71 protein-coding genes, 1 tRNA gene and 1 pseudogene are annotated in these 81,828 nt (G+C 71.2%); 41 read left to right on the top strand and 32 right to left on the bottom strand.

Annotation, left to right across the window (positions count from 1 at the left end; genetic code table 11):
• The coding region (dnaE, locus tag ACZ7MG_RS32930; RefSeq protein WP_471946338.1) for a DNA polymerase III subunit alpha at window positions 1-2,454 on the top strand (2,454 nt) is incomplete at its 5' end.
• A gap of 118 nt (window positions 2,455-2,572) precedes the next feature.
• On the opposite strand, the gene ACZ7MG_RS32925 is transcribed toward dnaE, so the two are convergent.
• Window positions 2,573-2,737 carry a hypothetical protein gene (locus ACZ7MG_RS32925; RefSeq protein WP_086755445.1) on the bottom strand — a complete coding sequence of 55 codons (165 nt, stop codon included), beginning with the start codon at window positions 2,735-2,737 and terminating at the stop codon, window positions 2,573-2,575.
• A 243-nt stretch (window positions 2,738-2,980) separates the two neighbouring features.
• Between ACZ7MG_RS32925 and ACZ7MG_RS32920 the strand changes: the two genes are divergently transcribed.
• From ACZ7MG_RS32920 to ACZ7MG_RS32905, 4 genes are all read left to right on the top strand, one after another.
• Complete coding sequence (locus tag ACZ7MG_RS32920; protein ID WP_471394502.1) at window positions 2,981-4,204, top strand: NYN domain-containing protein; 1,224 nt, start codon at window positions 2,981-2,983, stop codon at window positions 4,202-4,204.
• Window positions 4,205-4,373: 169 nt separating this feature from the next.
• Window positions 4,374-5,399, top strand: a complete 1,026-nt coding sequence (locus tag ACZ7MG_RS32915; RefSeq protein WP_471394504.1) for an ABC transporter ATP-binding protein — start codon at window positions 4,374-4,376, stop codon at window positions 5,397-5,399.
• A gap of 70 nt (window positions 5,400-5,469) precedes the next feature.
• Complete coding sequence (locus tag ACZ7MG_RS32910; RefSeq protein ID WP_471394507.1) at window positions 5,470-6,330, top strand: ABC transporter permease; 861 nt, start codon at window positions 5,470-5,472, stop codon at window positions 6,328-6,330.
• Between the two features lie 34 nt (window positions 6,331-6,364).
• On the top strand, window positions 6,365-7,021 hold the full coding sequence (locus ACZ7MG_RS32905; RefSeq protein WP_471394509.1) for a DUF2567 domain-containing protein: 657 nt from the start codon (window positions 6,365-6,367) through the stop codon (window positions 7,019-7,021).
• A gap of 186 nt (window positions 7,022-7,207) precedes the next feature.
• On the opposite strand, the gene ybaK is transcribed toward ACZ7MG_RS32905, so the two are convergent.
• The 4 genes from ybaK to ACZ7MG_RS32885 all read right to left on the bottom strand — a co-directional run bounded on the left by ybaK (window position 7,208) and on the right by ACZ7MG_RS32885 (window position 11,305).
• Window positions 7,208-7,708, bottom strand: coding sequence for a Cys-tRNA(Pro) deacylase (gene ybaK / locus ACZ7MG_RS32900; RefSeq protein ID WP_471394512.1), 501 nt, complete (start codon window positions 7,706-7,708; stop codon window positions 7,208-7,210).
• 23 nt (window positions 7,709-7,731) lie between these two features.
• Complete coding sequence (locus ACZ7MG_RS32895; protein ID WP_471394516.1) at window positions 7,732-8,472, bottom strand: LON peptidase substrate-binding domain-containing protein; 741 nt, start codon at window positions 8,470-8,472, stop codon at window positions 7,732-7,734.
• Between the two features lie 70 nt (window positions 8,473-8,542).
• Window positions 8,543-9,553 (bottom strand): hypothetical protein, encoded by a 1,011-nt coding sequence (locus tag ACZ7MG_RS32890; RefSeq protein ID WP_471394519.1) that lies wholly within the window; start codon window positions 9,551-9,553, stop codon window positions 8,543-8,545.
• Window positions 9,554-9,721: 168 nt separating this feature from the next.
• Window positions 9,722-11,305 (bottom strand): oxidoreductase, encoded by a 1,584-nt coding sequence (locus ACZ7MG_RS32885; RefSeq protein WP_471394522.1) that lies wholly within the window; start codon window positions 11,303-11,305, stop codon window positions 9,722-9,724.
• Window positions 11,306-11,514: 209 nt separating this feature from the next.
• Between ACZ7MG_RS32885 and hisD the strand changes: the two genes are divergently transcribed.
• The 8 genes from hisD to hisF are packed head-to-tail and all read left to right on the top strand — an operon-like array spanning window position 11,515 to window position 17,279.
• Window positions 11,515-12,837, top strand: a complete 1,323-nt coding sequence (hisD, locus tag ACZ7MG_RS32880; protein ID WP_471394524.1) for a histidinol dehydrogenase — start codon at window positions 11,515-11,517, stop codon at window positions 12,835-12,837.
• Window positions 12,834-13,943: a histidinol-phosphate transaminase gene (locus tag ACZ7MG_RS32875; RefSeq protein ID WP_471394526.1), complete on the top strand. Its 1,110-nt coding sequence runs from the start codon at window positions 12,834-12,836 to the stop codon at window positions 13,941-13,943. The genes hisD and ACZ7MG_RS32875 overlap by 4 nt, the downstream gene beginning before the upstream one ends.
• The gene (gene hisB / locus ACZ7MG_RS32870; RefSeq protein WP_471394529.1) at window positions 13,940-14,533 is read left to right on the top strand and encodes an imidazoleglycerol-phosphate dehydratase HisB; all 594 of its coding nucleotides are present in this window, start codon (window positions 13,940-13,942) and stop codon (window positions 14,531-14,533) included. The genes ACZ7MG_RS32875 and hisB overlap by 4 nt, the downstream gene beginning before the upstream one ends.
• Window positions 14,530-14,694, top strand: a complete 165-nt coding sequence (locus ACZ7MG_RS32865) for a hypothetical protein (RefSeq protein WP_033528086.1) — start codon at window positions 14,530-14,532, stop codon at window positions 14,692-14,694. Before hisB ends, ACZ7MG_RS32865 begins: the two co-directional genes overlap by 4 nt.
• Window positions 14,685-15,335: an imidazole glycerol phosphate synthase subunit HisH gene (hisH, locus tag ACZ7MG_RS32860; RefSeq protein WP_471394532.1), complete on the top strand. Its 651-nt coding sequence runs from the start codon at window positions 14,685-14,687 to the stop codon at window positions 15,333-15,335. The genes ACZ7MG_RS32865 and hisH overlap by 10 nt, the downstream gene beginning before the upstream one ends.
• Window positions 15,335-16,060, top strand: coding sequence for a bifunctional 1-(5-phosphoribosyl)-5-((5-phosphoribosylamino)methylideneamino)imidazole-4-carboxamide isomerase/phosphoribosylanthranilate isomerase PriA (priA, locus tag ACZ7MG_RS32855; RefSeq protein WP_471394535.1), 726 nt, complete (start codon window positions 15,335-15,337; stop codon window positions 16,058-16,060). Before hisH ends, priA begins: the two co-directional genes overlap by 1 nt.
• 34 nt (window positions 16,061-16,094) lie before the next feature.
• Complete coding sequence (locus tag ACZ7MG_RS32850; protein WP_033528083.1) at window positions 16,095-16,487, top strand: RidA family protein; 393 nt, start codon at window positions 16,095-16,097, stop codon at window positions 16,485-16,487.
• Window positions 16,488-16,523: 36 nt separating this feature from the next.
• Window positions 16,524-17,279: an imidazole glycerol phosphate synthase subunit HisF gene (gene hisF / locus ACZ7MG_RS32845; RefSeq protein ID WP_471394538.1), complete on the top strand. Its 756-nt coding sequence runs from the start codon at window positions 16,524-16,526 to the stop codon at window positions 17,277-17,279.
• Window positions 17,280-17,381: 102 nt separating this feature from the next.
• On the opposite strand, the gene ACZ7MG_RS32840 is transcribed toward hisF, so the two are convergent.
• Complete coding sequence (locus tag ACZ7MG_RS32840) at window positions 17,382-18,017, bottom strand: TIGR03085 family metal-binding protein (RefSeq protein ID WP_471394541.1); 636 nt, start codon at window positions 18,015-18,017, stop codon at window positions 17,382-17,384.
• 168 nt (window positions 18,018-18,185) lie between these two features.
• Between ACZ7MG_RS32840 and hisI the strand changes: the two genes are divergently transcribed.
• The 11 genes from hisI (at window position 18,186) to lgt (ending at window position 27,814) form a co-directional block, all read left to right on the top strand.
• Window positions 18,186-18,632 (top strand): phosphoribosyl-AMP cyclohydrolase, encoded by a 447-nt coding sequence (gene hisI, locus ACZ7MG_RS32835; RefSeq protein WP_471394544.1) that lies wholly within the window; start codon window positions 18,186-18,188, stop codon window positions 18,630-18,632.
• Window positions 18,633-18,643: 11 nt separating this feature from the next.
• Entirely contained in the window at window positions 18,644-20,149 is a 1,506-nt protein-coding gene (locus ACZ7MG_RS32830; RefSeq protein ID WP_471394546.1) for an anthranilate synthase component I, read from the top strand.
• A 25-nt stretch (window positions 20,150-20,174) separates the two neighbouring features.
• Window positions 20,175-20,819 carry a TIGR02234 family membrane protein gene (locus ACZ7MG_RS32825; RefSeq protein ID WP_471394549.1) on the top strand — a complete coding sequence of 215 codons (645 nt, stop codon included), beginning with the start codon at window positions 20,175-20,177 and terminating at the stop codon, window positions 20,817-20,819.
• Between the two features lie 168 nt (window positions 20,820-20,987).
• A complete protein-coding gene (locus ACZ7MG_RS32820; protein WP_471394552.1) occupies window positions 20,988-21,260 on the top strand; it encodes an HGxxPAAW family protein in 273 nt (90 codons plus the stop codon).
• 85 nt (window positions 21,261-21,345) lie between these two features.
• Window positions 21,346-21,843 carry a DUF2752 domain-containing protein gene (locus ACZ7MG_RS32815; RefSeq protein ID WP_471394555.1) on the top strand — a complete coding sequence of 166 codons (498 nt, stop codon included), beginning with the start codon at window positions 21,346-21,348 and terminating at the stop codon, window positions 21,841-21,843.
• 181 nt (window positions 21,844-22,024) lie between these two features.
• On the top strand, window positions 22,025-22,834 hold the full coding sequence (gene trpC, locus ACZ7MG_RS32810; protein ID WP_471394558.1) for an indole-3-glycerol phosphate synthase TrpC: 810 nt from the start codon (window positions 22,025-22,027) through the stop codon (window positions 22,832-22,834).
• Window positions 22,835-22,985: 151 nt separating this feature from the next.
• Window positions 22,986-23,180: a tryptophan biosynthesis modulator TrpM gene (gene trpM, locus ACZ7MG_RS32805; protein WP_471394560.1), complete on the top strand. Its 195-nt coding sequence runs from the start codon at window positions 22,986-22,988 to the stop codon at window positions 23,178-23,180.
• A gap of 539 nt (window positions 23,181-23,719) precedes the next feature.
• On the top strand, window positions 23,720-25,009 hold the full coding sequence (trpB, locus tag ACZ7MG_RS32800; protein ID WP_471394563.1) for a tryptophan synthase subunit beta: 1,290 nt from the start codon (window positions 23,720-23,722) through the stop codon (window positions 25,007-25,009).
• The gene (gene trpA / locus ACZ7MG_RS32795; RefSeq protein WP_471394566.1) at window positions 25,006-25,824 is read left to right on the top strand and encodes a tryptophan synthase subunit alpha; all 819 of its coding nucleotides are present in this window, start codon (window positions 25,006-25,008) and stop codon (window positions 25,822-25,824) included. The genes trpB and trpA overlap by 4 nt, the downstream gene beginning before the upstream one ends.
• Before the next feature lie 115 nt (window positions 25,825-25,939).
• Entirely contained in the window at window positions 25,940-26,713 is a 774-nt protein-coding gene (locus ACZ7MG_RS32790; protein ID WP_471394568.1) for a DsbA family protein, read from the top strand.
• A gap of 126 nt (window positions 26,714-26,839) precedes the next feature.
• Window positions 26,840-27,814: a prolipoprotein diacylglyceryl transferase gene (gene lgt, locus ACZ7MG_RS32785; protein ID WP_471394570.1), complete on the top strand. Its 975-nt coding sequence runs from the start codon at window positions 26,840-26,842 to the stop codon at window positions 27,812-27,814.
• 357 nt (window positions 27,815-28,171) lie between these two features.
• On the opposite strand, the gene ACZ7MG_RS32780 is transcribed toward lgt, so the two are convergent.
• The 6 genes from ACZ7MG_RS32780 to ACZ7MG_RS32755 are packed head-to-tail and all read right to left on the bottom strand — an operon-like array spanning window position 28,172 to window position 35,566.
• Entirely contained in the window at window positions 28,172-29,026 is an 855-nt protein-coding gene (locus ACZ7MG_RS32780; protein ID WP_471394572.1) for an HpcH/HpaI aldolase/citrate lyase family protein, read from the bottom strand.
• The gene (locus ACZ7MG_RS32775; protein ID WP_471394574.1) at window positions 29,023-30,258 is read right to left on the bottom strand and encodes a CaiB/BaiF CoA transferase family protein; all 1,236 of its coding nucleotides are present in this window, start codon (window positions 30,256-30,258) and stop codon (window positions 29,023-29,025) included. The genes ACZ7MG_RS32780 and ACZ7MG_RS32775 overlap by 4 nt, the downstream gene beginning before the upstream one ends.
• Window positions 30,255-31,784 carry an ADP-ribosylglycohydrolase family protein gene (locus tag ACZ7MG_RS32770; protein ID WP_471394576.1) on the bottom strand — a complete coding sequence of 510 codons (1,530 nt, stop codon included), beginning with the start codon at window positions 31,782-31,784 and terminating at the stop codon, window positions 30,255-30,257. Before ACZ7MG_RS32770 ends, ACZ7MG_RS32775 begins: the two co-directional genes overlap by 4 nt.
• Window positions 31,781-33,001 carry an ADP-ribosylglycohydrolase family protein gene (locus ACZ7MG_RS32765; RefSeq protein ID WP_471394579.1) on the bottom strand — a complete coding sequence of 407 codons (1,221 nt, stop codon included), beginning with the start codon at window positions 32,999-33,001 and terminating at the stop codon, window positions 31,781-31,783. Before ACZ7MG_RS32765 ends, ACZ7MG_RS32770 begins: the two co-directional genes overlap by 4 nt.
• 7 nt (window positions 33,002-33,008) lie before the next feature.
• A complete protein-coding gene (locus ACZ7MG_RS32760; RefSeq protein ID WP_471394581.1) occupies window positions 33,009-34,463 on the bottom strand; it encodes an ADP-ribosylglycohydrolase family protein in 1,455 nt (484 codons plus the stop codon).
• A complete protein-coding gene (locus ACZ7MG_RS32755) occupies window positions 34,460-35,566 on the bottom strand; it encodes an ADP-ribosylglycohydrolase family protein (protein WP_471394583.1) in 1,107 nt (368 codons plus the stop codon). Before ACZ7MG_RS32755 ends, ACZ7MG_RS32760 begins: the two co-directional genes overlap by 4 nt.
• Window positions 35,567-35,868: 302 nt before the next feature.
• Between ACZ7MG_RS32755 and ACZ7MG_RS32750 the strand changes: the two genes are divergently transcribed.
• From ACZ7MG_RS32750 to ACZ7MG_RS32740, 3 genes are all read left to right on the top strand, one after another.
• Window positions 35,869-36,597: a VIT1/CCC1 transporter family protein gene (locus ACZ7MG_RS32750; RefSeq protein WP_471394585.1), complete on the top strand. Its 729-nt coding sequence runs from the start codon at window positions 35,869-35,871 to the stop codon at window positions 36,595-36,597.
• A gap of 382 nt (window positions 36,598-36,979) precedes the next feature.
• Entirely contained in the window at window positions 36,980-41,578 is a 4,599-nt protein-coding gene (gene gltB / locus ACZ7MG_RS32745) for a glutamate synthase large subunit (protein ID WP_471394706.1), read from the top strand.
• Entirely contained in the window at window positions 41,571-43,031 is a 1,461-nt protein-coding gene (locus ACZ7MG_RS32740; protein ID WP_471394588.1) for a glutamate synthase subunit beta, read from the top strand. The genes gltB and ACZ7MG_RS32740 overlap by 8 nt, the downstream gene beginning before the upstream one ends.
• 119 nt (window positions 43,032-43,150) lie before the next feature.
• Here ACZ7MG_RS32740 and ACZ7MG_RS32735 read toward each other — a convergent pair whose 3' ends face one another.
• The 6 genes from ACZ7MG_RS32735 to ACZ7MG_RS32710 form a co-directional block, all read right to left on the bottom strand.
• Entirely contained in the window at window positions 43,151-43,597 is a 447-nt protein-coding gene (locus ACZ7MG_RS32735) for a hypothetical protein (RefSeq protein WP_471394590.1), read from the bottom strand.
• A complete protein-coding gene (locus ACZ7MG_RS32730; RefSeq protein ID WP_471394593.1) occupies window positions 43,594-43,926 on the bottom strand; it encodes a hypothetical protein in 333 nt (110 codons plus the stop codon). Before ACZ7MG_RS32730 ends, ACZ7MG_RS32735 begins: the two co-directional genes overlap by 4 nt.
• Window positions 43,923-49,178, bottom strand: coding sequence for an HD domain-containing protein (locus ACZ7MG_RS32725; protein WP_471394596.1), 5,256 nt, complete (start codon window positions 49,176-49,178; stop codon window positions 43,923-43,925). Before ACZ7MG_RS32725 ends, ACZ7MG_RS32730 begins: the two co-directional genes overlap by 4 nt.
• Before the next feature lie 141 nt (window positions 49,179-49,319).
• On the bottom strand, window positions 49,320-50,249 hold the full coding sequence (locus ACZ7MG_RS32720) for a rhomboid family intramembrane serine protease (RefSeq protein ID WP_471394599.1): 930 nt from the start codon (window positions 50,247-50,249) through the stop codon (window positions 49,320-49,322).
• A gap of 166 nt (window positions 50,250-50,415) precedes the next feature.
• Window positions 50,416-51,396: an acyl-CoA dehydrogenase family protein gene (locus ACZ7MG_RS32715; RefSeq protein ID WP_471394602.1), complete on the bottom strand. Its 981-nt coding sequence runs from the start codon at window positions 51,394-51,396 to the stop codon at window positions 50,416-50,418.
• On the bottom strand, window positions 51,396-52,535 hold the full coding sequence (locus ACZ7MG_RS32710; protein ID WP_471394605.1) for an acyl-CoA dehydrogenase family protein: 1,140 nt from the start codon (window positions 52,533-52,535) through the stop codon (window positions 51,396-51,398). Before ACZ7MG_RS32710 ends, ACZ7MG_RS32715 begins: the two co-directional genes overlap by 1 nt.
• A 113-nt stretch (window positions 52,536-52,648) precedes the next feature.
• Here ACZ7MG_RS32710 and ACZ7MG_RS32705 point away from each other — a divergent pair, with 113 nt between their 5' ends.
• Genes ACZ7MG_RS32705 through ACZ7MG_RS32695 form a run of 3 tightly spaced genes read left to right on the top strand, consistent with a single transcriptional unit; the run spans window position 52,649 to window position 55,303 of the window.
• Complete coding sequence (locus ACZ7MG_RS32705) at window positions 52,649-53,437, top strand: SDR family oxidoreductase (RefSeq protein WP_471394608.1); 789 nt, start codon at window positions 52,649-52,651, stop codon at window positions 53,435-53,437.
• Between the two features lie 14 nt (window positions 53,438-53,451).
• Window positions 53,452-54,129 carry a TetR/AcrR family transcriptional regulator gene (locus ACZ7MG_RS32700; RefSeq protein WP_471394611.1) on the top strand — a complete coding sequence of 226 codons (678 nt, stop codon included), beginning with the start codon at window positions 53,452-53,454 and terminating at the stop codon, window positions 54,127-54,129.
• Window positions 54,130-54,145: 16 nt separating this feature from the next.
• The gene (locus tag ACZ7MG_RS32695; RefSeq protein WP_471394614.1) at window positions 54,146-55,303 is read left to right on the top strand and encodes an acetyl-CoA C-acetyltransferase; all 1,158 of its coding nucleotides are present in this window, start codon (window positions 54,146-54,148) and stop codon (window positions 55,301-55,303) included.
• A gap of 21 nt (window positions 55,304-55,324) precedes the next feature.
• Here ACZ7MG_RS32695 and ACZ7MG_RS32690 read toward each other — a convergent pair whose 3' ends face one another.
• From ACZ7MG_RS32690 to ACZ7MG_RS32675, 4 genes are read right to left on the bottom strand one after another with little or no spacing between them, the layout of a single operon-like run.
• The gene (locus ACZ7MG_RS32690; protein ID WP_471394617.1) at window positions 55,325-56,374 is read right to left on the bottom strand and encodes an NAD(P)H-dependent flavin oxidoreductase; all 1,050 of its coding nucleotides are present in this window, start codon (window positions 56,372-56,374) and stop codon (window positions 55,325-55,327) included.
• Between the two features lie 14 nt (window positions 56,375-56,388).
• Complete coding sequence (locus ACZ7MG_RS32685) at window positions 56,389-57,120, bottom strand: CoA-transferase subunit beta (protein ID WP_471394620.1); 732 nt, start codon at window positions 57,118-57,120, stop codon at window positions 56,389-56,391.
• Entirely contained in the window at window positions 57,117-57,965 is an 849-nt protein-coding gene (locus ACZ7MG_RS32680) for a CoA transferase subunit A (protein ID WP_471394623.1), read from the bottom strand. Before ACZ7MG_RS32680 ends, ACZ7MG_RS32685 begins: the two co-directional genes overlap by 4 nt.
• The gene (locus ACZ7MG_RS32675) at window positions 57,958-58,785 is read right to left on the bottom strand and encodes an enoyl-CoA hydratase family protein (RefSeq protein WP_471394626.1); all 828 of its coding nucleotides are present in this window, start codon (window positions 58,783-58,785) and stop codon (window positions 57,958-57,960) included. Before ACZ7MG_RS32675 ends, ACZ7MG_RS32680 begins: the two co-directional genes overlap by 8 nt.
• 66 nt (window positions 58,786-58,851) lie before the next feature.
• Between ACZ7MG_RS32675 and ACZ7MG_RS32670 the strand changes: the two genes are divergently transcribed.
• A complete protein-coding gene (locus ACZ7MG_RS32670) occupies window positions 58,852-59,634 on the top strand; it encodes an SDR family oxidoreductase (RefSeq protein ID WP_471394629.1) in 783 nt (260 codons plus the stop codon).
• On the top strand, window positions 59,631-60,581 hold the full coding sequence (locus tag ACZ7MG_RS32665) for an SDR family oxidoreductase (RefSeq protein ID WP_471394631.1): 951 nt from the start codon (window positions 59,631-59,633) through the stop codon (window positions 60,579-60,581). Before ACZ7MG_RS32670 ends, ACZ7MG_RS32665 begins: the two co-directional genes overlap by 4 nt.
• 129 nt (window positions 60,582-60,710) lie before the next feature.
• Here the strand turns inward: ACZ7MG_RS32665 and ACZ7MG_RS32660 are convergent, their stop codons facing one another.
• A complete protein-coding gene (locus ACZ7MG_RS32660; RefSeq protein WP_471394634.1) occupies window positions 60,711-61,619 on the bottom strand; it encodes a hypothetical protein in 909 nt (302 codons plus the stop codon).
• Between the two features lie 82 nt (window positions 61,620-61,701).
• Between ACZ7MG_RS32660 and ACZ7MG_RS32655 the strand changes: the two genes are divergently transcribed.
• The 6 genes from ACZ7MG_RS32655 (at window position 61,702) to ACZ7MG_RS32630 (ending at window position 69,542) form a co-directional block, all read left to right on the top strand.
• A complete protein-coding gene (locus tag ACZ7MG_RS32655) occupies window positions 61,702-62,097 on the top strand; it encodes a chorismate mutase (RefSeq protein ID WP_471394636.1) in 396 nt (131 codons plus the stop codon).
• A 71-nt stretch (window positions 62,098-62,168) separates the two neighbouring features.
• Entirely contained in the window at window positions 62,169-62,702 is a 534-nt protein-coding gene (locus ACZ7MG_RS32650) for a response regulator (RefSeq protein ID WP_471394639.1), read from the top strand.
• Between the two features lie 90 nt (window positions 62,703-62,792).
• Window positions 62,793-65,306, top strand: coding sequence for an aminopeptidase N (gene pepN, locus ACZ7MG_RS32645; RefSeq protein WP_471394642.1), 2,514 nt, complete (start codon window positions 62,793-62,795; stop codon window positions 65,304-65,306).
• 183 nt (window positions 65,307-65,489) lie between these two features.
• Entirely contained in the window at window positions 65,490-66,881 is a 1,392-nt protein-coding gene (locus ACZ7MG_RS32640; protein ID WP_471394645.1) for a pyridoxal phosphate-dependent decarboxylase family protein, read from the top strand.
• A complete protein-coding gene (locus ACZ7MG_RS32635; RefSeq protein WP_471394648.1) occupies window positions 66,878-68,314 on the top strand; it encodes a lysine N(6)-hydroxylase/L-ornithine N(5)-oxygenase family protein in 1,437 nt (478 codons plus the stop codon). Before ACZ7MG_RS32640 ends, ACZ7MG_RS32635 begins: the two co-directional genes overlap by 4 nt.
• A 64-nt stretch (window positions 68,315-68,378) precedes the next feature.
• Window positions 68,379-69,542 (top strand): GDSL-type esterase/lipase family protein, encoded by a 1,164-nt coding sequence (locus tag ACZ7MG_RS32630; protein WP_471394651.1) that lies wholly within the window; start codon window positions 68,379-68,381, stop codon window positions 69,540-69,542.
• On the opposite strand, the gene ACZ7MG_RS32625 is transcribed toward ACZ7MG_RS32630, so the two are convergent.
• Complete coding sequence (locus ACZ7MG_RS32625) at window positions 69,539-71,347, bottom strand: 5'-nucleotidase C-terminal domain-containing protein (RefSeq protein WP_471394654.1); 1,809 nt, start codon at window positions 71,345-71,347, stop codon at window positions 69,539-69,541. The genes ACZ7MG_RS32630 and ACZ7MG_RS32625 overlap by 4 nt on opposite strands.
• Window positions 71,348-71,507: 160 nt before the next feature.
• Here ACZ7MG_RS32625 and ACZ7MG_RS32620 point away from each other — a divergent pair, with 160 nt between their 5' ends.
• Window positions 71,508-72,221 (top strand): SIMPL domain-containing protein, encoded by a 714-nt coding sequence (locus ACZ7MG_RS32620; RefSeq protein ID WP_471394656.1) that lies wholly within the window; start codon window positions 71,508-71,510, stop codon window positions 72,219-72,221.
• Between the two features lie 133 nt (window positions 72,222-72,354).
• Entirely contained in the window at window positions 72,355-73,797 is a 1,443-nt protein-coding gene (gene pyk / locus ACZ7MG_RS32615) for a pyruvate kinase (RefSeq protein ID WP_471394659.1), read from the top strand.
• Window positions 73,798-73,811: 14 nt separating this feature from the next.
• On the opposite strand, the gene ACZ7MG_RS32610 is transcribed toward pyk, so the two are convergent.
• Together ACZ7MG_RS32610 and ACZ7MG_RS32605 are read right to left on the bottom strand one after the other, a co-directional pair.
• On the bottom strand, window positions 73,812-74,600 hold the full coding sequence (locus tag ACZ7MG_RS32610; RefSeq protein ID WP_471394661.1) for a helix-turn-helix domain-containing protein: 789 nt from the start codon (window positions 74,598-74,600) through the stop codon (window positions 73,812-73,814).
• 84 nt (window positions 74,601-74,684) lie between these two features.
• Window positions 74,685-74,767 (bottom strand) — tRNA-Leu (locus ACZ7MG_RS32605).
• Window positions 74,768-74,860: 93 nt separating this feature from the next.
• Between ACZ7MG_RS32605 and ACZ7MG_RS32600 the strand changes: the two genes are divergently transcribed.
• Window positions 74,861-75,514: an ANTAR domain-containing response regulator gene (locus ACZ7MG_RS32600; protein ID WP_471394664.1), complete on the top strand. Its 654-nt coding sequence runs from the start codon at window positions 74,861-74,863 to the stop codon at window positions 75,512-75,514.
• A 95-nt stretch (window positions 75,515-75,609) separates the two neighbouring features.
• Here ACZ7MG_RS32600 and ACZ7MG_RS32595 read toward each other — a convergent pair whose 3' ends face one another.
• From ACZ7MG_RS32595 to ACZ7MG_RS32570, 6 genes and pseudogenes are all read right to left on the bottom strand, one after another.
• Window positions 75,610-76,326 (bottom strand): ABC transporter ATP-binding protein, encoded by a 717-nt coding sequence (locus ACZ7MG_RS32595; RefSeq protein WP_471394667.1) that lies wholly within the window; start codon window positions 76,324-76,326, stop codon window positions 75,610-75,612.
• A complete protein-coding gene (locus ACZ7MG_RS32590) occupies window positions 76,323-77,243 on the bottom strand; it encodes an ABC transporter ATP-binding protein (RefSeq protein ID WP_471394669.1) in 921 nt (306 codons plus the stop codon). Before ACZ7MG_RS32590 ends, ACZ7MG_RS32595 begins: the two co-directional genes overlap by 4 nt.
• A gap of 5 nt (window positions 77,244-77,248) precedes the next feature.
• The gene (locus ACZ7MG_RS32585; RefSeq protein WP_471394672.1) at window positions 77,249-79,075 is read right to left on the bottom strand and encodes a branched-chain amino acid ABC transporter permease; all 1,827 of its coding nucleotides are present in this window, start codon (window positions 79,073-79,075) and stop codon (window positions 77,249-77,251) included.
• A 5-nt stretch (window positions 79,076-79,080) separates the two neighbouring features.
• Entirely contained in the window at window positions 79,081-80,013 is a 933-nt protein-coding gene (locus ACZ7MG_RS32580) for a branched-chain amino acid ABC transporter permease (RefSeq protein WP_471394675.1), read from the bottom strand.
• A gap of 111 nt (window positions 80,014-80,124) precedes the next feature.
• The gene (locus ACZ7MG_RS32575) at window positions 80,125-81,354 is read right to left on the bottom strand and encodes a branched-chain amino acid ABC transporter substrate-binding protein (RefSeq protein WP_471394677.1); all 1,230 of its coding nucleotides are present in this window, start codon (window positions 81,352-81,354) and stop codon (window positions 80,125-80,127) included.
• A 280-nt stretch (window positions 81,355-81,634) separates the two neighbouring features.
• Window positions 81,635-81,828, bottom strand: a pseudogene (locus tag ACZ7MG_RS32570) (Tat pathway signal sequence domain protein); the annotation flags it as partial.

The raw sequence follows: 81,828 nt of genomic DNA, 5'->3' as shown, positions 1-81,828 counted from the left end.
TTCATCATGTGGGCCAAGAAGCAGGGCATCGCCGTCGGCCCCGGCCGAGGTTCCGCCGCCGGCTCGATCGTCGCGTACGCCATGGGCATCACCGACCTCGACCCGATCCCGCACGGACTGATCTTCGAGCGGTTCCTCAACCCCGAGCGCATCTCGATGCCCGATGTCGACATCGACTTCGACGAGCGCCGGCGCGTCGAGGTGATCCGGTACGTGACCGAGAAGTACGGCGCCGACAAGGTCGCCATGATCGGCACCTACGGCAAGATCAAGGCGAAGAACGCCATCAAGGACTCCGCGCGCGTACTGGGCTACCCGTACGCGATGGGTGACCGGCTCACCAAGGCGATGCCCGCCGACGTCCTCGGCAAGGGCATCGACCTGAACGGCATCACCGACCCCTCCCACCCCCGCTACAGCGAGGCGGGCGAGATCCGGTCGATGTACGAGAACGAACCGGACGTCAAGAAGGTCATCGACACCGCCAAGGGCGTCGAGGGCCTGGTCCGGCAGATGGGCGTGCACGCCGCCGGCGTCATCATGTCCAGCGAACCCATCGTCGACCACGCCCCGATCTGGGTGCGGCACACCGACGGCGTGACCATCACCCAGTGGGACTACCCGCAGTGCGAGTCGCTCGGCCTGCTGAAGATGGACTTCCTGGGCCTGCGCAACCTCACGATCATGGACGACGCCATCAAGATGGTGAAGGCCAACAAGGGCATCGACCTGGAGATGCTCGCCCTGCCGCTGGACGACCCCACGACCTTCGAACTGCTCTGCCGCGGTGACACCCTCGGCGTCTTCCAGTTCGACGGCGGCCCCATGCGCTCGCTGCTGCGCCAGATGCAGCCCGACAACTTCGAGGACATCTCCGCCGTCTCGGCCCTCTACCGGCCCGGCCCGATGGGCATGAACTCGCACATCAACTACGCCGAGCGCAAGAACAAGCGCCAGGAGATCACGCCGATCCACAAGGAGCTGGAGGAGCCGCTCGAAGAGGTCCTCGCGGTCACCTACGGCCTGATCGTCTACCAGGAGCAGGTGCAGAAGGCCGCCCAGATCATCGCCGGGTACTCGCTCGGCGAGGCCGACATCCTCCGCCGCGTGATGGGCAAGAAGAAGCCCGAGGAACTGGCGAAGAACTTCGTTCTCTTCCAGAAGGGCGCCCGGGACAAGGGCTACAGCGACGAGGCCATCCAGGCCCTGTGGGACGTCCTGGTCCCCTTCGCCGGCTACGCCTTCAACAAGGCCCACTCCGCCGCGTACGGCCTCGTCTCCTACTGGACCGCGTACCTCAAGGCCAACTACCCGGCCGAGTACATGGCCGCGTTGCTCACCTCGGTCAAGGACGACAAGGACAAGTCGGCGGTCTACCTCAACGAGTGCCGGCGCATGAAGATCAAGGTGCTCCCGCCGAACGTCAACGAGTCGGTGCACAACTTCGCCGCCCAGGGCGACGACGTGATCCTCTTCGGCCTCGAAGCCGTCCGCAACGTCGGTACGAACGTGGTCGAGTCGATCATCCGCAGCCGCAAGGCCAAGGGGAAGTACGCCTCCTTCCCCGACTACCTCGACAAGGTCGAGGCGGTCGCCTGCAACAAGCGGACCACGGAGTCGCTGATCAAGGCGGGCGCCTTCGACACGATGGGGCACACCCGCAAGGGCCTCACCGCGCACTTCGACTCGATGATCGACAACGTGGTCGCGGTCAAGCGCAAGGAGGCCGAGGGGCAGTTCGACCTCTTCGGCGGCATGGGCGAGGAGGAGAGCAGCGAGCCCGGCTTCGGCCTCGACGTCGAGTTCACCACCGACGAGTGGGAGAAGACCTATCTCCTCGCCCAGGAGCGGGAGATGCTCGGTCTCTACGTCTCCGACCACCCCCTCTTCGGCCTGGAGCACGTGCTCTCCGACAAGGCCGACGCGGGCATCGCCCAGCTCACCGGCGGTGAGCACGCGGACGGCGCGGTCGTCACCATCGGCGGCATCATCTCCGGCCTCCAGCGCAAGATGACCAAGCAGGGCAACGCCTGGGCCATCGCCACCGTGGAGGACCTCGCCGGCTCCATCGAGTGCATGTTCTTCCCGGCGACCTACCAGCTCGTCTCCACCCAACTCGTAGAGGACGCGGTGGTGTTCGTCAAGGGCCGCCTCGACAAGCGCGAGGAGGTGCCGCGCCTCGTCGCCATGGAGATGCAGGTCCCCGACCTGTCCAACGCGGGCACCAACGCCCCGGTGATCCTCACCATCCCGGCCACCCGCGTCACCCCGCCCATGGTCAGCAGGCTCGGCGAGATCCTCACCCACCACAAGGGCGACAGCGAGGTCCGGATCAGGCTCCAGGGGCCCACCAAGACGACCGTGCTGCGCCTGGACCGGCACCGAGTGAAGCCGGACCCGGCCCTGTTCGGCGATCTGAAGGTGCTGCTCGGCCCGTCCTGTCTGGCCGGCTGAGCGGACCTCGGCGGACCCGCGGGCGTGCGAAGCGCGAGGGGCGCATCCGATCTTTCGGATGCGCCCCTCGGTGTGCCCGGGCCTCAACAGCCCGTCCGCTGATGTCAGTTGTGAGATGTCAGTTGTGACCGAAGCGCTTCTGCCGACCCTTGCGGGCCATGTCGCCGGGGGTCACCTGGGTCGCGCGCTGCTCGGCCTGCGACTCCAGCGAGGACTGCTGGGCCTCCTGCTGACCACGCTCGGACTGCGGCTGCTTACGGTCCTGCTTCTTGTTCTTGGCCATGGTGATCTGCCTCCTGAAGGGGGTCTAGGGGCCAGGGCCGCGACCAGACTCACATAGCATGACAAGGCACGCATTTCGGAAAATCACCGTCCGTGACGAGAGTTGTCGGACCGTGTGCCGTACGGCAGGGCGCGCGCGGCCAATACGCCACGCCGAAGATCGAGTTCCGGCCGTTAACCTCCGCGCGGTCGGGCAGACTCGAAGGAAGCCCGAAGCAAACCTCCCGGAAAGAGGGTGGATCGCGTGGACCGCTGCATCGTCCTGGTGGACGCCGGGTATCTGCTCGGCGCGGCCGCCAGCCTCCTCGCCGGGGAACCCTCCCGCTCCCGCATCACCGTCGATCACGCCGCCCTCATCCAGGGGCTGCGCGAGCGCGCCGAGGCCGACACCGAGCGGCCGTTGCTGCGCATCTACTGGTTCGACGGCGCCCCCGACCGGGTGCCGCAGCCCGAGCACCGCAGGCTGCGGGTGATGCCCCGGGTGACCGTCCGGCTCGGCGCGCTGACCCGCAGCGACGGGCGCTGGGCGCAGAAGGGCGTGGACGCCGCCATGCACGCCGAACTGACCGAACTGGCCCGCAACCGCGCCTGCTCCGACGTGGTCCTGGTGACCGGCGACGGGGATCTGCTGCCCGGCATGATGGCCGCCAAGGAACACGGCGTCGCCGTCCACCTGTGGGCCGTGCAGGCCGCCGACGGCGACTACAACCAGTCCGAGGACCTGGTCGCCGAGGCCGACGAGCGGCGTGTGCTCGACCGGATCTGGATCACCAAGGCCGTACGGGCCAAGGACCTCGGCGGGATCTGCGCGCCGCAGCCGGTGCCGCGGCCCGAGATCGCCGCGATCCTGTCGGCGCCGCTGCCGGAGTCGGCCCTCGCGGCCGCCGCCGAGCGGGCACCCGGGGAGCCCGAGCACGCCTCCGCGGCGGGCGCCACGCAGAACGGCGCCGCCGAGCGGTCGTCGGCACCCAAGGGCGTCCCCACGCCGAAGGATCTCGCGGCGATGCGCGGGCCCGGGGCGCACGCCGCGCCGCAGCCGGCGACCGCGACCCTGCGGTGGTCCTCCGACAAGGGGTGGGTGGACCGGCCGGGGGGCGCGGCGGAGCCGCCGGAGGCGGCGGCCATGCCGACGCTGGCGCAGCTGACGACGGCGGAGCAGCGGTGGGCCGACCGGGAGGAGGACATCACGACCGTGGGGGGCGATCCCTTCGAGGTCGGTCAGGTGTTCGCCCGGCGGTGGATGGCCCGGCTGACCGATCAGGTCCATCTGCAGAAGCTGTCGGGAATGTATCCGCGGGTGCCGCATCGGGTGGACGGCGAGCTGTTGCGGTACGCGGCACGGTTCGGGCTGCTGGCGCACAAGGACGATCAGATCGACGAGCACGACCGGTACGCCATCCGGGCCGGGTTCTGGCGGGAGATCGATGTCCGGACGGGGGTCGAGCATGCGCCGGCCGGGGAGCGCTAAGGGCGTCTGGTAGCTCGGGGACGCCTGTTCGTGGGCGGGTGCGCGTTCGTTGTGGCTGGTCGCGCCCACGCGGCGGAGCCGCATATGTGACAGCCCCGCGCCCCTTTGGGGCGCGGCTGGGGTGACCCGGCGGAAAAACCGTGCCCCGGACCCCGTAGGCTCGTCCCTCGTGAGTACGCGTACGGCACCGGCGATCCAGCGCAGCGGGGATGTCGTGTGTGCTGTGCGGGGGCTCACCAAGACGTATCCGGCGACGCGCGGGCGGCGGGGTGCGCCGGGGACTCCCGAGGTGCGGGCCAACGACGCGGTGGCACTGGAGGTCCGGCGCGGGGAGATCTTCGGGCTGCTCGGGCCCAACGGGGCGGGCAAGACCACCCTCGTACGGCAGCTGACCGGGCTGATGCGGCCCGACGACGGCACCGTCGAGATCCTGGGCCACGACATCGTGCGGCACCCGGAGCGGGCCGCGCGGATCCTCGCCTATCTGGGGCAGGAGTCGACGGCCCTGGACGAGCTGACCGTGGCGCTCGCCGCCGAGACCACCGGGCGGCTGCGCGGCCTGGAGGTACGGCGGGCGCGGGCCGAGCGGGACGCGGTGCTGGAGGAGCTGGGGCTGACCGAACTCGCCTCACGTCCGCTGAAGAAGCTGTCCGGGGGGCAGCGGCGGCTCGCCTGCTTCGCCACCGCGCTCGTCGGGGAGCGGCCCCTGCTCGTGCTCGACGAGCCCACCAGCGGGATGGACCCGGTGGCCCGGCGCGCCGTATGGGCCGCCGTCGACCGGCGACGCGCCGAGTCCGGCACCACCGTCCTGCTGGTCACCCACAACGTCATCGAGGCGGAGACCGTGCTCGACCGGGTCGCCGTCCTCGACACCGGACGGGTCATCGCCTGCGACACGCCGGCCGGGCTGAAGGAGCAGGTCGCGGGCGAGGTCCGCGTCGACCTGGTGTGGCGGGAGAAGGCACCGCTGGACGTGCCCGAGGTCGCGGCCCTGCGCCCGCGCGCGGTGGAGTCCGGGCGCCGGTGGACGCTCCGGCTCGCGCCCGAGGAGGCGCGCGCCGTGGTGGCCACCGTGACCGGGGGCGCCGCCTTCGTGGCACTCGACGACTTCACCCTCGCCACGCCGAGCCTGGAGGACGTCTACCTGGCCCTCGGCGGCAGCGCGGGCAGCGCACAGGGACTGGTCAAGGGGTGAGGGACGCGGGCGTGAGCCGGAGAACAGCCGAAGCGGACGTGAACGGCAGGGCTGCCGCAGCCGTACGAAAATGGGCGACAGCCGAGGCGAAGAGGAGCAGCTCGACGTGAGTGTCGTACCCGCCGAGATCCTGCCGGGCAAGGCCCTGGCCGCAGAGGAGCGCGTGGAGCGCCGAGCCGCCGAGCTCGGACCCCGCGCGCGCCTGTGGCCGTCGCTGTGCGCGGTGTACGTGGCGCAGCTCTCCCGGGCGCGGGTCGCACGGATCCCCCTGCTGTTCGTGGCCACCTTCCAGTCGATCGGGATCATGATCCTGATGCGCGGAGTGGTGGACGGCGGGGCCGAGGCACACGCCGTGGTCGCCGGTTCCGCGGTACTCGTCGTCGCCTTCGTCGCACTGAACCTGCTGGCCCAGTACTTCGGACAGCTGCGCTCCAGCGGCGGCCTCGACCACTACGCGACGCTGCCCGTGCCGCCCGCGGCCGTGGTGCTCGGCGCGGCCGGCGCGTACGCCTCCTTCACCGTCCCCGGCACCGTCGTCACCGCCGTCTTCGGCTGTGTGCTCTTCGGGCTGCCGCTGACCCACCTCTGGGTGCTGGCCGCCGTGATCCCGCTCGCCGGGGCCGCGCTCGCCGGACTGGGCGCCGCGCTGGGCCTGCTCGCCCCGCGTCCGGAACTCGCCACCGTGCTCGGCCAGCTCGGCATGTCCGCCGCGCTGCTCCTCGGTGTGCTGCCGGCCGACCGGATGCCGGGCTTCGTCCAGTTCGCGCGGGACCTGCTGCCCTCGACGTACGGCGTGGAGGCGCTCGCGCGGACGTTCGGGCCGGACCCCGACTGGGCGTTCGTGCTCGGAGACCTCGCCGTGTGCGCCGGGGTCGGGGTCGTCTCGCTCGCCGTCGCCACCTGGGCGTACCGGCGGGCCGCCGTCCGGTGACGCGGCGCACAGCCGCGCCTGGCACGATGGCAGGGTGACCGCACCGTTGACTCCCCCTCCGCCGCCGCACAACCAGTCCCCGAACGACCCCTGGGCGCCACCGCCCACCAGCGGTGGGGGCGGGGCCGCGCTCTGGTACGAGCCGGAGAAGCCGGCCGGGCCCGGCCTGAAGACCGAGCTGATCGAGGCCGCCGTCGTCACCGCGGTCATGGCGCTGCTCGGAGGCGCGCTGCTCGGACTCCTGTGGTGGTGGCTCGCGCCGCACGTACCGCTCGTCTCCGACGGGTCGGCGGTCTACTTCAAGGACACCGAGGGCGAACAGGCCGTGGGCGTCGACGGGACGTTCACGCTGCTGGCCCTCGGCGCGGGTGCGTTGAGCGGGCTCGTCGTCTTCCTGCTGCGCCGGCGGGGCGGGGTGCCGCTGGTGGTGGCGCTCATGGTGGGCGGGCTGCTGGGGGCCGTGCTGGCGTGGCGGCTCGGGGTGTGGCTCGGGCCCGAGACGGATGTCGCGGCGCGGGCGAAGGAGGTCGGGCAAGGGGTGACGTTCTCGGCGCCGCTGAAGCTCGGGGCGAAGGGGGCGTTGCTGGCCTGGCCGTTGGCGGGGCTGTTGGTGCACCTCGGGTTGACCGCGCTGTTCGGGCCGCGGGATCCGGAACCGGTGGAGCACGAGCCGGTGTTGGGCGCCTCATAGCTCGGGGGTACCTGTGAGCTGGCGGCTGCGGGTCCGGTGGGGCTTCTCGCGCCGTTCCCCGCGCCCCTGAAAAAGCGGGCTGCGCCCTGCTTTTTCGGCCCGAAAGGGCCGTAGGCCCTTAAGGGGCGCGGGGAACGGCGCGAGAAGCCCCACCGGACCCGCAGCCGAAAGACGCCGTAGACGCCGTCAGGCGCGGCCGATGGCCGCGAGCGTCGCCCCCGTCAGCGCCAGCAGATCCCCCGGAGCCAACTCCACCTCAAGACCACGGCGCCCGGCGGACACGCACACCGTGGCGTGGCCGTCCGCCGACGCGTCCAGGACCGTGCGGAGCTTCTTGCGCTGGCCGAGGGGGGAGATGCCACCCCGGACGTACCCGGTCGTGCGCTCCGCGAGCGTCGGGTCGGCCATCGCCGCCCGCTTGCCGCCGACCGCCGTCGCCAGCGACTTCAGGTCCAGCGACCCCGCCACCGGCACGACCGCGACCACCAGCGCGCCGTCCACGTCCGCCACCAGCGTCTTGAAGACCCGCTCGGGCGACACACCCATCGCCTCGGCCGCCTCGTCGCCGTAGGACGGATGCGCCGGATCGTGCTCGTAGGCGTGCACGGTGAACTCCACGCCCGCCGCCGTCAGGGCCACCGTCGCGGGCGTGCCACCGGTCTGCTGCTTCTTCGACTTCTTCGCCATCGGCCTTCTCGTGTATGTGGGCGTCAGTTGAGGCTCGTCGGCCCGCGCGTCAGCTCCGACGCGGGCAAGGACGGCAGACTACGGATGATCGCGGACTCGGCGCGCAGCAGTTTCAGCTCGTCGCGCAGCCGGGACGCGGTGTCCGGGGCCTGCAGGAGGCGCTGCTTGGCGGGCGTGTCGAGCATCATCGCCGCCGCGACGAGGTACGAGACGACGGCCGGCTCGTCCGGGAGGTCCGCCCCCGTGGACAGCGAGCGTTCCCGAGCACCCGCGAGCCGCTTCTGGTACTGGCGGAACGCCCGCAGGACCCCCTCGGCGAGCGCGCCCGCCTCGTCCCCGGCGTCCTCCGGCAACTCCTCCAGATCCGCCACCAGAAACGGCCCCGAGGCGTCCACCGACAGCAGACGCACCCGGCTGGTACCGGTCGCCAGAACCTCGAACGTGCCGTTGTCGCGCTCCCGGATGGTCGCCGCGTCCGCGATACAGCCCACGGAGTGGAACGCCTTCGTCGGCTCGTCGCCGAAACCGGCGGTCGGCCCCTTGTCGGGCAGGGCGGTCGGATCCGGCATGCCGGGGGCGCTCGGCGCGACCTCGTGGCCGTCGCGGATGGCGACGACGGCGAAGCGGCGGGGTTGGTCCTCGGGGGTCTTCAGCAACTCGCGCATCATGGCGCGATAGCGCTCCTCGAAGATGTTCAGAGGAAGCACGAGCCCCGGGTACAACACCGAGTTCAGGGGGAAGAGCGGCAGCCGGACGGTGGTCACGAAGCCAGAGCCTAATGGTCGTCGGGCCGCGCGCGTTCGCTCGTATTCGTTTGGTGACCTCCGGCGAGGCCTATCCTTCGGCCCGCGCGGGCCTCCTCGGCCGTGCGCGCAACGGCATCGAGCACGCCACCTCCAGCCGTACGCCGTCCCGCAGCTCAAGGAACTGGCCCAGCGGATCGTCCGACACGCGGTCCCACGGGAAGGACGTGGCGTACGGGCCGACCATGCGCAGCTGGGCCAGGGCGTCCGGCCAGCGCTCCAGGCGGACCAGGACGTAGGTCAGCAGATTGCGGACCTCGGCGGGCCAGGGGTCGCCGGGCGCGTACTCGGCGGAGAGCGCGATCGCGCCGTCCGCCGCCCGGTCCAGCCGTCCGCGCGGGATCACGGCTCCGCCGCCCTCGGCGAGGTAGGAGAAGGCCGCCCGTACCGGCAGGGCCCGGACGAGGGAGCCGGGGAGGGCGTCCTCGGCCGCCCGCTCGGCGAAGTCGAAGCACTCGCGGTGCGAGCCGTACCAGGCGGCGGAGAGGTACTTGAGGGCGGAGACATGGCAGCCGTAGTGGTGCGGGGAGCGGCGGACCGCCTCCGCCCACAGCCGCTCGAAGCCGGTGTGGCCGAGGCCGGTACCCCGGGCGTGGTCGAGGGCGATCCGCCAGGGCACCGGATCACGCGGCTCGGCCTCGGCGGCAGCGGCGATCAACGGGTGGACCTCGCGCAGCAGTTCGACGCGGGCGGGGGAGTGCCAGCCGCGCGCCACCGCCAGCTCGGCCTTGACCAACAGCACGTCCGGATCGTGCGGGGCGGCCGACTGCCAGGCCCGCAGCCACGCGTCGCGCGCGCGGGCGAAGGCGGCGAGCCGCAGCGTGTACCGGTCGCGGTTCTCCCACTCGGCGGCCTCCCGGGTGGTCGCCAGCAGCTTCGCCGCCGGCGCGTACTCACCGCGGCCGGCCGCCACCAGCACGGGTCCGAGCCGCTCGTCGGGGGCGTCGAGCAGCACGTCGTCGTCCGCGGGCAGCCCCGCGGCGAGCCGTGACGTGTGGCGTGCCATCCGGGCGGTACGGACGAGCGCGCGCAGCGGATCCATGGCGCCGAGCCCCCTTCGCGCCTCTACCGGCGACGCTCTCGCGGACCGGGTGCTCACCGTCGTGGTGTCGCAGTTGATGGTTCCGTAGCAAGACGGAGGGAAGGCGAGCCAGGTTGTGTGCTTCTCGGACCAGGTCCGGATCGCCGAGCATTTCCTGGGCAGAACCTGTCAATTCCGGCTCAGGAGCCGGGTGGCGCCCGCCGCCACCGTCGTCGCGAGGATCCAGCCCAGAATGATCACCACCGCGGCCAGCCACTGCCAGCCGCCGCGCAACTGCCAGTAGCCGGCCTGGCCCAGGTCGATGACCGGCAGCAGCAGGTCCAGGGCGAACAGGGACGGGCTCCACTCCGGGTGCTCGCCCTTCTTCATCGGCGGATGGTCGGCATGCGAGAAGGCGTACGAGGTCAGCGCCCACAGCAGCGCCATCCACACCGCGGCCCGGCCCGGCCGGTACCCGTAGGCGACCGTCCAGTCCTGCGCGTAGCCCCAGAGCTTGGCCGCGAGCGGCAGGTTCTCCCGCCGGTGGCGCTGCTTGGCGAGGAGCACCTCGCGGGCGCCCTCGTCGTCCCCGCCGGCCCGCAGCACGGTCGCCAGCCGCTCGTACGGCTCCGGGCTGTACTCGGCGGTCGCCGCCGCCACCCACTCCAGCCGTTCGGCCAGCGGGAACTGGCCGCGCGGTACGAGGGTCTCGTACTGGAAGCCGCCCATGTGGAGGTTGCCCGGACCCGGCCAGCTGTCCGCCCGGTCGACCAGGACGCCGACCCGGGCGCCGGACAGGACGACCTTGCCGCGCTCGGGTCTCTCGCCGAGAAACCGCAGCTCGGGCACCTGGACGCGGCGCAGCGACAGCTCCTGTTCATCCGTGAAGGTGAACCGGGCCCGCTCCAGGTCGACGGAGTCGCCGAACCGCCCGTCGTCCAGCCGGATGCCGCCCTGGCACTCGAAGCGCTGCACCCGGGTGCCGCGCGCGGGCGTGCTGCCGCTGGTGTGCAGCGGGTTGCCCACGCCCGCCGGGGTCAGATAGAGCGTGCGTTCGACGGTCAGCTGGGGGGCGTTCAGGGCGAGACGGTCGTACGGGTTGGCGAGCCGGCTGCCGCGCAGGCTGAGCGAGGCGCCGACGGTCGCGCCGCGCAGGCTCAGCTCGCCGTGCGACTCCAGCATCTCCGCCTGGACGTCCTGGGCGACGGTCAGCCCGTCGGCGGAGAGCGAGCGGCCGTGCCGGTCGCGGTAGACGATCGCCTGGTTGAGCAGCAGATCGGTGCCGATGTGCGCGTCCGCGAGCCGCACCCCGTTGTGGAACCGGCAGCGCGGCAGATGCAGATCGCCCTCCGTGTGCAGCCGGGCCGCCTCCAGCCGGGGCACCGAGCAGTCCACCAGCCGTACGGTCGTGAACCGGGCCTCCGGGACCAGGATCTCCTTCTCGAACCGGCAGCCCCTCATCTCCACGTACGGCACCACCTGGCCGCCCGCCAGCTCCAGGACGCCCTTGATCTGCACGCCCACCAGCTTCAGCGCGGAGACCCGGCCGGCCAGCGCCGGCGGTCCGTCCAGCAGCAGCCAGGCCACGATCCGGGCCCGCACGGTCCGCTCGGGCCCCCAGGGGTGGCCGCCGTGCGGGTCGTCCACGGCGATGTCCCCGTCGCGCAGGTCGTACACACTGCCGTTGCGGAACGCCTGCCACATGCCCGCCTCGGCCGCCGTCAGATCTTCCGGCAGGTCCCCGTCGTCCCGGATGCCGGGCCCCTCACTCACTGCTCTTCCTTCCCCCGTCCCTCACTCACGTGTATGGCGCAACTGGTCACACCGGTGATGCCCGCTGAGTCACCCCTCGAACACTCAACGTGCTGTGCCTTCTGGGGGACACCCCCAGACCCCCGGGATCTTCCGCGTTCCCCGCCGATCTGTATCAGCCATTGATACGCGCGAACAGTGGCCTGCGGAGGTCTGAGAGAATTGGGCGTGTGATCTCCCGAATCGATCTGCGCGGCGACGCCCTCCCGGAGGGACCCGCCCTGCGCGACCTGCTGCCCCGAGCCGACTTCGACGTCTCGGCCGCCCTGGAGAAGGTGCGTCCGATCTGCGAGGCCGTGCATCATCGGGGCGACGCGGCGCTGATCGACTTCGCGGAGAAGTTCGACGGGGTGCGTCTGGCCTCCGTACGGGTCCCGGCCGAGGCGCTCACGCGCGCGTTGGAGGAGCTCGACCCGGCCGTCCGCGCGGCGCTGGAGGAGTCCATCCGCCGCGCCCGCATCGTCCACCGTGAGCAGCGCCGCTCCACCCACACCACCCAGGTCGTCCCCGGCGGCACGGTCACCGAGAAGTGGGTCCCGGTCGAGCGCGTCGGCCTCTACGCCCCCGGCGGCCGGTCGGTCTACCCGTCCTCCGTGATCATGAACGTGGTCCCGGCGCAGGAGGCCGGTGTCCCCTCGACCGCCCTCGCCTCCCCGGCGCAGGCCCAGTTCGACGGGCTGCCGCACCCCACGATCCTGGCCGCCTGCGCGCTGCTCGGCGTCGACGAGGTGTACGCGGCCGGTGGCGCCACCGCCGTCGCGATGTTCGCGTACGGCACCGAGTCCTGCCCGCCGGCCAACATGGTCACCGGGCCGGGCAACATCTGGGTGGCCGCCGCCAAGCGGTACTTCACCGGGGTCATCGGCATCGACTCCGAGGCGGGCCCGACCGAGATCGCGGTCCTCGCCGACGACACCGCCGACCCGGTGCACGTCGCCGCCGACCTGATCAGCCAGGCCGAGCACGACCCGCTCGCCGCCGCCGTCCTCGTCACCGACTCCGTCGCGCTCGCCGACGCCGTCGAGAAGGAGCTGGCGCCGCAGGTCGAGGCCAGCAAGCACATCGAGGACCGCATCCGGCCCTCCCTCGCGGGCCGCCAGTCCGCGATCGTCCTGGTCGACGGCGTCGACGAGGGCCTGAGGGTCGTCAACGCGTACGGCGCCGAGCACCTGGAGATCCAGACGGCCGACCCCGCCGCGGTCGCCGAGCGGGTCGTCAACGCGGGCGCGATCTTCATCGGCCCCTGGGCGCCGGTCTCCCTGGGCGACTACGCGGCCGGCTCCAACCATGTGCTCCCGACCGGCGGCTGTGCCTGCCACTCCTCCGGTCTGTCCGTCCAGTCCTTCCTGCGCGGCATCCACATCGTCGACTACACCGAGGACGCGCTGGCCGAGGTCGCGCACCATGTGGTGACGCTGGCGGAGGCGGAGGACCTGCCCGCGCACGGCGCGGCGATCAAGGCCCGGTTCGGGTGGAAGGTACCTGGTCAGTGAGTTTCGGAATCGACGATCTTCCCGTACGGGACGAACTGCGCGGCAAGAGCCCGTACGGCGCCCCCCAGCTCGACGTCCCCGTACGCCTGAACACCAACGAGAACCCGTACCCGCTGCCCGAGCCGCTGGTCGAGCGGATCGCCGAGCGGGTGCGGGAAGCCGCCCGGCACCTCAACCGCTACCCCGACCGGGACGCGGTGGAGCTGCGGACGCGGCTCGCCGAGTATCTGACGAAGACGTCGGGATACGGGGTCGATCCAACAAACGTTTGGGCGGCCAACGGCTCCAACGAGGTCATCCAGCAGCTGCTGCAGACCTTCGGCGGGCCCGGCCGAACCGCCATCGGCTTCGAGCCCTCGTACTCCATGCACGGGCTGATCGCGCGCGGCACCGGCACCGGCTGGATCTCCGGCCCGCGCAACGACGACTTCACGATCGACCTCGCCGCCGCCGAGCAGGCGATCGCCGAGCACCGGCCGGACGTCGTCTTCATCACCACCCCCAACAACCCCACGGGCAACGCCGTCCCGCGGGAGACCGTGCTCGCGCTGCACGAGGCCGCCCAGGCCGCCGGGCCGTCCATGGTCGTGGTCGACGAGGCCTACATCGAGTTCAGCCACGGCGACTCACTGCTGCCGCTGCTCGACGGACGGCCGCACCTCGTCGTCTCCCGGACGATGTCCAAGGCCTTCGGCGCGGCCGGACTGCGCCTCGGCTATCTCGCCGCCCACCCGGCGGTCGTGGACGCGGTCCAGCTCGTACGGCTGCCGTACCACCTCTCCGCCGTCACCCAGGCGACCGCGCTGGCCGCCCTGGAGCACACCGACACCCTCCTCGGCTATGTCGAACAGCTGAAGGCGGAGCGGGACCGGCTGGTCGCCGAACTGCGCGCCGTCGGCTACCAGGTGACCGAGTCCGACGCCAACTTCGTGCAGTTCGGCAGGTTCGAGGACGCGCACGGCGTCTGGCGGAAGATCCTCGACCGGGGCGTCCTGGTCCGGGACAACGGCGTACCGGGATGGCTGCGTGTGACGGCGGGAACCCCGGCCGAGAACGACGCGTTCCTCGACGCGGTACGTGAACTGAAGAAGGAGACGGGCGAATGAGCCGCGTAGGACGTACAGAGCGGACGACGAAGGAGACCTCGGTCCTCGTCGAGATCAACCTCGACGGCACCGGCCGGACGGAGATCTCCACCGGGGTCGGTTTCTACGACCACATGCTCGACCAGCTCGGCCGGCACGGACTGTTCGACCTGACCGTGAAGACCGACGGCGACCTGCACATCGACTCCCACCACACCATCGAGGACACCGCCCTCGCGCTGGGCGCCGCCTTCAAGCAGGCCCTCGGCGACAAGGTGGGCATCTACCGCTTCGGCAACTGCACGGTCCCGCTGGACGAGTCCCTCGCCCAGGTCACCGTCGACCTGTCCGGCCGCCCCTACCTCGTGCACACCGAGCCCGAGAAGATGGCGCCGATGATCGGCGAGTACGACACCACCATGACCCGGCACATCCTGGAGTCCTTCGTCGCCCAGGCCCAGATCGCGCTGCACGTGCACGTGCCGTACGGGCGCAACGCCCACCACATCGTCGAATGCCAGTTCAAGGCGCTGGCGCGGGCCCTGCGCTACGCCTCCGAGCGCGACCCGCGCGCGGCGGGCATCCTTCCCTCCACGAAGGGGGCGCTGTGAACGGTCTGTCCACCGTCCTGATCGTCGTCGGCCTCTTCCTGGTCGGCGGGATCATCTCGTTCGCCAAGCAGCAGATGCCGAAGAGCCTCATCACGCTGCTGTCGATCGGCGCCGCGATGTGTCTCGTCGCGGGCATCCTGCGGCTGGAGGTGTGGAATTGAGCGCCACCGCGAAACGAGTCGTCGTCTTCGACTACGGCTTCGGGAACGTACGCTCCGCCGAGCGCGCCCTCGCACGCACCGGCGCCCAGGTCGAGATAACGCGTGACTTCGACACGGCCATGAACGCCGACGGGCTGCTCGTCCCCGGCGTCGGCGCCTTCGCCGCCTGTATGAAGGGCCTGAAGGAGGCGCGCGGCGACTGGATCATCGACCGCCGGCTCTCCGGCGGCCGTCCGGTGATGGGCATCTGCGTCGGCATGCAGATCCTCTTCGCCCGCGGCATCGAACACGGCGTGGAGACCGAGGGCCTCGACGAATGGCCCGGCGCCGTCGAACCGCTGCAGGCCGAGATCGTGCCGCACATGGGCTGGAACACCGTCGACGCCCCGGCCGACACCCGGCTGTTCGCCGGCCTGGACGCCGACGCCCGCTTCTACTTCGTGCACTCCTACGCCGTCCACGACTGGTCCCTGGAGACGCACAACCCCGCGCTGACCGCGCCCAGGGTCACCTGGTCGACACACGGCAAGCCCTTCGTGGCGGCCGTGGAGAACGGCGCGCTGTGGGCCACCCAGTTCCACCCCGAGAAGTCCGGCGACGCCGGAGCGCAGCTGCTGAACAACTGGATCGGAACCCTCTGATGGCTTCGAAGCTCGAACTCCTGCCCGCCGTCGACGTCCGCGACGGCCAGGCGGTCCGGCTCGTCCACGGCGAGTCCGGCACGGAGACCTCCTACGGCTCTCCCCTGGAGGCCGCCCTCGCCTGGCAGCGCGCGGGCGCCGAGTGGCTGCACCTGGTCGACCTGGACGCCGCGTTCGGCACCGGCGACAACCGGGACCTGGTCGCCGAGGTCACCCGGGCCATGGACATCAAGGTCGAACTCTCCGGCGGCATCCGGGACGACGCCTCCCTGGCCAAGGCCCTGGCCACCGGCTGCACCCGCGTCAACCTCGGCACCGCCGCCCTGGAGACCCCCGAGTGGGTCGCCAAGGTCATCGCCGAACACGGCGACAGGATCGCCGTGGGCCTCGACGTACGCGGGACGACCCTCAAGGGCCGTGGCTGGACCCGCGACGGCGGCGACCTCTACGAGACGCTGGAGCGCCTCGACAAGGAGGGCTGCGCGCGGTACGTCGTCACGGACATCGCCAAGGACGGCACCCTCCAGGGCCCCAACCTGGAGCTGCTGAGGAACGTGTGCGCGGCCACCGACCGCCCGGTCGTGGCCTCCGGCGGCGTGTCCTCTCTCGACGACCTGCGGGCCATCGCCGAACTGGTGCCCCTCGGCGTCGAGGGCTCCATCGTCGGCAAGGCCCTGTACGCCAAGGCGTTCACCCTGGAAGAGGCACTGGAGGCCGTGTCGTGACTGCCGTGACTGTCCCGGAAACGAGTGCGTCGTCATGACGTCCGATGCCGTGCGGCGCGTACAGAGCGGGAGTCCCTGGGAGGAGTCCTTCGGTTTCGCGCGCGCCGTCGCGGCGGGCGACCGCGTCCTGGTGGCGGGCACGACGGCCTTCAAGGGCGATGTGCTGTACGGGGAGGGCGACCCGTACGAACAGGCCAAGGTGGCCTTCACCAGCGCGGTCGAGGCGCTCGGCGAGTTCGGGCTCGGTGCCGGGGCCGTGATCCGTACGCGGATGTACCTGACGCACATGCGGGACGTGGAAGCCGTGGGGCGGGCCCACAAGGAGATCTTCGACCCGGTGCGTCCGGCCGCGACCCTGCTGGTCGTGGAGGGTTTCGTCGACCCGCGCATCCTGGTCGAAGTAGAGATCGAAGCATTCAGAGGCTAGGCCTTCCGGGGCCTACTTAAGGAGCCGTGGATTCTCATGACCCTGGCGGTCCGAGTCATCCCCTGCCTGGACGTGGACAACGGCCGGGTCGTCAAGGGCGTCAACTTCCAGAACCTGCGCGACGCGGGCGACCCCGTCGAGATGGCGAAGGTGTACGACGCCGAGGGCGCCGACGAGCTGACGTTCCTGGACATCACCGCCTCGTCGGGCAACCGCGAGACGACGTACGACGTGGTGCGCCGCACCGCCGAGCAGGTCTTCATCCCGCTGACGGTCGGCGGCGGCGTCCGCACGGCCGAGGACGTGGACAAGCTGCTGCGGGCGGGCGCGGACAAGGTCGGCGTCAACACGGCGGCGATCGCCCGCCCCGAGCTGATCCGTGAGATCGCCGAGCGCTTCGGCCGCCAGGTGCTCGTCCTGTCGGTGGACGCGCGCCGCACCGAGTCCGGATCCTTCGAGGTCACCACCCACGGAGGGCGCAAGGGCACCGGCATCGACGCCGTCGAGTGGGCCCACCGGGCCGCCGACCTGGGCGCCGGCGAGATCCTGCTCAACTCGATGGACGCGGACGGCACCAAGGACGGCTACGACCTGGAGATGATCACCGCCGTCCGCAAGCACGTCACCGTCCCCGTCATCGCCTCCGGCGGCGCCGGCCGGCTCGGGGACTTCCCCCCGGCCATCGAGGCGGGCGCCGACGCCGTCCTCGCCGCCTCCGTGTTCCACTTCGGCGACCTGCGCATCGGCGAGGTCAAGGCCGCGCTGCGGGACGCCGGACACCCGGTGCGCTGACACCGCAGGCATCTCTACGGGCTCTGATGTAAGCCCCGGCCACCAGGTGGCCGGGGCTTACATCAGGGGTCATGGCCGGGGCACGCGTGCGGTGGCCACGCCTCAGATCCCCAGCTGCTTCGTCTCGTGCAGCTTGGTGATGGCCTCCTTCTCGCCCTCCAGCTCCACGTCGGCGACCTGCTGACGGCCGTAGAGGAAGAGGAGGAGTTCGGAGGGTTCGCCGGTGACGGTGACGACCGGGGCGCCGCGGTGGGCGACAGCGGTCCGGCCGTCGGGGCGGCGCAGGACCAGGCCGGTGGGGGAGCCGCGGCCCATGAGGCGGGCGGTCCGCTCCAGACGGGACCACAGGGCGTCCTGGAAGACGTGGTCCAGCTCGCGCGGCGTCCACTCGGGCCGGGCGCGGCGGATGTCCTCGGTGTGGACGTAGAACTCGATCGTGTTCGACGCCTCGTCGATCTGCTTGAGGTTGAAGGGTGAGAAACGCGGCGGACCGGTGCGCACGAGCTGGATCAGCTCCTCGTACGGCTTCGCGGCGAACTCCGCCATCACCCGGTCCAGGCGCGACGCGAGCTGCTTGATCAGAATGCCCCCGGCGGCGTCGGGGCGGCGCTCGCGCACCACGACGTGCGCGGCGAGGTCACGGGTCGTCCAGCCCTCGCACAGGGTGGGGGCCTCGGGGCCCGCGGTCTCCAACAGGTCGGCGAAGAGAAGCCGTTCACGCTTGGCATGGGTCGACATGCCGCCAGCCTACGACCGGGCCGGTGCTCCGCCCAGCGCAGGTCCGGCCGAGACGGGACGGACCCCCGGGCCTGGGGGTGTGTTCGTACGACAGGTTCGTATGACAAGAAGGTCCGGCCTGTGGACAACCGGCGAGGCCGGTCGGCGCGGCGCGGCACAATGGCACGCATGACCAGCACGCCGTCCCCCAGCAGCCCCCCCAGTTCCGGAGCCCCCGCCGGCCCCGGCACTCCCAGCGCGCTGGATCCCGAGATCGCCGCCCGCCTCAAGCGCGGCGCCGACGGGCTCCTGCCCGCCGTCGCCCAGCAGTACGACACCGGCGAGGTGCTCATGCTCGGCTGGATGGACGACGAGGCCCTGCACCGCACGCTCACCACCGGCCGCTGCACCTACTGGTCGCGCAGCCGCCGCGAGTACTGGGTGAAGGGCGACACCTCCGGCCACTTCCAGTGGGTGAAGTCCGTCGCCCTGGACTGCGACGCCGACACCCTCCTCGTCAAGGTCGACCAGGTCGGCGCCGCCTGCCACACCGGCGCCCGCACCTGCTTCGACGAGGACGTCCTCAAGTCCGCCGAGGGCGGCGCCGATTCCGACGTACCGTCACTGGATCAGTAAGGTCAGCCGCCATGGACCTCGAGACCTTCCGCAAGCTGGCCGACGACCGCCGGGTCATCCCCGTCAGCCGCAAGCTCCTCGCCGACGGCGACACCCCGGTCGCGCTCTACCGCAAGCTCGCCGCCGAGCGCCCCGGCACCTTCCTGCTGGAGTCCGCGGAGAACGGCCGCTCGTGGTCCCGCTACTCCTTCGTGGGCGTCCGCAGCCACGCCACCCTCACCGCCCGGGACGGACAGGCCCACTGGCTCGGCACCCCGCCCGTGGGCGTCCCTGTGGACGGCGACCCCCTCGCCGCCCTGCGCGCCACCATCGAGACGCTCCACACCCCCCACCAGGAGGGCATGCCGCCCTTCACCGGCGGCATGGTCGGGTACCTCGGCTACGACATCGTGCGCCGCCTGGAGAAGATCGGCCCCGGTGAGCGGGACGACCTCGGCCTGCCCGAGCTGACCATGCTGCTGACCAGCGATCTGGCGGTCATGGACCACTGGGAGGGCTCGGTCCTCCTCATCGCCAACGCCATCAACCACAACGACCTGGACACCGGCGTCGACGAGGCGTACGCCGACGCCGTCGCCCGCCTCGACGCCATGGAGGCCGACCTCGCCCGGCCCGTCGCCCAGCCCCCGGCGGTCCTCCCGCCCTCGGAGCTGCCCGAGTACACCGCGCTGTGGGGCGGCCCCGACTTCCAGGAGGCCGTCGAGGACATCAAGGAGCGCATCCGGGCCGGCGAGGCCTTCCAGGTCGTCCCCTCCCAGCGCTTCGAAACCCCGTGCACGGCAAGCGCGTTGGACGTCTACCGCGTCCTGAGGGCGACCAACCCGTCGCCGTACATGTACCTGTTCCGCTTCGACGGCTTCGACGTCGTCGGCTCCTCGCCCGAGGCCCTGGTCAAGGTCGAGGACGGGCAGGCCATGGTCCACCCCATCGCCGGCACCCGGCACCGGGGCGCCACCCCGCAGGAGGACCAGACCCTCGCCGAGGAGCTGCTCGCCGACCCCAAGGAGCGCGCCGAGCACCTGATGCTCGTCGACCTGGGCCGCAACGACCTGGGCCGGGTCTGCGAACCGGGCTCGGTCGAGGTCGTCGACTTCATGTCCGTCGAGCGGTACTCGCACGTGATGCACATCGTGTCCACCGTCACCGGCCGGGTCGCGGCGGGCCGTACCGCCTTCGACGTCCTCACCGCCTGCTTCCCCGCCGGCACCCTCTCCGGCGCCCCGAAGCCCCGCGCGATGCAGATCATCGACGAGCTGGAGCCGTCCCGCCGGGGCCTGTACGGCGGCTGCGTCGGCTATCTCGACTTCGCGGGCGACTCCGACACCGCCATCGCCATCCGCACGGCCCTCCTCCGCAACGGCACGGCGTACGTCCAGGCCGGCGCCGGAATCGTCGCCGACTCCGACCCGGTCGCCGAGGACACCGAGTGCCGCAACAAGGCGGCGGCGGTCCTCCGCGCGGTGCACACGGCCAACCGGCTCGGACGACAGGAGGTTTCTCACGTGAACCCCGGGTGACGAGCCACCGGGGCGGCAGGCGATAGTGGAGTACGTGACCGCTGTACCTCACCCCCGTTCCGAACCCGTGGCTCTCCGCTCCGGCCGGCGCAGCCTCGCCGTGGCGCTGCTCAGCGGTGCGCTCGGCGCGGCCGTCGCGCTGCTCGCCAGCCGCCAGCGCTGGTCGGAGGGCACCATCTCGGTGGCCGGCGGCGACTTCCCGCTGACCGCCCAGGGCAGCGACGTCACCGGCGTGCCCGCGGCGCTCGCAGTGGTGGGCCTCGCCGCGCTCGTCGCCGTCTTCGCCGTACGCCGGTCCGGGCGCGTCCTGGTCGCCGCCCTGCTCGCGCTCTCCGGCGCGGGCACGGTCGCCGCCGCGCTGCTCGGCGCGTACGACAGCTCGGCGCTAGACGACAAGGCGGCCGAGGCCTCCGGCGACAACGCCGCGACCGTCGACGCGCTCAGCCACACCGGCTGGCCGTACGTCGCGGCCGTCGGCGGCGCGCTCATCCTGCTCGCCGGGCTGCTCGCGCTCCGCTACGGACGGCTGTGGCCCGCGATGTCCGGCCGCTACGAACGCGACGGCACCCCCCGGCCGCGCAAGGCCAAGCCGGTCGACCCCGACCGGCCCGAGGACATGTGGAAGGCCCTGGACCGGGGCGATGACCCGACGGGACCGGATCCGGCCTAGGCCGCACCGGCCGACGGGCCGACCGAACGAAACCCGGAACGTGAGAGTGGACACCCCCGCTCAAGGCACCCGCATCCGTACGGGACAATGGACGGCGAGCGTCCGACTCAGCACAGGCATCGAGCGACACGCATCGAGCACCGCGCAATGAACAACGAGGAGCAAGTCATGGCGGGCAGCAGCCACGGTCACACCCCGGCCGCCTGGACCGGCGTCACCATCGCCTTCATCGGTTTCTGCGTCTCGGGCGCCTACATGGTGATGGCCCAGCCGCTGGGATTCTGGGCCGGCATGGTCATCGTCGTCCTCGGCGGCGTCGTCGGCATGGTCATGCGGTCCATGGGCCTGGGCCAGCCGAAGGACGCGCACGCCGCGTACGAGACGGCGACGGTCCGCGCGCAGGGCGCGACGACCCCCGAGCCGGCCGGCGCCAAGAGCTGACTTCGGCGCTGACGCCCGTACGAGGGACGGCCCGGCACACCACCGGGCCGTCCCTCGTGCGCGTGTACGGCCCGCGCGGGGCAGAATGCGGTGTGTGAACGCCGAGACCCAGCCGACCGCGCCGCGCGCCGGAACGGCCGATGCGACCGCCGCGCACCCGGGCCGGGGCAGGGGCCGCGAACCCGGCCGCACGCCGGGCGGGCTCTGGCTGCCCGCCGCGGTGCTCACGGCCGTGGGCGGGGCCTTCGCGTACGTCGCGGCCGTGGACCCCAACGAACCCGGCCACTACCCGGTCTGCCCCTTGTGGCGCTTCACCGGTCTCTACTGCCCCGGCTGCGGCGGTCTGCGCAGTGCGCACGCCTTCGCGCACGGGGACCTCGCGACCGCCCTCACCGACAACGCGCTGGCCGTGGCGGGTTTCCTGGGCTTCGCGGTGCTGTGGACCGTTTGGGTGGTCCACACGGCGCGCGGTCGACCGCTGCGGCTGCGGCTCGGACCTGTGCAGATGTGGTCACTGGGTGCGTTGGCGCTGGTCTTCACGGTTGTCCGGAACTCGCCGTTCGGTGGCTGGCTCCATCCTTGATCAAATGGCGAACGTCCAGGTAGTGGGACCGCCGTCAACCGGATGTGAGGCCTACGCCCTCCTGCGGATACCATCACAGTGAACTGCCTGAACCCTGAGAACCGCCCGACTGTCAATACATGACCGTCAAACGTTGTCACCGATTTTCATCGTTCTCACCGTCTGAAAGGGGGCCGCTCGCGTGAGTGTGCTCGACGAGATCATCGACGGAGTCCGTGCCGACCTCGCGGAGCGGCAGGCGCGCGTCAGCCTCGACGAGCTCAAGGAGCGCGCGGCGAAGGCTCCGGCGGCCAAGGACGGCGCGGCCGCGCTGCGCGGCGACGGCGTCAAGGTGATCTGCGAGGTGAAGCGGTCCAGCCCCTCCAAGGGCGCGCTCGCCGCGATCGCCGACCCGGCCGGACTCGCGGCCGACTACGAGGCGGGCGGTGCGGCGATCATCTCCGTCCTCACCGAACAGCGCCGCTTCGGCGGTTCGCTCGCCGACCTGGAGGCCGTCCGCGCGCGCGTGGACATCCCCGTCCTGCGCAAGGACTTCATCGTCACCTCCTACCAGCTGTGGGAGGCACGGGCGTACGGCGCCGACGTCGTCCTGCTGATCGTCGCGGCCCTCGACCAGCCGGCGCTGGAGTCGCTGATCGAGCGCGCCGAGTCCATCGGGCTCACCCCGCTCGTCGAGGTGCACGACGAGGACGAGGTCGAGCGCGCGGTCGACGCCGGTGCGCGGGTGATCGGGGTCAACGCGCGGAACCTGAAGACCCTGGAGGTCGACCGCTCCACGTTCGAGCGGGTCGCCCCCGAGATCCCCGACTCCATCGTCAAGATCGCCGAGTCCGGTGTCCGGGGCCCGCACGACCTGATCGCCTACGCCAACGCCGGTGCCGACGCGGTCCTCGTGGGCGAGTCGCTCGTCACCGGCAAGGACCCCAAGACGGCGGTCGCCGACCTCGTCGCCGCGGGCGAGCACCCGGCGCTGCGGCACGGCCGGAACTGACCCGGCCATGAGCGACCGCGACTTCGCCGGCCGCCGACCGGGGTCCGCCCCGGCCGGGGCGGTGGGGTGCGGGTTCTCGCCGGTTGGGCCGCCGCCGGGTGTGGCCGGGGTCGCTCTCACGGGTGAGGCGGGGCCGGTAGGCTGTGCTTCGATGTTCTCGATCACCATGACTCCCAGGGACCCCTACGCGCGCCTCGCGCGCGGGTGCCGTCCCCGTGGCTGCCGGGCGCCTGCCCGGCGGGTCCACGGGCGCCGGGTCCGTTACGTCATCGGTGACGAGCCGGGTCAGGTGAACGGCATGCGATGGCCCCGGTCGCCTGCGCGCGCATGCCCTGCGGGCAGCTGAGCCGCCGCTTCCTTCCGTGACCGCCGGGTGTTCCGTTCCCGGTGGTAGGTGAGGTCGCCACCGGTCTGTTCGGCACCGCCGGTCGACGCCGTCGTGGTTTCCCGCCGTCGCGGCGGATGAAGCGGCGCGGCGGACGAAACCGGGCGGTGGCGAAGCGGGGTGGCGGAGACACCGGGTGGTGCCGAAGCGGGGCGGCTGAGACACCGGGCGGTGGCCGAAGCGAGCTCGTGGGGCCGCCAGCCAGGCCGGGGCCGAAGCGAGGCCGTGGCTGACGCCACGCCACGGTTGACGCCGAGCGAGGTCACGCCGAGCCACGGTTGAAGCCGCGCCACGGTTGACGCCGAGCCAAGGCTGATGCCACGCCACGGTTGACGTCGAGCCGCGAGTCACGCCGAGCCACGGCTGATGTCGAGACACGGTTTACGTCAAGCCGTGGAGCGGTCGGTTTGCCGAGTGGGGCTCGAGGGTGGTGTGCGCACGTGATTGCTGTGAGTCATAGTCCGACCGACGATGGGGCTACGCCCCTGCGAGGTATGCGCATGTCCAGTGAGTTCTTCATTCCCGACCCCGAGGGTCAGGTCCCCAGCGCCGAGGGGTACTTCGGCGCGTTCGGTGGCAAGTTCATCCCGGAGGCGCTGGTCGCCGCCGTGGACGAGGTCGCCGTGGAGTACGACAAGGCGAAGCAGGACCCCGAGTTCGCGAAGGAACTCGACGATCTGCTCGTCCACTACACGGGGCGGCCCAGTTCGCTCACCGAGGTGCCCCGGTTCGCCGAGCACGCCGGCGGCGCGCGGGTCTTCCTCAAGCGTGAGGACCTGAACCACACCGGGTCACACAAGATCAACAACGTGCTCGGGCAGGCCCTGCTCACCAGGCGCATGGGCAAGACCCGGGTCATCGCCGAGACGGGAGCGGGCCAGCACGGCGTCGCCACCGCCACGGCCTGTGCCCTCTTCGGGCTCGACTGCACCATCTACATGGGTGAGATCGACACCCAGCGGCAGGCCCTCAACGTCGCCCGTATGCGCATGCTGGGCGCCGAGGTCGTCGCCGTGAAGTCCGGCTCCCGAACCCTCAAGGACGCCATCAACGAGGCGTTCCGGGACTGGGTCGCCAATGTCGACCGCACCCACTACCTGTTCGGCACCGTCGCCGGCCCCCACCCGTTCCCCGCCATGGTCCGCGACTTCCACCGGGTGATCGGCGTCGAGGCACGGCGGCAGATCCTCGAACGCGCCGGACGGCTGCCCGACGCCGCCGTCGCCTGCGTGGGCGGCGGCTCCAACGCCATCGGCCTCTTCCACGCCTTCATCCCGGACGCCGGCGTACGCCTCATCGGCTGCGAACCCGCCGGGCACGGCATCGAGACCGGTGAGCACGCGGCGACGCTGACCGCCGGTGAGCCGGGCATCCTGCACGGCTCGCGGTCGTACGTCCTCCAGGACGAGGAGGGCCAGATCACCGAGCCGTACTCGATCTCGGCAGGCCTCGACTACCCGGGGATCGGCCCCGAGCACTCCTACCTCAAGGACAGCGGTCGCGGCGAGTACCGCGCGGTCACCGACGACGCGGCCATGCAGGCACTGCGGCTGCTGTCGCGCACCGAGGGCATCATCCCGGCGATCGAGAGCGCCCACGCGCTCGCCGGGGCCCTGGAGGTCGGCAGGGAACTGGGCAAGGACGGGCTGATCGTCGTCAACCTGTCCGGGCGCGGCGACAAGGACATGGACACGGCCGCACGCTACTTCGGCCTGTACGACAGCGGTGCCGACGCCGAGGTCGCCGCCGACGCGGCCGATCTCGCCGAGATCGAGGGGGACGCCAAGTGAGCGGCAACATCCAGCTGTTGAGCGACACCCTCGCCGCGGCCAAGGCGGAGGGGCGGTCCGCGCTCATCGCCTATCTGCCGGCCGGGTTCCCGACCGTCGACGGCGGTATCGCCGCGATCAAGGCGGTCTTCGAGGGCGGCGCCGACGTCGTCGAGGTCGGGCTGCCGCACAGCGACCCGGTCCTCGACGGCCCCGTCATCCAGACCGCCGACGACATCGCCCTGCGCGGCGGCGTCAAGATCGCGGACGTGATGCGGACGGTGCGGGAGGCCTTCGCGGCCACCGGGAAGCCCGTCCTCGTCATGACGTACTGGAACCCCATCGACCGCTACGGCGTCGAGCGCTTCACGGCCGAGCTGGCGGAGGCGGGCGGCGCGGGCTGCATCCTGCCCGACCTGCCCGTCCAGGAGTCGGCGCTGTGGAGGGAGCACGCGGAGAAGCACGGCCTCGGCACGGTCTTCGTGGTCGCGCCCAGCAGCAAGGACGCCCGGCTCGCCGAGATCACCGCGGCGGGCAGCGGCTTCGTCTACGCCGCCTCGCTGATGGGGGTCACGGGCACCCGCAAGTCGGTGGGCGCACAGGCCCAGGACCTGGTGGAGCGCACCCGGGCCACCGGTTCCGGTCTGCCGGTCTGCGTCGGGCTCGGGGTCTCCAACGCCGAGCAGGCGGCCGAGGTCGCCGGGTTCGCCGACGGAGTGATCGTCGGGTCCGCGTTCGTGAAGCGGATGCTGGACGCACCGGACGAGGCCGCCGGCCTGGACGCGGTCCGGGAACTGGCGGGCGACCTCGCGAAGGGCGTACGCCGGGGCGCGTGACGTTCACCCGTTATTCGTACGGGATGGCTGGACGTAACGGGCAATACGCTCACTCGAACGGGTGGAAGTGGGATCGGGGAGGCGCTGAGCGCCTCCCCGGTTCGTTCTGCGGGATGTGAGCGAGAAGAACCGTGAGGGAAAGCGCACCGCCCGGGAACGGCTGGCGGAGGAGCGCGAGAAGCAGAAGACCGCCGAGAAGCGCCGGCGGGCACTGATCGTGGGTGCCTCGGTGGTGGGCGTGCTGGGACTGGCCGCCGTGATCGGCGTGGTGGCGGCGAACGCGGGCAAGGACGATGCCGACAGCGCGGGCCCGGTCGTCGCGCCCTCGGGTGCCAACGGCGAGGACAGCCTCGCGATCCCCGTCGGGGACGCCGGCGCCAAGTCGACCCTCTCGGTGTGGGAGGACTTCCGCTGCCCGGCCTGCAAATCCTTCGAGGACGCCTACCGCTCGACCATTCATGAGCTGACCGAGGCCGGAAAGCTGAAGGTCGAGTACCACCTCGCCACCCTGATCGACGGGAACATGGGCGGCAGCGGCTCCCGCAAGGCCGCCAACGCCGCCGCTTGCGCGCAGAACGAAGGCAAGTTCCCGGCGTACCACGACGTGCTCTACCAGAACCAGCCGCCCGAGACGGACGACGCCTTCGCCGACGAGACCAAGCTCCTCGACCTGGCCAAGAAGGTGGACGGGCTGGACACCGCGGAGTTCCGTACCTGCGTCGAGGAGGGCACGCACAACAGCTGGGTCGCGAAGTCGAACGAGGCCTTCCAGAAGGGTGGCTTCTCCGGCACGCCCAGCGTCTTCCTCAACGGCACCAACATCTACGCGGACCAGTCCATGACCCCCGCGAAGCTGAAGCAGATGGTGGAGGCGAGGGCCGCGGGGTGAGTCGCGTGTGAGTCCTGAGGCCGCCGGGGCCCGTGGGGCGTCAAGGGAGTGGTGGTACGGCGTTATGGACCCGTTGCCGGGCTGCTTGCCGTCCGCCGGGCCCGGCAGGGTAGCGTCGACCCTGCCATGGAACTTGCCTACATTCCCAGCCCGTCGCGCGGGGTGCTGTACCTCGGTCCCGTCCCGCTGCGCGGCTACGCCTTCTGCATCATCATCGGTGTCTTCGTAGCCGTCTGGCTCGGCAACAAACGCTGGGTCGCGCGGGGCGGACAGGCCGGTACGGTCGCCGACATCGCCGTCTGGGCGGTGCCCTTCGGTCTGATCGGCGGGCGGCTCTACCACGTGATCACGGACTACGAGCTGTACTTCAGCGAGGGCCGTGACTGGGTCGACGCCTTCAAGGTCTGGGAGGGCGGGCTCGGCATCTGGGGCGCGATCGCGCTCGGCGCGGTGGGGGCGTGGATCGGGTGCCGTCGGCGGGGGATCCCGCTGCCCGCGTACGCCGACGCCGTCGCGCCCGGTATCGCGCTGGCGCAGGCGATCGGGCGGTGGGGCAACTGGTTCAACCAGGAGCTGTACGGCAAGCCGACGGATCTGCCGTGGGCCGTGGAGATCACGTCCTCCACGGACGGGCGGCTGCCGGGGACGTACCACCCGACGTTCCTCTACGAGTCGCTGTGGTGCATCGGTGTCGCGGTCCTCGTCATCTGGGCGGACCGGCGGTTCAAGCTCGGGCATGGGCGGGCGTTCGCGCTGTACGTCGCCGCGTACTGTGCGGGGCGGTTCTGGATCGAGTACATGCGGGTCGACGAGGCCCACCACATTCTTGGGCTGCGGCTCAACAACTGGACCGCGATCTTCGTCTTCGTCCTCGCCGTGATCTACATCGTCCTGTCTGCGCGGAAGCGGCCGGGGCGGGAGGAGATTGTCGAGCCGGGGGTCTCCGACGGTGGTGGGGACGAAGGGGCCGCGGTGGTGGATGAGGGCTCGGAGTCGGCGGAGCCGGCGGACAAGGCCGACGTGAAGGAAGAGAAGAGCGCCGAGGATGCCTCTGATGCCGGGGGCGAGAAGAAGAAGGCCGAGTCCGCGGAGAAGAGCTGACGTTATCGGTTTGGTCGCCCCACCCACCCGCCCCTTTTCACTGGGGTGGGTGGGTTTTTGGGTTTCGGAGGGAGGGGGGAGAGTCGGTGGGGGGTGACTGAGGTGGTGGGCGGGTGCGGGTTCGGTGGGGCTTCTCGCGCAGTTCCCCGCGCCCCTGAAAGACCAGGCCCCTGCGGGCCTGGGAGACCAGGTCTCGCGGGTCTGAAAGCGGCCGGTGGTTGGGGGAAAAGCATGGGCGTAGCCCTGCTTTTCAGGGGCGCGGGGAACTGCGCGACCAGCCCCCACCGGGCGGACGTGTGGGGGTCGAAGGGGCGCAGCCCCTGTGGGATGGGACGGGTAGGGGCGGCGGGGGCGGAATCAGCGTTTGGCGGGACGGTTGGCGAGGGCCAGCGTCTTGTGGGCGGCGGCGATGACCGCAGGGTCGATGAAGCGGCCGTCGGGGAGGGCCTGGGCGCCGGGCGTGGTGGAGGCTGCTTTCAGGGTCTGCTCGGCCGATGCCACCTCCTGGGGGGTGGGGGTGTAGGCGCGTTCGATCACCGGGAGTTGGCGAGGGTGGAGCGCGGCGCGGCCGAAGAAGCCGAGAGCCCGGCCGTGGGCGGAGGAGGACGCCAGACCATCGAGATCCTTCGTGTCCGGGTAGATCGACTGGGCGGGGGCGGGGAGCCCCGCGGCACGCGCCGCCACGATCACTCGGGAGCGGGGCCAGTCCAGGGCCCGGTCATGACCGGCGGCCAGATCCGCGCGGAGATCCGCCTCACCGAGAGCGATGCCGCGCAGGGCGGGATGGGCCGTGGCGATGTCGTACGCCCGTTCCACGCCCAGGGCCGATTCGAGGAGGGCGTACAGCGGGAGCGCCCCGCCGTCCGCCGGCGCGGTCCGCTCCGCGACCTTCGCGATCTCGGCCGGGGACGTGATCTTCGGGAGGCGGAGGGCCGTCAGGCCGGGGAGGGCGGAGAGGGCACGGAGGTCCTGCTCCGCCTCCGGGGTGGCCAGGGCGTTCACCCGGACGTGGACCGGGACGGGCGGCGGGGACGAGAGGAGTTCGGCGGTCGCCGCGCGGGCGTAGGCCTTGCGGTCCGGTGCGACCGCGTCCTCCAGGTCCACGATCACCACGTCCGCGCCCGAGCCCAGGGCCTTGGTGACCACCTCCGGGCGGTCACCGGGGACGTACAGCCAGGTGAGGGGGAGAGGCGGCGACGGTCGCGGGGTCATAGGGCGCCCTCTTCGCGGAGGGTCTCGATGTCCGTGTCCGACAGGCCCAGTTCGGTGAGGACCGTGTCCGTGTCGGCGCCGTGCGCGCGGCCCGCCCAGCGGATCGCGCCGGGGGTCGCGGAGAGCCGGAAGAGCACGTTCTGCATGCGCAACGGGCCGAGGTCCGGGTCGTCGACGGTCGTGATCGTGTCCAGGGCGCGGTACTGCGGGTCGGTCATCACCTCCCGTACGTCCTGGATGGGGGCCACCGCCGCCTCCGCCTTCTCGAACACCTCGACGACCTCCTCCCGGGTGTGACGGGCGATCCACGCGCCGACCGCCTCGTCCAGGACGTCCGCGTGCCGGGCCCGCTCCGCCCCCGAACCGAACCAGGGCTCGTCGATCAGCTCGGGCCGCCCGACCAGACGCATCACCCGCTCCGCGATCGACTGGGCCGAGGTGGAGACCGCCACCCAGGAACCGTCCGCCGTGCGATACGTGTTACGGGGCGCGTTGTTGGCGGAGCGGTTGCCCGTGCGGGGCTGGACGTGGCCCAGTTGGTCGTACCAGAGGGGCTGGGGGCCGAGGACGGTGAGGATCGGCTCGATGATCGCCATGTCGACCGTCTGCCCCTGACCGGTTCGGTCACGCGCGGCGAGCGCGGTCATCACCGCGTACGCCGTCGCCAGGCCCGCGATCGAGTCGGCCAGGCCGAAGGGCGGCAGGACCGGCGGGGCGTCCGGCTCGCCGGTGATCGCCGCGAAGCCGCTCATCGCCTCGGCGAGCGTGCCGAAGCCGGGGCGGTGCGCGTACGGTCCGAACTGGCCGAAGCCGGTGACCCGGGCCAGGACCAGACGCGGGTTGACCGCCGACAGTTCCTGCCAGCCCAGGCCCCATTTCTCCAGGGTGCCGGGGCGGAAGTTCTCGATGATCACATCGGCGGTGGCGGCGAGACGGAGGAGCGTGTCCCGGCCGCCGGGGGTCGAGAGGTTCAGCGTCAGGGTGCGCTTGTTGCGACCCAGCAGTTTCCACCACAGGCCCACGCCGTCCTTCGACGGGCCGTGACCGCGGGACGGGTCGGGCCTCGTGGGGTGCTCGACCTTGATGACCTCCGCGCCGAAGTCGCCGAGCATCGTGGCGGCGAGGGGGCCGGCGAAGAGCGTGGCGAGGTCGAGGACGCGGAGGTGGCCGAGCGGGGGGTCGTACGCATCGGTCGTCGTGGGTGGCGCCTGCGTCGTGGGTGCCTGCGTCATGGGCGGGGGGTCTCCCGGAGGGTGAGGTGGGCCAGGGTGTCGAAGCCGATGCCGTTGAAGTCGGCGATCGAGGTGGCCAGCCGGTTCTTGAGGGGGGCCGTCCAGCGGTCGGGCAGCGCGTCCGGGGAGCCGGTCAGCAGGCCCGCGATGCTGCCCGCCGTCGCGCCGTTGGAGTCGGTGTCCCAACCGCCGGACACCGCGCGGCAGATGGAGGCCGTGAAGTCGCCGTCCGCGTGGGTGAGGGCGGCGGTGAGCAGAGCCGTGTTGGGGATGGCGTGGACCCAGTGGTGGTCGGCGTAGGTGGTGTGGAGGGCGTCGACGACCGTGTCGAAGTCGCGGGCGCCACGGTTGCTCCGGGCTTCGGTGGTGAGTTCGAGTGCGTGCTCGATCGCCTTCGCCAGGCGGGAGTTCGGGGGGACGACGGTCAGGCCGGTGCGCAGGCAGTGGTGGATGTCGTGGGTGCCGGTGGCCGCGTCCGCGATGGTGGCCGCGACGAACATCGCCGCGTAGACGCCGTTCGCGGTGTGGGTGAGGGTGGCGTCCCGGTGGGCCTGCTCCGCCGCGCCGGCCGGGTCGCCGGGGTTGGTCCAGCCGTGGACGTCGGCGCGGATCAGGGCGCCGATCCACTCGCGGAACGGGTTGCGGTGGCGGGCCGTGTGGGGTGGCTCGATGCCGGTGAGGAGGTTGCGGTAGGCGACGCGTTCGGCGGTGAAGGTGCGGCCCGCGGGGAGTTCGTCCAGCCAGAGGGTCGCGACGTCGGTGGTGGTGAAGTCGCGGCCGTGGCGGGACAGGAGGAGGAGGTTGAGGAGGGGGTAGTTGAGGTCGTCGTCCTCGGGCATGCCGTCGATGTTCTCGGCGAGGGAGGTGGGGGCCGAGCGGCGGTTCCAGGGGTGGGCGGTGAGGAGGTCCTCCGGGACGCCTCGGGCGGTGAACCAGGTGGTGAGGGGCCAGTTGCCGGTGGCCGTGGCGAGTTGGCGGATGGCGGGGAGGGGGAGCTTCTCGACGGGTTTGCCCAGGAGGCAGCCGGCGGCGCGGCCTAGCCAGGCGGCTTCCAGGCGTCGCGAGTTCGTGGCTGGGGCGGGGAGGGTTCCGCCGCTCGGCGGTGACGAGGTGCCGCCTGCGCCCACCCTCCCCCACTCTCGGCTCCGCTCGAGCGGGGGGACCCCCATCGCCCCAGCGGCACGATTGCCCGCAGGGTGCGCGGGTTGAGCGGGGTGGGTGGGCTGAGTCGGGAGTGCGGGCCAGTTCGGGCACTGGGCCTTGATCCTGCCCAGGGCCGTCGGCTCGTGTTCCGCCAACGCGCTTGGTAGGTCTGCCAGTTCGTCGAGGAGGTCTTCGGCGAGTTGGCGGAGGTAGCGGGAGGTGGGGTGGGGGGAGGCGCCGGCGCGGAGGGGGGCCGGGGGGCCGCCGGCCGCGCGCCAGCGGGCGGCGACGGCCGCGGGCTCGCGGCCGTCCTGGCGGGCCTGGTGGAGTTCGTGGCCGAGGAGGTCCTCCGGCTGGACCCAGGTGAGACGGAGGGGGGTCACCGGAGGTGGGCCAGGGTGGTGAAGGCGGCCTCGTGGGCGCGCCGGCGCGCCACGTCCTGGGCGTGGATCCGGCGGGTGACGTCCGCCAGGGTCGTGGCGGGGGCGTGCAGGTCCAGACGGCTCGCCTCCGCCACCGTCTTGGCCCAGTCGGACGGGATGTCCGAGCCCAGCGCGCCCGCCAGGGCACCGGACATCGTGGCGATCGAGTCGCAGTCCCGGCCGTAGTTCACCGAACCCAGCACCGCGTGCCGGTAGTCGCCGCGGGCCACCAGCAACATGCCCAGGGCGATGGGGAGTTCCTCGATCGCGTGCAGACGGGAGGGGCGGCGGGCGCCGAGGGAGGGGGCGCGGTAGTCGGGGCCGACCGTGTCGAACGGGGCCACCGCCTCGCGCAGCGGTCGTAGCGCCGACTCGAAGTCCGTGTGGCGGCGGGCCACTTCGCACACCGCCTCGATCGCCGCGCGGGTGCCGTCCTTCGCCAGGGAGAGACCGGTCTCGATCACCGATTCCGCGGTCGCGCCCGGCGCGCACGCCGCCGCGACCGCCGCCGCGAACACGCCCGCCGCCTCCCTGCCGTACGACGACTGGTGGGCGCCCGCGACGTCGAGCGCCTCGGCGTACGCGCCGGGCGCATTGGCCGCGTTGACCAGGCCTACGGGGGCCATGTACATCGCGGCGCCGCAGTTGACGATGTTGCCGGTGCCGGCCTCGCGGGGGTCGATGTGGCCGTAGTGGATCCGGGCGACGAGCCATTTCTCGGCGAGGAAGACCCGTTGGAGGGGGAGGGCCTCCGCCTCCAGTTCGGGGATCCAGCGCGGGGTCGTCATCATGTCCGGCACCAGGTGCTCGGCGACGGAGTAGGCGTCGAGATGGTCGCGGACCCGGTCGTACACGCGTACCAGCGCATGGGTCATCAGGGTGTCGTCGGTGACGTGGCCGTCGCCCTTGTGGTACGGGGCGATGGGGCGGGCGGTGCGCCAGTCGTCGCCGTTCCAGGGGCCGACGACGCCGTGGACGCGGCCGCCGTGGCGTTCGAGGATCTGCTCCGGGGCGTAGCCCTCGACCGGGCCGCCGAGGGCGTCGCCGACGGCCGCGCCGACGAGGGCTCCCGTGATGCGCTCGTCGAGGGTCGCCGCGGTGACATGCTCCGCGTGGGGCGCAGATGTCGTCCGTGCGTCGCGACGTGCGGCGGTGGGGGGTTCGTTTGGGGGCGTCATGCCCGAATCATCCTCCTGGGACGGCGAGTTCCGTGGCTGCGAGAAGTTCGGCGAGGTGTACGAGATCGGTGCCGGTGAGGCGGGGGAGGGCGCAGCCGGAGAGGGTGCGGCAGGCGTCCCGCCAGGTGTCGGGGATGGCGGTGCCGCCGCTGAGCGCGCCGGTCAGGGCGCCGGCGAGGGCCGGGGCGGAGTCGGCGACACGGGAGAGGCAGGCGGCGGCGGGGACGGCCTCGGCGATCCGGCCCCCGGCGGCGGTGGCCAGGGCGAGGGCCACGGGGACGGTCTCGGCGGCGGCGATGCCGTAGCTGTAGACGTGGTCGACGATCTGGTGCTCCAGGAGCGGGACCAGAGCGAATGTTCCTTCTTTTTTGTGGCGGTGGGCGAGGTCCAGGGCGTGGCGGGCGTTGCGGCCGATCTCCGTCTCGGCGGGGAGTTCGGCGAGGGCCGCCGCCGTGCAGTCGTCGACGTTCGCGCCGACGAGCGCCAGCGCGAGCGCGGCGGCCATCGCGCGGGCGCCGTGCACGCCGTCGCCGTCCTGGGTGTAGCGGGCGTCGAACTCGGCGAGGTCGGCGGCGCGGTGCGGGTCGCCGGGGTGGGCCACGGCCAGGACGCAGGCGCGGACGCAGGCCGCGTCGTCGAAGTAGTGGGGGTTGTCGTGGCCGGTGGCGGGTGGGCGCAGGCCGGTGGCGAGGTTGCCGAGGCCGGCGCGTACGGAGATACGGGCGCGCAGGGGGAGTACGGCGGACTCGACCTCGGGGGCGCGTTCCGCTGCCGCGGCGATCTCGCTGGCGACGGCGTTCCAGGAGAGGTCGATCGAGGCGCGGGTGCGGCGTTCGAGGCTGAGGTCGCCGAGGGCGGCGGTGTCGGCCGCGCGGAGGAGGGACTCCGCGGCGAAGACCGCCCATTCGGCGTCGTCGGAGGGGCCGAGGCGGAGGGGCTCGGGGGGCTGGTTGAGGGCGATGGGGACGGGGAGGGTGGTGGTGGCGTTCTGTTCGGCGAAGGTGTCGAGTTCGCGGGTGAGGCGGCGGGTCCATTCCGGCATGCGGGCGGCTCGGTGGCGGGCGGCGGGCCAGCCGGCGGCGTCGCCTGCGGCCAGGCCGAGGAGGAGGCCCTCGATGCGGGTGCCCTTCGGGGGGCGGGGCCTGCCGGCCTCGGCTTCGCCTTCGGCCGGTTCGGTTTTCCCACCCGCACCGCCCGTGCGGGTTTCGTCGTCGGGTGCGGGTGGCCCCTGTGGGGCGTCCTCGCCGCCGGCGGCCGCGGGCCGTGGGGCGACCGGCTTCGCCACGCTCGCTCTCTCGGGGCCGGTCGGCTTCGCCGTGACGGTGCCTCCGGTGCCTCCGGTGTCGGTCGGCTTCGCCGCGCTCGCTCTCCCGGGGCCCGGCGGCTTCGCCGGGACCGGGCGTTCGGTTCCGCCGGGGGTGGTGAGGGGGGTGGTTTCTTCCCACGGGGTCGGGGGGGTCATGACGGGGTCTCCGATGTGGGGGAGGGGGCCAGGGTGAAGGCGGTGGGGGGTGGGGTGGGGCGTTCCTCGCGGTGGAGGGGGGGTGTGGTGGTGGCCCACTTGCCGCCCTCGCCGGGGACCAGGAGTTCGGCCACGTCCAGGACGTGGTGGCCGGCCATGGAGGGGAGGCAGGTGCCCCTCGCCGGGCCGATGGCGGTGGTCCACTCGGGCGGGATCGCGGTCGCGCCCCGGGTCGCTCCGGCCAGCGCGCCGGCGACGGCGGCGGTCGTGTCGGCGTCGCGGCCCATGTTCACCGCCGTCAGCACGGACTCGGTGAAGTCGCCGTCGGCCGCCGCGTAGGCGCCGAAGGCGAGGGCGACGGCTTCGGGGGCGAGGTCGGTCCAGGGGTAGCCGCCGATGACGATGGCGGAGCGGACCGCGCGTTCGCCCCGGTGGGCCACCGCGACGGCGCGGCGCAGGGAGCGGGCCGTCCAGGAGTCGTCGGGGACCACGGCCAGGGCGGAGGCGACCACCGCGATCGTCGGGGCGCCCGCCATCGCCGCCGCGACGCCCGCCGCGACCGCCTGACCGCCGTAGATGCCCTCGCCGTCGTGGCTGACCGAGCCGTCGACGGCGACCAGCCGGGCGGCCTCCGCGGGGCGGCCCGCCGCGAAGACGCCGAAGGGGGCCGCGCGCATGGCCAGGCCGTCGCTCCAGGCGTGCCGGTGCTGGGCGGAGATCGGCGCGGCGAGGCCCCGGCGGAGGTTCTCCAGGGTGCCGCGTTCGCTGAAGCCGGCGCCCCGGAACGGGCCCTCGTCCCGGTCCGCGATCCACTGGTGCCAGGCCGTCTCCACATGCGTGACCGTGAGCGCCGAGCCGTGCCGGGCCAGCAGCAGCCCGGAGAAGATGGCGTACTCGGTGTCGTCCGTGCCCGACGGGTTCTCGGCGACGTATCCCGTGATGCGCCCCCAGCGCGCGCGGATCTCGGAGGGCTTCATGTTCTCGGCGGGCGCCCCCAGCGCGTCCCCGACGGCGAGCCCGAGCATGGCCCCGCGTGCCCGATCGCGCAGATCGGCGGCGTCCCCGGGCGCCGGGACCGAGGGAATGCAGGCGATGGAAGGCATAGGGTCGCCTCTCTGGCCCGGTGGGCAGTTCTCCGGCCCGTGGGCAGTTGATCCGCTCTGAAGATTTCGGCGATCTCGTGGTGACGATCTCGCGCTGAAGGATTCGCGCCGACGATTTCGCTGTGAAGATCTCTCCCACATCGGGTGCTTCACCGGCGCGGGAACCCTCACGTATCACCCGGTCGACATCTGTGCAGGGGCATGTACGAATGAGCGGCAAGGGTTTCTCGAACAATCGCCAACCCGGGTAAGTACGGCCTTCCTTGCTGGCAGAAGCGATTTTCCGAGCGTACGTTCGACGTATGGCGATCATCGACACCGAAGCCGCGCTGCACGAGGCGCACCGCGACAACCACACCCACCGGGACGTGAACGGCGGCTGGCTGCGGCCCGCCGTGTTCGGGGCGATGGACGGGCTCGTGTCCAACCTGGCGCTGATGACCGGTGTCGCGGGAGGGGCGGCCGGCCGGGAGGCGGTCGTCGTCGCCGGACTCGCGGGGCTCGCCGCCGGGGCCTTCTCCATGGCCGCCGGCGAGTACACCTCCGTGGCCTCGCAGCGCGAACTCGTCGAGGCCGAACTCGACGTCGAGCGCCGGGAGTTGCGCAAGCACCCCAAGGACGAGGAGAAGGAGTTGGCCGCGCTCTACGAGAGCCGTGGGGTCGAGGCCGGGCTCGCGCGGGAGGTGGCGCGGCAGTTGTCGCGCGATCCGGAGCGGGCGCTGGAGATCCACGCCCGTGAGGAGCTGGGTGTCGACCCCGGCGACCTTCCCTCGCCGGCCGTCGCCGCCGTGTCGAGCTTCGGCGCCTTCGCGCTGGGCGCCCTGCTGCCCGTACTGCCGTATCTGCTCGGTGCGGGCGCGCTGTGGCCCGCCGTGCTGGTGGCGCTCGCGGGGCTCTTCGGGTGCGGGGCGGTGGTGGCCCGGGTGACGGCCAGGAGCTGGTGGTTCAGCGGGCTGCGGCAGCTGGCTCTCGGGGGCGCCGCGGCGGGTGTGACGTACGCCCTGGGCAGCCTGTTCGGAGCGGCCGTATGATGGATCGGATGGCTACGTATACGAGGGACCGTATAAGTAGTCGTTACTACGCGGTTTCGAATGCTTAACCGCTGGGCATGAGCCGTAAGCGCCGCAGGCAATGACGCCTGCACCGCACCTGAAGCAGTGGGCGACGACGCTCCCTGCGCCCCTCGGTCGACCGACATCGATCTGTCCGGTCGGCCCCCTTTGGTCACGTTCTTTGTCACGCCATCGAGCGCACACCCCTCCGCGCTCGTGGCGTCCGCATGGTGGGACGAAGTATCCGGTTCCCGAGAATCGTTTCATCATGTAACCTGCACGAAATTTTGCACTTTATCGCAGAGGGCCAGCGTCGTCCCTCGGCCATTGCATATGCCAGATGACGACGACGGGAGAGCCGATGCGTACGCCGCGCCAGCCGTCCCAGCACTCCGCGAATGGCCAGAAGTGGTCCTTCATGGATGCTCGCCCTGCTGCGCAGGGTATGTACGACCCCCGCAACGAGCGCGACGCCTGCGGCGTCGGCTTTGTGGCCACCCTCACCGGCGAGGCGAGCCATGCGCTGGTCGAGCAGGCGCTCACGGTTCTTCGCAACCTGGAGCATCGCGGCGCGACCGGCTCGGAGCCCGATTCGGGGGACGGCGCCGGCATTCTCTCCCAGGTTCCCGACGCGTTCTTCCGCGAGGTGGCCGGATTCGAGCTGCCCGAGGCCGGCTCGTACGCCGTCGGTATCGGCTTCCTGCCCGAGGAGGGCACCGAGGACGCCGTCGCCCGTATCGATGCCATCGCGGCCGAGGAGGGCCTGACGGTCCTCGGCTGGCGCGAGGTCCCCGTCGCCCCCGAGCTGCTCGGCGCCACGGCCCGCTCGACGATGCCCGCCTTCCGCCAGGTCTTCGTGACCGACGGTTCCTCGAAGGACATCGACCTCGACCGCAAGACGTTCGTGCTGCGCAAGCGCGCCGAGCGCGAGGTCGACGTCTACTTCCCCTCGCTCTCCGCGCGGACCATCGTCTACAAGGGCATGCTGACCACCGGCCAGCTGGAGCCCTTCTTCCCGGACCTGTCCGACCGCCGCTTCGCCTCCGCGATCGCGCTCGTGCACTCCCGGTTCTCCACGAACACCTTCCCGTCGTGGCCGCTCGCCCACCCGTACCGCTTCGTCGCGCACAACGGCGAGATCAACACGGTCAAGGGCAACCGCAACTGGATGGTCGCCCGCGAGTCCCAGCTGGCCTCGGACCTCTTCGGTGCGCAGGAGACGCTGGACCGGATCTTCCCGATCTGTACGCCGGACGCCTCCGACTCGGCGTCCTTCGACGAGGTCCTGGAACTGCTCCACCTCGGCGGCCGCTCCCTGCCGCACTCCGTGCTGATGATGATCCCGGAGGCGTGGGAGAACCACGACTCCATGGACCCGGCCCGCCGCGCCTTCTACCAGTTCCACTCCACGATGATGGAGCCCTGGGACGGCCCGGCCTGTGTCACCTTCACCGACGGCCGCCAGGTCGGCGCGGTCCTGGACCGCAACGGCCTGCGCCCCGGCCGCTACTGGGTCACCGACGACGGCCTCGTCGTCCTCGGCTCCGAGGTCGGCGTCCTCGACATCGACCCCGCCAAGGTCGTCCGCAAGGGTCGGCTGCAGCCCGGCCGGATGTTCCTCGTCGACACCGTCGAGCACCGCATCATCGAGGACGACGAGATCAAGGCCCAGCTCGCCGCGGAGAACCCGTACGCGGAGTGGCTGGAGGCCGGCGAGATCGAGCTCTCCGACCTGCCCGAGCGTGAGCACATCGTGCACACCCACGCCTCGGTCACCCGCCGCCAGCAGACCTTCGGCTACACCGAGGAGGAGCTGCGCGTCATCCTCGCGCCGATGGCCAAGACCGGCGGTGAGCCGCTCGGTTCGATGGGCACCGACTCGCCGATCGCCGCGCTGTCCGCGCGTCCGCGGCTGCTCTTCGACTACTTCACCCAGCTGTTCGCGCAGGTCACCAACCCGCCGCTGGACGCGATCCGCGAAGAGCTGGTCACCTCGCTCAGGAGCTCCCTCGGCCCGCAGGGCAACCTGCTTGAGCCGACCGCCGCGTCCTGCCGCAGCGTCACCCTGCCGTTCCCGGTGATCGACAACGACGAGCTGGCCAAGCTCATCCACATCAACGCCGATGGCGACATGCCCGGCATGAAGGCCGCCACGCTCTCCGGTCTCTACCGGGTCTCCGGCGGCGGCGACTCCCTCGCCGCGCGCATCGAGGAGATCTGCGCCGAGGCCGACGCCGCCATCGACAACGGCGCCCGGCTGATCGTCCTCTCCGACCGCCACTCCGACGCCGAGCACGCGCCGATCCCGTCGCTGCTGCTCACCGCCGCCGTCCACCACCACCTCATCCGCACCAAGCAGCGCACCCACGTGGGCCTGCTGGTCGAGGCCGGTGACGTCCGCGAGGTCCACCACGTCGCCCTGCTCATCGGCTTCGGCGCCGCGGCGGTCAACCCGTACCTGGCGATGGAGACCGTCGAGGACCTCGTCCGCGCCGGCACCTTCCTCTCCGACATCGAGTCCGAGCAGGCCATCCGCAACCTGATCTACGCCCTCGGCAAGGGCGTCCTGAAGGTCATGTCCAAGATGGGCATCTCCACGGTCGCCTCCTACCGCGGCGCCCAGGTCTTCGAGGCCGTCGGCCTCGCGGACGACTTCGTCGAGAAGTACTTCAACGGCACGGCCACCAAGATCGGCGGCGTCGGCATCGACGTCATCGCCAAGGAGGTCGCCGCCCGCCACGCCAAGGCCTACCCGGCCAGCGGCATCGCGCCGGCCCACCGCGCCCTGGAGATAGGCGGCGAGTACCAGTGGCGCCGCGAGGGCGAGCCGCACCTGTTCGACCCGGAGACGGTCTTCCGCCTCCAGCACTCGACCCGGACGCGCCGCTACGACATCTTCAAGAAGTACACGGACCGCGTGAACGAGCAGTCCGAGCGCCTGATGACACTGCGCGGCCTGTTCGGTTTCAAGGCCGGCGACCGCCAGCCGATCTCCCTCGACGAGGTCGAGCCCGCCTCCGAGATCGTCAAGCGGTTCTCGACCGGCGCCATGTCGTACGGCTCGATCTCCCGCGAGGCGCACGAGACGCTCGCCATCGCCATGAACCAGCTGGGCGGCAAGTCCAACACCGGTGAGGGCGGCGAGGACCCGGACCGTCTCTACGACCCGGCGCGGCGCTCCAGCATCAAGCAGGTCGCCTCCGGCCGCTTCGGTGTGACCTCCGAGTACCTGGTCAACGCGGACGACATCCAGATCAAGATGGCCCAGGGCGCCAAGCCCGGTGAGGGCGGTCAGCTGCCCGGCCACAAGGTGTACCCGTGGGTCGCGAAGACGCGTCACTCGACGCCGGGCGTGGGCCTGATCTCCCCGCCGCCGCACCACGACATCTACTCCATCGAGGACCTGGCCCAGCTGATCCACGACCTGAAGAACGCGAACCCGCAGGCGCGGATCCACGTGAAGCTGGTCTCCGAGGTCGGTGTCGGCACGGTCGCCGCGGGTGTCTCCAAGGCGCACGCGGACGTCGTCCTCATCTCCGGCCACGACGGCGGCACGGGCGCGTCCCCGCTGACGTCGCTGAAGCACGCCGGCGGTCCCTGGGAGCTGGGCCTCGCCGAGACCCAGCAGACCCTGCTGCTCAACGGCCTGCGCGACCGGATCGTCGTGCAGACCGACGGCCAGCTGAAGACCGGCCGTGACGTCGTCATCGCCGCGCTCCTCGGCGCCGAGGAGTTCGGCTTCGCGACCGCGCCGCTGGTCGTCTCCGGCTGCGTCATGATGCGCGTCTGCCACCTGGACACCTGCCCGGTCGGCATCGCCACCCAGAACCCGACGCTGCGCGACCGGTTCTCCGGCAAGGCCGAGTACGTCGTGAACTTCTTCGAGTTCATCGCCGAGGAGGTCCGCGAGATCCTCGCCGAGCTGGGCTTCCGCACCATCGAGGAGGCCGTCGGCCACGCCGAGACGCTCGACGTGACCCGCGCGGTCGACCACTGGAAGGCCCAGGGCCTGGACCTGGCCCCGCTGTTCCACGTGCCCGAGCTGCCCGAGGGCGCCGTCCGCCACCAGCTCATCGAGCAGGACCACGGCCTGGAGAAGGCGCTCGACAACGAGCTGATCAAGCTCGCCGCCGACGCGCTCGCCGCCTCGGACGCCACCGACGCCCAGCCGGTCCGCGCCCAGATCAAGGTCCGCAACATCAACCGCACCGTCGGCACCATGCTCGGCCACGAGGTGACGAAGAAGTTCGGCGGGGCAGGGCTTCCCGACGACACGATCGACATCACCTTCACCGGCTCGGCGGGCCAGTCCTTCGGCGCCTTCCTCCCGCGCGGTGTCACGCTGCGCCTGGAGGGCGACGCCAACGACTACGTCGGCAAGGGCCTCTCCGGCGGCCGGGTGATCGTCCGCCCCGACCGGGGCGCCGACCACCTCGCCGAGTACTCCACCATCGCGGGCAACACCATCGCCTACGGCGCCACCGGCGGCGAGCTGTTCCTCCGCGGTCGTACGGGCGAGCGGTTCTGCGTCCGTAACTCCGGCGCCCTGGTGGTGTCCGAGGGCGTGGGCGACCACGGCTGCGAGTACATGACCGGTGGCCACGCGGTCGTCCTCGGCGAGACGGGCCGTAACTTCGCGGCCGGTATGTCCGGCGGCATCGCGTACGTCATCGACCTGGACCGCGACAACGTCAACGTCGGCAACGTGGGCGCCGTCGAGGCCCTCGACGACACCGACAAGCAGTGGCTGCACGACGTGGTGCGCCGCCACGCCGAGGAGACCGGCTCCACCGTCGCCGAGAAGCTGCTCGCCGACTGGTCCGTCGCCGTGACCCGGTTCAGCAAGATCATCCCCAGCACGTACAAGGCAGTGCTCGCCGCCAAGGCCGCCGCCGAGCAGGCCGGTCTCTCCGAGACCGAGATCACCGAGAAGATGATGGAGGCGGCGATCAATGGCTGACCCGAAGGGCTTCCTCAACCACGGGCGCGAGGTCGCCAAGTCCCGCCCCGTCGACGTACGGCTGAAGGACTGGAACGAGGTCTACGTCCCCGGCTCCCTGCTGCCGATCATCAGCAAGCAGGCGTCGCGCTGCATGGACTGCGGCATCCCGTTCTGCCACAACGGCTGTCCGCTCGGGAACCTGATCCCCGAGTGGAACGACTACGCCTACCGCGAGGACTGGGGCGCGGCCTCGGAGCGTCTGCACGCGACCAACAACTTCCCGGAGTTCACGGGCCGCCTGTGCCCCGCTCCGTGCGAGTCGGCGTGCGTCCTCGGCATCAACCAGCCTGCCGTCACCATCAAGAACGTCGAGGTCTCGATCATCGACAAGGCGTGGGACAGCGGCGATGTCGCGCCCCAGGCCCCGGAGCGCCTCTCCGGCAAGACGGTCGCGGTCATCGGCTCGGGCCCGGCCGGTCTGGCCGCCGCCCAGCAGCTGACGCGGGCCGGTCACACGGTCGCCGTCTACGAGCGCGCGGACCGCATCGGAGGCCTCCTCCGGTACGGCATCCCCGAGTTCAAGATGGAGAAGCGGCACATCAACCGCCGTATCGAGCAGATGCGCGCGGAGGGCACCCGCTTCCGGACCGGCATCGAGATCGGCCGCGACCTCAAGGCGACGGACCTGAGGAAGCGGTACGACGCCGTCGTGATCGCGGCGGGTGCGACGACCGCGCGTGACCTCCCGGTCCCCGGCCGCGAGCTGGCCGGCATCCACCAGGCCATGGAGTACCTGCCGCTGGCCAACAAGGTGCAGGAGGGCGACTTCGTGGCGCCCCCCATCACGGCCGAGGGCAAGCACGTCGTCGTCATCGGCGGCGGCGACACGGGCGCGGACTGCGTGGGCACCGCCCACCGCCAGGGCGCGGCGTCGGTGACACAGCTGGAGATCATGCCGAGGCCGGGCGAGGACCGCGCCGCCAACCAGCCGTGGCCGACCTTCCCGATGCTCTACAAGGTCACCTCCGCGCACGAGGAGGGCGGCGAGCGGGTCTACTCCGTCTCCACCACCCACTTCGAGGGCGACGAGGACGGCAACGTGCAGTCCCTGCACCTCGCCGAGGTCGAGTTCGTCGACGGCAAGCTGACGCAGAAGCCGGGCACGGAGCGGAAGATCCCCGCCCAGCTGGTGACCCTGGCGATGGGCTTCACCGGCACCGACCGCGAGAACGGTCTCGTGGACCAGTTCGGCCTGGACCTCGACGAGCGCGGCAACATCGCCCGCGACGCCGACTTCCAGACCAACGTGCCGGGCGTCTTCGTCGCCGGTGACGCGGGCCGCGGCCAGTCCCTCATCGTCTGGGCCATCGCCGAGGGCCGCTCGGCCGCCCAGGGCTGCGACCGCTTCCTCACGGGGGCGAGCGAACTCCCGGCCCCGATCCGGCCCACGGACCGCTCGCTGATGGTCTGATCACCCGGACCGCCACATACGTCCCGTACAACGGCGTACGGAACACGGACGGCGCCCGCCCACCAGTCCCCGACCGGACTACTGGGCGGGCGTCGTTGCGTGTCCCGACGCCGGTACGGCTACTTGACCGGGGCCAGCCAGGTGATGATGACGGCGGCGGCGACGGCCAGGACACCGAGGAGGGCGAGCCAACGCGTCCACTCGATCAACGCCCAGATCTCCCGGGGGCGTCGGTTCTCGTAGTCCAGCAGGCGGGTCGGCTCCCCGTAGAAGTCCGCGCCCGGGCGCCCGTGGGCGGCGAGCACGGTGAGCCAGGAGGCCACGATCAGGGCGAGGAATCCCCCGGCGAGGAGGGAGATCACGGTCCAGCGCGGGCAACTCTGGAGCTTGCTCAGGTCCTCCTGGCCCTTGAGGACGAACACCGCGGTGAGCAGCCCCGTGAGGGAGGCCACGAAGTTGCGGTAGCCCTCGGCCTGTTGGAGCGCCGCCGTCAGCTGGCGCTCCGGGTGCGTCATGTGTTCCAGACGGCGTTCGGCGTCGTCGAGTTCGGCGCGGGTGTACGTCATGGCGTCGCACCGTCCGTCCAGGAGGCGATGGTGATCCGTGCGCCACAGCCGTCCTCGACCCCGGCGGGGCGGCCCGTGTGCAGGGAGGTGCACCGGCACAGGGTGCTGAAGGGCTGGGAACCGGGGTCCTTGCGACGGTTCCGGAAACCGCCGCCTTTGGCCTGGGCGTACTGCGCCGCCGTGAACCGCCTGGTCATGGTGCAACCGCATTCCGGGCAGGCGCCGGTGGCCTCGTACACCTCCCTTCCACCGGAGTCCTTGACGGCCCATCGGAAGGCGACGGGCGTGGTGTGGTGCGGTTCGGCGTTGTACGGGTCCAGGGGGCTCACGTGGCTTCCTCGTCGGCTTCGCGGTCGTTTTCCTCGGGCGGGAGTCGGAGATCGAAGAGAGCGGCGTACCGGCTGAGGATCGCGCGTACGTCCGTCTCCGGCAGATCGGTCTCCTCGGCGCAGAGCGAGATGTGGTCCTGGGACACCGCTCCCGAGACGGCCGGGGCGCGGCCGGTGAGCTGCTCGGTGAGGACGATGACATCGCACCAGTGCGGGACGATCCCGCCTTCCTCCGGGGTCGGTTCGCGGACGGTCACGTCCAGGCCGAGGCGGCGGAAGGGGGCGTAACGGGCAAAGGTCTTCCGCAGGGTCCAGCTGAAGCGGCCGGCGACGACGACCAGTTCGAGGGGGCCGAGGATGCCGGAGCCGAGGAGGCCGGCGTCGAAGGCCATGTGGTCGAAGTTGTCCGGGACGAAGCCCATGAGGATGTCGGCGTCGGGGCCTTCGAAGTCGTCGGGCGGGGAAGGGGCGCCGAGAACGGTGAGGGCGGAGAGCCGGGCGATGGACGGGGCCAGAGTGGTCCCGAGACGTTCGGAGTGTCTGAAGAGACGCCGGATGGTCGGGACGGAAAGCTCACCGGTGCTCTCCAGCGCCGAGCCCGAGCCCGAGCCCGAGCCCGGGTTCGAGCCCGTGTTCGAGCCGGAGTCGCTGTCGGGGAGGAGCAGGAGGTCGTACCTCTCGACACGCAGAGCGCGGGCCTCCGGTGTCACGGAGGGAAGGGCGAGAGGCAGGTGCCTCTCCGCCGCTTCCATCCGGTCCAGGACGTCGCCGAGTGTCTCGCCCGGGGCGGCGTGCGCCATGCAGTAGTGGAGGGGAACCGGCCGGAGGTCGAGATCGCCGTAGTTCCCCTCGGGATGGGCGATGCCTATCGGCGGGGCAGCCGTCTGCCGGATCAGGGCCTCGTTGTCCCAGGCGGGGTCCTTGGCGAGGAGCCCGCACGCGTCGAGCACGGTCACGAGCCGCCGGGCCTCGTCGAGGTCGCGCGCGTTCCGGCCCGCGGGGCCGTCGAGATAGGCGTCGACGAATTCCCAGGGACCGAAGGCCTGCTGGTCGTTCCGCCAGTGCTGCATGCGACGGGTGAGCCACAAGGGGGGTGTCCAACCGGCGGCCGCGGCGGGAACGTCAGGGACCCGGATACCGGTGCTCGACGACGACTCGGTGAGAATCCGGGTCGCCTCACCCAGCGGGATGGACAGTTCCTCGGCCGCCCGCACCAGTTGCCGCATGGACAGCTCGCCCTTCCGCCAGGGGTTGCCGTCGGCGATGTCGACTTTCAGGAGCAGGCGCTCGGCGGCCGTCAAGGCGGCGAGCTCGTTCCGTGGCGCGTCCTGGTGCCCCAGCACGGTGAAGCCCAGAGGCGTCAAGCGGCGGAGACGGCCCAGCGCTTCCACGACCGCCGACGCGTCGCCACCGGTCTGCGAGACGCGCTGCTTGAGTTGGGTGATCGACACCTCGCCCGGGTGCCACGACCGGGCGTTCGCGAACCGACCGGCGGTGGTCTCGCCGACCAACCGACCGGCGGTGGTCTCGCCGACCAGTACGGCCGCTTCGGTACGCGTGAAACGCTCCTGGGCGAGTGCTTCGTCGAGTTCCGGGGCCGACGGAAGGCCGGTGCCCAGGGCGTGGAGCTGTCCCAGCAGGGACACGCACTCGCCGAGGGACAACTGGTGCTTGGCGGCGACGATCAGCATCGGGGCGTGCGCCGCCGCCGGCTGGAGGCCACGGGCCGGCCTGGCGCGGTAGGCGGCATGGAGATCGGCCGCGGCGGCGGTGACGCGCACGGAGAGCCGCGCACGGATGTCCGCGACCGCGGGAACCTGGGCTCCCACGATCGCGTAGCGGCGCAGTGCCTTGATCGCGGATCTGACCGGAACCCCCGCCGCGGCCGCGGCTGCCAGCGCGCTGGCCCATCCGCCGCGCGGCGACAAGTCGTCGAGGAAGAGCAGCGCGTCGAGGCCGGTCGGCCGGGGATATCCCTCGGGGAAGAACTCCTCCCGCGGCGCCGGTGTGTGCTCCAACTGGGTCAGCCGCCAACGCTTGAACAGCGAACGGATGGGACCTCGGCCACCCACCGCCCCGCGCTGGGCGACGATCAGTTTGTCGACGGGCAGACAACCCGAGGCCGTCAACGGAAGTCTCTCGCGGAGCATCCTCGTATCGCTCTGCAGCGGTTCGAGGACCGCCGTGACGTCGTCGCCCAAGGCCTCCAGAAGCGCCACGGCCAGGGGAGGCTGCAGCATCGACAGGTCCCAGAGCCACCGCAGCGACACCTCGCTCCACTGTGCCGCCGCCCGGGGAACGACGGCGCGCAGCTCGTCCAGCACCAGCCGCTCGTCGTACGACAGGAGGTTGTTGCGGTCGACACTCGGCACGGGCCGGTGCCGCTCGCGGAGACTGGCCACATAGCCGAACACGGGGCGGGCGTCCGAGACCACCACACCGTCGAGCAGCAGCTGCCCCATGCCCTGGACGAGCCACAGGTCGGTCCCCGCCACATGGGCCGCGGGGCCCTGCCACGACGTGGCGGCCTTGAGCTCCCCCGGTTCCCAGGCCCGGCTCCGCACCTCGCGGCCCGGATCGTCCCGCGCGTACTCCACCGCCCGTACGGCGTAGTCGCTCACCCACAGCATGGACTGCAACGTCTCCACCAGCGAGGGGGGTTGCTCGTCCTCGGCGAGGCCGAGGTACAGCCGTATTCGGGTGCCGCCCTTGGTGGGTACTCCCTTGCCGGGGGTGATGCGCAGGAGACCCGAGCCGGACTGGATCTCGGCCCGCGAAGCCTGGGCGAGGGACTCACGCAGGCCGTAGCGGTTCACGGGCGCCGTGGAGACGATGATCTCCTCGGCCAGCATGAAGTAGCTGAACACCCCGATGCCGAAACGGGAGTTCAGGGCGATGGGGGGCACGCCCGCCCGGCGCCACTCGCGGCGCTCCTGCATGAACTCGGGGTCCTGCTCGTAGCGTTTGCCCGCGCGCGCGAACATGGAGGTGAGTTTGGCGCGGCTCATGCCGGTGCCGTTGTCCTCGCACTGGATGTAGAGGCGTCCGTCCTCGTCCCAGCCCTGGGTGAAGGTGATCCGGCCGGTCCACTCCTCCTCGTTCTCGCCCCGCTTGCGGCCGTACGCGTTGCGCATGTCCCGCAGCCGGCAGGCGTCCAGCGCGTTCTGGTACAGCTCGCGGACGGCCAGCATCTTGTCGCCGTACAGCTGAGCGCCCATGAGCAGGGGGCGGATCTCGTCCTCGGCGAGGCGGAAGCGCTCCAACGGAGCGGTGTACTGGCCGGGCTCGGGGACCAGCTGCCGTGCGGTGACCCGTACGGGCAGACCGCGCAGCAGGGACGGGAGGCTGGAGCGGTCCCGCAACCACCGGCCCCGGATCGCCCCGACGGCGGCGTCGGCCCGTGCCGCGACCTCCTCCACGGCCGCGTGCAGCGCGGGATGGGGACAGTGGAAACGGACGTCGAGACCGTACGCGCCCCCCGTGTCGAGACCGTACGCGCCCCCCGTGTCGAGGCCGTACGCGCCACCCGTCAGATCGCCCACCGCCGCGAGGTCGAACTCCTCGGACAGAGCCTTGACGACGGGGCGCGGACGCAGCGGTTCGTGGGCGCCGAGATGGTCGACCAGCACACTCGACATCCTGCGTGGATCGGCCGACAGCAGCCCCGCCGTCCACAGCAGTTGGGCGAGTTGCTTGGCGCGCCACTCGCCGCCGAGCACCGGGGCGATCCTGCTCCAGTCCTCGTCCCCCGAGTCGTTCACCCGTGGCCGGTCACCCGGTTCCACCGTCAGATGGCCCAGCACCTGGCGCAGCTGTCCGTCGATACGTTGCAACGACTGCTCCGAGTGTCCGCCCGGCGGCGGTTCCTCGGCGGAGTCGGCGATCACACGGGCGAGTCTGCACAGCAGGTTGTCCACCGACGGGTAGTCACCGGAGTGCTCCCACAGCAGATCCCAGTCCGCGACGAAGCGGTGGCGCAGCCAGTGTTCCGCGGCCTGCGCCTCGGCGACGAGACCCCGTCCGCGCAGCGTTTCCAGTGTGCCCTGCACCTGCTGGTGGGCTCGACGGACGTCCTCGACGGCGGCCACGACCAGTTTCCCGTGTGCGTCGACCCGGCCGCCGTCCAGTATCTGCCTCAGCTCCTCCAGGGCCACGGCGGTGATGTCCTCGTGCACCAGCGGGGCCGCGAGCAGCACGGCCGTCTCGGCGGGGGACAGCAGCGGGCGGAGGTCGCTGCCCGGGATGTGTTCCACGAGCCCGACGAGCCGGCGTTCGAAGCGGGCCGGGTACGTGGGATCGTGCCACGGGTCGGCCCGGTGGGCCCTCGACTGCGCCACATTGCGGCCCACGTACTCCGCGAGGTCCACAAGACCGGCCTTGACCCGGTCGTGGACCGCCTCGCCGCCCGAGGTGTACTTCCACAGGGCGGAGTCCGTGACCATCGTGGTCCAGGGGAGCGGCTCCTTGTACCCCTTGCACAGTTCGAGCGCGTCCACGGACTGTCCGAACGGCGCGAGATGCTTGACCGTCGGCGGCTCCACCGGCTCGTCCGCCGCCAGCTTGCGCATCTCCTGCTCGGTGTACCGCATGATCTCGCCGAACGTGGTCGGCGGCGTCTCGGGGGCGAGCGCCCGTGCCAGCGCCTGGGCGAACCAACTGCCGTGTTCCTGATCGGCGTACGAGCGCTGCCCCGCTCCGCAGCTGTACAGCCACACGGCGTCCTGGGCAGGCACCCGGACACCGGAGGAGTCGTCGTTCTGCGGCAGCTCCGCCTCCCGGCAGGCGTCCAGACAGACGACGACCGTCACTCCCTTCCGCGGACCGCCCAGCTGCAGGCCGACCGGATCGGCGGCGAGCAGTGAGTCCTTCAGCAGGGTGGCGGTGCCGTCGGGGCGGGGATCACCGGGCTGCGCGTCGGCGGCCAGCAGATAGTCGCTCTCGCCCAGCGTCACACCGTGACAGGAGAGGTAGACGAAGGCGGTGTCCCCCGGTTCGCAGGAGGCGAAGAAGCGGCGCAGTTCGCCCCTGAGCCCGTTCTTGCCCAGTTCGAGTGCGGAGACCAGGCCGACATGGTGTTCCTTGACGGTGTAGCCCGACAGCTCCAGGGCCCCGGCCACGAGCGAGACGTCCTTCTCGGCGCAGGGCAGCGGGGCGAACCTCGCATGGAGTTCCGGTTCCTTGGCGAGAAACGGTGTCTCCGTCACCCCGATCAACAGCGCCCGCCGCCGTCCCTGGGGTTCACCTTGCACCATGCCTGCGGACCCCACCCGTGACTCCCTCGCCGATGTGCCGATCATCGACATGATTCCAGAAGTGCCCGGTCTGCGGCGTACGTTGAGGAGCACGCCGGAGCACGCCGGAAGGGGCACGAGGCGCGGGGCGGTGTCCCGCGGCTAGCCCGTCATCGCCGCGACCTTCGTGAGCGCCAGCACGATCAGCAGTGCGAGTACGAGGACGCATGCCCCCGCCTGCATCAGGACCCGTCGGCGGTCGCGGGGGGCGTAGGCGAACGCGAGGGCCACGAGGCCGCCTGTCAGGAGGCCGCCGAGGTGGCCCTGCCAGGAGGTGACGACCGCCGAGATGACCAGCCAGATCAGCAGGCCCGCCATGAAGCGGTTGATGCCGGCCGGGTCGGCGCCCAGGCGGCGGGCCAGGACGTAGTACGCGGTGCAGACGCCGAAGATCGCGCCGGAGGCGCCGACCGTGGTGCCGTCGGGGTCGAGGAGGAGGACGAGGACGGAGCCGCCGAGGGCGGAGAGCAGGTACAGGGCCAGGTAGCGGACGCGGCCGAGCTGGGCCTCGACGATCCTGCCGACGTTCCACAGGGTGACCATGTTCATCACGATGTGGAGGATGCCGAACGTGCCCTCGGTGGGCGGGAGATGGAGGAACGCGCCGGTGAGGAGGCGGTACCACTCGCCGTCGATCACGCCTTCGAGCTGGAAGTCGGACGGATAGGCGCTCTGCCAGACGTAGTGCAGGCCGTCCGAGCCGAGCAGGCCCCGGCCCAGCATCGCGAAGTCGTCCACGACCGAGGGGCGGAGGAGTTCGGCGACGTAGGCGACGACGTTCAGGCCGATCAGGACGTACGTCACCAGCGGGACGGTCGAGATACGGCCGCCGAAGGCCGTGCGGGCCTGGCGGACCGTTCTCGCGCCCTCCTTCACACACTCCGGGCACTGGTGGCCCACGGCCGCGTCCCGCATGCAGTCCGGGCAGATGAACCGCTCGCAGCGCGTGCAGCGGACGTACGACTCCACTTTCGGGTGGCGGTAGCAGGTGGTGACGGCGGGCTCGGACGACGACGGGGACTCGGGTTCCACGGCCGGCTCCTTGGGGGTGCGGGGCTGATGACGAGCCGGTGAGGACGGCGGCGAACAAAATAGCGAACATGGGTGGGAGTGTGGTGAGGGGGAGTGCCCTGGCCGTACGGGGCTCGCCTGCGCCTGTTCGGGTCCGGGGCGCGGATTCCGAAGGCGACGGTCGAGGTCACCGGCGGTGAGCAGCACCACTGAGCACCGTGCTCCGGCATTCGCTCGGGCTGCCCCAGGCGGTCCGCAGGGCGGTGGCCTTGGTCAGCCAGAGCGACAGGTCGTACTCGGCGGTGTAGCCGATCGCGCCGTGCAGTTGGAGCGCCGTGCGCGCGGTCGCGTACGCCGCCTCGCACGCCGTCACCTTGGCCGCCGCCACGTCCGCCGGGTCCAGGGTGACCGCCGCGCCGAGGACCAGGGGGCGCGCGAACTCCAGGGCCACCTTCGCGTCCGCGAGCCGGTGTTTCACCGCCTGGAACGAGCCGACGGGCACCCCGAACTGGGTGCGCTGCCCGACGTACGCCACCGTCCGGTCCAGCAGCGCGAGCCCGACGCCCAGGGCCTGCGCGGCCACCGCGAGACGGGCCCAGGCGAGGGCGTGGGCGAGGGCGGGCGGGTGCGTGGGGAGGAGTTCGCCGCCGGGGGAGAGCGGGGTCCGGCGGCGGGCCGGGTCCAGGGAGGGGCGGACCGGGCCGTGGCCGGGGGAGAGGCGCACTCCGCCCGCGTCCGGGTCGAGCGACAAGCGGACCGTCGCCACGTCGCCGTCCAGCGCGTACGCCCCCGGTGCGGGCGCCACCGTGGCCATGATCTCCCCTGACACCAGTGCCGGGAGCAGCCGCTCGGCCGGGCCCGGGTCCTCCAAGCCGGCCAGGAGCACCACCGCCGTCACCGTCTCCACCAGCGGGCCCGGTACCGCGTGTCGGCCCAACTCGACGAAGGCGACGGCCAGTTCGACGGGGAGCGGGCCGACCCCCTCGTACTTCTCCGGCGCCGCCAGCGCGAAGACACCGGCCCGCGCCACCCGCGACCACACCGCGCGCCCCGGCCCGTGCTCCCCGCGCCCCCAGGCCCGTACGACGGACGGGGTGCCGGCGGCCGTCAGCATGGCGTCCAGCGACCCGGCGAACGCCCGCTGCTCGGTGTCCAGGAGGAAGCGCATCAGCGGCGGCCCTTCGGCAGGCCGAGGAGGCGTTCGGCGATGATGTCGCGCTGGATCTCGTTGGTGCCGGCGTAGATCGGGCCGGCGAGGGCGAAGACATAGCCCTCGGACCAGCCGGTGTCCGCCGACTCGCCCTCCTCGCCGAGCAGTTCCAGGGCCGTTTCGTGCAGGGCGATGTCGTACTCGGACCAGAAGACCTTGTTGAGGCTGGACTCGGCGCCGACCGGTGTGCCCTCCAGCAGGCGGGAGGCGGCCGCGTGGGTGAAGAGCTGGTAGGCGCGGGCGCCGATCAGCGCGTCGGCCACCCGGTCGTGCGCCGAGGCCGGCGCGCCCCGGTCGTGCCAGAGGTCGAGCAGCCGGTTCGCGGAGGCATGGAAGCGGCCCGGGGAACGGAGCATCAGACCGCGTTCGTTGCCGGTGGTGGACATGGCGATCTGCCAGCCCCGGCCCGGCTCGCCGATCACGTCCTCGTCCGGGACGAACACATCGTCGAGGAAGAGTTCCGCGAAGGCGGGTTTCCCGTCGAGACGGCCGATCGGGCGGACGGTCACGCCCGGTGCGCGCAGGTCGAACATCAGATACGTCAAGCCCTGGTGCGGCTTCGGGGTGCCCCGCTCGCTGCGGAACAGGCCGAACGCCCGGTCCGCGAAGGCCGCCCGCGACGACCAGGTCTTCTGGCCGGACAGCAGCCAGCCCCCGTCCGTGCGGGTGGCCCGGGAGGTGAGCGAGGCCAGGTCGGACCCGGCCTCGGGCTCCGACCAGGCCTGCGCCCAGACCACCTCGCCGGAGGCCATCGGGGGCAGTACGCGCGCCCGCTGTTCCGCCGTGCCGTGGTCGAAGAGGGTGGGGGCGAGCAGGGTGACGCCGTTCTGGCCGACACGGCCCGGGGCGCCCGCCGCGTAGTACTCCTCCTCGAAGACCAGCCAGCGCCACAGGTCCGCGTCCCGGCCGCCGTACGAGGCCGGCCAGTGCACCACCGACCAGCGGTCGGCGGCCAGTTCGGCCTCCCAGGCGCGGTGCGCGGCGAAGCCGTCCGCCGTCTCCAGGGAGGGCAGCGGCCCGGTCGGGACATGGGCGCGCAGCCAGGCGCGGGCCTCGGCGCGGAAGGTCTCGTCGGCGGGGGAGTGGGCGAGGTCCATGGGGGCTCCCTCTTTTGCCTGACAAACGTTTGGCTGAGCTGACAAACGTTTGGTCGGTGCCTACCAAACGTTCGCTCTTCCCTAACAAGTGTTTGGTAGGTTAGCGTGCCCGCATGAGCAACGTCGAGACTCCGGCGTACCTCCCCGCCCACGGCCTCCTCACCGGCCGCACCGCCGTCATCACCGCGGCGGCCGGCGCGGGCATCGGCGGAGCGACGGCGCGGCGCTTCCTGGAGGAGGGCGCGCGGGTGCTGATCAGCGACGCCCACACGCGCAGACTCAAGGAGTTCAAGGCCGAGCTGGCCGACGAGTTCGGGGCGGAGTCCGTCCGGGCGGTGCCGTGCGACGTGACCGACGAGGACCAGGTACGGGCGCTGTTCGAGGCGGGGGCCCGGCTGCACGGACGGCTCGACATCGTCGTCAACAACGCGGGCCTGGGCGGCACTTCGGCGGTCGTCGACATGACCGACGAGCAGTGGTCCAAGGTGCTGGACGTGACCTTGAACGGCACCTTCCGGTGCACCCGGGCCGCCCTGCGGCTGATGCGGGACAGCGGTGGCGGGGTGATCGTCAACAACGCCTCCGTCGTCGGCTGGCGCGCCCAGGCGGGCCAGGCGCACTACGCTGCGGCGAAGGCGGGCGTGATGGCGCTGACCAGGTGCGCGGCGGTCGAGGCGGCCGAGTACGGGGTCCGCGTCAACGCCGTGTCGCCGAGCCTCGCCCTGCACCCGCACCTCGTGAAGGTCACCACCCCGGAGCTGCTGGAGGAACTGACCGCGCGGGAGGCCTTCGGGCGGTACGCCGAACCCTGGGAGGTGGCGAATGTGATCGTCTTCCTGGCTTCCGGCTACTCCTCGTACATGACGGGTGAGATCGTCTCCGTCAGCAACCAGCACCCGTAAGGACAACGAACAGCGTGCCGACCAAGAAGAACCCCCAGGCGCCCGACACCGCGCCCGCCCGTCGTAGCGAACTCCTGGGCAAGGCGGCCAACGTCTTCGCCGCCGTGGGGTACACCGCCACCACCGTCCGCAGGATCGCCGACGACGCGGGCATGCTCGCGGGCAGCCTCTACTACTACTTCGAGTCCAAGGACGCGATGCTGGAGGAGATTCTGCGGACCTTCCTCGACGAGCTCTGGGAGGCGTACGACGCCGTCCTGGACGCCGGACAGAGCCCCCGGGAGACCTTCGAGGCGCTGGTCGTCGAGTCGTTCCGGGCCATCGACCGGCACCGGCCCGCCGTCGAGATCTACCAGAACGAGGCCAAGCAACTGGTCGCGCAGGACCGGTTCCTGTTCCTCGACGCGTCACGCATCAAGTTCGAGAGGGTCTGGCAGACCACGCTGGAGCGCGGGGTCGCCGTCGGGCAGTTCCGGGCCGACCTCGACACACGGGTCACCTACCGGTTCGTGCGCGACACCGTCTGGGTCGCCGCCTCCTGGTACCGGCCGAGCGGACTGTACAGCCCGGAGGAGATCGCCCGTCAGTACCTGTCGATGGTCCTGGACGGGATCGCCGTACGCGAAGAGCCGCAGGTGGAAAACCACAGGCGGACAACCGCACATGAAGCGCCGCACATGAAGCACCTTTGACGTCAGGGGAGTTGCCATGGCCGAGGCCTATATCGTCGAAGCGGTCCGGACGCCCGTCGGGCGGCGCGGGGGAGGGCTCGGCCGGGTCCATCCGGCCGACCTCGGCGCACACGTCCTCAACGCGCTGGTCGCGCGCGCGGGCGTGGACCCCGCCGCCGTGGAGGACGTCGTCTTCGGCTGCCTGGACACCGTCGGACCGCAGGCCGGTGACATCGCCCGCACCAGCTGGCTGGCCGCCGGGCTGCCCGAGGAGGTGCCGGGCACGACCGTCGACCGGCAGTGCGGCTCCTCGCAGCAGGCCGTGCACTTCGCCGCCCAAGGCGTGCTCTCCGGCACCCAGGACCTGGTGGTCGCGGGCGGCGTCCAGAACATGACGATGATCCCCATCGCCTTCGCCTCCCGGCAGGCCGCCGTACCGCTGGGCCTCACCGAGGGACCCTTCGCGGGCAGCGAGGGGTGGCGGGCACGGTACGGGGACCGGCCGGTGAACCAGTTCGCCGGCGCCGAGATGATCGCCGCGAAGTGGGGCATCGGCCGCGGCGACCAGGAGGAGTACGCGCTGCGCTCCCATCAGCGGGCGGTACGGGCCGTCGACGAGGGCCGCTTCGCGCGCGAGACCGCGCCCTACGGGGACGTGACCGTCGACGAGGGGCCGCGCCGGGACACCTCCCTGGAGAGGATGGCCGCCCTGAAGCCGGTCATCGACGGCGGCACCGTCACCGCCGCCTGTTCCTCCCAGGTCTCCGACGGCGCCGCCGCCCTCCTGCTCGCCTCCGAACGGGCCGTACGGGAGCACGGGCTGACCCCGCGCGCCCGCGTGCACCACCTCTCCGTACGCGGCGAGGACCCCATCCGGATGCTCACCGCGCCGATCCCCGCGACCGCGTACGCCCTGAAGAAGACCGGCCTCACCCTCGACGCGATCGACCTGGTCGAGATCAACGAGGCCTTCGCCCCGGTCGTCCTGGCGTGGCTGAAGGAGACGGGCGCCGACCCGGAGAAGGTCAACGTCAACGGCGGCGCGATCGCCCTCGGCCATCCCCTCGGCGCGACCGGCGCCAAGCTCATGACGACCCTCCTGCACGAACTGGAGCGCACGGGCGGCCGGTACGGGCTCCAGACGATGTGCGAGGGCGGCGGGCAGGCGAACGTGACGATCATCGAGCGGCTGTGACGGAGACCGGAGCCGAACACCTCAGAGGCCGCCGAGCAGCTCCCGCGTCTCCTCCGCCTCCTTCATGATCCGTTCCACCAGCTCCGCGCACGACGGCAGGTCGTCGATCACCCCGGCGACCTGCCCGGCCGCCATCAACCCGAGGTCCGTACGGCCGTCCACCATCGCGGACCTGAGCAGCATGGGTGTGTTGGCGGCGAGCAGGACCTGACTGAACGTGAGGTCCTTGCCGTGCCGCAGCGCGAGGCCGTCGCGGACCATACGGCGCCAGGTGAGCCCGGAGAGCCGCCGGAACCCGGCCGCGTGGCGCACGGCGTGCAGCAGGGCGCGCGCCCGGCCGGACGCCTCCAGCGCGCTCACGAACTCCGTGCGGAGCATCCGGTGCGGCAGCCCGTCCACGGCCCTGGTGACGGTGACGTCCTTGACCGTCGCGGCCAGATAGCGGGCCTTCACGGCGTCGGGCACCGTCGAGTCCGAGGTGAGCAGGAACCGGGTGCCCATCGCCACCCCGGCCGCCCCGAACGCCAGCGCCGCCACCAGCCCGCGCCCGTCGTGGAAGCCGCCGGCCGCGACGACGGGGATGTCGACGGCGTCCACGACCTGCGGCAACAGCACGGTCGTCGCCACCTCCCCGGTGTGTCCGCCGCCCTCGCCGCCCTGCACGACCACCGCGTCCGCACCCCACGCCGCCACCTTCTCGGCGTGCCGCCGGGCGCCGACGGACGGGATCACGACCACGCCCGCGTCCTTCAGTTCGGCGATCAGTTCCCGGGACGGCGCGAGCGCGAACGACGCGACCCGGACGCCCTCCTCGACGATGATCCGCACCCGCTCCCGCGCGTCGCCCGCGTCGGCCCGCAGGTTCACCCCGAACGGCGCGCCGTCCGTGCGGGACCGCACCTCCCGTACGGCGTCCCGGAGTTGGGGCGGTGTCATCGTCGCGGAGGCCAGGATGCCGAGGGCTCCCGCGTTCGCCGTGGCGGAGACCAGCCGGGGGCCGGCGACCCAGCCCATCCCGGTCTGCACGATCGGATGGCGGACGCCGACGAGCCGGGTGAGAGCGGTCTCCATCGGCCCGGTCCCCCTCAGCCCTGGACTTCGCGCGCGCGGGCGTTCTCCGGATCGAGCACCTCGCGGATCAGCCGCAGCTCGTCCTCGGTCGGTTCCCGGGTGTACGGCACCTCGTCCGGGACGGCGAGCTCGAAACCGGTCGCCTCCCCGACCTGCTCGACCGTGACACCGGGGTGCAGGGAGGCCAGCCGCATCCTGTGGTCGGGCGTCGCGAAGTCGAACACGCCGAGGTCGGACACGACACGCGGGAGGTGGTGGAAGCGGGCGGCGGCCGGATGCTCGGCCACCCGGTCGTAGCCGACCCCGCACACCATGTCGACCTTCTCGACGAAGACCCGCCGGGAGTGCCGGGGGACCCAGTAACTCGTGGGGTTGTTGAGGGTGTTGACCGGGGCGCCCCGCACCCCGAGCAGCTGCCGTCTCGGCCTCGCCCAGTCGCCGACGCACGAGATGTTCTGGTTGCCGTACCGGTCGAGCTGGCTCGCGCCCATCATCACGTGCCGTCGGCCGCCGGTGACCAGGGCCAGGTGCCGCCGGTAGGGCAGCCACCCCTCCACGGTGCCGTCGGGGCCGACGAGCAGGGCCTCGCCGTCGGTCAGCAGCAGGTCCGGCGCGAAGGTCCGCCGGGCGAGGCGCGCGCCCAGCGCCGGGACGAGCCCCATGGGGCTGGCCAGGATCTCCCCGGCACCGCGCCAGGCCTCGGCACAGGCGATCACGCAGTACTCGGCACGGGTCGCACCGCTCATGAACCCTCCCCTTGCCACGCGCGCACGGCCGACTGGTAGGCGGGCTCGTCCCCCGTCAGGAACCGCCCGGCGAACTCCTCCCACGGCGTGCCCGCGTACAGCTTCTGGAAGGCCTCGTCCCGGCCGTAGTCGGGGGCGCACGAGGTGAAGTGCGCGCCGTTCGGGGCCTCGATCACGCCCGTCACCACCTGGCGGCCGACCAGCAGCGACTGGGGTGGGCCGGCCTTCGTCAACTCGGCCGTGTCCACGAGCCGTTCGCACGACAGGTACGCCGACTCGGCCGCCTCGCAGAAGAGGTCGTCGAAGTATGGATCCGGGCCCAGATACTGGCCGTTGCCCTGCCGGTCGGCCCGGTTGACGTGCACGAACGCGGCGTCCAGGCGCAGGGCAGGCATGGCGACGAAGGTCTCCCCGTCGTCGTACGGCGAGGTGACCGTCCGCAGAGCGGGGTTGACCCGCATCACGTCCGAGCCGATGCCCGCCCGGACCGGCAGGAAGGGCAGCCGGTGCGCGGCGGCCCGCAGCCCCCACATGAACATCGCCTCGTCGATCTCCATCAGCTCGAACGCGCCCCGCTCGCGCGCCGCGCGGTAGTGCGGTTCCAGGGGGATGGAGTCCAGGGTGGCGAAGGGGGCGACCAGCTTCCGGACGCGTCCGGCGGCGGCGAGCATGCCGACGTCCGGGCCGCCGTACGAGACGACGGTGAGATCGGTGACCCCGGACCGGAGGAGCGCCCGCACCAGCGCCATCGGCTTGCGGCGCGAGCCCCAGCCGCCGATGCCGAGGGTCATGCCGCTCTCCAGCCGTGCGACGGCCTCCTCGGCGGTCATGCTCTTGTCACTCACCCGGATTCCCCTCTCCCGCGCCGCTTCCCTCGGGCGAGCCGTCCCTCTTGGCCGCCCCGGACGTCCCGGCCCTCCCACCTCTCCCACCCTTCCCGAACGCGTCGCGGACCTCGTCGGCCACCCCGCTCAGGTTCACCTCGAAGGTGAAGCCCTGCTCGAAGCGGTAGCTGCGGCGGACGTCCACGGGGTCGATGCCGTTGAGCGCGGCCTTGGCCAGCCGCAGCAGCCGGCCGTCCTTCGCGGCGATCTCCCGCGCCAACTCCAGTGCGGCGGCGCGCAGTTCGGCAGGCGGTACGACCCGCCACACCGAGCCGTGGGACCGTAGCTCGGCGGCCGTGACCGTACGCGAGGTGTAGAACAGCGCGCGCATCAGATGCTGGGGCACCAGCCGGGCCAGATGCGTCGCCGCGCCCAGCGCGCCCCGGTCCAGCTCCGGCAGCCCGAAGGTCGCGTCCTCGCCGGCCACGATCGCGTCCGCGTTGCCCACCAGCCCGATCCCGCCGCCCAGACAGAACCCCTGCACGGCGGCGACCACCGGCACCTCGCACTCGTACACGGCGGCGAAGGCCTCCGCGCAGCCGTGGTTGGCGCCGAGCAGCGCGCTCGGCCCCGCCGCCTGGATCTCCTTGATGTCCACCCCGGCGTTGAACCCGCGCCCCTCCGCACCCAGCACCACACACCGCACCCCGGGATCGCGGCCCGCCGCGCGCACGGCGTCGGCCAGCTCGAACCACCCGCGCACCGGCAGCGCGTTCACCGGCGGGAAGTCGACGGTGACGACGGAAATCCCCTTTTCCGGGGACGAGGTGGAGACACCCATCGGAGCATCAGCTACCTTCCACCTAACGTTTGTTAGGTATGTCTCGTGAGGGGAAGGTAGCAGCGGATGCCGCTCAACGGGAAGGGCCTCCACGGGAAGCGGCTCAACGGCAAGGTCGCCGTCGTCACCGGCGGCACACGCGGTGTCGGCGCCGGCCTCGCCCGGGCCTTCGCCGAAGCCGGCGCCGAGGTCGTGACCTGCGCCCGCCGCCCACCCGAAGTGCCGCTCAAGGGCGCCGAGTTCAGACCGCTGGACGTCCGGGACCCCGACGCCGTGCACCGCTTCTTCGCCGAACTGCCCCGCGTGGACGTCCTGGTGAACAACGCCGGCGGCACCCCCTACCGCCCGCTCGCCGAGACCGACGCCCACCGCCACGCGCGCGTGATCGAACTCAACCTCACCGCCCCGCTGACCGTCTCCCTCGCCGCCCACGCACACCTCCGGCGGGCCCGGGGCGCGATCGTGATGATCGGCAGTGTGAGCGGCAGCCGCCCCTCCCCCGGCTCGGCGGCCTACGGCGCGGCCAAGGCCGGCCTCGACCACCTCGCCCGCTCCATGGCCGTGGAATGGGCCCCGGAGATCCGGGTCAACACCCTCGTCCTCGGCATGGTCCACACCGAACTCGCCCACCTCCACTACGGCGACGAACAGGGCGTCGCGGCCGTCGCCCGCACCGTCCCGCTGGGCCGCCTCGCCACCCCCGCCGACATCGGCGAAGCGGCCGTCTTCCTCGCCTCCGACGCGGCGGCCTACATCACCGGAGCCTCCCTCCTCGTCCACGGCGGCGGCGAACGCCCGGCCTTCCTGGACGCGGCGACGACCGGCACGGACGAAGGAGAACCACGATGAACACGTCAGACGCCACGGCGGAGGACACAGCACGGGACACACCCCGGCTCTGCGAAGGGCGCGTCGTCGTCGTGACCGGCGCGGGCCGTGGCCTCGGGCGGGCGCACGCGCTGGCGTACGCCGCCGAGGGCGCCCGCGTGGTCGTCAACGACCTCGGCGTCGGACTCGACGGCACCCCGGACGCCGACAGCCCGGCCGCCCGCGTCGTCGAGGAGATCCGCGCCGCGGGAGGGCACGCGGTCGCGCACGGCGCGGACATCGCCACGACCGCCGGCGCCGCCTCCCTCGTCCGCACCGCCCTGGACACGTACGGCCGCCTCGACACCCTCGTCAACAACGCCGGGTTCCTGCGCGACCGCATGCTCGTCAACCTCGACGAGGACGACTGGGACGCCGTCCTGCGCGTCCACCTCAAGGGACACTTCCTCCCCCTGAAGCACGCCGCCGCCCACTGGCGCGCCGAGACCAAGGCGGGCCGCACCCCCACCGCGCGCGTCGTCAACACCAGCAGCGGCGCGGGTCTGCTCGGCTCCCTCGGCCAGGGCAACTACAGCGCCGCCAAGGCCGGCATCGTCGGCCTCACCCTCGTCGCCGCCGCCGAACTCGCCCGGTACGGCGTCCAGGTCAACGCCATCGCCCCCGCCGCCCGCACCCGCATGACCGAGACCACCTTCGCCGACACCATGACCGCCCCCGACACCGGCTTCGACGCGATGGCCCCCGAGAACGTCTCCCCCTTGGTCGTCTGGCTCGGCTCCCCCGCCAGCGAGGGCGTCACCGGCCGCGTCTTCGAGACAGAAGGCGGCCGCATCACCGTCATGCAGGGCTGGCACCCGGGCCCGACGGAGGACAAGGGCACCCGCCGAACCCCGGAGGGGGCAGGAGAGACCGTACGAAAGCTCCTGGCGGAGGCGAAGACACCGGGCCCGGTGTACGGGACGGGATGACCCGGGGCCTTTGAAACAAGGTCGCGCCCCCGATTTTTTTGGGGGCGCGGGGAACTGCGCGACAAGCCCCCACCGACCCGCACCCGCCGACGCACCGCCCCCCACCACCCCCTCCCGCGCCCCCAAAACCTACGTGTCGCACTCCAACACCGTCCGACACAACCCACACCGAGCCCGCACCCGCCCCCGCACCGGCACCCGAATCCGCTGATGACACGTAGGACAGGGAAACGACACCCGCAACAACCCACCCCCACCCCCACCCCCCTCCGCAGTGAACACATACGGCACCCCCACCCCCGGCACAGCCGACCGCAGGTCCCCCGCATGGCGCCGATCCCGCGCATACCGCCGCCGCCCCGCCCACCCCGCCGCCGTCAGCGGCGGCTGCCGCTCGTCCCGCTGCGCCCGCACCCGGCCCTCCGCGAACGCGGAGTACGCCTGCGCGCTGGTGAACCACACCGACGGATCCTCCCCGAACACCTGCGCCCGCTTGGCCAGCACGTACCCGAACTCCTCCGGCGTCAGATACCCCAGCTTCTGCGACGACGCGGCGTCCTCCCGGTACGCGTCCAGCAGCAGCCACCCCGCCCCCAGATACGTCGCCGCCGTGTCCGTGAGGATCTCGTTGTCACGGGTGCCGGGGAAGGACAGCCCGAGCCGGTGCAGATAGACGTGCATGATCTCGTGCGCGAGAGCCGCCCCGATGTCCCGGCGGTGATTGCGGAACCGGTCGTTCAGCTCGACGAAGTACTCCGGCCCCGCCGCCAGCTCCACGCTCGCCGCCTGCGTCATCTCCCGGAACCCGACGATCATCCGGGCGTCCGGCAGCCGATAGTGCCGCACCAGCTCCCGCGCCACCCGCTGCGCGCCGAGATGCAGATCGTCGGTGTCGCAGAAGGCCACGTCGACGGGGGCCACGCTGGTGGCGAAGGTCTGGATCGTGTCGTAGGAGAGCCGCTTGTACAGCGCGGTGATCGACGCCCGCACGGTCTCCAGGTGCGGGTAGCCGTGCTCGACAGGTCCGCCGTTCGCCACGTCCGCACCCCTTAAGACGCCTCGATACGTTCCACTCTAAGCCGGTTCGGGCGGCGAACCACGGCGTCGTAGGGTGACGACCATGACCACCAGCAACACCAATGAGGCGAAGACCGCCACCGCGCCGGCCGGCGAGGTCGACGCGGACGTCCGGGCGGAACTCACCCGACTGCGGGACAGCATCGACAACATCGACGCCGCCGTCGTCCACATGCTCGCCGAACGCTTCAAGTGCACCCAGCGGGTCGGCCACCTCAAGGCCGCGCACCAACTGCCCGCCGCCGACCCGGGCCGCGAGGCCCAGCAGATCGACCGGCTGCGCGGACTCGCCGAAAGTGCCAAGCTGGACCCGGCGTTCGCGGAGAAACTGCTCAACTTCATCATCGCCGAGGTCATCCGCCACCACGAACGCATCGCGGACGACGCCCTGAACAGCGCGACGGGCACGGCCGCCACGGCACCGCACGCGGGGGAGTGACATCGAGTCCGTCAGCGGGCATCCTGCGTGAGCACTCCTCGTCAGGAATCGACCACTCACGGTGAGAGGCCATGCCGTCGGAAGCCAAGATCCTCATCGTCGACGACCATGAGGACACGCTGTTCGCCCTGGAGAGCGCCCTGGCCCCGCTGGGCTACCGACTGACCCGCGCCACCAGCGGCGACGCGGCACTCAAGGAAGTCCTGCGCGGCCAGGTCGGCCTGCTCCTCCTCGATGTCCGTATGCCCGGCGTCAGCGGCATCGACGTCGTCCGCTACATGCGCGGCGTCGAACAGACCCAGCACATCCCCGTCCTCCTCCTCACCGGCTTCGGCCCCGACGCCGAACTCACCGCCACCGCCTTCCGCCTCGGCGTCGCCGACCTCGTGATGAAACCCATCGACCCCTGGGCCCTGCGCACCAAGGTCCGCTACCTCTACGACGCCCACGAACGCGCCCACGCCCTGGAACGCGAGGTCCGCGACCTGCGCGCCCGCCTCAAGGACCACGAGGACCTCACGCGAGCCGACGGCGACCACCGCGGCCGGGGGCGCGTCCCCGCGCAGCACGACGGCGCGAAGGGCCGGGCCGAGGACCGGGCATAGGCCGCATACGACCGGACGCGCGGCGTACGCGACCGGACAAAGGTCGCGTACCAGGCCCGCCCCTGTCCTGTGCCAAAGGCATCAGGCAGCATGTCCCTCATGTCCGTACTGACGCGCGACGAAGCGCATGCCCGTGCTCGGCTCCTCGACGTCCACCGCTACGAGATCGCCCTCGACCTCACGCGCGGCGACGAGACCTTCGACTCCCGTACCGTCATCCACTTCACCGTACGGGGGAAGAAGAAGGCCGCGGACACCTTCGTCGAGCTGAAGCCCGCCGAACTGCGCTCCGTCACCCTCGACGGGGAGCCCCTCGACCCCGGCACCCTGGACGGCAACCGCCTCCTCCTCAAGGGCCTCACCCCGGGCGACCACGAACTGCGCGTCGACGCCGCCATGCGCTACTCCCGCACCGGCGAGGGCATGCACCGCTTCACCGACCCCACCGACGGCGAGACGTACGTCTACACCCAGCTCTTCATGGACGACGTCCAACGCGTCTTCGCCGCCTTCGACCAACCCGACCTCAAGGCCGTCTTCGACCTCACCGTCACCGCCCCGCAAGGCTGGACCGTCCTCGCCAACGGCGTCACGGAACACCAGGACGACGGCACCTGGCGGGCGGCCACCACCCCGCTGATCTCCACCTACCTCGTCGCCGTCGCCGCCGGCCCCTGGCACTCCGTCCGCACCGAACACCGCGGCCTGCCCTTCGGCATCCACTGCCGCCGCTCGCTCGCCCCCCACCTCGACACCGACGCCGACGAGCTCCTCGACATCACCCGCGCCCTCTACGACCGCTACCACGACAAGTTCGAGGAGCCGTACCCCTTCGACTCCTACGACCAGGCGTTCGTCCCCGAGTTCAACGCCGGCGCCATGGAGAACCCCGGCCTCGTCACCTTCCGCGACGAGTTCGTCTACCGCTCCGCCGTCACCGACACCGAACGCCAGACCCGCGCCATGGTCATCGCCCACGAGATGGCCCACATGTGGTTCGGCGACCTCGTCACCCTCAGGTGGTGGGACGACATCTGGCTGAACGAGTCCTTCGCCGAGTACATGGGCTACCAGACCCTCACCGAAGCGACCCGCTTCACGGACACCTGGGTCGACTTCGGCATCGCCCGCAAGGCCTGGGGCTACGACGCCGACCAGCGCCCCTCCACCCACCCCGTCGCCCCCGAGAACGTCGACGACACCGCCGCCGCCCTCCTCAACTTCGACGGCATCTCCTACGCCAAGGGCGCCTCCGCCCTGCGCCAACTCGTCGCCTGGCTCGGCGAGAAGGACTTCCTCGCCGGCATCAACGCCCACTTCACCCGGCACCGCTTCGGCAACGCCACCCTCGCCGACTTCATCGACAACCTCGCCGGCGCCACCGAACGCGACGTCCACGCCTGGGCCGACGCCTGGCTCCGCACCACCGGCGTCGACACCCTCACCCCCAAGGTCACCCGCGCCGCCGACGGCACCCACACCGTCACCGTCGACCGCACCGGCAGCCGCCCCCACCACATCGCCGTCGGCCTCTACGACCGGGACCACGGCGACGACCAGGGCCACCTCACCCTCCGCCACCGCGTCGCACTCGACCTCCCCCAGAACGCCGACCAGCCCGAGCAGCCCATCGGCAAGCGGCCCGCCCTGCTCCTCCTCAACGACGGCGACCTCACCTACGCCAAGGTCCGCTTCGACGCCGAGTCCTTCGCCGCCGTCACCGCCCACCTCAGCGGCCTCCCCGACCCGCTCACCCGCGCCGTCGTCTGGAACGCCCTGCGGGACGCCGTCCGCGACGCCGAACTCCCGCCCACCGCCTACCTGGAGGCGGCCCGCACCCACCTGCCGCGCGAGACCGACCTCGCCATCGTGCAGGGCGTCCTCGCCTTCGCCACCACGCAGGTCGCCGACCGTTTCCTCGCCCCCGAGCAGCGCGCCGCCGGCCTGTCCACGCTCGGCTCCCTGTGCCGCGACCTCATCCGCCGCACCGAGGACGGCGACAACCCGGGGCTGCGCCTCACCGCCGTACGCCACTTCATCGACGTCGCCGCCCACCCCGAGACCATCGCCGCCTGGCTCGCCGAAGGCACGGTTCCGGGCGGGCCCGAACTCGACCCCGAACTGCGCTGGCGCGTCCTCGGCCGGCTCGCCGTGCTCGGCGCGGTGGACGCCGCCGCGATCGACGGCGAACTGGAGCGGGACCCCAGTGCCAGCGGCCGGGAGGGCGCCGCCCGCTGCCGGGCCGCGCTGCCCGACGCCGAGGCGAAGCGGGCCGCCTGGGAGGCGATGTTCACCACCGACGACCTCTCCAACTACCTGTTCACCGCGACGGCCCAGGGGTTCTGGCAGCCGGAGCAGGCGGAACTCCTCACGGAGTACGTCGAGCGGTACTGGGGCGACGCGGTCGCGCTGGCCGCTCGGCGCGGGCCCGCTATCGCGGAGGCGGCGGGGCGGTGGGCGTTCCCGGTGTACGCGGTGGATCCGGAGACGCTGGGGCTGGGGGAGCGGTGTCTTGAGGACGGGGAGCTGATTCCGGCGTTGCGGCGGAAGCTGGTGGATCAACTGGATGATCTCGGGAGGGCGTTGCGGGTGCGGGAGGGATAGACCGGAGCGCCGTGGGGGCTTGGGGGTTCTGCGGGCTTGCGGCCGTAGGTGGCTGGTCGCGCAGTTCCCCGCGCCCCTTTCGGGGCGCGCTGCACTACCCTCTTTTGGTTGTAATTAGCCGTCTTTTCGGGCTCGGCACCCGATCGGCGTACAAGATGGGATTCCCCGTGCTCGGAGGAATCCATGACTGCCCCGCCTCTCGCGTCGGGACCCCAAGGTCCCGGTGTGCTCCGGCCGTTGCTCGACACCGTGCTCGACGCGTTGCGGGAGGGGGCCGAGGCGCGGGGCGGGCCCCTGCCGGCCGGTGGTCCGGAGGCGGTCGCGGCGAGGGTGCGGGACGTGCTCGGGGAGGCGCTGCCCGTCGAGGGGGAGCCGGACGCCCTCCCTCGACTCGTCCGGGCCCTCGCGACCGGCACCGCCGACCCCGCCGACCCGCTGTGCGCGGCCCACCTCCACACCCCGCCCCTGGCCGTGGCGGTCGCCGCCGACCTCGCCGTCTCCGTGCTGAACCCGTCCCTCGACTCCTGGGACCAGGCCCCGGCGGCCTCCGCGCTCGAAGCGCTGGTGACGCGGGCCCTGGCCGAGGAGACCGGCGCCTCCGACGCGCTGGTCACCACCGGGGGCACCGAGTCCAACCACCTCGCCGTCCTGCTGGCCCGTGAGGCGCACCCCGGCGTACGGCTCGTCCACGGGGCCAACGCCCACCACTCCCTGCCCCGCGCCGCCTGGCTCCTCGGCCTGCCCGAGCCCGTCGCCGTCCCGACCCCGGCCGGCACCCTGGACCCCGCCGCCCTGGACGACGCCCTCACCCACCTCCGAGGGCCCCTCCTGGTCGCCGCCACCGCCGGAACCACCGACGCCGGGCTCATCGATCCGCTGCCCGATATCGCCGACCTGTGCGAGGCCCACGGCGCCCGCCTCCACATCGACGCGGCCTACGGCGGAGGCCTCCTCTTCAGCGACCGGCACCGGGCCCGCCTGGACGGCCTCGCCCGCGCCCACACCGTCACCCTGGACCTGCACAAACTCGGCTGGCAGCCGGTCGCCGCCGGCCTCCTCGCCGTACGCGACACGCACGATCTCGAAGTCCTCGGCCACCGCGCCGACTACCTCAACGCGGACGACGACACCGAGGCCGGGCTGCCCGATCTGCTCGGCCGCTCCCTGCGGACCACCCGACGGCCCGACATCCTCAAGATCGCCGTCACCCTCAAGACCCTGGGCCGCACCGGACTCGGCCGTCTCGTCGACCGGGTCTGCGCGCTCGCCCAGGAGTTCGCCGCCGGCGTCGAGGCACACCCCGGCCTCGACCTGTACGACCGGCCCACCCTCAGCACGGTCCTCTTCCGGCCCGCCGGGGCCTCCGACGCCACCGTGGCCGCCGTACGCCGCCGCCTCCTCCACGACGGCCGGGCCGTCATAGGCCGCGCCGCACCCGACGGCCGTCTGTGGCTCAAGGTCACCCTGCTCAACCCGCACACCCGGCCGGCCGACCTCGCCACCCTGCTGAAGCTCGTGGCAGCCGCCACACCCGCAGACCTCGCAGCACTCCCCGAAGGACACACCCCCGCATGAGCACGCCCCCCGCGCACGACCGGCGCGCACCCGAAGCCCCCCGCGACCTCGTCGGTGTCGGCATCGGACCCGCCAACCTCTCCCTCGCCGCCCTCGCCCACCCCCTCACCGAACTCGACGCCGTCTTCTACGAACAGCGCCCCGGCTTCGACTGGCACCCGGGCCTCCTCATCGAGGGCGCCACCGTCCAGGTCCCGTTCCTCGCCGACCTGGTGACCCTCGCCGACCCGAAGAGCCCCTGGTCGTTCCTGAACTACCTCAGGACCCGCGACCGGCTCTTCCCGTTCTACTTCGCCGAGCGGTTCCACATCCAGCGCGCCGAGTACGACGCCTACTGCCGCTGGGTCGCCGAGAACCTCCCCGGACTGCGGTTCGGACACCAGGTCGACTCGGTGCGCTGGAACCCCGAACGAGACCTCTTCGAGGTCGACCACACCCACCTGGACGGCGACGGCGAGACCGAGGTCCTCGGCCGCACCTACGCCCGGAACATCGTGCTCGGCGTCGGCACCGAACCCCATGTCCCCGAACCCCTCAAGCCGCTCGTCGAGGCGGCCGGCGTGCCCGTCATCCACGCCGCGGACTACCTCGGCGAGCGCGACCGCCTGCTGGCCGCCGGACATGTCACCGTCATCGGCGCCGGACAGTCGGGGGCCGAGATCTTCCTCGACCTGCTGCGCCACCGGCCCGTGGGCCGCGAGCGCCTGCACTGGCTCGGCCGCACCGAGGCGTTCGCACCCATGGAGTACTCCAAGCTCGGCCTCGAACACTTCACCCCGGACTACACCCGCTACTTCCACGCCCTCACCGAACCCACCCGGGACCGGCTCGTCGCCGCCCAGTGGCAGCTCCACAAGGGCATCGGCGCCGACACCCTCGCCGCCATCCACGACGAGCTGTACCGCCGCACCCTCGACGGCGGCTGGCCCGACACCGTCCTCACCCCCGGCGTCCACGTCCGCACCGCCGGCCGGCTCGCCACCACCAAGGTCGAACTCCACCTCGAACACGGCGAACAGGGCACCCGCTCCCGCCTCACCACCGACGCCGTCGTCCTCGCCACCGGCTACCACGAGCGCCCCCTCGACCGCGTCCTCGCCGGCCTCGACCCGTACATGCGGCGCGACAGCCGCGAACGGCCCCGCGTCGACGACCGGTTCCGAATGATCCTCGACCCGTCCGTCACCGCCGCCGGCCGCCATGTCTACGTCCAGAACGCCGAACTGCACACCCACGGCGTCGGCGCCCCCGACCTCGGCCTGGCCGCCTGGCGCAGCGCCCACATCCTCAACACCCTCACCGGCAAGGAGCCCTACCCCCTGCCCAGCCGCACCGCCTTCACCACCTTCGGCCTCGAACCCGGCCCGCGGATCCCGCCCGCGCGCGGCGAGCGGTCCGCCCCCCGGCTGACGCCCCTCGCCGACGTAAGGTAATCGAACAGTAAAGAAGTAGGGCAGGAGTGGTGACGGCTGCAGAGAATCTGCCTACCTTTCGGCCATGACCAGCACCCGCGCAGGCAAGACCTGGATCGCCGCCCACCGCTCCGCCGTCATCGACCCCCACGAAGCCTTCAAACTCTTCGAAGTCCGAGGCTTCACCGACCAGACCGTGCGCCAGACCCTGCGCCCGGCGGGCGGTGGCGACGCCCTGCGCGTCCGCCTCAGCAACCGCTACGGCCGCACCCCGCTGGAGATCGGCGGCGCCCACCTCGCCCACCGCGTCGAAGGCAGCACCATAGACCCCGCCACCGACATCACCCTCCTCTTCGCCGGCGCCGAGACCGTCACCGTCCCGCCCGGCGAGGAGATCGTCAGCGATCCCGTCGAAGCCCCCGTCATCGCCGGCCAGGAACTCGCCCTCAGCCTCTACCTCCCCGGCGACACCGGCCTCACCACCCACTCCGCCATCCCCTACGACGTCGGCCACGCCGTCCCCGGCGACCAGCTCACCGCCGAATCCCTCGACGAGTCCGACGAACTCATCACCGGGCACCTCGTCACCGGCCTCGACGTCCTCGCCGCCGACACCACCCGTATCGCCGTCGCCTTCGGGGACTCCTGGATCGAGGGCATGGCCACCACCCCCGGCACCGGCGGCAGCTTCCCCGCCCGGCTCGACCGCCGTCTCACCAGCGGCTGGATCGTCGCCACCGGCATCTCCGGCAACCGCCTCCTCACCGACGAGATCGGCGCCCACCTGCTGTCCAGGGTGGAGCGGGACGTCCTCGACATCCCCGGCGTCAGCCACGTCATCGTCCACACCGGCCTCAACGACCTCGGCCTGCCCGGCGCCATCGCCTTCCCCGAGCCCGCCAAACTCCCCACGGCCGCCGACCTGATCGCCGGCCTGACCACCCTCGCCGACCGCCTCCACGCCGCCGGACTCACCGTCATCGGCAGCACGGTCGGCCCCTACGCCGGCACCGTCTACCCCGGCTACGACACCGACGAGGGCCAGGCCGTCCGCGCCGAGGTCAACACCTGGCTCCTCGGCGACACCCACCCCTTCGACGCCGTCATCGACGTCGCCGCCGCCGTCGCGGACCCGGACCACCCCACCCGCATCCGCGACGCCTACAACAGCGGCGACGGCCTCCACGTCAACGACGCCGGCGCGAAAGCCATCGCCGACGCCGTCGACCTGTCACTCCTGAACCTCTAGAAGACCGGCGTACCGTTCCGCGTCAGCTTCCAGTCCACCGACGCGAAGGCCGCCGGGTCGATCGACCCCTTCGCCTTCACCCACGCGATCATCGTGTTACGGATCTCGTCCGAGTTCGACCACAGCAACTGGGCCGCGGCGACATGCGGGAAGTTACCGCCGCCGTTGGCCCGGTAGTTGTTCACCGCGAACACGAACTTCTGGTCGTCCGCCAGCGGCGCACCCTCGAACCGCACGTTCGTGATCCGCGACCCGGCCGGCTTCGCGATGTCGATCTCGTACGACAGACCGCTCACCGCGTCGTAGTTGTAGTCCGGCGTGCCGTTCGCGTTCGTCAGCTGCGCCGGATCGACCGCCGCGTCCGCCCCCGTCTGCACGAAGTAGTTCGCCGAGAACTCCAGATACGCCTTCATCTGGGCGCCCGTCATCAGACGCGCCTCCAGCGTGTTCTCGAAGACATACAGACCCGCGACGTCCCGGATGGTGACGTTCCCCGCCGGGATCACCGCGCTCCGCGAGAACGCCGCCGCCTGCGACAGCACCGGCAGCGACCCGTACTCACCCGACGCCAGCGCCTGCTTCACCGTGTCGGCCTGGATGTGGTTGATCAGGTCGATGATCGGCACGTCCTTGTAGGGCGCCTCCACCGACGTCATCTCGGCCGCGTTCGTACCGATGATCTGATTGACGTACGCGACGACCTTCTCGTGCTCGTCCCCGAGCATCTTCACGATCTTCGGGTCCTCCTCCACCGTGTTGGAGTTGAGGACCTGCGCCGCGACCTTCTCGACCTTCCAGCAGCCCTTGCTCCACACCAGCTCGAAGTCGAACAGCGTCAGCCGCTGCCCCCACTTCAGCGGCTCCGACAGCACGACCTGCTTACCCGTCTCCTTGTTGGTGACGAAGTACTCCGGGATCTCCGTGTGCGCGTGCCCGACGAGGATCGCGTCGATCCCCGGCACCTGCTCGGCCACCAGCCCCGCCGCGTTCTCGATGTACGGCAGCTGATCACCGTACGACGACGTCCCCGACGAGCCGCTGTGCGCCGACACGATGACGACGTCCGCCCCCATCGACCGCAGCTTCGGCACCCACTTCGCCGCCTGCTCCTCCAGCCCCGGGAACGTCATCTTCCCCTGCACATTGGCCTTGTCCCAGATCGCGATACCCGGGTTCGTGAGCCCCAGGACCGCCACCCGCACATCCGGCCCGTGCGGCGTACGCATCCGGTGCATGCTGTACGGCGGGAACGCCGGCAACAGCGTCTTGGCGTCCAGCGCGTTCGCGCCCAGCAGCGGGAAACGACACTGCTTCTGGAACTTCCGCAGCACCGGAATGCCGTAGTTGAACTCGTGGTTCCCCAGCGCCGCCGCGTCGTAGTCCATCGCGTTCATCGCCTGCGCCATCGGGTGCACCGGACCGCCCTTGGCGGTGATCGGGTCCACCTTCGCGTAGTAGTACGACAACTGCGTGCCCTGGATGGTGTCACCGGCGTCGATGAGCAGCGTGTTCCGGCGCCCCTTCTCCTCGCGGATCCGGTTCACCAGCGTGGAGATCTTCGCGAGACCGACGTCGTTGTGCGCCTTGTCGTCGAACTCCTTGTCCGTGAAGTAGTCCCAGTTGAAGACGTTGCCGTGCAGGTCGGTCGTCCCCATCACGGTGAAGCTGTACCGCTTCGGCGCCTTCTTCCCGCCGGCCGTCACCGTGGCCGCCTGCGCGCTGGGAGCCATCGCCGTACCGGCGACGGCCAGTCCCGCACCGGTGACGGCCGACTTCTTCAGGAACTTCCGGCGGTTCAGGGGCATGTCTGGGCACTCCTCGGAGGAACGGACGGTCAGTCTTGACGCGCGTAGATTCTGACCCGTCCGGCCCCCGCCGCAACAGCCCCCACAGGTTGCGATCTGGTGACCTGCGGCCGCCATGACCAGGCCACGGATGCCGGACCCGAGTGACAGAGTGGGACGTATGACCACCAGTCCAGAGGAAGCCCAGCCCGCCGCCGTCCCCTACGGCACCCCCGACGCCCCCCGCATCGCCGTCCGCGGCGAGGCCCGCCTCGAAGTCGACCCCGAGATAGCCCGCATCGGAGTCACCGTCCTCGCCCGGGGCAGGGACCGGCGCGCCGCCCTCGACGACCTCACCCGCCGCAACGCCACCGTCCTCGACCTCGTCAAGTCCTACGGCCAAGCGGTCGAACGACTGGAGACCGGCGCCTTCTCCATCACCCCCGAACTGAAGGAGAAGGGCAGGGGGGAGCGGATCCACGCCTACCACGGCCGCGTCCACGTCACCGCGGAGCTGACCGACTTCACGGCCCTCGGCGAACTCACCACCCGCCTCGCCGACCTGGACCTGACCCGCGTCGACGGCCCCTGGTGGGCCCTGCGCCCCGACTCACCCGCCTACAAACGGGCCAGGCAGCAGGCGGTCAAGGAAGCCGTGCAGCGCGCCCGCGAATACGCGGAAGCCCTCGGCACCACCCTCGCCGCCCTCGTCGAACTCGCCGACATCGGAGCCGAGGCCCCTCAGCCCGTCGGCCCGGCGGCCCCCGGCGGCCGTATGCGCTCCATGGTCGCCGCGGCCGAGAGCACCGCCGCCCCCCTCGACCTCGAACCCCAGCGCCAACGCGTCCACGCCCAGGTCAACGCACGCTTCACGATGCTGCCACCGCGACTGTGACCTCATCCCTTCAATGCTTGGCGGCCGTGGGGCGCAGTGTGGTGACCACTTGTCAATTACCCTTCACCTGACGGCCGTTGAGTAGTCACGCTCCACCACATCACTACCGGTGGGTAAGCCATAGGCTCGATCCATGCGCCGAGCAAAGATCGTCTGCACCCTCGGGCCCGCCACCGACTCGTACGACCAGATCAAGGCCCTGGTCGAGGCCGGCATGGACATCGCCCGCTTCAACCTCAGCCACGGCGGCCACGCCGAACACGACGAGCGCTACCAGCACGTCCGCAAGGCCGCCGACGAGACCGGCCGCAGCGTCGGCACCCTCGCCGACCTTCAAGGCCCGAAGATCCGCCTCGGCCGCTTCACCGAAGGTCCCGTACTCCTTGAACGCGGCGACACCTTCACCATCACCGTGGAGGAGGGGGTGGCAGGGGACGCCGAGATCTGCGGCACGACGTACGACGGCCTGGCGGCCGACGTGAGCCCCGGCGAACAGATCCTCGTCGACGACGGCAAGGTGACCCTCGAAGTCACGGCGGTCGACGGCCCTCGCGTCCGCACGAAGGTCGTCGAAGGGGGCATGGTCTCCGACCACAAGGGGTTGAACCTCCCGGGCGTCGCCGTCTCGGTCCCCGCCATGTCGGAGAAGGACGAGGACGACCTCCGCTGGGCGCTGCGCACCGGCTTCGACGTCATCGCCCTCTCCTTCGTCCGCTCCGGCCGGGACATCGAACACGTCCACCGGATCATGGACGAGGAGGGCCGCCGGCTCCCGGTCATCGCGAAGATCGAGAAGCCGCAGGCGGTGGCCGCCATCGACGACATCGTCGCGGCCTTCGACGGCATCATGGTCGCGCGCGGCGACCTCGGCGTCGAAATGCCCCTGGAACAGGTCCCGTTGGTCCAGAAGCGCACGGTCAAACTCGCCCAGCGCAACGCCAAGCCGGTCATCGTCGCCACCCAGATGCTCGACTCGATGATCAACAACTCCCGCCCGACCCGGGCCGAGGTCAGCGACGTGGCCAACGCGGTCCTCGACGGCACGGACGCGGTGATGCTGTCCGGCGAGACAAGTGTCGGCAAGTACGCGGTGGAGACGGTCCGCACGATGAGCCGCATCGTCGCGGCGGCGGAGGCGGAGATGCTGGCCAAGGGGCTGCCGCCCCTCACCGAGCACAACAAGCCCCGCACCCAGGGCGGCGCGATGGCCCGTGCGGCCGCCGAGATCGGCGACTTCCTCGACGCGACATTCCTGGTCGCCTTCAGCCAGTCCGGCGACACGGCCCGCCGCCTCTCCCGCTACCGCTCCCCGATCCCCCTCCTCGCCTTCACCCCCACCCCCGCGACCCGCTCGCAGTTGAGTCTGACGTGGGGCGTGGAAACCTTCCTCGGCCCCCAGGTCGACTCCACCGACGCGATGGTCGACCAGGTGGACGAGCTGCTGCTGAAGTACGGCCGCTGCAAGAAGGGGGACGTGGTGGTGATCACGGCCGGGTCACCGCCGGGGGTGGCCGGCACCACGAACATGGTCCGCGTCCACCACATCGGAGAGGACGACAGCCCGAAGCAGCAGTAAGGGCTCAGTATGGCTCAGTACTTCGGACCCACATGGGCGTCCATGAGGGCGACGGAGGCTTTGCGGGCGATGGAGATGTTGAACGGGTCGCTGCCGCGAGCGAGTGTTGTCCACTCGACGCCTACCTTGTTCAGAGTGTCGGTGAAGAGCCCTCTGATGTCGTCCGACTTGTTGGTGAAGAGGTAGCGGGGGTATTCGTAGCGCTTTGTCACACCGGCGACGAGGCGGGTCGTCCAGTTGGTGATGCGGCACCCGTCGGAGTGGATGAGGCCGCGGATGAACTCCCAGGGGTGGGCGTCGACGATGGCTTGTTGCCAGCTTTCGAGGGTGATGGGGCGTTCGTGTTTCCTGCCGGGACCGTGTTGGGGAAACAGGCAGGGCAGGTGCTTCGAGTAGAGCTTGATGTTCTGGCATCCGGTGCGCTGGAGCCGATGCACACCGTTGTCCGGAAAGACGGCTTGCATCGCGGCTTTGGTCTCTTTGGCAATCCCTGGCCATGCGTCGGCACTGGCGATCGTGAGGCTCGGCACGCGGTGCTGCGAGTAATGGCTGATATGGCCGTCGCCCAGGTACTGGCCGAGTAGATAGGAGTACGCGGCTGTGTCCAAGGGGCGCCCGTCGCAGCGTGGACAAGCCGGTTGGTGGGGGCCAGGGCACTCTCCGCGCTTGGCGCGGTCCATGTGCTTCCAGTAGCTGATCGTGCCCAGCGGGATGTTGAGTGTCCGCGCCACATCCGCGTTCTTGGAGCCGCTCCTGAGAAGCGTGATCGCTCGCTGTCGTACTTCTGTGCCGTGAAAGTTCATGCGACCACTCTGTGTCACTGATCGCAACCGTGTGCAGCAAAAAGCGGATGTTCACGAGAACGTGGACATCCGCTTTTCGACAGGTACCGGGTGCGGGACTCGAACCCGCAAGCCCTCACGGGCAGAGGTGTTTGAGACCTCCGTGTATACCGTTCCACCAACCCGGCCGGTGCTTCGGAGAGTGTACCGGGTCACCGTGCTACGCCGCAGCTAGGTACCCTCATGTCAGCAGTACCCCTGCCCTGCAGCTAGGAGCCCCCGTGACCGCCCCCGAGTCGCCCCAGCCCGTCGCCGACGACGATGACAAGTCGCACGTGCCTCCGCTGACGACCCGTGTCGTCATCGCCGAGGACGAGGCGTTGATCCGTCTCGATCTGAAGGAGATGCTGGAGGAGGAGGGGTATTCGGTCGTGGGGGAGGCCGGGGACGGTGAGCAGGCCGTCGAGCTGGCCCGGGAGCATCAGCCGGACCTGGTGATCCTCGATGTGAAGATGCCCAAGATGGACGGGATCTCGGCGGCCGAGAAGATCGCCGAGGAGCGCATCGCCCCCGTGCTGATGCTGACCGCCTTCTCGCAGCGCGACCTCGTCGAGCGGGCCCGGGACGCCGGCGCGATGGCGTATCTGGTGAAGCCGTTCAGCAAGAGTGATGTCGTTCCGGCGATCGAGATGGCCGTCTCGCGGTTCACCGAGCTGAAGGAGCTGGAGAACGAGGTCGCCGACCTCACGCTCCGCCTGGAGACCCGCAAGCTCGTCGACCGCGCGAAGTCGATCCTGCAGACGGAGTACGGGCTGACCGAGCCGGCCGCGTTCCGCTGGATCCAGAAGACGTCGATGGACCGGCGGATGAGCATGCAGCAGGTCGCCGAGGCGGTCATCCAGGACGCCGACGAGAAGAAGGCGGCCAAGGGCTGACCCCCGCCACTGCCCGTACCTACGACGAGGCCCGCACCCCCTTCCGCAGGGGGTGCGGGCCTCGTCGTATGCGAGGGCGATGCCCGGCGTCGGCCTCAGTCCTCGCCGAGGTACGCCTTGCGGACCGACTCGTCGTGCAGCAGGTCGCCGCCCGAGCCCGAGAGGACGATCTTGCCGATCTCCATGACGTGACCCTGGTCGGCGAGGGAGAGCGCGGCCTGCGCGTTCTGCTCGACGAGCAGGATCGTGGTGCCCTGGGACTTCAGTTCGGCGATGGTGGCCATGATCTTCTGCATCATGATCGGGGACAGGCCCATGGAGGGCTCGTCCAGCATCAGCAGCTTCGGCTGGGACATGAGCGCGCGGCCCATGGCCAGCATCTGCTGCTCGCCGCCGGAGAGGGTGCCCGCGGCCTGCTTACGGCGTTCGCCCAGGATGGGGAAGAGGTCGTAGGCGCGCTGGATGTCCTTCTCGATGCCGGCCTTGTCGTCGCGCAGGAACGCACCGAGGCGGAGATTGTCCTCGATGGTCATGCGCGGGAAGATGTGCCGCCCCTCGGGGGAGTGGGCGAGCCCGAGCGCGACGATGTCGTGCGCGGGGATCTTCTTCAGCGACTTGCCGTTGAACTTGATCTGGCCGCCGACGGGCTTGAGCAGCCCGGAGAGGGTGCGCAGGGTCGTGGTCTTGCCGGCGCCGTTGGTGCCGATGAGGGTGACGACCTCGCCGGCGTTGACCTTGAAGGAGATGCCCTTGACGGCTTCGATCTTGCCGTAGGCGACCCGGAGGTCTTCGACTTCGAGGAGTGCGGTCATCGGTCGTTCTCCTTGCCGGGCGCGCCGGGCGCGGTGTCCTTCGTGGGCTCGGCGTTCGCTTCGGCGGCCTCGACCTCGGCGACCTCGTCCTGGCCGGGTGCGTCCTCGAAGGGTTCACCGAGGTAGGCGGCGACGACGCGTTCGTCGCCCTGGACGGTGGCGCTGTCGCCCTCGACGAGTTTCTCGCCCTGGACGAGGACGGCGACGCGGTCGCAGAGGTTGAAGATGAACCGCATGTCGTGCTCGATGACGAGGACGGCGATGCCCTTGTCGCGGATGGCGAAGACCAGTTCCTCGGTCGTCCGCGTCTCCTGGGGGTTCATGCCGGCGGTGGGCTCGTCGAGGAGGAGCAGGCCGGGTTCGCTCGCGAGGGCCCGGGCGATCTCCAGCTTGCGCTGTTCGCCGTAGGGGAGGTTGCGGGCGAGGTGGTCGGCCTTGGCGTCGAGGCCGACGAACTCCAGGAGTTCCATGGCTCGTTCGCGGGAGGCCTTCTCCGCCTTGTGGAAGCCGGGGCCGCGCAGGAGCGCGGACCAGAGGCCTTCCTTGGTGCGGGTGTGGCGTCCGACCAGCACGTTCTCCAGGACCGTCATGTTGGCGAAGAGACGGATGTTCTGGAAGGTGCGGGCGATGCCGGCCGCGGTGACCTTGAAGGACTTGGGCGGCAGGACCTGGCCCTTGTAGCGGACCTCGCCCTCGGTGGGGATGTAGAGGCCGGTGAGGCAGTTGAAGAAGGTCGTCTTGCCGGCGCCGTTGGGGCCGATCAGTCCGACGATCTCGCCGCTGTTGACGGTGAGGTTGACGTTGCGTACGGCGGTGAGGCCGCCGAAGCGCATGGTGACGCCGCGGGCGTCGAGGACGGTCTCGCCGGGGGCGTCGGGGCCCGGGGCGGTGTCCTTGGTGGTGGTGTCGGTAGTCATCGTGGTCAGGCCCCTGCCTTGCTGAGGACCGTGGGCGCTTCGGCCTCTTCGTGGAATTCGAGCTGGCGGCGCCGGTTCGGGATGAGGCCCTCCGGGCGGAAGCGCATCAGCAGGACGAGCGCGAGTCCGAATGCGAAGAGCTGGTAGTCGTCCAGGAACTGGAGCTTGGACGGGATGAGGTAGAGCAGCGCGGCGCCGACGAGGGGTCCGCTGATGGTGCCCATGCCGCCGAGGACGACCGCCGCGAGGAGGAAGGCCGAGTTGGGCGGGACGACCGCGGCGAACTGGTACTGCTCGGGTGTCACGGTGTAGGTGACGTGGGCCTGGACGGTGCCGGCGAGGCCGGCGAGCGCGGCGCCGAGGGCGAAGGCGATCAGCTTGACGCGGAAGCCGTTGATGCCCATGGCGAGGGCGGCGGTCTCGTCCTCGCGGATGGCGATCCAGGCGCGGCCGATGCGGGAGTCGCTGCTGCGCCGGAAGACGACGACCACGACCAGCGTGATGAGGAGCATCAGCAGGAAGTAGTTGGCGAAGCGGGCGATGGTGAAGCCGAGGAAGGTGTGTTCCTGGCCGAAGTCGAACCCGAGGATGTTGAGGTTCGGGATCGAGGAGATGCCGTTGGAGCCGTTGGTGATGTCGGGGCCGGAGGTGCCGTCCATGTTGAGGACGGCGATCCGGAAGATCTCACCGAAGCCGAGCGTCACGATGGCGAGGTAGTCGCCGCGCAGCCGCAGGGTCGGGGCGCCGATGATGACACCGAAGATCATGGCGACGGCGGCACCGAGGAGGGCGGAGGCCCAGAACGGCAGCTGGATGTCGAAGGGGGAGGAGGGGGAGCCGGAGACCATGGCCGCGGTGTAGGCGCCGACACCGAGGAAGGCGACGTAACCGAGGTCGAGGAGGCCGGCGAGGCCGACGACGATGTTCAGGCCGAGGGCGACGGTGGCGAAGATCAGGATGTAGACGCCGATCGTCGCGTACTGGTCGTCGGACTGGGTGAACGGGAAGGCGGCGGCGGCGACGAACGCGCCGATCATCGTCACGTTGCGGTGCTTGGCGGTGAGGGCGGAGACCCGGCCCACGAGGCCGGCCTTCGAGGCCGCGCCGAAGCAGAAGCCCGCGGTGATGAGGAAGCCGATGAACAGTTCGTCGTACTCGGTGCCGATGCCGTAGGTGAAGACGGTCAGGCCGAGGGCGAGTGCGGCGACGATGATCAGGATCTCGGTGTACGCGGGCAGTTGGCGTGCGGGGGCGGCGGTGCCGGAGGCGAAGGCGCCCTTGATGACGGTCCACTGGTTGCGCGCGTTGTGGCGGAACTGGTCCCAGCCGGTGTCGTCCGGGTCGCCGGGCTCGGTTTCGGGCCGTGCGTACGGCAGCGCGAGGGCGCCGAGGAGGGCGGCGAGGCTGGTGATGCCCGCGACCCAGGCGCCGGGTTCCAGGTTGACGAGTCCGCCGAGCTGGGCGGTGATCGCGATGATCGTGTACCAGGTGGTGACGAAGGTACCGAGCGCGGCGAGCTTGATCGCGCCGTCGGCGCCGGCGGGGGTCAGCCAGCGCAGGCCCTTGACTCCGTACGACGACAGGCCGAGGAGTGCGGTGATGGCGCCGCCGATGAGGACGAGGACCTGGAGGCCGCCGGGGTAGCCGTAGACGGTGAGGTCGCCGGGGAAGGCGGAGGTCCAGGTCCAGGCCAGGAAGGTGGAGACGACGGCGAGGGCGCCGCCGCCGGTGGCGAGGGCGCGGCCGATGTGCGGGGGGATGCCCACGAGGCTGTGCGGGGTGCCGGCGATCGTCTTGGCGTCGGCCTGGGGTGTGGTGGTCTGTGTGGTCATCGGTGTCACGCCCTGTCCGCCACGCGCTCACCGAGCAGGCCCTGGGGCCTGACGAGGAGCACGAGGATGAGGAGTGCGAAGGCCCAGACGTTGGCCCAGGACTGGCTGCCGAACTGGTCCATGCCGGGGATGTCGCTGATGTAGGCGGTGGAGAGGGCTTCGGCGACGCCGAGGACCAGGCCGCCGAGCATGGCGCCGTAGATGTTGCCGATGCCGCCGAGGACGGCCGCGGTGAACGCCTTGAGGCCGAGGATGAAGCCCATGCGGAACTGGACCTCGCCGTACTTGAGGCCGTAGGCGACGGAGCCGACGGCGGCGAAGGCGGCGCCGAGGGCGAAGGCGACCACGATGATGCGGTCGGTGTTGATGCCCATGAGCTTGGCGGTGTCCGGGTCCTGCGCGGTGGCCTGCATGCCGCGGCCGGTGCGGGTCTTCATCACGAAGTACGCCAGGATCGCCATGCTGATGGGGGCGGCGAGCAGCAGGAAGATGTCACCGGTCTGGATGGTGACGCTGCCGATCTCGAAGGGGCCGCCGTCGATCTGGGGGAAGGTGATCGAGGACCGGGCGTTGGGGTACCAGGCCCATACCGCCTGCTGGAGGGCGAGGGAGAGGCCGATGGCGGTGATGAGGGGCGCGAGGCGGGGGGCTGTGCGCAGGGGGCGGTAGGCGAAGCGTTCCGCGCCGACCGCGACGAGCACGGCGACGAGGATGCCGCCGATGAGCATGAGGGGCAGCGCCACCCACATGGACGTGCCGTCGGGCAGCACGTACAGGTACATGGTGAGGGCACCGAATCCGCCCACCATGAAGATTTCACCGTGGGCGAAGTTGATGAGCTGGACGATGCCATAGACCATCGTGTAGCCGATGGCGACCAGCCCGTACATGGATCCCAGTAGCAGGCCGTTGACCAGCTGCTGCGGCAGTTCGTTCACCGCATGTCCTCCGAGACTTCGGATTGTCGAGGGGTGTGACCGGATGCGAGTCCGCGCGGGGCGCCAGTGGTGCGGCGCCCCGCGCGGCTCATGGGTTGGTGCGGGTGTGGATCAGCCGGTGTAGGTACCGGACTTGACGGCCTTCCACTCGCCGCCCTCGACGGAGTAGACGGTCAGCTGCTTGTTGGTGGCGTCTCCGTACTCGTCGAAGGAGACCTTGCCGGTCACGCCGTCGAAGGAGACGTTCTGCACGGCCTCGGTGATCTTGGCGCGGGCGTCGTCGGGAAGCTTGCCGTCGTTGTCCTCGACGACCTTCTTCACGGCCTCGATGATCGCCCAGGCCGAGTCGTAGGAGTAGCCGCCGTAGGCCTCGTAGGCCTCCTTGTAGCCCTCGGTCTTGTAGTTGGCGACGAACTCCTTGGCCGAGGGCAGTTCCTCGACGGGCGCGCCGACGGAGGTGGCGAGGTCACCGGTGGCGCCGGTGCCGGCGAGCTTGATGAACTCGGCGCTGTAGATGCCGTCACCGCCGACGAGCGGGATCTTGGCGCCGGCGGCCTTGATCTGCTTGCTGAGCGGGCCGGCCTGGGGGTACTCGCCGCCGTAGTAGACGACGTCGGCGCCGGAGGACTTGACCTCGGTGGCGACCGCGGAGAAGTCCTTGGCCTCGGGGTCGATGTGCTCGGTGCCGACGACCTCGCCGCCGAGCTTCTTGAACTCGGCGGTGAAGGTGGCGGCCAGACCGGCGCCGTAGGTCTTCTTGTCGTCGATGACGAAGACCTTCTTCTTCTTGGCGTCGTTGTAGACGTACTGCGCGGCGAACGGGCCCTGGATGGCGTCCGTGGTCGCGGTGCGGAAGTACGACTTGTACGGGCGGGTCTTGGTCTTCTGCCAGTCCGGGCCCTGGGTCAGGGCCGGGTTGGTGTTGGCGGGGGAGACCTCGACGAGCTTGGCGTCGTCGAAGACCTTCTGCATCGACTCGGCGACCGAGGAGTTCAGGGGGCCGACGACACCGAGGACGTTCTTGTCGGCGACGAGCTTGGTGGCGTTCTGCTGGCCCGAGGAGGGCTGCGCCTGGTCGTCGAGGGCCTCGACCTTGAAGGTTATGCCCTCGACGTACTTGTCCTTGTTGGCGGTCTTGGCGGCGAGGTCCACGGAGTTCTTGATGCCGAGGCCCAGCGCGGAGAGGTCACCGGTGAGCGGGGCGTCGACGCCGATGACGACAGTGGTGCCACCGCTGGTGTCCGAGCCGCCGTTGCCCTCGTCGCGCGATCCACAGGCGGTGAGAGTGAGTGCTCCCGCCGCCAGAGCGGCGGTGATGGCGATGAGCGAACGTTGACGCACGATCAGTCCTTTCCCTGGCACGGCCCTTCCTGTTTGGAAGCGGCCGAGTCGAGCGCTGGGCCGAAGACGTGACTTCGATTCCGTTGGCGCGGTGACTGGGCGTGACTCTAAGCGTGTGTGGGGAACGTGGAGGAGAGTCTGACCAAGGCTGTGACGCTCTTGTTATGACACGAGGTAATGCAGAGCGGTACTCAGTGGGTGGATGTGCGGAATTCGGGCCGATTCGCCCTGTCCGCATGGTGAGAACGTGCAGGGTCGACGCGGGTAGGTTCAGCAGTGTTCAGGCGTTTGGTGATGACATGGAATCGTTGCTACAGGCGACCTGAAGGGCGTCGGAGAGGTCCTGCGCATAGCGCTCGCCCAAGATGAAACTGTGCGCTTCTATTGCGCGCGTATTACGTAGAGTTACGTCCAGGAAAGGAAGTCCGGCGCTCTCCGGTACTTTTCCGCATTCCGTGATGCGCATGGTGATGA

It is taken from the genome of Streptomyces sp. NPDC107538 (assembly GCF_055657445.1).
This window is presented reverse-complemented; position numbering and strand designations above follow the sequence as displayed.

Coding starts and splice junctions, on each gene's coding strand:
- ACZ7MG_RS32925 (WP_086755445.1), bottom strand. CDS start 2,737: ATGGCCAAGAACAAGAAGCAGGACCGTAAGCAGCCGCAGTCCGAGCGT.
- ACZ7MG_RS32910 (WP_471394507.1), top strand. CDS start 5,470: ATGGGCGACAGCCGAGGCGAAGAGGAGCAGCTCGACGTGAGTGTCGTA.
- ybaK (WP_471394512.1), bottom strand. CDS start 7,708: ATGGCGAAGAAGTCGAAGAAGCAGCAGACCGGTGGCACGCCCGCGACG.
- ACZ7MG_RS32890 (WP_471394519.1), bottom strand. CDS start 9,553: ATGGATCCGCTGCGCGCGCTCGTCCGTACCGCCCGGATGGCACGCCAC.
- hisB (WP_471394529.1), top strand. CDS start 13,940: ATGAGCCGCGTAGGACGTACAGAGCGGACGACGAAGGAGACCTCGGTC.
- priA (WP_471394535.1), top strand. CDS start 15,335: ATGGCTTCGAAGCTCGAACTCCTGCCCGCCGTCGACGTCCGCGACGGC.
- ACZ7MG_RS32850 (WP_033528083.1), top strand. CDS start 16,095: ATGACGTCCGATGCCGTGCGGCGCGTACAGAGCGGGAGTCCCTGGGAG.
- hisF (WP_471394538.1), top strand. CDS start 16,524: ATGACCCTGGCGGTCCGAGTCATCCCCTGCCTGGACGTGGACAACGGC.
- ACZ7MG_RS32840 (WP_471394541.1), bottom strand. CDS start 18,017: ATGTCGACCCATGCCAAGCGTGAACGGCTTCTCTTCGCCGACCTGTTG.
- hisI (WP_471394544.1), top strand. CDS start 18,186: ATGACCAGCACGCCGTCCCCCAGCAGCCCCCCCAGTTCCGGAGCCCCC.
- ACZ7MG_RS32830 (WP_471394546.1), top strand. CDS start 18,644: ATGGACCTCGAGACCTTCCGCAAGCTGGCCGACGACCGCCGGGTCATC.
- ACZ7MG_RS32820 (WP_471394552.1), top strand. CDS start 20,988: ATGGCGGGCAGCAGCCACGGTCACACCCCGGCCGCCTGGACCGGCGTC.
- ACZ7MG_RS32815 (WP_471394555.1), top strand. CDS start 21,346: ATGCGGTGTGTGAACGCCGAGACCCAGCCGACCGCGCCGCGCGCCGGA.
- trpM (WP_471394560.1), top strand. CDS start 22,986: ATGTTCTCGATCACCATGACTCCCAGGGACCCCTACGCGCGCCTCGCG.
- trpB (WP_471394563.1), top strand. CDS start 23,720: ATGTCCAGTGAGTTCTTCATTCCCGACCCCGAGGGTCAGGTCCCCAGC.
- lgt (WP_471394570.1), top strand. CDS start 26,840: ATGGAACTTGCCTACATTCCCAGCCCGTCGCGCGGGGTGCTGTACCTC.
- ACZ7MG_RS32780 (WP_471394572.1), bottom strand. CDS start 29,026: ATGACCCCGCGACCGTCGCCGCCTCTCCCCCTCACCTGGCTGTACGTC.
- ACZ7MG_RS32775 (WP_471394574.1), bottom strand. CDS start 30,258: ATGACGCAGGCACCCACGACGCAGGCGCCACCCACGACGACCGATGCG.
- ACZ7MG_RS32765 (WP_471394579.1), bottom strand. CDS start 33,001: ATGACGCCCCCAAACGAACCCCCCACCGCCGCACGTCGCGACGCACGG.
- ACZ7MG_RS32760 (WP_471394581.1), bottom strand. CDS start 34,463: ATGACCCCCCCGACCCCGTGGGAAGAAACCACCCCCCTCACCACCCCC.
- ACZ7MG_RS32755 (WP_471394583.1), bottom strand. CDS start 35,566: ATGCCTTCCATCGCCTGCATTCCCTCGGTCCCGGCGCCCGGGGACGCC.
- ACZ7MG_RS32750 (WP_471394585.1), top strand. CDS start 35,869: ATGGCGATCATCGACACCGAAGCCGCGCTGCACGAGGCGCACCGCGAC.
- gltB (WP_471394706.1), top strand. CDS start 36,980: ATGCGTACGCCGCGCCAGCCGTCCCAGCACTCCGCGAATGGCCAGAAG.
- ACZ7MG_RS32740 (WP_471394588.1), top strand. CDS start 41,571: ATGGCTGACCCGAAGGGCTTCCTCAACCACGGGCGCGAGGTCGCCAAG.
- ACZ7MG_RS32735 (WP_471394590.1), bottom strand. CDS start 43,597: ATGACGTACACCCGCGCCGAACTCGACGACGCCGAACGCCGTCTGGAA.
- ACZ7MG_RS32725 (WP_471394596.1), bottom strand. CDS start 49,178: ATGGTGCAAGGTGAACCCCAGGGACGGCGGCGGGCGCTGTTGATCGGG.
- ACZ7MG_RS32715 (WP_471394602.1), bottom strand. CDS start 51,396: ATGCGCTTCCTCCTGGACACCGAGCAGCGGGCGTTCGCCGGGTCGCTG.
- ACZ7MG_RS32710 (WP_471394605.1), bottom strand. CDS start 52,535: ATGGACCTCGCCCACTCCCCCGCCGACGAGACCTTCCGCGCCGAGGCC.
- ACZ7MG_RS32705 (WP_471394608.1), top strand. CDS start 52,649: ATGAGCAACGTCGAGACTCCGGCGTACCTCCCCGCCCACGGCCTCCTC.
- ACZ7MG_RS32695 (WP_471394614.1), top strand. CDS start 54,146: ATGGCCGAGGCCTATATCGTCGAAGCGGTCCGGACGCCCGTCGGGCGG.
- ACZ7MG_RS32690 (WP_471394617.1), bottom strand. CDS start 56,374: ATGGAGACCGCTCTCACCCGGCTCGTCGGCGTCCGCCATCCGATCGTG.
- ACZ7MG_RS32685 (WP_471394620.1), bottom strand. CDS start 57,120: ATGAGCGGTGCGACCCGTGCCGAGTACTGCGTGATCGCCTGTGCCGAG.
- ACZ7MG_RS32675 (WP_471394626.1), bottom strand. CDS start 58,785: ATGGGTGTCTCCACCTCGTCCCCGGAAAAGGGGATTTCCGTCGTCACC.
- ACZ7MG_RS32670 (WP_471394629.1), top strand. CDS start 58,852: ATGCCGCTCAACGGGAAGGGCCTCCACGGGAAGCGGCTCAACGGCAAG.
- ACZ7MG_RS32665 (WP_471394631.1), top strand. CDS start 59,631: ATGAACACGTCAGACGCCACGGCGGAGGACACAGCACGGGACACACCC.
- ACZ7MG_RS32655 (WP_471394636.1), top strand. CDS start 61,702: ATGACCACCAGCAACACCAATGAGGCGAAGACCGCCACCGCGCCGGCC.
- ACZ7MG_RS32650 (WP_471394639.1), top strand. CDS start 62,169: ATGCCGTCGGAAGCCAAGATCCTCATCGTCGACGACCATGAGGACACG.
- pepN (WP_471394642.1), top strand. CDS start 62,793: ATGTCCCTCATGTCCGTACTGACGCGCGACGAAGCGCATGCCCGTGCT.
- ACZ7MG_RS32640 (WP_471394645.1), top strand. CDS start 65,490: ATGACTGCCCCGCCTCTCGCGTCGGGACCCCAAGGTCCCGGTGTGCTC.
- ACZ7MG_RS32635 (WP_471394648.1), top strand. CDS start 66,878: ATGAGCACGCCCCCCGCGCACGACCGGCGCGCACCCGAAGCCCCCCGC.
- ACZ7MG_RS32630 (WP_471394651.1), top strand. CDS start 68,379: ATGACCAGCACCCGCGCAGGCAAGACCTGGATCGCCGCCCACCGCTCC.
- ACZ7MG_RS32625 (WP_471394654.1), bottom strand. CDS start 71,347: ATGCCCCTGAACCGCCGGAAGTTCCTGAAGAAGTCGGCCGTCACCGGT.
- ACZ7MG_RS32620 (WP_471394656.1), top strand. CDS start 71,508: ATGACCACCAGTCCAGAGGAAGCCCAGCCCGCCGCCGTCCCCTACGGC.
- pyk (WP_471394659.1), top strand. CDS start 72,355: ATGCGCCGAGCAAAGATCGTCTGCACCCTCGGGCCCGCCACCGACTCG.
- ACZ7MG_RS32610 (WP_471394661.1), bottom strand. CDS start 74,600: ATGAACTTTCACGGCACAGAAGTACGACAGCGAGCGATCACGCTTCTC.
- ACZ7MG_RS32595 (WP_471394667.1), bottom strand. CDS start 76,326: ATGACCGCACTCCTCGAAGTCGAAGACCTCCGGGTCGCCTACGGCAAG.
- ACZ7MG_RS32590 (WP_471394669.1), bottom strand. CDS start 77,243: ATGACTACCGACACCACCACCAAGGACACCGCCCCGGGCCCCGACGCC.
- ACZ7MG_RS32585 (WP_471394672.1), bottom strand. CDS start 79,075: ATGACCACACAGACCACCACACCCCAGGCCGACGCCAAGACGATCGCC.